The organism is Corynebacterium afermentans subsp. afermentans (assembly GCF_030408355.1).
GTDB lineage: Bacteria > Actinomycetota > Actinomycetes > Mycobacteriales > Mycobacteriaceae > Corynebacterium > Corynebacterium afermentans.
On the sequence record NZ_CP046606.1, the window covers coordinates 1 to 115,343 of the forward strand.

The window sequence follows — 115,343 nt, forward strand, 5'->3', positions numbered from 1 at the left end:
TTGTGGATTGCACATGTAGACAGGAACAGACTGGAGACGACGTTGGCGGACCAACACCTCGAGGACCTGTGGCGCGGCGTCGTCGACGAGCTGCTGCGCCTCTCGGAGCAGGCCACCTCGTCCGTACCCACGCTTACCCCCCAACAGCGCGCCTACCTGCGGCTAATGAAGCCGGTCGTGCTTGTCGACGGCTACGCCCTCCTCTCCGCACCCCACCAAGCCGCGAAAAATGTCATTGAGGAGTCCCTGTCTCCCCACATCACGGCACTGCTGTCGTCCCACACCGGCCAGCCCTACGCCCTGGCCGTCTCCGTCGCCGCGCCCGAGCCGGAACCCGAACCAGAGCCTGAGCCTGTTCAGCCGCCGGCGCCTACACCGGAGCCGAGCTGGCAACCCACCCAATCCCACGTCGAAGCGCCGGCAGCGGGAGAGCAGATCCCCATGGGCCTGGACGAATTGGCGCAGATGCATGCTGCCCAGGTGGCGGGGCGTCGTCGAGAAGCAACTGCGCACCCCACCGTGGACCCAGTGGACCGCCGCATCCCCCGCGAGAAACCCGCGCACGACCCGGACCGCGAAGCCAGCCTGAACCCGAAGTACACCTTCGAAAACTTCGTCATCGGCTCGTCCAACCGCTTCGCCAACGGCGCCGCCGTCGCCGTCGCCGAAAACCCCGCCAAGGCCTACAACCCCCTGTTCATCTGGGGCGGCTCCGGTCTCGGCAAAACCCACCTCCTGCACGCCGCAGGCAACTACGCGCGCGTGCTGCAGCCGGGACTGCGCATCAAGTACGTCTCGTCCGAGGAATTCACCAACGACTACATCAACTCCGTGCGCGACGACCGCCAAGAATCCTTCAAGCGGCGCTACCGCAACCTGGACATCCTCATGGTCGACGACATCCAGTTCCTCGAGGGCAAAGAAGGCACCCAGGAAGAGTTCTTCCACACTTTCAACGCTCTGCACCAGGCAAACAAGCAGATCATCCTGTCCTCCGACCGGCCGCCGAAGGAGTTGACCACGCTCGAGGACCGGTTAAGGACGCGCTTCATCAGCGGCCTCATCACCGACGTGCAGCCGCCCGACCTGGAAACCCGCATCGCCATCCTGATGAAGAAGGCGGCCGCCGACGGCACCCAGGTCGACCACGCCGTGCTCGAGCTCATTGCCTCCCAGTTCGAGTCCTCCATCCGCGAACTCGAAGGCGCGCTGATCCGTGTGTCGGCGTACTCGTCGCTGATCAACGAGCCGATCACCATGGAAGTCGCCCAAGTAGCACTGCGCGACATCCTCCCCGACGAAGGCGACGTCAACATCACCGCCGACGCCATCAAGGATGCCGCCGCCGAGTACTTCCAGGTCTCCCTGGACCAGCTCACCGGAGCCGGAAAGACCAGGCAGGTCGCCCACGCGCGCCAGATTGCCATGTACCTGTGCCGCGAACTGACCGAGCTATCACTGCCGAAGATCGGCGACGAGTTCGGCGGCAAGGACCACACCACCGTCATGTACGCAGACCGCAAGATCCGCAAGGAAATGACGGAAAACCGCGGCACCTACGACGAGATCCAGGAACTCACGCAGGTGATCAAGAACCGCGCCCGCATGCACGCGCGGTAGGTCGGGGCTCGCCGCGGCCTGTTTCGCGCCGGTTCACGCTCGTTCGCGCTAGACCCTGGGAGGCTCACCCTGGGATAGCGCGATTTTTGGCTGAGCCCAGGGTCTGGCTCCCAGGGTCTAGGTGGTGGCGGCGCACCCGTGTAGCCACGGCCACCCAATTCTCCTCCCCAAATCACTTCCGCACCACTCTCCACAGGCCTATCCACACCTGTGTAATTACACCGGTGTAGTTTGGCCAAACAGATCACAGTGTAACCGACGTCACACACTCCGGGCCTGGGGACAGCGTGTGCATAACCGGTGGATGAACGCGGTTCCGCTTGTGTAATTTCAAAGGGCACGAAAATCTATCCACAGGGGACCCGACTTATCCACAAGTTATCCACAACCTAAATCACACGGGCGACACGCCGTGCGACCGGCACAAAGACGGCCCAATCCACAGATTCCCCAAGACCTACTGTTGTTCCCCTCTTTACTTCTTGTAATTCAATCTGGAGAAAGAGAGGGTGTGCAATCTTCGGCCCGGCCCTGACATTCGGCGGCGAACCGGAGGTGAGGCGTCGATAGGCAGAGTGCGCGCGGGTGAATCACAAATGTAGAGTGGTGTCCGATCTGGCTCTGCCCGAAATGCCAAACATGCCAAAGGAGACTGCGCAGTCATGGACAACAATGTGTCGTTTCGCGTCCATAAGGATGAGCTCGCGGACGCTGCGGCGTGGGTCGCGCGCAGCCTGCCCACCAAGTCGACGCAACCGGTGCTGCGCGCGGTTGTGATTACAGCCGACGACAACGGCCTGGAGTTCGCGGGCTTCGACTACGAGGTCTCTACCCGCGTGCGCATCGGTGCCGAGGTCAACGATCCGGGCCGCGTGGCGGTAGCCGGCAAGCTGCTCGCGGACATCGTGGGCACCATGCCTAACGACGCCATCGAGGTCTCCACCGATTCCAAAGTGATGACGCTGAAGGCGCGTTCCTCCCGCTTCGAACTGCCGCTGATTGCGCTGGACGATTACCCGCAGCTGCCGCACCTGCCGGAGGTCACGGGCCGAATCTCTCCGGCGGCGCTCACGGGCGCGGTGACCCAAGTGGCCTCCGCCGCCGGCCGCGACGACACACTGCCGATGCTCACCGGCATCCACCTAGAAATCGACGGTGAGAATGTCACCCTCACGGCAACGGACCGCTTCCGCCTGGCGCAGCGCCACCTGACCTGGGAGCCGACCAGCCCGGACGTCAAGGCGGACTTGCTCGTCCCGGCGAAAACGCTGCTGGACAACGCGCGCACGCTGGACACGTCCATCGACGATCCGGTGGAGCTCGCCGCGGGCACTGCCGACAACATCGGCGGCGACGGCCTGTTCGGCCTGCACACCGGCAACCGCGAAACCACCACCCGCATGCTGGATGCGGATTTCCCCAACGTTGCGCCTCTTTTGCCGAAGACGCACACGGCGATCGCGTCGGTGGAGGTCGCGCCGCTTCTGGAGTCCATCCGCCGCGTCAGCCTGGTCGCGGACCGCAACGCGCAGCTGCGCATGCACTTCAAGGAGGGCGAGCTGACGCTGTTTTCCTCCGGCGCGGACTCGGGCGCCGCCCAGGAGACCCTCCAGGCCGCGTTCACCGGGGTGGATGAGCTGCTCATCGCGTTCAACGCGGGCTATCTTCGCGACGGCCTTTCCGTCATCGGCACCGACCGCGTCGTGTTCGGCTTCACGGAGGCTTCCCGCCCGGCGATCATGATCCCGCAGCCGGAGGAGCTTCCGGAGCGCGGCGAGGACGGCACGTTCCCCACACCGGACACGCACTTCACTTACCTGCTCATGCCGGTTCGCCTGCCGGGCTAGCCCATGCACGTCCGCGAGCTTGATCTGCGTGATTTCCGCTCGTGGCCCGAGCTGAATCTCAAGCTTGAGCCGGGCGTGACGGTTTTCGCGGGCCGTAACGGCCACGGCAAGACCAATATCGTCGAGGCGGTCCATTATTCGTCGAAGTTGTCGAGCCACCGCGTATCGACGGATGCTCCGCTCATCCACGCCAACGCCGAGAACGCCCGCGTGTCCGCCACCACCGTCAACGACGGCCGCGCGCTGACCACGCACCTGCTGATCAAGGCGCACGGGGCGAACCAGGCCCAGATCAACCGCACCCGGTTGAAATCTGCCCGCGAGCTGCTGGGCGTTTTGCGCGTGGTGATGTTCTCTCCGGAGGACCTGCGCCTGATCACCGGCGAGCCGGCGGAGCGCCGCAAGTTCTTAGACGACCTCGCAGCACAGAGAACTCCGCGCCTCGGTGGTGCCCGCGCGGACTACGAGAAGGTGCTGCGGCAGCGAAACGCCCTGCTGAAGAGCTCGAACATGGCGCTGCGCCGCGGCTACCAGGACGAAGATGGCGCAAGCGCGCTTTCCACCCTGGACGTGTGGGACAGTCAGCTCGCGGCGCTTGGCGCGCAGGTGGTGGCGGGCCGGCTCAGCCTCGTCGATGAGCTGGCCGAGCGCATCACCGAGTCCTACCAGTCCGTCGCGCCGGAGTCGCGCCCCGCGTCGGTGGCGTACAGCTCCACCCTCGACCGGGCCGTGACTGAGCTCAACGGCGGGCCATCGCGCGACCCGGCGGTGTTTGAGGCCGCCATGCTCGCTGAGCTGGGCCGGCGCCGCAAGGACGAGATCGACCGCGGCGCCACCCTCGTCGGCCCGCACCGCGACGACCTCGCCCTCATGCTCGGCGACCAGCCCGCGAAGGGCTACGCATCCCACGGCGAAACCTGGTCCTACGCGCTGGCCCTCCACCTCGCCGAATACCAGCTTCTGGCCAGCGAGGGCACCGACCCGGTGCTGATCCTCGACGACGTATTCGCCGAGCTCGACGCCAAGCGCCGCGAACGCCTCGTCCACGTTGCCGCCGACGCGGAACAGGTCCTGGTCACCGCCGCGGTGGGCGACGACCTGCCCGGCAACCTCGACGACGCCGTCGCCGCGCGCTACGCCGTGACCATGCAGGACGGGGTGAGCGCCATTGAGCGATCTGATTAAACGCAGCTTCGACACCGTCCGCGCCACCGCACGCAAACGCGGCCGCCCCCTGCCGGACCTGTCCCGCCAGGGCACCAGCACCATCCCCAGGCGCAACAATCCATCGCTTCACGACGGACCAAAGGCCGCCATCACCGTTCCGGGCCTTGAAACGGGGCTTGATCAGCCGGAGAAACGTCGTAAAGCAAATGTGCGCGGAATCCCCACCGGCCCGGACGGGCGCGCATTGCCGCGCAGCTACAAGGTTTCCTCCTTTTCCAACCTGCTCGGCACCGAAATCCGCAAACGCGACTGGACCGAGAAGATGGCGCACGGCTGGGTCATGGGGCACTGGGCAGAGCTGGTCGGCGAGAAGATCGGCCAACACACGCACGTGGAGATGATCAAAGGCGGCGAAGTGCACGTCAGCTGCGATTCCACTGCCTGGGCGACGCAGATGAAGTACATGCAGCGCGAAGTGCTCGCGGCGATCGCGGCGAAGGTCGGGCCGGACGTGGTGACCAAGCTGCACGTCTATGGGCCGAAGACGAAGAGCTGGCGGTATGGCCCGCTGCACGTGAAAGGCCGCGGCCCGCGCGACACGTACGGGTAAGGGCGAGCGAAGAACGCGCGTGAAACGCCCTCTCGCGCGTTGGACACCTCCCCGTTATGGCCCCCTCACCGTGTAATATGGGACAGGTTCAACGGGCCTGAATGACACATTCGGCCCACATTTACGCATGGAGGAGCTTCCCGAAAGTGGCAGAGCAGCAACCCCATTACGACGCGTCATCGATCACCATCCTCGAAGGCCTGGAGGCGGTGCGCAAGCGCCCGGGCATGTACATCGGTTCCACCGGTGCACGCGGCCTGCACCACCTGGTCTGGGAGGTCGTGGACAACTCGGTCGATGAGGCGATGGCGGGCTACGCCGACCGCGTCGACGTCACCCTGCTGGAGGATGGCGGCGTCGAGGTCGTGGACAACGGCCGTGGTATCCCGGTGGAGATGCACCCGACCGGCGCCCCGACCGTGCAGGTGGTTATGACCCAGCTGCACGCCGGCGGCAAGTTCGACTCGGAGTCCTACGCGGTCTCCGGCGGCCTGCACGGCGTGGGCATTTCCGTGGTCAACGCGCTGTCCACCCGCGTTGAGGCGGACATCAAGCGCGACGGCAAGCACTGGTACCAGCGCTTCAACATGGCCGTGCCAGACGAGCTGGAGGAGGGCGGCAACGCCCGCGGCACCGGCACCACCATCCGTTTCTGGCCGGACGCGGAGATCTTCGAGACCGTCGATTTCAACTACGACACCATCTCGCGCCGCCTGCAGGAAATGGCCTTTTTGAACAAGGGCCTGACCATCACGCTGACGGACCAGCGCGTTACCGACGAGGAGCTCGAGCTCGAGGCCATCGCCGACGAGGGCGACACCGCAGCGACCATCGACGGCGACTCGTTCGACGACAACACCGAGACTGTGGACGCCGCCGATGTCGACCAGGACGGCGACGGCGACACGGTGGAGGCGGGCGACGAGGTCGCACCGGACGTAAAGAAGAAGCGTGAAAAGAAGGTCACCTTCTACTACCCGGACGGCTTGGTCGATTACGTCAAGTACCTGAACAAGTCCAAGACGGCCATCCACCCGACCATCATCGGTTTCGACCAGAAGGGCGACGGCCTGGAGGCCGAGGTGGCAATGCAGTGGAACGGCTCCTTCAAGGAATCCGTGCACACGTTCGCCAACACGATTAACACGCACGAGGGCGGCACCCACGAGGAGGGCTTCCGCGCCGCGTTGACGTCGTTGATGAACCGCTACGCGCGCGACCACAAGCTGCTCAAGGACAAGGAGCCCAACCTTACTGGCGACGACTGCCGCGAGGGCCTCGCCGCCGTCGTCTCCGTGCGCGTGGCCGACCCGCAGTTTGAGGGCCAAACCAAGACCAAGCTGGGCAACACCGAGGTCAAGGGCTTTGTCCAGCGCGCGGTGAACGAGAACATCTCCGACTGGTTCGACGCCAACCCGGCCGAGGCCAAGGTCATCGTGAACAAGGCCGTGTCCTCCTCCCAGGCCCGCCAGGCGGCCCGCAAGGCCCGCGACCTGGTGCGCCGCAAGTCCGCCACCGACCTGGGCGGCCTGCCCGGCAAGCTCGCGGACTGCCGTTCCAAGGACCCCATAAAGTCCGAGCTGTTCATCGTGGAGGGCGACTCTGCAGGCGGCTCCGCCAAGGGCGGCCGCGACTCCATGTACCAGGCCATCCTGCCGCTGCGCGGCAAGATCCTGAACGTGGAGAAGGCCCGCATGGACCGCGTGCTGAAAAACGCCGAGGTCCAGGCCATCATCACCGCGCTAGGCACCGGCATCAACGATGAATTCGACATCGCCAAGCTGCGCTACCACAAGATCGTGCTGATGGCCGACGCCGACGTGGACGGCCAGCACATCGCCACCCTGCTGCTGACCCTGCTGTTCCGCTTCATGCCGGAGCTGGTGGAAAACGGCCACGTCTTCTTGGCCAACCCGCCGCTGTACAAGCTGAAGTGGGGCAAGGGCGAGCCGGGCTACGCGTTCTCCGACCGCGAGCGCGACGAGCTGCTGGCGGAAGGCCTGGAGGCCGGCCGCAAGATCAATACCGACGACGGCATCCAGCGCTACAAGGGCTTGGGCGAGATGAACGCCAAGGAGCTGTGGGAGACCACCCTCGACCCGGAGACCCGCATCCTGCGCAAGGTCGAGCTCGAGGACGCCCAGCGTGCCGACGAGCTGTTCTCCATCCTCATGGGCGACGACGTTGCGGCCCGCCGCAGCTTCATCACCCGCAGGGCGAAGGACGTGCGCTTCCTGGACGTCTAGGCGCTCGTAAAATCTGACAACGCCCCGGCGTTTTCCCAGGTGAGGGAAAGCGCGTCGGGGCGTTTTGTCAACTTTTACGCGGGGGCGCTTTAGACGTCGTTAAGCAAAGCGCTCCACGATCTCGCCGAGCTGCGGCAACGACGGGCCCACGATCTTCGCAGCCTTGCCGCGCAGTGTGGAGTACACCTTCTTGATGGCGCCGGGCATGGAATCCGCCTGCTTGTCGCCTGCGTCGAGCATCGCCTTGACCACGTCGTCCTCGCGGCCGGAAAGGAACTCGCCGAAGCCCTGCTGGCCGCTGGCCTCATAGGCGGACCAGTAGGGATTGAGCTCGTCGACGATCTGCGGGAGGAACTTGTTCACACCCTTGGAAATGGCGTCCGCATCGGCCTTCTTACCTGCAGCGACGGCGGATTTGAGGGCCATGCCGGTGAGGCCGGACTGGCGGGCGACGGTGTCGTCGACAAGAGTGGTGATCTCCTGGACAACCTGGGGGCGCTTGGCTGCGTCGAGCAGCTGGGAAAGATCAGTCATGCCCGTCAGTCTAACGGGAAAAACGGCCGGTGCGGGACCGGCCGTTCTCGGTTGCAGCTCTTCCACCACAGCACCCAGACCTCACATCAGTCACATGGATCACTGCAACCACAACGGGCACAACCGTAACACAGGGTGTGTGGCGGAGCTAACGCTGGGGCAAGTACTGATCCGCGTAGGACTGCACAAACGCCGTGATCTCCTTCGCCGGGATCAGGCGGTTGCCTTCCGACGAGCCCGGCACGTGCGTCAGATTAAACTGCTCCGCCAGGTTGTCCACCGCCTCGCGCGCCTGCGGCACAAAATCGACGATGAGCTGCACCGCAACCGCCGTCGCCGCAAACGCAATAGCCAAGGAGATCGGAGCCGAGCCCGTGTAGGACCCCTCCAGCGCACGCTTCTCCGGCGGGTTGACGTCCTTGTCATAGTCCGGGCGGTAGTTCGGCTTGGACGAACCCTTCGAGCTTGTAGAGGACAACTGCGAAATAGCGGTGTCCTGCGCAAAGGCGGGGGAGGGGGCGGCGAGCAGGGCGGCGGCCGCCAGCGCCGCAACAGTTTTCTTCATGGGGAACATGTTAGGCGCTCAGGTGGGCCGAAAAGGGAACCGCCGGGTAGTTGCGAGCGTCTAAGACACATGACCCACCTCTACAACGGCATGTCCACCACCGCTGGCGCGCTGCTTTACCCGAACCCCGGGCGTCTGTTACCGGGTATGACCAGCGTGAGCGGTTTCGGTGCGCTGGCCTTGTACGGGCTGCCGCACCTGATGGACGCGCACGACACTGTCCTGATCTCACCCACCCTCCACGCGAAGAAACGTGGCAGCACCTTTGAGCCGGCCTTTGTGAGCAAGCAGCTAGAACCAGGTGAACTGTGGCAGATGGAGTGCCGCGACGAGTTGATCACGGTCGCCGCGCCGCCCTCACCCCAGAAACGATCGCCGTCGCGGGCAAAGGCCGCGTGAACAACAGGTGGCCCGTCAGTTCTGGGCGAACGGCAAGCTAGTTACGCGTGCTGACCTGGCTTTCCCCGAGGCGAGAATCGCGCTGTATTACGACGGCCGCCACCACGACGATGCCAGCACCCGTCTGCGCGACACCAGCATCGACCTCTACCTGACCTCTATCAACTGGCGGCCGCTGCGCTACGGCACGAACATGCTCAGCGGCCTGGTCGGGCACTTGGAGGTGGTCTTGAGGGAGCGCGGATTCGCAAAAGTTGACGAGCCCAAAATCTGACCTGGGGGTTCGCACCCGAGTTTCGAGCGGCGCTTTGTGTCAACTTTTGCGAGCAGATGCTTATCGACGAGCATCCGCCCACCTCCGATACACCTCCGCCACGACAGCAGCGAACCCCTCGTTGGAGTCCGACAGCGGCGAAAGCGCCACCACGGCCTCAGAAAGCGCCGCGGCGGCAGCGTCCACGGAGTCGAACACGGCCACGCCGTGGAAACGGGCGCCGGGCACAGCGGCGCAGGCGGCCAAGGCAGCGAACGAGCGGACCTGGCAGCCGTGGAAGGCGCAGTACTCGTCCGCGATGGCCAGGAGCTGCTCGGGGGAAAAGCCCCTCATCCGCGCGCCTGCCGGATGCGCGATTCCATTCCGGAATAGGAGGGGATGAGGGAGCGGGCGAGGTCGGTGACGTGGGCGTCGTCAAGCAATCGCGATGCTGCCGCGACTACCGCACGGCGCGCCGCCTCCTGCTTCGAGCACCCCCACGCGGACGCGAGTAACACGAGCGCCTTGTCCTCGTCTGCGGTCAACCGGAGCGTCATAGCCATACCATTGTGATACCACGTTGCTCCTTCGCTCCAAGCAGAAGCCCCGCTAGACTCCATACACATGGCTGATGACACCACTGGCGGCTTGGACCGCATTCAACCAATCGACATCAACGAGGAGATGCAGACCAGCTACATCGATTACGCCATGAGCGTGATCGTGGGTCGCGCGCTCCCCGAGGTGCGCGACGGCATGAAGCCGGTGCACCGCCGCGTGATCTACGCAATGTACGACGCGGGTTTCCGCCCCGAGCGCTCCTACGTCAAGAGCGTGAAGGCCGTCGGCGAGACCATGAGTAACTACCACCCGCACGGCGACAGCGCCATCTACGACACCCTGGTGCGTATGGCCCAGCCGTGGTCCATGCGCTACCCGCTTGTGGACGGCCAGGGCAACTTCGGTTCCCCGGGCAATGACGGCCCGGCCGCTATGCGCTACACGGAGTGCAAGCTCACCCCGATCGCCATGGAGATGGTCCGCGACATCCGCGAAAACTCCGTGGACTTCGCCCCCAACTTCGACTCCAAGACCCAGGAGCCGACGGTCCTTCCGTCCCGTGTGCCGAACCTGCTGATGAACGGCTCCAACGGCATTGCGGTGGGCATGGCAACCAACATCCCGCCGCACAACCTCAACGAGCTGGCGGACGCCATCCAGTGGATCCTGGAAAACCACGACGCCGAGGAGAAAGAGACCCTCGACGCTGCGATGGAGCGCGTGAAGGGACCAGACTTCCCAACGGCGGGCCTGATCGTGGGCGACCAGGGTATTAAGGACGCCTACACCACCGGCCGCGGCTCCATCCGCATGCGCGGCGTGACGGAGATCGAGGAGATCGGCAACCGCCAGGTCATCACGATCACCGAGCTGCCGTACCAGGTCAACCCGGATAACTTCATCCACAACATCGCCGAGCAGGTCACCGCCGGCAAGATGGTGGGCATCTCCAAGATTGAGGACGAGTCCTCCGACCGCGTGGGCATGCGCATCGTGGTCACGCTCAAGCGCGACGCGGTGCCGCGCGTGGTGCTGAACAACCTGTACAAGCACTCCGCGCTGGAGACGAACTTCTCCGCCAACATGCTCAGCATTGTCGATGGCGTCCCGCGCACCCTGCGCCTGGACCAGATGCTGCGTTTCTACGTCAAGCACCAGATCGAAGTCATTGTCCGCCGCACCCAGTACCGCCTGGACGAGGCCGAAAAGCGCGCCCACATCCTCCGCGGCCTGGTCAAGGCGCTGGACATGCTGGACGAGGTCATTGCTCTGATCCGTCGCTCGCCGACCGTGGACGAGGCCCGCGCCGGGCTGATCGACCTGCTCGACGTGGACGAGATCCAGGCCAACGAGATCCTGGCCATGCAGCTGCGCCGCCTGGCCGCCCTGGAGCGCCAGAAGATCGTCGACGACCTGGCCGCCATCGAAAAGCAGATCGCGGACTTCAAGGACATCCTGGCCAAGCCGGAGCGTCAGCGCGCGATTGTCGGCGACGAGCTCAAGGAGATCGTCGATAAGTATGGCGACGAGCGCCGCACCCAGATCGTCGCCGCCACCGGCGACGTCACCGAGGAAGACCTCATCGCCCGCGAAAACGTGGTGGTCACCATCACCTCCACCGGCTACGCCAAGCGCACCAAGGTGGACTCCTACAAGAGCCAGAAACGCGGCGGCAAGGGCGTACGCGGCGCCGAGCTGAAGCAGGACGACGTGGTGAAGAACTTCTTCATCTGCTCCACCCACGACTGGATCCTGTTCTTCACCAACTTCGGCCGCGTCTACCGCCTCAAGGCCTACGAGCTGCCGGAAGCGGGCCGCACCGCCCGCGGCCAGCACGTGGCCAACCTGCTGGAATTCCAGCCGGAAGAGAAGATCGCCCAGATCATCCAGATCCAGACCTACGAAGACGCCCCCTACCTGGTGCTGGCCACCCGCGACGGCCGCGTGAAGAAGTCCCGCCTCACCGACTACGAGTCCGCCCGCTCCGCCGGCCTGATCGCCATCAACCTCAACGAAGGCGACGCGCTCATCGGCGCCTCCCTCGTCGGTGAGGACGACGACCTGCTGCTCGTGTCCGAGCAGGGCCAGTCCATCCGCTTCTCCGCCGACGACGAGCAGCTGCGCCCCATGGGCCGCGCCACCGCCGGCGTGAAGGGCATGCGCTTCAAGGGCGACGACCAACTGCTGGCCATGACCGTGGCCAAGGACGGCGAATACCTGCTCGTGGCCACCTCCGGCGGCTACGGCAAGCGCACCGCCATCGAGGAGTACAACACGCAGGGCCGCGGCGGCATGGGCGTGATGACCTTCAAGTACAGCCCGAAGCGCGGCAAGCTCATCGGCGCCCTCTCGGTTGCCGAGGACGACCAGATCTTCGCCATCACCTCCGCCGGCGGCGTGATCCGCACCGAGGTCGATCAGATCCGCCCGTCCTCGCGCGCGACCATGGGCGTGCGGCTGGTGGACCTCGCCGACGGCGTGGAACTTCTGGCCATCGACCGCAACGTCGAGGATGAAGGCGAGGAGGAAGCCACCGCAGTCGCCACCGGGCAGAAGACCATCGAGCAGGCGCTTAGCGACGACAGCTCCGACGCCGGCGAGGACAAGGAGTAGCCCGTGGCCGTCCGCAAAGTGACCGTGCGCCACATCGGCGCCGGCTCCACCTTCAAAGTGGCAACTCTGCTGGCCTTTTTGGGCTTTATCGCCTGGATGGCCGCGTGCTTACTGGTCTACTACGGGCTGGAGCGCGCCGGGGTCATCGAGTCCATCAACTCGCTGATCGGCGGTGTCGGCGGCGACCAGGTGGTGGACATGAAACTGGCCATGTCCGCCGCGGGCCTGTTCGGCCTGGTGGGATTCCTGTTCCAGGTGATCATGGCCCCGCTGACGGTGGTCATGTACAACGCCATCGCGGACCTGGTCGGCGGCGTCAGCTTCACCATGTCCAACCGGGCCAAATAGGCGAATCTCCGCATTGCGGACAATCCCGGTGATCACAATTATTGGTGCGCACCAATAAAAAGCGCCCCGGCAGAAGCGGGGCGCACGTTTCGGCGGGCCTAGAAGGGGAGCAGGCCGTTCATGGCGGCGAAACCTGCACCCGAGATGCCCAGGACGGCCAGGGCAGCGACGACGGAGCCGACGATCGCGGCGACGTTCACATCCGTGGCCTCAGCAGTTGCGGCCTCCGAACCCTCAGAACCCTGAGGAGCCTGGGCTACCGGCATCGCACCGTGGGAGACGGTGCGGGCGCCGAGCTCGATGGCGTCGCGGCCGATGCGCGGGGTGTCCAGAACGAGGGCGTCCCAGTCGGCGGGCACCTCGACGGGGCCGTCCGGGCCTTCGGCGGTGTAGGGCTCCTCGGAGTAGTTGAAGTGGGTGAACTGGTGGTCGTAGTTCATCACGGACAGGTACTCCACCGGCGTGGCCTGGGTGCGCGGCAGCTTGCGGGTGACGTCTGCGGCGCCGTTGTGGCGCAGGCCCAGGGTGTGGCCAAACTCGTGGAGGATGGCGTTGCGGAGCTGCTCGTTGCTGTCGATCTGGTCATTGTTGGCGACGAAGAAGGCGCTGTCGCCGACCAGGGCGACGCCGGTGGTGTAGTCGCCGCGGTCAATCTGGTCGCCGATGATGCCTAGGCGGAAGGCGTTGGAGCGGTCGCCGAGGTGGGTCTCAATATCCTTCAGCAGGCGTACGCCGGAGATCTGGTCGGCGAAGTAATGCTGCGAGTAGGCCACGGTTTCACCGCCGTGGAACTCGGTGTAGTTGGGGATGTTGGTGTAGGTCTCGCCGGCGTCGATGTGCAGTGCGATGCCGTGGTCGTCGAAGAGGCCGACGATGTCTTGCAGCGCCTCCGCGGACGGCGCGAAGGACTTACCGTTGTGCTGTTCCATCCAATTGATCTGGAGGAACAGGTCGGGGCGGTTGGGATCGACGCCCCAGTCGGGGAGGGCGAGCTCGGTGCCGTCGTGAAGCACGATGCCCTCGGTTTCCCAGTCGTCGGGGAGGCCGTCGTTGTCGGAGTCGATGACGTATTCGGCCGCCTCGAGGTCAACGAGTGCGGTGGTGTCCGCGGCGGCCGGCTGGAGGCCGGTGAAGACGAGTGCTGCTGCGAGTGCGGCGGCGAGGGCCTTGGTCTGTGCGCGCATCTCGTTGCTCCTTTGACGTTGTGGTGGACATGGGCTGCTTCGATGTCCACGACTTTATTCAAGGAGTTTGCCCAGGTAAACCGGGGTAAGATCGTTCAACACTTGGTTCGGATTGTTCAACGTTTGGCAAGCCCTGAGAGCCCGGATTGTTCACCAATCAGCCCCCTGCCAAGCACTGCGCGTACGCCCGGGAGGCCCGCTCACCAGCAGCGACGTGCAAAACTCCAGGAAAACCCGGATTGTTCACCATTTTCCGCCGCGCTTACCCCCGCGTGTTACCCCTGCGTGCCGGGGCGTGGAACGTCGATAAGCAATTGCTCTTTTATGGGCCGTACGCTGGCGATTTGGAGCTATTGTAGGTGCTCTGTAATATTCCTATTCGTTCCAAGGGCCTATAGCTCAGTCGGTTAGAGCGCATCGCTGATAACGATGAGGTCGCAAGTTCGATTCTTGCTAGGCCCACGGTACCCTCGGGTACGCGGGGCATTAGCTCAGTTGGTAGAGCACCTGCTTTGCAAGCAGGATGTCAGGAGTTCGATTCTCCTATGCTCCACAGAATGGCTCCCTCCAGTTGGAGGGGGCCTTTTTGCTTTGCGACGTAAGCTTCGCACTTTCCCGGGTTAAACGACAAAAAGTGTGTCTGATTCAGCGTGTCGTGGGGGTTAGATTTGGCCTTTTTGGATGCCGATTGAGTGTGTGTAGTTGGTGTCGATAGCGTTGTCGTAGAGGGCTGGTCGTCCGGTTTCGTGGTCGGCTTCGTTCTCGTTTCGGGTCAGGGTGGATACTTTGGCGAGTTGGCCCTGGCCCCAGTCGGACTGACTGGCGATTCGTACTGGATCGTCAGGCAGTTCCGTTTTCAAATAGAGCCACCAATCCAGCATGCGGCGTTGTCGTTCACCTGATCTGCCGCGGTGTGTTCTGGCGAGCAGTTTGAGCTGGGCGTTGATGCCGCCTTCCAGGCTGTTGGTGGTGGATTTGATCCACTCTGGTTGAAGTACTGCTTTTGGCGGGTTGAGGTAGACAAACAGCATCTCGGACCGCCAAAGATGGTTGAGGCTGTTGTATGCCTTGCGCACGTTGTGATGCGTCCACACGCGGGTCCATGCACCGGTTTTGGGATCTTTGACCAGGGTTTTCTCGTCCATCCATGACCGGTAGAGCGTGGAGAACTCGTGCAGCTGCGCACCCCATGCAGCGGCTTCATCCAGCGTGGTGATCCGGGTCAGCTTCAGCGCAAGTCGGTAGATGGTGCGCCCGGCATCGGTGCGTGGGTTACTGGTGGTGTAGCGGCGTACCACGCGTTGGGCGTGGACGAGGCAGCGTTGAATTTTCGTAGTCGGCCAGCACTTTTTGATCGCGCTGTATGCGCCTTGGCCGCCGTCGATGACGGCGATGAGTGGGGCTTCGATGCGCTCAAGCAGCAGTTGGTAGTCGCGGGTGGTTTCGTGTTTGCACCAGTGCCAGGCAATCACGTGGTCGATCGTCGCCGCGACGATCAAGCAGCCGCCAGCGGTGTAGGTGCCGTCAAGGAAGATCTGGTCGTAGACCCGCTTGTCGTGGCCGGCGGTGGGGTCAGGCACATCAACGAACCAGAACGGTTCGAATCGACGTTGCATCGTGCGCGGTGAGCACCCCACACGGCGGGCAACGGTATCGAGGCTGGCGCCGGTGGTGAGGTGGTCGATGAAGACGGTGAACGCCGCCGCGTTGGTGATGTCGCTTCTGCGTTTCACGCTGGAGGCGCCGCATCGTTTGCAGCGCCACCTGGTGGTGCCTTTGCTAGTGGTGCCGTTTCGTTTCATTTCTCCGCCGCAGTGGCAGCGTGGTTGGTTCTTTGACATTGCGACACCACACCACGCCGCACATAGCACATCACGGCAGCCACACCGAGGATTGAACGCTCGAGACCTAAATATATGCCCCCGAAGCATATATTTCCCTGAAACCTACAGGTCAAACCCTGAAAATCGTCGATTCCAGACACACTTTTTGTCGTTTAACCCACTTTCCCTACCAAAGTCAGAATAAAACTCCGAAATGGCAGGTAGATAAAGTGCGAAAGTGCGAATATTGTGCGAGTTATGTCCTGGACTGAGCGGCGGTTGCGTGAAACACTTTCCCAGTTGCGTGCGTTTGGAGACGATACGACCCTGGTTGAGTGCAAAACAGCAGGTGGGGGAGTCCCTGAGCAGCTGGGCGAGACGCTGTGCGCGTTTGCGAACATGCCTCAAGCTGGCGCAATCATTCTCGGGGTGAGTGAACGGCGTGGGTTCGAAGCCACCGGCGTTGCCGAGCCCGCGCAGATGGAGAAATCCGTGGTGAATGTGAACCGGAGTGCGGTGACGCCGGCGCCACAGTTGGAATTTTTCCACCACGTGCTTGACGGGAAGAACGTAGTCGTTGTGGAAGTCACGCCGCTTCTGGCTTCAGAGAAGCCGGCGAAGTTCGAGGGCAAACCATTTTTGCGCCAGGCAGACGGCGACTACGTGATGAATTCGAATGACTTGAAAATGCTGTCGCTGTCGGCGTTGGCTGAGGCCCAGCAGACCCACTTCGATTTTGCATCTTTGCCAGGAACCGATTCCGCCTTGCTGGACGCCAGCGTGCTTGACACATACGTGAAAACGGTGCGTGCTTCTCGGAGCCGCATAGCCAAAATCGACAACGTCGATCAGCTACTGCAGGTCACTAACGTTACGGACAACCAGGGCAACGTGCGCTTTGGCGGTTTGTACGCGCTCGGGTACCTCCCGCAATCGGTTGAGCCAGCACTCGGAGCGACAGCGGCAGTGCGGCTGGCTCGAGGGGAGGGAGCGGGTCGAAACAGGAACCTGACTGAGATTGAGGGCCCATTGCCCGTGATGCTGGCGGAAGCGATGGAATGGATTCAGCGAAATGCGGATACCGTGAGTCGTTACACCGAAACCGGCCACTTAGTGGATCAGCCGGAGTTTCCCCCGAGCGCTATCCGAGAAGTGCTAGCGAACGCGTTGGTGCACCGGGATCTGGGGCCCTCTGTGGACGTGGGCAAGAAGGTGGAGATCAGGCTCACGGAGCGAATGCTCATAATTGTCAGCCCAGGCGGTTTGCGTGGCCTATCCGTTTCTCAGCTTGAGGCGCCTTCTTTGACTAAAGCCCCGGTAAACAAGCGTCTATACGAGATCGCGCGTTACCTCCGCACGGACGACGGGGAGCGTGTAATTGAGGGCGAAGGTGGCGGTATTCAGGAAATCCTGACGGCAATCCGGGAGGCGCGCATGCCGAAACCTAAGTTCGTAGACAACGGTGTCGAGTTCAAGGTCCTCTTTCCGCGCGGATCCCGTTTCACGGAGGAAGAGGATGACTGGTTGGAGGGTTTGCAGCGTGACGGGCTGCGATTGAGCCCGACTGAGGAGGACATTCTGGTGGACCTGCGGAACCACGGTGGCGCCACGCTTTCCGGCATCGTGCAGCGCTACTCGCCTTACAGTGAGCAGTCATGCAAGAGGATGCTGGGCAGACTCACGGAGAAAGGGGTGCTCCAGGAAACTGACGGCCAGTACGCCTTGCCTGGAACCCAGAGCGACACAATGAGGTTCGAGGCCCTGCGGCCGGACATCACCGCCGCTTTCCACATTGATGATTTGGCTTCCCTTGGTAAAAACGTTCCCGCCGTCTACCGGGCTTTTACTCCTGGCGCACAGGTCACGCTGAAGGAGTTGCAGACTCAGACGGGGCTCTCGGCGGCGCAACTGCGTTATGCTCTTGAACCCCTTCTCCACCACGGGCACGTGGTCATGCTCGGTGGTCAAGGCCGCCGGGGCACGACGTATCGGTTGAAATACTGAGACTTTCGCACTTTCCACTACCAAAGTCAGAATGAAACTATGAAATAGCAGGTAGACAAAGTGAGAAAGTGCGAATCTCGGAAGGGAGGCCCGCCATGAAGCAGAAAATCACCTCCGCTGTTACCGCTGCAGCGCTTTGCCTAGGCGCCGTGGCGTGCGGGGCGGAGTAGCGCCACGCACGCACGGTAAGCTGGCCAGACGTGAACACCTTCCTCTCCCGCTTCGACGCCATGGCGGACAAGGCGGCGGCGCAGGTGATTGCGCAGTATTCCACCAGTTTTTCCCTGGCCGTGCGCACGCTGCCGAACCCGGAGCGCACCCACATTCGGAACCTCTACGCGGTGGTGCGCATCGCGGACGAGATCGTGGACGGCACCACAACGCAGGCCAACGAGTGCCCGGAAACCGCCCTCGACCTGTATGAGGAGCAGGTGCTGCACGCCCCGGCCCACCGCTTCCACACGGATCCGGTGCTGCACGCGTGGGCGCGCACCTACCGCGAGTGCCACCTGAATCCCGAGCATATGCAGGCATTTTTCGCCTCCATGCGCGCGGATCTGACGCAGACGGAATTCACGCCGCAACAGCTGGATACCTATATATATGGCTCGGCTGAGGTGATCGGCCTGATGTGCCTGGATATTTTCCTGTGCGGCCGCGACACCCCGCACCGCCGCGAGCTGGAGGAGGGCGCCCGTGCGCTCGGCAGTGCGTTCCAGAAGGTCAACTTCCTGCGCGACCTCGGGGAGGACAGCCGCGCGCTCGGTCGAGCGTACTTCGGCGCCCCGCTTGACGACGCCCTAAAGTCCTTCCTCACCAGCCAAATCGCCGACGAGCTCGACCGCGCCCACACGGCCATCCCGCTGCTGCCGCCGGCAGCCCGCGGGGGAGTGGCGGCTGCCGAGGCGCTGTTCCGTGAGCTCAACGCCCGCATCGCGGCGACCCCGGCAACCGAGCTGCAGACCACCCGCGTCCGCGTGCCCAACCACCTCAAAGTAGCGCTCACAGCGAAAGCGCTCGCGAACTCGAGGAAGCCATGAACAAACAACCGAAGTCAGCCATCGTGATCGGCGCCGGCGTGGCCGGCATGGCCTCTGCAGCGCTGCTCGCCCGGGAGGGCATCGACACCACCGTGGTGGAGAAGCTGCCCACCCACGGCGGCCGCGCCGGCAACGAGACCATCGACGGCTTCCGTTTCGACACCGGCCCGAGCTGGTACCTCATGCCGGACGCGTTCGACCACTTCTTCGGGCTTTTCGGCGAACGCACCGAGGACCTTCTCAACCTGAAGCCCCTCGCCCCTGCGTACCGCCTCTTCCCGGAGACCGGCGAGCCCATCGACGTCCACTCCGGCCGCGACAACGCCGCCAAGCTCTTCGAGCAGCTCGAACCCGGCGCCGGCGCGAAGCTGATGGAGTACCTGGACAGCGCCGAAGAAACCTACGACCTGGCTATCCAAAACTTCCTGTACACCAACTTCCGCTCGCTTGAGCCCCTGAAGCGCATCCGCGGCCGGTACACCCGCCTCGCGCGCTACCTCACGGAGCCGATCGACAGGTTCGTGGCCAAGCGTTTCACGGACACGCGCCTGCGCCAGATGCTCACGTACCCGTCCGTGTTTCTCTCCTCGCACCCCAGCCGCACGCCGAGCATGTATCACCTGCTCAGCCACACCGACCTGACCCAGGGCGTGCTGTATCCGCAGGGCGGTTTCGCGGCGGTGATGGACGCGCTGTTCAACCTCGCCGTCGACCAGGGTGCGCGGTTCCGCTTCAACTCCGAGGTCGCCGCTATCGAGGATAAGGGCGTCTTGCTTATCGACGGCCAAAGGCTCCCCGCCGACCTCACCATCTCCGCCGCGGACCTCCACCACACCGAAACCCGCCTGCTGCCGAAGAACAAGCGCACCTACGACGAGTCTTGGTTCGCCCCGCGCGACCCTGGCCTGGGCACGGTGCTGGTCATGCTCGGTGTTGAAGGCGAAATCCCGGAGCTAGCCCACCACAACTTCCTGTTCAGTGACGACTGGTCGGACGACTTTGATGCTGTATTTAATGGCCCCGTTGCCAGCCGGCCGCAGGCGGCGTCGCAGTCCATCTACGTCTCTAAACCTTCCGCCACTGATCCTTCTGTTGCGCCCGCGGGCCACGAGAACCTGTTCGTGCTGGTGCCGGTGCCCGCGGACCCGTCGGTGGGCCACGGCGACATGTACCGGGGTGAAGCCTCCGAGCAGGTGCAGCGCATCGCCGACGCGGCTATTGAGCAGATTGCGGCGAGGTGTGGGGTTGCGGGGTTGGGCCGGAGGATCGTCGTAAAGCAAACGCTTGGTCCCGCAGACTTTGCTGAGCGCTACAACGCCTGGTCCGGCGGATCGATCGGGCCCGCGCACACGCTGCGGCAGTCCGCGTTTCTGCGAGGCACCAATAAGAGCAGGAAATTGGACTCGCTGATGTACGCTGGAGCGACCACGACGCCTGGGGTGGGCGTGCCCATGTGCTTGATATCCGCTGAGAATGTGCTCAAACGGGTCCGTGGCGACAGATCTTCGGGTCCGTTGGACCACTGACCGCTGGTTTGTGGAGGAACCGGCGTTTTTGTGGTGAAGATCACTCGACTTATTTGTGTTTAAAAGTTGGACAAAGGTCGAGGTCAGCGGGGTGGGGTTATGAGTTTTGTCTTAATATCTGGACTTTTATGGCTTTCAGGGTGGGTTGGGACTTCTTTTCGCCGGTTCATTGCGATTGAATAGGGGTCTGTCAGTTTTGGGGTCCGTGTTCAGGAACTCTCCAGGCTGCTTCGAATATCTCCCTAGACGTTGAAGGACTATGACGTTGCATAACGCAAACCTGAAAAAGCGAATCATGGCAACGATGGTTGCCGGTGCAGTCGCATTCGGTGGCGCAGCCGCTGTTGCTCCCGCCGCAGACGCAGACGTGCGTATTACTAGCCAGTACTCCACCCTCGACTCCGCTGTGGAGCAGGTCGCTGTCGACTACAACCTGAAGCAGGAGTGGAACCGGGACTCGGGCCAGTACCAGACCCCGTTCGGCCCGGGTTGGTGCATCGACCGCCACCTCGATGTCCCGCGCACCAACACTGCATATGAGGTGCGCAAGCTCGACGGCACCTCCGGCTTCTACGGCTTTAACGGCGACATGGGCGGCAACCTCAAGATCGACGAGGATATTGAGCGCGCCGCTATTAACCTGACCAAGCTCATGCTTACGGACGTGAAGCAGGGCAAGAACGCCGACGCGAAGGCCAAGAACGTGGCACTGCAGGCGCTGCTGTCCAACAACAAGGAGACCCTGAACCTCCTGCGCGGCTGGGTTGCTGGCTCCCGCAACGTTCACGTGCCGGGCGTGAAGCCGGTTACCCCGCAGCAGTTCCTGCAGTGGACCGGCTTCGAGGTGCGTAAGAGCTACTTCGAGCAGAGCGGCCAGGCCAACTACTACCTGGCTAAGAACGACGCCGCTTCTTCCCGCCTGAACGTGAAGGATGGCGAGTACGTCACCATCCTGCTGCCGCGTTCCTACAATGTGTACGAGGACCTGTCCAAGGAGCCGACCAACCAGCGCATCGTCACCATTGCGCAGCCGGGCCTCGAGGGCTTCGAGCCGGACGTGAAGGAAGAGCCGAAGCCGTCGACCTCCACCACGACCACCGTGGCTCCGGGGCCGACTGTGACCGCCACCGCCACCGCCACCGCTGCGCCGGAGACCAAGGTTGAGTCCACCACCGTCACCAGCACCCAGCGCGAGGAGAAGACCACCACCAAGGTGGTCGAGCGCTACTTCCGCCACTTCTCCTACGCCTTCGACTTCCGCTTCAGCGAGAAGTCCGAGGAGATCGAGGTCAAGGATCTGGGCTCCTGGGAGATCGACTTCGTCGACGACTCCAACGGCCTGGTCGACGTGACCAAGGAGGTTCGCGAAGACGGCACCGCCATCCTCAAGATCACCCCGAAGAAGGAAGGCCGCGGCAAGGTCCGCATCGTTGTCGTGGACAACGAGGGCAACCGTCACGAGTACGTCATCGACGTGGTCAACGACTCCACCACTGTGGAGACCACCGGCGAGGTCACCGTGAACAACCACTACTTCAACGTGGGCGTTGCCGGCGTGAACCAGAACATCGACATCCCGGCAGGCTGGGACTACGAGATCGTCGAGGGCAAGGGCCTGGTCACCACCGAGGAGAAGGACGGCAAGCTCAACGTCAAGATCAACGACGGCGTGCTCAAGGGCAACGTCAAGATCGAGGTGTTCGAGAAGGACGACAAGGACGAGAAGACGGGCAACAAGAACGTCTACGAGTTCAACATCGACGCCACTTCCGACAAGTACACGCAGACCCGCGTGATCGGTAACGCCAACTCCTACAAGCTGGACATCGAGGCGGACATCCCGAACAAGCCGGAGATCGTCTCCGGCGAGGACCTCATCGAGTCCATTGAGAAGCGCGACGGCTCCTGGATCATCACCCCGAAGCCGAACGCCGAGGGCAAGGTTGTGCTCAAGGCTGTGGACGCCGACGGCAACACCTACACCTACACCCTGGACATCAAGCCGGGCGCTAACGTCCTGGTCGACGTTGAGACCTACCTCATCGAAGAGGGCACGACTGTCGACGTCAAGGCCGGCGGCGAGGGCTGGAAGCTGGAGCAGACCGGCGGCAACGAAGACCAATGGAAGATCGAGGAGACCGACGGCGGCTTCAAGATCCACAACGAGGATAACGGCACCGGCATCTTCAACCTGTACGCTCCGGACGAGAACGCCAAGGACGGCCGCGTCCTGGTCGGTGTCTACACCATCTCGGCGAAGCCGAAGGAAGAGGTTGAGTACGAGGTTCCGAAGTTCACCCAGGACCTCGTGGACCGCAACACCGCCGAGTTCAAGCCGGGCAACGAGGGCAACACCTTCGAGATCGTCGAGGGCAAGGACAACGCCACCCTGGTCAAGACTGAGGACGGTAAGTTCCGCGTGCTGCCGAACCCGGGCTTCGTAGGCGAGATCGTCGTGGCTGAGAAGTCCCCGAACGACAAGACCGTCGCCGAGTGGACCCTCAACGTCACCAAGGGTGGCATCGATGAGTTCGAAATTAAGGACGCTGAATCGAAGGATCCCCTTCAGATCTCTGTAAAGAACCAGCGCATCGTCAAGGGCGAGCACCTCATCGACCGCATCGAGGACGGCAAGCTCTACTTCAAGGAGGGCGCTGAAGGCCAGGTCATTATCGAGAACCTGAACTCCCGCGACCTGCCGTTCCAGCGCTGGACCATCAAGGTCACCCCGTCCACCCCGCGCGAGGAGAACATCAAGCTCGAAGGGTCTTCGAAGCTGACGCTCACCATCCCGGAGGGCTCCGACTACGAGGTCACCGACGATTCTCTCGTTGAGGTGACCAAGGACGGCAACACCATCGTCGTCACCCCGAAGGACGGCGCTGAGGGCACGACCCAGGTCAAGGTCAAGAACGACCGTGGCGTCTACGTCATCTACAACATCGACGTTGTCCCGGGTGCAAACGGCAATGGTGGCAGCTCCGAGTCCCGCGAGCAGAACTTCAAGCTCACCGAGGACGGCAGCTTCACCATCACCCGCATCAACAAGAACGAGATTCGCGTTGAGGACGGTGAGGAGCACGTCAACGTCGAGCTCGACGAGAAGACCGGCAAGTGGGTCCTGACCCCGAACGGCAAGGACTCCGTTGGCAAGACCGTCACCGTCGTTGAAGTAGACAAGAACGACAAGGTGGTCAAGCGTCACACGATCGAGATCGTTGAGCAGCCGACCCCGCTGAAGTTCGTTGAGGAGCGCGTTGTTTACGAGCGCGACATCAACGACAAGATTGTTCCGGGTAAGAACAACACCCTGCACGTCGTCCGCGGCAAGGACCTGATCACCAACGCGGTGCCGGACTCCAAGGGCCAGCTGTTCATCCAGCCGACCGAGGACAAGCACGGCACCATCCTGGTCGAGGAGCGCGATTCCGAGGGCAACCCGGTCCGCCTGGTTGAGATGGAGATCCCGCGCACCTCTGAGGGCCTGACCCCGCCGCAGCTTGATTGGAAGGGCACCCCCGACAAGGGATACGACATCAAGGTCGAGGGCGGCGAGAACTCCGTTGAGGTCTACGTCTGCTACAACGACGACTGCACCAAGAAGAAGCGCCTGGAGCCGGGCAAGGAGATCGAGGTCTCTGAGGACGGCAAGCTGCGCGTTCTGCCGGGTGCGCACCTCAACGGCGGCAAGAAGCTGATGGTTGTTCCGGTTGAGAACGGCAAGGTCCTCGACAAGGACAAGATGATTATCAACATCACCCAGCAGGACACGACGGTCCAGGAGCAGGGATCCTCCAGCGAGCTGGACGGCAAGTGCATTGCTTCGCTGGTTGGCCTGTCTGCACCGTTGCTGCTGGCCATCCCGGTGGGCATCCTCTCCCAGGTCCAGATCCCGGGCCTGGAGGGCGTGTCCGCACAGATCAACAACGCCATGCGTGAGGCCAACGACCGCATCCAGCGCGGTCTGGGCATCTACAACGAGGATCGTGCGCAGCGCGCAGCTGGTTTCCAGAACGCGTTCCAGGGCATCAACACCGAGCAGCTCGGCATGGCTGCCGGCGCCCTTGGCGCGATCACCGTTGGCCTGCTGATTGTTGACCAGGTCATGCGTGCCTGCGGCCAGGAGGAGTCCACCTCCTCCTACCAGCTGGGTAAGGCAACTGACAGCGACTTCTTGATGTACGGCTCCTCCGGCAAGCCGTCCAAGACTGAGGCTGACAACAGCGAGGGTGAGAAGGCTTCCTCGTCTTCCTCCGATGAGCAGGATTCTGCCAAGTAAGACCTGCCTTTAAGCTGTAAACCCGGTGCCAATTCGGCACCGGGTTTTCGGCATTTCAGCACCACATTTTAGGAGAAGCGTTGTTTTTGTGGTGAAGATCACTCGACTTATTTGTGTTTAAAAGTTGGACAAAGGTCGAGGTCAGCGGGGTGGGGATATGAGTTTTGTCTTAATATCTGGACTTTTATGGCTTTCAGGGTGGGTTGGGACTTCTTTTCGCCGGTTCATTGCGATTGAATAGGGGTCTGTCAGTTTTGGGGTCCGTGTTCAGGAACTCTCCAGGCTGCTTCGAATATCTCCCTAGACGTTGAAGGACTATGACGTTGCATAACGCAAACCTGAAAAAGCGCATCATGACCGCAATGGTCACTGGTGTTATGGCTACGGGCGCGGTCGTATCCGCTCCGCTCGCAGAGGCCGCAAGCGAGAACACTTCCAGCCAGCAGATCGTCGGTGCCTACGAGAAGCTCTCCGGCGCAGATCTGGCCCGCTACGACCAGATTCGTCAGCAGACCGTGAAGGAGGACCAGGCGATCGACCTGCTTCCGTCCAGTGTTGGCGCAGGCTGGTGCATCGACTGGGGTCTCGGTAACCCGTGGGATAGCGGTAACTACGAGGTACGCAAGCTCACTGGTGCGTCCGGTCGCGTCGGTAACGGTGACGCCATCAACGAAGACGTCCACATCGCGGCCATCAATGTGGTGAAGGCACTGCAGAAGGACTACAAGGCCTACGCAGCGGGCGACTCCTCCAAGGCAAAAGCCATCAAGGATAAGAACGCGATTCTGCGCGCTCTGCTGTCCAACCAGCTGGGCTACCTGAATCAGGCTCGTGAAGAAGTTCTTAGGGACCACAACACACAGTTCGAAAACCTCACCGGTTTCCGCATCGATCGCCATGATGCGCCGAAGGGTGAGCCGAACTACTACCTGATCAAGCAGCCCAACCACGCTAAGATTGCGCAGACCGTCAAGCCGGGCGAGTACGTCACCGTGCTTGTGCCGCTGGAGTACGACTTCAACATCGTTCCGCGCAAGTCCTTCCAGCGTCTGATCCCGGTTCCGCAGCCGGGTCTGGATCCGGATCCGCAGCCGACGCCGGAGCCGAGCAAGGAGTCCACGCCGCCGTCGCCCACGAAGCCGATCGTAGAGACGGTCACCATCACCGAGTCCCCGGTCACCACCATGGTTACCCGCCCACAAGAGGTCGTCACCACCGTGATGCAGCCGGGCACGACTGTCACCCAGCCGGGCACCACCGTGACCCAGCCGGGCACTACCGTCACCCAGCCGGGCACCACTGTCATCGAGCCGGGCACGACTGTCACCCAGCCGGGCACCACCGTCACCGAGCCGGGCACTACCGTGACCCAGCCGGCCACCACCGCGACCCGTCCGGAGCAGGTCACCACGGTCACCTCCACCAACACTGCCGTGACCGAGACCGTCGCCACCACGATCACGCCGGAGCCGACGACCACGACGACCACGGTCACCGACGTCGAGAAGTACTTCGTTGAGAAGTACTACGAACGCGTGAAGGAAGTTTCGGAGCACTACTACTTCGCAGGCTTCACCCGCGACGAGAAGTCCAAGGTCATTGAGATGCCGGAGAAGATCGGCAACAAGTGGACCTTCGAGATCATCAAGGGCTCCGACATCGTCGTCGTCGAGCGCTCTGAGGACGGCAAGCTCGTCATCACCCCGCGCGAGGACTTCGAGGGCGAGGGCGAGGTTGAAATCCTCATCACCGATGACAAGGGCAACCAGCACATCTACCGCATCAAGGTCACCGACACCGTTGCTGTGCAGGATTCCCTCAACGTCAAGGTGAACAACTTCTTCTACACCTTGAATGCTGGTAGCGAGGACCGCATCACCACTATCCCGTGGAAGCCGGGCGAGGACATCGACTGGGGTCTGGGCTACGACAAGGACGGCAACCTCATCCAGCCGGAGCACGGCGAGGTTGAGATCCTCAAGGACGAGGAGAAGGGCACCGTCACCGTCAAGGCTGGCGAGGACTACACCGGTAACGTCATTGTCCGCATCACCGAGGACAGCGGTGAGGTTCGCGAGAACATCGTCACCGTGGAGAACAAGACCTCCAAGTTCGACGTCACCCGTGAGATCCTGAACACCTCCACCGCGAAGATTGAGAACCGCGGCGGCGACTACAAGATCCTCGGCGACGGCGAGGACAAGGTCACTATCGAAGAGGACGGCGACGTCTGGGTTGTCACCCCGAAGGATGGCGCAACCGGCGACGTTGAGATTCTCTTCACCGACGAGAACGGCTTCGAGTACAAGTACACCCTCAAGCTTATTGAGGACAAGAACTCCGGCCCGACCGTCACCCAGCGCGACCTGGAGTACAAGTCCAAGAAGCCGGACACCCTCTTCATCGAGTACATCGAGAACCACACGGCTGAGATCGTCGCAGGCGACGACGTGGCGAAGATTGAGAAGAAGGGCGACAACTGGGTTGTCACCCCGACCAACCCGAAGGGTGGTCAGGCGACTGTCCACATCAAGGACGAGAACGGCCGTTTGGTGGCTGTCTGGATCGTCGACGTCGCGCCGCAGCCTGAGCAGGAGGTTGAGAACCAGGAGGTTAACCGCGACGTCAACGACCGCGCAACCGTTGAGATTTCCCGCGGCTCCATCGACTTCAACCGTCTCAAGGTCGTCGAGGGCGGCGAGTACCTCACCGAGGGCGCTGACGGCTCTGACTTCGGCGACAAGGACAACCTCAACCTGAAGTTCAAGCCGGTTCCGGAGGGCGAGACCCGCACTGTCAAGGTTGTGGAGTACGCCAAGACTGCCGACGGCGAGAAGCCGGTCAAGACCTACACCTACACGGTCGAGCCGTCCCCGGTCCGCGAGATGAACTACACCATCACCGCGGATAACGAGCTGAAGCTCTACGGCACCAAGTTCCGCGTTGCCAAGGGTGGCGACCTGCTGGCTGAGCAGCCGGAAAAGGATGCCTCCGAGATCAAGGTGACCCCGAAGCGCGACGCCAAGGGCACCCTGGTCATCGAGAACGTCTCCGACGACGGCTACGTCTTCGAGCGCTACACCTTCGAGATCACCCCGGGCCGCAGCGCCGAGGTGACCCCGGAGAACACCACCATGGGCTGGAACCAGACCGCGACCATCGCGTCTGAGGACGGCGAGAAGGTCGAGGTTCTTGAGGGCGAGGATCTCGTGGACATCACCCGCGAGGGCGACAAACTCCTCGTCACCGGCGAGAACAAGAAGAAGACCGGCAAGGCGCTGATCCAGGTCGGCGACAAGCGTGGCATGTACGCGAAGTACGAGATCACCCTGACCGAGCCGAAGCGCAACGGCCTGTACACCTACAAGATCTCCACCTCCACCGAGTTCCAGGCCACCCTGGTCAACGATGAGAACCGCTTCCAGGTGATCAAGGGCGCTGACGCGTTCGAGGCACCGGAGGAAAAGAACGGCCAGTGGGTCCTGCGCCCGAAGGCCGACAAGGTTGGCGAGACCGGCATTGTTGCTGAATACAACAAGGACGGCGAAGAGATCAACCGCTACAAGCTGGAGATCGTCGAGTCCAAGACCACCGGCGCACGTCAGCAGACCGACTTCCTCATCGAGGGCGACGCCAAGGAGCTGAAGAAGCTGGACGAGGGCAACAAGGTTGTCGTTGTCAGCGGCAGCGACCTGGTTGACCTCAAGGACAACGGCGGTTCCGTCGCGCTGACCGCGAAGAACGGCTCCGCAGGCAAGGTGGTCCGTGCCGAGGAGCGCAACTCCAACGGCGACCTGGTCCGCACCATCTCCTACGCCATCTACCCGGCGGGCACCCGCACCGCCGAGGGTAATGTGATCAGCGAGAACAACGATCTGCCGGTTGTCATCGACCACAGCATCAAGAACGACTCCCCGGTCAACGTCACCTTCCCGGACAACGTGAACGGGATCGTCTTCACCAAGGGCAAGGAGTACTTCGAGGAGGTCAAGAAGACCGACGAGGGCGTCACCCTGGTTCCGCGCAAGGACCTGAAGGACGGCACCTACGAGGCGTCCTACCTCCTGGTCGGCCCGGATGGACAGGCCTACGGCGAGCGCGAGATCGAGATCAACGTCAACGTTGAGAGCGGCAACCGCGTCGAGCAGAAGGGTTCCTCCGCTGAGCTCGACGGCAAGTGCATCGCCGGCATCGTGGGCCTGACCGCTCCGCTGCTGCTGGCTATCCCGCTGGGCATCCTCTCCCAGGTCCAGATCCCGGGCCTGGAAGGCGTGTCCGCACAGATCAACGCGGCTGTCCGTGACGCGAACGACCGCATCCAGCGCGGCCTGGGCATCTACGACGAGGATCGTGCATCCCGCGCAGCTGGCATCCAGGGTGCGTTCTCCATCGAGAACCCGCAGATGCTCGGCATGGCAGCTGGTGCCCTGGGTGCCATCTCCCTGGGTCTGCTCGCAGTCGACGGCGTCATGCGCGCCTGCGGTGCGGAGGAGTACACCTCCTCCTACATGATCGGCAAGGCCACCGGCAGCGAGACGTTGATGAACGGCTCCTCCGGTAAGGCCGACAAGAAGGACAACAACTCCGCCGATGAGGCCAAGGGTTCGTCCAAGGCTGAAGACTCCTCCAACGAGGAGAAGTAAGCCCCCGAAGAGCTAATGCCCACCAGGTCCACCCTGGTGGGCATTTCTCTTGCCTACTTCCCGGCAACCCCCTGGACTACCTGGCCGAGCCAGCCCAGCGCGTAGTCGTAGCCGGTGCGCCCCTCCACCGAGTACCCGCCGGGGATGTCGGTGTAGCCCAGCTTGTAGTACGACATGTGCCGCGGCCCGAAATCGCCCGCTAACTTCGCGGATGCCACCAGGTTGGCGTTGGCGGGGTGGTCGTAGGCGGCGCGCAGCCCCGCGGCATCCACTGCGTGAGCACTCAGCTTTGCGACGAGCTCCCGCACCACCACCTGCCTCCCCTCCGTGCCCGTGGGGGTCCGGGGGATCACGCCAAAGCGCTCCAACCACCAGTGCATCTGCTCCGCAGCCTGGATCGCGCGGAACATCTCGAGCATGGTGTCGAACCAGGCGGCGGCAGGCGAATCGCCCATGGCGCCGCGCAGCCCATCCAACCCCTGGAGCATCCACTGCCAGGTCACGCCCTCCTTCGCCAGCTCCGGCGCCGCGGCCGCGAGAGCGATGGCGGCCTGCTGTTCCACAGGCGTGGGGCTCGCCGCACTCGCGTGGCGCCCGGCGGCGGAGAGGATCAGGTGGAGTTCGTAGAGGATTTGGGGGGCCACGGTGGCGTCGAGAAGCGAAAGCCCCGATTCTTTGACCGCCTCGCGCGGGGGCATGCCGGCGGCCCGCAGCTGCTGGAAGCGCGCCACGCGCATGCCGGTGAACGCGTTGAAGGGGCCGAGCAACACGTCGCGCCCGGCCACGTCCGCGACCGCGCGCAGAACGGAATCCGGGTCCGTCGCGCACGCCATGTCGGCGCCGTTGCACAGGGAAAGCACCTTGCCATCCAGCCCGTTAAAGCCGGCGCGGCGGGTGCCGGCCAGGCCGACGCGGGTTGGCACGAGGGTAGTGCCGCCGGTCTGCACCGTCTCAAAGTTCGCGCCCCGCACGCCCTTCGGCGCCGGCGCGTAAAGGCGCGACGTGCGCGCGGGCTCGGCGGGCTCGCGCACAGGGGCGCGGGCGGGGTCGGCGAACAGCAGCACCGCGGCGATCTCATCCGCGCCCACCCCGCGCACGCGCCCGGCGGCGGCCTCCGCGGCGGCGTCGCCGATCAGGTGCGCGCCCTGGGAGTAGCCGATGAGGATGAAGCGGGTGCCGGGGCAGTGCCGGGCCACCGTCTCCATCTCCAGGGTGGCCACGTCGCGACCGTAGCGCACGGACTCGCCGTAGGTGGCGGCCTCCGTGCCCTCCAGGCCGTTGCCCGCGCTGCCCAGCGCGCTGAACCTGCCCAGCGAGGCCGGATACTTCACGGTGTAGGTGGACACAGTGCGGGCGCCGAAGCGGCGCTGGAGGTCGTCGGCGGGGGAGGACGCGTCGTCGAAAAGCGTCTCGCGCGCCGACGGATCCCAGGAATGCGAAAACCCCGTGCCAGCCGCCTGAATGACGTGCACGGGGTGGCAGCGCAGCCTCAACGCCTCCGCCTTCGGCGTGGCCACCGTCGCCGGGATCAGCGCGGCGGTGAGCGCGAGGGCGAGGGCGCGCTTCAAGGCTACTTGCGCGGCAGGGCGGCCAGCGCGAGGCCGATGCCGACGAGCCAGGAGTCCTTCGCAATGGCGAGGCCTGCGCTGGACGGGCGGATGCCGTCGTCCTCGGTGTACTGGTCGTTACCGAAGTACATGGAAAGCAGGCCGGCACCGAACGCGGTCAGGCCCAGGCCGGCCAGGCGGTTCGGGATCAGCGGGCACAGAAGCGCCGCGCCCAGGGCGGTCTCAGCGGAGGCGAGGCCGGTGGCGAAGTTCTCAGCGTCGACCTGGCCCAGCTGCGGGATGCCGTCGGTAGCCATGTCGCGCAGGCCCTCGGCGCCTTCCTTGTCCACCTGGAATTTGCCCAGGCCGGAGTTTAAGATCAGGGCGCCGGTGGGGATGCGCAGCGCCGCGGACGGCAGACGCAGGTTGATCTTGTCCTTGTTGGATTTCTTGAAAAACATGGGTGGGGTCCTTCGGTCTATCGGGGGAAATGTTGTGCCCCGCCCATGGTAGGGGTTACACGGACAGCTCGGGGTGGAGGTCCTTCATGTGCCAGGTCCGGCGGCCGTACAGAGCCACGCACGAGATGGACACGGACAGCGCACCGACGAACAGCAGCACGGTCACGGCGGTCCACATGCGCGGGTCGTAGGACGGGGTGCCGAACAGCGCGTAGCGCACCAGATCCACCGAGTAGCGCATCGGGTCCCAACTGTGCACCCACTGAATGAACTCGGGCTGCACCTCCGGCGGATACAGGCCGTTCGACGCCACCAGCTGCAGCGACATCAACGCCATGGTGGCCAAACGCCCAGGTGCGGGCCCCAGCGCGGTGTTCAACGCCATAATCGCGGTGACGAACACCCAGGACACCAGCACCAGCACGCCGAACAGCGACAGCGGGTGCAGCGGCTCGACGTCCAGGATGAACACCTGCATCACCCACAGGGCGATGGACTGGAAGAAACCGATGATGAACGACGGGATCATCGTGTAGAGCAGCACACGCAGCGGGTTGGTGCCCGAGTCGATCGCGCGGCGGCTAAACGGCGGCATGATCATGTACATAATCAGCACGCCGAACCACAGCGACAGCGACAGGAAGAACGGGCTGAGGCCCTTGCCGAAGAAGGTCACGCCGTCGCCGGTGTTTTCGGTGTGCACCGGGTCCGCGGCGGCGTCGATAGCCTTGTTCAGGCGCTCACCCTCCCAGCTTGGGGCCTTTTCGGCGCCGTCGGAAAGACTCATTGAGAGCTCGCCGGTACCATCGGAGAGCTTGACCAGGCCGTCGTTGAGGTCGCCCAGGCCCACCACCAGCTGGTTAGACCCGGCGGCCAGGCGCGAGGTGGCGTCGGTGGCGGTGTTCGCCGCCACGACCAGCTTGCCCGTGCCGTCCTTCAGCGTGGTCACGCCGGCGACCAGGGTGCCGGAGCCTTCCTGCAGGCGCTTCAGGCCGTCCGCAAGCGTCTTTGCGCCCTCGACGGCGCTGTCAACGCCGCCGCGGTACTTCGCGCTCGGGTCCGACAGCTGGTTGGCCAGCTCGTGCGCGCCAGCTTGCAGCTGCATCAGCTGGCCCACCAGGTTGTTCTCCGTGACCGCCTGCAGCGGGCCGGCGTTGATCTGCAGCTGTACGCCGCGCGCCTGGTCCGCCAGCTCCTTGCTGCCCGGGATGGGGGAGCGGTCCAGGTCCGCGATCACGTTGTTCAGGTTTGCGTTGATGTCGTCCAACGCGGCCTGCAGCTCGTTGATCTTGCCGGCAAAGCCAGCGATTTTGTCTACGCCGCCGGCGATCTGCGTCGCGCCGTCGCCAAGCTGCTGCGTACCCGCCTGCAGCTGAGTCAGGCCGTTGGAGAGCTGGTCGGCGCCGCCGGAAGCGGTGGTGATGCCGTCGTTGAGCTGAATCGCGCCGTCCTGCAGGCGGGCGACACCGCCGTCGAGTTTGGTCACGGCGTCCGGCAGCTGCTGCACCTTGTCGTTGAGCTGCTGGATGCCGTCGTTGAGCTTCGTGCCACCCTCGTTGAGCTGCTCCGAGCCGTCGTGCGCCTTGTTCGCGCCCTCGTCCAACTGCCCGGCGCCGTCGGCGGCCTTATGCACGCCGTCCGAGAGTGTGTTGATGCCTACAAACAGCTGCTCAACCACCTTGCTGCCCACGGAATTCGACACGGCAGAGCCGATCGCCTCCGCGGCCTTCTCGCCCAGCATGGTGGGGATGAAACCGTTGGTCTCGTTCAGCGTGATGTTGATCTTCGCTGAATGCGGGTCATCCTCCTTCACACTGGTCACAGCCTCAGAGAAGTCCGTGGGGATCTCTAAGCCCAAGTAATACTTGCCGCTAGCGATGCCTTCCTGGGCCTCCTCGGCGCTGACAACCTGGAAGTCCATGGGGCGCTGCTCCAGCAGCTTGTCCACAACCTGCTGGCCGTTGTCGCCCTCGTCCGAGTTCACCAACGCGACGGGCAGCTTGTACAGGTTGCCCAGCGGGTCCCAGTACGCCCAGGGGAACAGGCCGCCGAACAGCAGCGGCAGCAGGCAAATCGCCGTGATGGCAAGCGGGGGAAGCTTGCCGTGGGCGAACTTCCGGAAGTCGGATCCAATGTGCAGGCCACTCATAGCCCCTCCTCATTCACCGTGTTCACCATTACGGGCAGGTGTAGCGCGACCCCGCGCAGATCATCCAGCAGCTTGCGGCGGATGTCCATCTTGCGCACCTGGTCCACATCGTCCACGATCAGCATCTTCGCGTCCGGGCGGGAGATCAGCGCCAGCAGCACGCGCAGGCGGAAGCGGTCCGTCGGGCCGATGTCGCCGACGTGCGCCGTCATGTCGATGTCTTCCAGCTGCAACGGCTCCAGCCACTTTTCCACGTTGTCGTGGGACTTGATCGCCCTGGATGTGTGCGGTGTGCGGGCGAAAAAGTTCTGCGACCACGCAATCTGCTCGCGCACCACGTCGCGGATGCGCACGAGGCGATCCAGCCCGTCAATCTCGGTCACGCCTGCGAGCGCGATCTGCTTGAAGCGCTGGCGTGTCCTGGTTTCTTCCCCGTCGAGGAGGATCGTGCCGGAGTGCGGGTTGAAGCGCCCCGCCAGCGCGAGGCTGAGCAGGGTCGAATCGGACTCTCGCCGCGTGTTCAGCAGGGTCAACCCCCGACCGATGTCGAAGTTTTCCGGGGTGTCGCCCTTGCGGAGCACGAGGTCTTGCGTGCTGAGTATGGGGGTCATGCGGTCCCTTAACCGTAGGGTGGACTATCACTTAACTCGTGCTATGGTGCTCCCCAAAATAGTCACTGTCAAACCCAAAAAAGGGGGCTGGTCAACAATGCGCGCAGACGCCCGCGCGAAACGCGACCAGATTGTCACCGCAGCGCTGGCCCAGATAGGTACTCGCCCGAACTCCGAGATCACCCTCGAGGGCATCGCGGCGGACGCCGACGTGGGCATCGCCACCCTCTACCGTCACTTTCCCACCCGCGCCGCGCTCTACGACGCCTGCGCGATCGTCTTCCTCGAACGCATCGAATCGCTCCTCGATGACGCCCTCGACGGCTTCGAAGACAATCCCACCGAACACTTCGAATCCTTCGTCTGGGCGCTCGTCGAATCGGGCGTGGGCATCCTCGCCACCGCGCTGGCCGCCGATGGCTCCGACGGCGGTCTCGGCGCACGGCGTGACGCGTTCATGAGCAAAGTGCAATTGCTTATCGACGCCGCCGCCCCCCACGGCATCATCGCCCCCGGCCAGTCACCCATGCAGCTGGCCACCGAGCTCGTCGTAGCGACGCGGCCGCTCACCGCCCCGCTCGCAGACATCCTTCCGGATGTGCGCGACCGCCTAGTGCGCCACCTCATGGCGGGCTGGCGCACCACGGCTTAACTACTTGTTGCCGTCCTGCGGGAAGTCGTTCAGGTCCTGGCCGATACGGCCGTCGCGGAACGTGCGCTCCGCCGGCTCTTCGCGCAGCTCGTGGCGGCCGCCCTCGGCACCGTCGGTGGCGTCCTCCACGGAGTGCTGGGCGTGGGTGGCCTTGCGCTGATCGTCCGCCAGGGTGTCCAGGGTGGTCAGGCCCTCCCCGCCAAGGTCCTCCGGGGAGTTGGTGGTGGTGCCGGAGGTGGCGTCGGAAAGCTGCTCCTCGCCCGACTCATTCGGGAACACGCCGCCCTCGATGCCCTCCTCGCGACGGGCACCCGCGCGGTCGTCTTCCGTACGCGTGGAGTACACGATGGTGGAAGAACCGCGCGTGTCAGTCTCTGTGCGGGTCGGTGCCGGACGGTAGGCCTTCGCCGGCTCGTCCTCGCCCGCGAGCTTGTCCTTGAGGAAGAACTCCCAGGCAGCCCACGCGCCACCCGCGAGCGCGGCGGTACCCAGCGTTGCGCCGACGACCTTGCCAAACCCGCCCTTCTTCTTTTTCTTCGCGGTCTTCGCGTGCTTCTCCAGGAACTCCTGGCGTTCCTTGCGGCTCGGGGCGGCGTCCGCGAACTGCTTGCGACGGCGGTCCAGACGGTCGTGCGCGTCGCGGGTGATCTCGCCGGCCTGCGCCCGGGCGGCGCCGTAGAGTTCCTGCAGCTGATCAGCGTCGAACTTCTCGTGGATATCGTCCAGCTTGCCGTCCTTCAGGTTGTCCAGCAGGGACTGGTAGATATCGCGCTCGCGCTTGTCGTTCTGGTCGCGCAGGTACTTCCACGCCTGGTTGGCAATAGCGGCGGCGAAGCCGATGTTCTTCAGGTTCACGGGTAGCTCCTTGTGTTGCGTTTGTAAGTTTCGGGTGGTTGCGCGGCCCAGGGTAGCGAAATCCGCCGTGCCTGCTCGGAAACCGGGGAGCTCCGCCAGACCATCGGGCTCAGTGCGTACCAAGCGTTACGCAAAAGTGAACAGCTTGGTTCATTTTATGCGATTAACATTCACGACAAATAACCCCGTACGCAGCGCAGACAGCGCTCAAAACTGTGAACGCATTGTGGCGGTTACGTGGCGTCAATAAGTTTCAAGGCACCGTTTAAACACGGTGCAACGAAACACATCAACCCAGCCGAGAAAGGTCCTGCCATGTTCGAAGCCTCTTCTTCGACCAGGCTTTCCGCCTCGGCGCCGCTGGACCGCGAGGGCGCGCAGCTGATCCGCCGTCCCCGCCCGAAACGCCAGCGCACCGCCCTGAGTTTCGAGATCATCCCGCCTCGCCCCACGGACGACCCGGAGAAGATCGACCAGCTCATCGCGGGCCTGGCGGAGTACAAGCCGGATTACGTCTCCGTGACCAGCTCGCGCCGCAGCGAGTGGCTGGAGGGCACCGCCGCCGTGATCTCCCGCATCTCGGAGACCACCGACCTGCGCACCATCGCGCACCTCGCCTGCACCGCGGGCACGCGCGATGAGATGGCGGAGTGGGTGCGGGTGCTTATCGACGCCGGCGTCCGCGGGTTCCTCGCCCTGCGCGGGGACCTGCCGGAAGAGGGCCTGCCTGCGGACCACCTGCAATACGCCACGGATCTGCTCAACCTGATCCAGGACGTGCAGGAGGAAGAGGCGTTCCGCCTCGCCGCCGGCAAGCTCGCTCTCTCGGTGGCCTGCTACCCCAAAGGCCACGAGGAATCCCGCAACTTCGACCACGACCTGGACGTGCTGTTGACCAAGCAGCGCCTGGGTGCGGACTTTGCCATCACGCAGCTGTTCTTCGAGGCTCAGGACTTCATGGAGTTCGTCGAAGTGGCGCGGCTGGCGGGCGTGCGTATCCCGCTCATCCCCGGCATCATGCCCATGACCTCGCTGAAGCGTGTCCGACGCATGGGGGAGTTGTCGGGGCTGGAGGTGCCGGTAGGCGTCGAGAAGCAGTTGCTCGAAGCGGACAACGAGTACGAGGCCGGCATGCAGCTCACCGCCAACCTGGCGCGCGAGATTCTGGATGCTGGCGCGGGCGGACTCCACGTGTACACGCACAACAACCTGCACGTCACGCGGGACTTTCTGGACCGCATCGGAATAGATAAAGGACAACAATGACCACCTTCCCCAAGGCCACCATCGAGGGCTACCCCCGCATCGGCGCGAACCGCGAACTCAAGCGCGCGCTGGAAAGCTACTGGGCGGGCCGCATCGACGCTGAGACGTTCCGCTCCACCGCACGCGCCCTGCGAGTGAACAACTACAACCACCTGCGCGACCTCGGCCTGACCGAGGATTACGCCATCCCGGCGGACGTCGCACTCTACGACCAGGTGCTCGACACCGCCCTGACCGTCGGCCTCGTGCCGGGCGGGGTGGACCTGGACGAGGAGTTCGCGCTCGCCCGCGGCAACGACACCCGCGTGCCGCTGGAGATGACCAAGTGGTTCGACACCAACTACCACTACCTCGTGCCGGAGATCGAGGCAGGCCAGGAGATTAAGGCTGTGCCGGAGCGCATCCTGCGCATCGTGGAGGAGGCCGCCGAGGCTGGCCACAAGGTCCGCCCGTTCCTGGTCGGCCCGGTCACGCTGATCGCGCTGTCCAAGCCGGCCGAGTGGTCGCTGCTGCCGTCGCTGGTGGAGGCGTACGCCGAGGTCTTCGCCGCGCTGAAGGACGCCGGCGTGGAGTGGGTCCAGATCGCCGAGCCCGCCGTGGTGGCCGACCTGTCCACCCCGGACGCGGAGATCGCTTCCTACCTGCGCGAGGCTTGGTCCGATTTGCTGGGCCGCGAGACCCGCCCGAACGTGTACCTGACCACCCCGTACGGCTCCGCCCGCGAGGCCCTGCCGGTGCTCGGCGAGCTGGGCGTGGAGGCGCTGCACGTGGACCTCTCCCCGTGGACCCTCGAGGCCGATTCCGGCTACCCGGAGCGCGTGCGCGAGGCGATCCCTTCGGAAACCCACCTGGTCGCCGGACTTATCGACGGCCGCAACGTCTGGACCGCCAACCTCCGCGAGCGCACCGAGGTGCTCGAGTCCCTGGGCCGTTCCGCTGATTCGGTGTCCGTGTCCACCTCCACCTCCCTGCAGCACGTGCCGCACACCCTGAAGGCCGAGCGCAACATTCCGGTCGAGGTCGCGCCGTGGCTGGCTTTCGCCGACGAGAAGCTCGCCGAGATCCAGGCGCTTGTCGCAGGTGAGGAGGGCGCCGGCGAGGCGTTCGCCCAGTCCGACCGCGCCGTGCGCACCCGCGCCGAGTCCACCACCATCCACAACTCCGCCGTCGTGGACCGCGTCGCCGCCCTGCCGGAGGGCGCCGTCAAGCGCGAGCCGGCGTTCGAGGAGCGCAACAAGGTCCAGCGCGAAGAGCTCGGCCTGCCGACGCTGCCGATCACCACGATCGGTTCCTTCCCGCAGACCACCGAGATCCGCAAGGCGCGCGCGGACCACCGCGAGGGCACCCTCTCCGACGCCGAGTACAACGAGGCGCTGAAGGTCGAGATCAAGCAGGTCATCGAGCTGCAGGAGGAGATCGGACTGGACGTGCTGGTCCACGGCGAGGCGGAGCGCAACGACATGGTGCAGTACTTCGCCGAGCTTCTCGACGGCTTCGTGGTCACCGAAAACGGCTGGGTCCAGTCCTACGGCTCCCGCTGCACCCGTCCGCCAATCGTGGTCGGCGACGTCTCCCGCCCGGAGGCCATGTCCGTGGAGTGGTCGGCTTACGCGCAGTCGCTTTCCGACAAGCCGGTCAAGGGCATGCTCACCGGCCCGGTGACCATCCTGGCCTGGTCCTTCAAGCGCGACGACGTGCCTTTGAGCGTTTCCGCCGACCAGATCGGCGTCGCACTCGCCGACGAGGTCGCGGACCTGGAGAAGGCCGGCATCAAGGTCATCCAGATCGACGAGCCGGCGCTGCGTGAGCTGCTCCCGCTGCGCGCCGACGACCGCGCCGCCTACCTCGAGTGGGCCCAGCGCGCGTTCCGCCTGGTGTCGTTGAACGCGAAGCCTGCGACCCAGATCCACACGCACCTGTGCTACTCCGAGTTCGGCCAGATCATCGAAGCCGTCGCAGGCCTCGACGCCGATGTCACCTCCATCGAGGCAGCCCGCTCCAAGATGGAGCTGCTCGAGGACATCGACGAGACCTTCCACTCCGAGATCGGCCCCGGCGTGTGGGACATCCACTCCCCGCGCGTGCCGTCGGCCGAGGAGATCGCCGGCCTGCTGCGCGCGGCACTGAACCACGTGCCCACCGAGCGCCTCTGGGTCAACCCGGACTGCGGCCTGAAAACCCGTGGTTACGCCGAGGTCGACCCCTCCCTGCGCAACCTGGTCGCCGCGCGCGACGAGGTCGTCGAAGGGCTCTAGGGCGCCGGGCGGGGCGGAGCTGGCGTCGTAAAGCCTGTGCCCCGCTGCCCTTAGCCCCCGCGCCCTCCGCGCCCTCCTCGCCCCTGCCCCTTGCCCCGCGAAAGTCGAGTACGGGAGGTCGAGTATGCCCTCAATTTGGGCCGGACTCGACCTCCGCCGCTCGACTTTTGGCGGGGCCCTTTCGTTCTCGCCAGTAGCCATGTACTCTGAGCGAAACAAACAAACATCGGGGGGATCATGGACAGGAGAAAGCTAGCGCAGCTGCTGGTCAGACCGGGGGAGTCGGACCGTCAAACGTGCATCAAGTTATCCGCGAACAAATTCATCGCAGAGGTGGAATGGTCGCGGCTGAAACACCACGAGCAGGAGTTTCTCAGCTGCTACGCCGTCGGCGCCGCGAGCCGGAAAGCGGTGCTGGTGGGGCGCTCCGCCGCAGTCGTGCACGGCCTGTGGACACTGCCCGCCCCAGACGCGCCCGTCCTGCTGGCCATCCCGGGACAAAAACCGCCCGCCAGGGCAAGCTGGCCGGATGGAGTCGAATACCGCAGCCTGCGCATCCCCGAAGAAGATGTGCTGGCCATCGACTGCGCGACGCCTGGCGACGCCCTCCGGTTAACCAGCCCCGTCCGCACAGCCGTCGACGTCGCGCGCCTGCACGGGGTGAGGGCAGGAGTCGTCGCGATGGATTCCCTATTTGTGGGCAAGCCACCGCTGGAGCAGGAACGCATCCAGGCCGACTCCACGCGACGATTAAGCGGCTGGCAGGCAAGAAGGGGATCGGGCGGGCACGGCAGGCGTTGCGCTGGTCGTCCACCAAGTCCGAGTCGCCGTACGAGTCTCTCCTGCGCGTGATCCTGCGCGAGCGGAACATCGTCGTCCGCGAGCAGATGTGGATTGGCCGTTACGTGCGTCCCGACCTGCTGTGGGGGCAGGTGGCGATCGAGATCGACGGGCTGGTCAAGACGGCGAAGAAAGACGAGGAGTTGGCGAAGAAGGTGTCGCGGGACCAGCTCCTGCGCGAAAACTGGTTACGGAAGCAGGTCTATGAGGTCGCCCGCTTCGAGCCGTTGGATATTCTCCGGGACGAGGATGCCTGTGTTCGGGAGATCCTTGAGCTCAAGGCCCGCTCCGGTCTCCTCGGCGAGCCGAAAGTGCCGGCCACGGTGTTCAGGCCGGTGCATGGGGAGCACTGGCGGAGGTAGGGGCGCTATAGCCCGCCGGAAGTCGAGTACTGGAGGTCGAGTACGGCCCCGAAACCGGGCGTACTCGACCTCCCGGACTCGACCTTGAGGGCCATGACCCCAACCCCGCACCCGCCCACACACCGCGCGGCGGAACCCGCGTACTCTGGAGCGCATGACTCAAAAGACTCAGACGATGACTCTGCACACCAATCACGGCGACATTGTGATCGACCTGTTCGGCAACCACGCGCCGAAGACGGTCGAGACGATTACGGGCCTGGCACAGGGCACGGCCGACTACTCCACCAAGAACGCCAAGGGCACCACGGATGGCCCGTTCTACGACGACGCGATTTTCCACCGCATCATCCCGGGCTTCATGATCCAGGGCGGCGACCCGACCGGCACCGGCACCGGCGGTCCGGGCTTCCAGTTCGCCGACGAGTTCCACCCGGAGCTGCAGTTCGACCGCCCGTACCTGCTGGCCATGGCTAACGCTGGCCCGGGCACGAACGGTTCCCAGTTCTTCATCACCGTCGACGCGACTCCGTGGTTGAACAACCGCCACACCATCTTCGGCGAGGTCACCGATGATGCCTCGAAGAAGGTCGTCGATGAGATCGCGGGCGTGCAGACCGGCCGCATGGACCGCCCGGTCGAGGATGTCGTGATCGAGTCCGTCGACATCGCTTAAGCCAAAAGCGCCACAAGCGCCGCGCCCCCGCCACCGTGCGGGGGCTTTTTCGTACCCTGATCCGGAGTTGTCAGTGGGTGAATGCGCCACCTCGACTTGGAGGTTGTTGTGGCTGGTCGTTGGACTCCGAAGGATGTGAAGGCTGCGTCTGTGGCGCGGCTTGTTGCAGGCGATGATGTCGGCGAGATTGCTCGTGAGGCCGGTGTGGCAGAGGCCACGGTTTATGAATGGGTCAAGCAAGCAGGCGTGCTCCCGCCGAAGAAGGCGTTGGCACGTGCACGTGACCAGCTCATCGACGAGGCGGTGGCGCTGGTGGCTTCAGGTATGTCGGTACCGGATGCGGCTGCGACGTTAGGCATGTCACCAGGGGCGTTGTACCAGCGGTTGGCGAAAGTCGGTGTGCTCACCGAACTGCAGCAAAAGCCCCGCATCACCCCGCAGCAGAAAGCTGACGCGGTCGCACGGGTGCTGGCTGGTGAGCCGGTTGACGAGGTTGCGGCGGCGTTCGACCGGTCTGCGAATTCGGTGTATCGCTGGGTGCAGCAAGCACGCCAGGAGAAGGCGGGCGGAAACCGTGATGCGTCACAGCGCGCGGACACGCCGGAGGCTTGCACGGTAAAACCACCTGCACACAGCAAAGTTGATTCCGTGCCAGCACCAATGAAAACACAGGCAGGCCACGCGCCTGCCGACTATGCCGAGGACCGTGTGAAAGTCGGCCGCGGGGTCCGACTGTCGTATGAAGACCGCCTGACGATCCAACATGGGTGCAGCCAGGGAATGTCAGCCAGGCAGATCGGAGCACTTCTGGGGCGCCACCATAGCGTGATCAGCCGGGAAATCGCCCGCAACGGGTGGGAAGTTCCCGGCGAAGACGGTGAGGCCACGGTGTACTACAACGCCCGGCAAGCCGGCCTGGGCGCCAAGGCGCGTGCGCACCGGCCGAAGGTGCGCAAGCTTGACGACAACCCGGCACTTCGTGCTGTGGTGGTGACGTGTCTTGCCCGCCGGTGGTCGCCCGGGCGCATCAGTGTGTGGCTTCAGCATGCTTTCGCCGATGATGAAAGCATGCGTATTTCCCACGAAGCGATCTACAGTGCCTTGTACATCCAGGGCAAAGGCAGCTTGCGCGCCGAGCTTGAAGCGGTGATGAAGACCCAAGATGTGCTCATCCGCGGCGGCAAGCGGCGAAAAGCTCGGCCCCGTAATGCCGGTGTGCTCACCGGTAAGCCGTGGATCAAAGGTGCTGAAATCACCAAGCGCAGCCCAGAGGCTGACGACCGGGCAATCCCCGGGCACTGGGAAGGCGATCTTGTTATCGGCACCGGCGGCAAAAGCGCGCTGATTACCCTGGTGGAGCGCACCAGCCGCTACACCCTGCTTGGTCATCTGCCCACCGAACACACATCGATGACGGTGATTGCAACGATCCAGCAGATGGTCAAAGACCTCAACGCTGAACAGCTCAAGACCATCACCTGGGATCAAGGCGTGGAAATGGCTGAAACCGCACGTGTGCGCATCAAAGACGGCTGCGAGGTGTACTTTTGCGATCCGCACGCGCCGTGGCAGCGGCCGACCAACGAGAACACCAACGGTGAGATCCGCCGCCGCTTCTACAAAAAGGGCACCGACTTCGCCGAAGTAACCCCCGAGCACGTCGCCTGGGTACAAGACGAACTCAACGACACACCACGACAAGTCCTCGGCGGAGCAACCCCACGTGAGATACTCCAGCAAATATTCAATCGTGGCGCATTAACCGCTTGATCCCGCCATCCCATGCCCACACTCCGCAACTTGCCCCGCACTGCCCCCGCTACGACCGCGATCGCGGCGATCTGCACGCTCGTGTTCCTTGTCGCCGCGCTGCAGGCTCGTTCGCTCACGGACGTGGTGTGGGATTCGGCCGTTGGCTCCAGCACTATCCTCTACGGCCCCGAGGTGTACGGCGCGGGTTACCTCCGCGCGCTGACGGCGGGTTTCATGCACTTGGACGTCACGCACCTCTTCCTCAACATGTTCATGCTGGTCTTGGTGGGTGCGGAGGTGGAGCGCTTCCTCGGCTCTGGTCCGTTTGTGGTGGCGTGGGTCGCGGGGGTCCTTTGGGCGTCGGCAAGTGTGCTTGCTTTTAGCTTTACGACGCCCACGGCCGGCGCTTCCGGCGCCCTCTACATGTTGATGGCGCTGCTGATCGCAATTGCTTTTCGACGTTCCACCGACCTGCGCGCGCCCCTCGCCCTGGTGGCGGTGAACGTGGCGTACACGCTGCTCAGCCCGGGTGTTTCGCTGTGGGGGCACCTCGGCGGTTTGGCGGCGGGGGCGTTGATGGCGTGGCCGTTGACGTCGCAAAGTGTGCGCACCCGCTGGATCACGGCGGGTGTCGCGGCCGCGACGGCGTGTGTGGCGGTGTGGGCGCTTACCATCCCGTCGACCGTGCCGGTGTACTAGTTATCCACAGCGGTTGTCCACAGTGTGGATAACTACACGCGTGTAACTCCTCGAACGACACGTCGAACGGTCAAAATGACACGCCGACGAAACCTGGCATTTTCGAACCACCACCAGCACATTTCACAGCCCTGTGGAGTTGTGCGCAGAGTTATCCACAGGTGTGGATAGAAAAAAGCCCGTTGAGCCTGAACTCAACGGGCGTTATCCGGCGGGGAGTGTTAGAACACGCCGCGGATCTTCTTGTTGAAGTCGGAGACGGTCACGTCGCGGGAGTCCACGTCCTGGTCGTTGTAGAAGGAGGTGTCGCCAGCGAGGCGGCCGGTCTGGGTGACCTTCATGTAGTTGTACAGGCGGCCTTCCTTGGTGTTGCCGTCGCCGAAGGAGAATGCGCCCAGCAGCATCTCGTCGCCTGCGAGGATCGGGTTGGACAGGGTGACCTCGAAGGTGCGGATGCCACGGTCGTAGTCGTAGCCCAGGTCGCGGATGTGGGTGCCGTTGTACTGGGTGGTGGTGATCAGGCGGTCAACGCCCTCCGGACCCGCCTCGGTGCCGACCTCGACGCGGAAGGTCAGGGCCGGGAACTCGCCCCAGTAACGCTTCGCGCCGGTGTTCTTCAGGCGCAGTGCCACGGAACCCGCGGCGCCGGGGACCTTCCAGGAGGAAGCGGTGAAGTACGGCTGCAGGTCCAGGTCGCGCTGGGCATCTGCCTGCTCATCGACGACTTCGTTGACCTCGTCAGCAGCGTTTTCTTCGACCTCGTCGATGACCTCGGCGCCCTCGTTTGCGATGTCGTTGTTGGTCACGTCGGTGGCTTCGTCGTTGTCGACCGCGGTGACGTCGTCAAGGTTTGCGCCCGTCTCGATCTTCTCGACGTCCTCGTTGTACGCCGGGTTCGGGTTCTCCACGGTGTCGGTGACCTGAGCGCCCTTGTTCGGTGCCCAGGAGCCGGCCGGGGTGGAGTAGTTCTTGACGCGGACCTCGTTCTTGACCGGCATGTTTGCAACCCATGCGGTCGGGGTTGCCCAGGTGCCGTTCGGGCGGCAGCGCTGCTGGGTGCCGGTCATGGTGACGGTGCGGAAGCCGTAGGTTGCCTCGCCGGTGTTGCCGGCCGGCACGTCGTACGGGCCGATCTTCTGGCCGACGGACCAGGACAAGGAGCCGGAGACGTCCCAGCCCAGCGACTTGGCCAGGGAGTAGCCGATGTTGCCCTCGATGCCCTTCTTGGAGCCGGAGCCGCCGAGGCTCAGGGTCTCCGTTTTGGAGCCGTTGATGGAGGCGGAGATGGTCTGGGTGCGCGACAGGTCCTGGGACAGCGGGATGGCGTTGTCGGACAGGTTGGTGGTGGAGATGGTGCCCACCGGCAGGAAGTTGTCCTTCACCTTGTAGACGATGGTGCGGTAGTCCTCGGTGGAGTTGCACACCGGGCGCGGGTTGAGGATGTTGGCCTTCAGGTGGTCCGAGCCGCGGTAGGTGTGGATGATCGGCAGTGCGGAGTTGGTTGCCGGGGTCTCCGGGTAGGACTCTTCGAAGGTCTGGGCGGTGGCGGTGATGCCGGAGCCTGCGATTGCGACAGCGGCGACGGCTGCGATCGCGGCCTTGGCAGCACCAGCGATGCGGGATGCGCGCATTTGGCGTTCCTTTCGGGGAAACAATTGTGGATTTTCAAGGGGCGGGCTTCTCAACCTTTTAGCGAGGAGCTCTTAGATAATTCCTAGCCAACTGACCGGGAAGGTCATAATATTGTTGAACAATCCACCTATTCCGGGGTCAAACTAAAGTAATTGTCACGTCATAAAAGCCTGGTTACCTGCATTAACACTAATGATTATGTGAAAAACCCCGCCGCAATCTATCGGTCTATTTAAATACAGTCATGTGTAACCTAAAATCGGTCGCAGACGTCTAACCCCCACCAACGCAAAAATCGGATTGTGGCAAATATTTGCCACAATCCGATTTCACACATCCCCCCGGAAAAAGGGCTATCGCCAACCCATGGTCATCAGCAGACCCAGGATCATGCCGGCGAAGCCGATGGCGTAGTTCCACGGCCCGAGCTGCCCGAGCCAGGAGATCTGGTCGCCGGCGAGGTAGTAGAGGATCAGCCAGGCCAGGCCGAGGAGCATCAGCCCGAACATGATCACCTTGTACCACATCGGGGTGCCGCCGGTGTTGACCTTCACCGGGGTACGGCTGGTGCTGGCGGAGGTGCTGCTAGCTGGGCGGATGGGGTCTTTAGTTACTTTTGCTTTAGGCATGTGCGCTCCCTCGGTGTGTGCGGGCCATAGCGTCTCAAGCGTCTTAGACGCCTAAAGCCCTAGCTCGCGCTGCATGTTGCGCAGCGCGGTGTTCGCGTTCTGGGGTTGAACTGTATCAGCCTGCCCTGCGGCCGCGTTATTCTGCGGAATGAGTTTGCCCGCATCGAACTTCCACAGGTTGTAGCCGATGGCCTGGTCCTTGCGGATGGTTTCGCCAGCGGCGACTTCCTGGTGGCCGATCAGCCCGTCGTCGACAAGCGCGCCGGTGGGCACCGTCGGGCCGGGCACGAAGCGGCCGTTCCAGCCGGCGTCGTGGAGCGCCTTTTCGGCCTCCTCGGGGCTCTGGCGGGTGATATCCGGCATTTTCATGAGCATGCCGTTGGAGACGCGCAGCTCGATGGTGGTGCCGGATTCGACGTCGGTGTTTTCGCCCGCGACGGCGAGCACCTGCCCCTCCGGCTTGATCGAGTCCACGCTAGTGACCGTGGAGCGCAGCTGCAGGGAAGACAGGGTCGCGGTGGCCTGCTCGACGTTGAGGCCCACCAGGGACGGCACCTGCACCATTTCCGGCCCGGAGGAGACGGTGATGGCGATGCGCGAGCCCTTGGCAATCTGGGTGCCGCCGGCGGGCTGCTGCGACGTGATGACGCCCTCTTCGATGCTGTCGGAGGATTCGCGGCGCACGTTGGGGTTGAGTTCCAGCCCGGCCTTCTTCAGTTCCTCGATGGCTTCTTCGGCTGTCAGGTTGGTCACGTCCGGCACGTCGGTCATCTCCTTGCCGGAGGAGACGGTCAGCGTGATCTGGGTGCCGCGCTTGAGCTCGGAGCCCGCGGCGGGGTTGGTGGAGATGACATTGCCGCGTTTGATCTCGGGGCTGGGCTCTTCCATCACGGAGACTTCGAAGCCGAGGTGCTCGAGTTCGCGGACGGCGTCGTTGCGCGGCATGTCCATGAGTTCGGGCACGGGCACCATTTCTTCTTGCACTACCTCAGCGGTGTCCTTGTTCACGGAGAAGTAGTCGTACACGAACCAGCACACCGCGCCCGCGAGCAGCAGGCCGAGCAGCGCGGAGAGCCACTTGAGCCAGTTGGAGGAGGTTTTCTCGTTGGCGGCGCGGTGGTCGGCGTAGCGCGTGTGCCCGGATGAGGCAGATGCTTCTCTGCGCACCACGGGTTCGCGCACCACGTCCCCAACCACAACGGTGTGGTCCTGGGACGGCGAGTCCACGGCGTGCGCGCCCACGGCTTGTTCTGCGGCGGCGAGGTGGTTGCGGGCGGCGGTGGTGACGTTGCCGTGCTCTAGAAGCGCCAGGTCAGCGCCCATTTCGTCGGCGGTCTGGTACCTGTCGGCGGGGTGTTTCGCCATCGCGGTGAGGATGACGGAGTCCACGTTGACCGCCTCGTTGTCCGACAGAGGCGCGGCGATGCGCTCGGACGGCGGCACCGGGTCTTCCTGGACATGCTGGTAGGCCACGGCGAAGGGGGATTCGCCCTCGAACGGCGGCACCCCGGTGACGGATTCGTACATCACGCAGCCGAGCGCGTAGACGTCGCTGCGCGCGTCGGCGGCTTTGCCGCGGGCCTGCTCGGGGGAGAGGTACTGGGCGGTGCCGATGACGGCGGAGGTTTGCGTCATAGCGGAGGTGGAATCATCCAGTGCGCGCGCGATGCCGAAGTCCATCACCTTCACGGCACCGGTGTTGGTGACCATGATGTTGGCGGGTTTGATGTCGCGGTGGATGATGCCGGCGTCGTGGCTGGCCTGCAGCGCCCGGGTGACCGGCAGCAGCAGTTTCGCGGCGCGCTCGGGGGACAGCGGCCCTTCGTTGCGCACGATGTCGCGCAGGTTCATGCCGTGGACGAGTTCCATCACGATGTAGGGCACGTCCACGCCGGAGGTTTCCACGGAGCCGGTGTCGTAGACCGAGACGATGTTGGGGTGGTTCAGGCGCGCGGAGTTTTGCGCTTCGCGGCGGAAGCGTTCGCGGAAGTTTTCGTCGCGCGCCATGTCGATCTTCAACATCTTCACGGCAACTTCGCGCCCAAGGGACACGTCGGTGGCGGCATACACGTCCGACATGCCGCCGGTGCCGATGATGTCGCCGAGTTCGTACCGGTCCGCGATCAGCATTTACCTGCCACCTCCGAGCAAGCTATCAAGGTTGGGTAATTCTACCGCAGGGGCCGGTGAGTTCGTGACCTCGGGCTGATTGCTTATCGACGTCGCGCCTTCCGGTGTTCCAGCTTGCTGCGTAGGAGTCGTCGCAGACGGGGCGGACGGTTCGGAAGCGTCGGCGGACGGAACCGAGGGTTCGGCGGACGGCTCCGCAGGGGCCGGGGCGTTGTCGGCCTCGGACTCCTCGAAGCGCAGGGTGCCCGGGTTGCGCGGCTCGGTGACCGTGGTGCGCTCGCGCTCGGTGGTGGTTTCGGTGACCGGCTCTTCTGTGTCTTCTTCCTCTTCCTCCGGGGTCGGCGTGGTTGCGCTCATGGTGGGCCGCGGGGTGGTGGGGGTGCCGCCGCCGGTGAAGCGGTCGAACACGCCCTCGGTGTACGCCCAGGCGGCGCCGCCGGTAAGCAGCGCGAGCAGCAAAATCGCGGAGATCACAGGCCCGGCCGCGGAGGACTTCTTCTCCGGCGCGTGTTCGCGCGGCGCTGGTGTCGCGACGCGGGAGGGGGCGGGGGGAGCCGGAGGACGTCGAGAAGCAACGGCTCTTGCTGCGGACGGCGGGTAGGTGCCCTCGGGGCGGGAGGTGCGCTCCTCGGCGACGCTGGCCAGCATCTGGGTGGACGCGGTAGCGGACGGCTCGGTGGCCACCACCTGGGTGTGGCCGCCCGGCTGGGCGGGGCGCAGGCCCTGGCGGACTTGGGAGATGGCCAGCTGGAACTCGTTGCCGTCGCGGAAGCGCTGGCCGGGGTCCTTGCGCAGCGCGATCTCGATGAGCTCGCGCGCCGGGGCAGAGACCGAAATGGGCAGCGCGGGCGGTTCGGCGGAGACGTGCGCGAGCGCCACGGACACGGAGGAATCGCCGTTAAAGGGGCGCTTGCCGGAGAGCAGCTCGTAGCCCACCACGCCCAGCGAGTACACGTCGGACGCCGCGGTGACCTTCATGCCCTGGGCCTGCTCGGGGGAGACGTACTGGGCGGTGCCCACCACCATGCCCGTGCGGGTCAGGGGCACGGCCGCGGCGGCCTTGGCGATGCCGAAGTCCGTGATCTTGACCTGCCCGTGCTGGGTGAGCATGAGGTTGCCCGGCTTGATGTCGCGGTGCACCAGCCCCATGCGGTGGATCACGGCCAGGCCGTGGGCGGCCTGCTCGAGCACGTCGAGCGCCAGTGCCTCATCCAGCTGGCCTTCGCGGGCGATGAGGTCCGCGAGCGACTCGCCGCGGATGTACTCCATGATGATGTAGCAGACGGTGGAGCCCGCGTCGGTGTCTGCCTCGCGGTAGTCGTAGGTGGCCACCACGTTGTCGGAGTTGATGCCCTGGGCGGACAGAGCCTCGTTGCGGAAGCGGGCGAGGAACTCCGCGTTGGAGCTGTACTCAGGGCGCAGCACCTTGATGGCCACCTCGCGCTCGTTGGCAAGGTCGTCTGCCAGCCACACGGTGGACATGCCGCCGTGGCCGATGATCCACTGCAGCTTGTAGCCGTCGCCGACGAGCTGTTGCAGGGCCTCGCGGTTTTCGGTGTTCATCTACTCTGCTCCTTCCACGGGTGCGGGGGCGGCGGGTGCTGCGCGCAACACGGCGCGTCCGATCGGCCCGGCGACTTGGCCGCCGGTGGCGGCCTCGCCGATGTTGCCGCCGTTTTTCACTACCACGGCAACGGCGACGTCCTTGGCCGGGTCGAACGCCACGTACCACACGTGCGGGGCGGCGCCTTCGGCGTGCTCGGCTGTGCCGGTCTTGGAGGCGAAGCCGTTGCCGTCGTAGCCGAAGGTCCACCGCTCGGACGCGAACATCAAGTCCGTGATCGTTGCGGCTTCTTGTTCCGTTACGGCCTCGTTCAGCTCCACCGGCTCGGTTTCGTGCAGGACTTTGCCGTCGGCGTTGCGCACCTGCCGCACCACGTGCGGTTCCATGCGCTTGCCCTTATTGGCGATCGTCGCAGACATCATCGCCGCCTGCAGCGCAGTCATGGTCACGTCGCGCTGGCCGATGGCGGACTGCGCCACTTCGGCCCCGCCGGGCAGATCGCCCAGGGAGCCGGCGGCGTTGGGCAGGCCCAGGTTGTAGCGCTCGCCGATGCCGAAGCGGGCGGCGGCGTCGCGCAGCGAATCCGGGCCCATAGCAAGGCCCATCTGCACGAACGCGGTATTGCAGGACAGGGCGAACGCGGTGCGCAGCGGCACCTGTCCGCCACCGGCGCAGGCCTGGCCGCCGTAGTTGGTCAGCGGGATGTTGTCCGTGCCCGGCAGGATCGTGCTGGCCTCGCCGGTCAGCGGCGACTCCGGCGTGAAGCCGTTTCGCAGGCCCGCGGCGGTGGTGATGATCTTGAAAATCGAACCTGGCGGCAGCTGCTCCTGCGCCGCGTGGTTTAACAGCGGGTTCGCGGGGTTGCCGGTGGCCTCGGACCAGGCACCCTCGGCGGTCGCCGGGTTGGCAATGCCGTTGGGGTCAAAGCTGGGGGTTGATGCCATGGAGAGCACTTCGCCTGTCGACGCCCTCACGGCCACCACCGCACCATCAAAGCCCGGCTTGACCAGCTGGTCGTACGAAAACGCCTGCAGGTTCGGGTCCAGGGTCAGGTCGACGGTGTCGCCCTTTTGGCCGTCCTCGAGCCCGGTGCGCAAGAAACGCGAGGCGGTGCCGGAATCACCGGTGAGATCGCCGTTGTGGGTGGCCTCCAGCTGGGAGGTGCCGAACTGGTCGGAGACAAAACCGACGATGGGCGCGAACGAGAACGGCATGTTGGGGTAGGCGCGCTGGTAGAAGCCGGTTTCCTCGTCGCGGTGGCTCTGGGCCAGAACGGTCTCGCCCGCGACGATGTCGCCGCGGTTGGTGCGTTTGAGGTCCATGAGGATGCGTGAGTTGTGCTGGTTCTGCGCGTACTCGTCTTCACGCAGGCCCTGGACCACGGTGAAGTTGACCATAAGCGCCGCGATCATCAGCAGCGCGACCACGGCGCCGTAGCGGATGGACTTGTTCATCGTGCACCCACCGCCTCAGGACGCGCGGTGCCGGCGGCCACGGCGTCGTAGTCCGCGGGGCGGTTGGCGCTGTTGGAGATGCGCAAAAGCAGCCCGAGCAGGATGTAGTTGGCCATCACAGACGAGCCGCCGGCGGACATGAACGGGGTGGTCAGGCCCGTCATGGGCAGCATGGCGGACACGCCGCCGGCGACCACGAAGATCTGGATGACAATGGTCAGCGCCAACCCGGACGCGAGCAGCTTGCCGTAGGAGTCGCGCGCCTGCATGGCGGTGCGGAACCCGCGGGTGATAAACACCGCGAACAGGCACAGCACTGCGGCGATGCCCACAAAGCCGAGCTCTTCGCCGATGGCGGCCAGGATGTAGTCGGAGTGCGCCACGGGCACTAGCTCCGGGTGGCCGTAGCCCAGACCGGTGCCGGTGATGCCGCCCCAGCTCAGGCTGATCAGGGCGTTGGCGGGCTGGTTGCCAATGCCGTCGAAGTCCGTGAACGGGTCGATGAAGTTGGACACGCGCTCCTGGATCTTGGAGCTGACTTGGTAGACGGCGTAGCCGCCTACGGCCACCAATCCGACGCCGATGAATAGCCAGGACGCGCGGCCGGTGGCGAAGTAGACCATGCCCAGCACGGTGGCGAACAGGAGCAGCGCCGGGCCGAAGTCGTTGGAGATGCCCATGATCAAAATCGCGATCGCCCACACCATGAGGATCGGCGCGAGGTCGCGGATGCGCGGGAAGGTCATGCCCAAAAAGCGTTTGCCGGCCACGGTGAACAGGGCGCGCTTCTGGGCCAAAAGCTGGGCGAAGAAGATCAGCAGCAGGATCTTGGAAAACTCGCCCGGCTGGATGGAAAACGGGCCCAGCCACAGCCAGATGCGTGCCTCCTCGTAGCCCGGCGGCTGCGGCCACACCAGCGGCAGGGCCAGCAGGATCAGGCCCACCAGGCCCAGAAGGTAGGAGTAGCGCGACAGGGATTTGTGGTCGCGGATGACCACCAGGGTCAGCACCATCAGCCCCACGCCAACTAAGGACCACAGCATCTGGCGCTCCGCCAGCGGCCCGTAACCGGGGCGTTCTGCCAGGTCAAGACGGTAGATCACCACCAGGCCCACGGCGTTGAGCAGCGCCACCACGGGCAACATCACCTGGTCCGCGTACGGCGCCAAAAAGGCGATGGCGACGTGCGCGATGGCGTAGACGCCCATGAATCCGCCGATGATGTAGAGCATTTCGGTGGACAGGGTGCGCCCTTGGCTCGTCTCTAAGCCGAAGAGCATGAGCGCAAGGAGCCCTGTGGCGAACAACAGGAGGAGCAGCTCGCGGCTGCGGGATACTAGGCGGCTCATCGCACCTCCCGGCAGGTGTCTTCCTCGGCGCTCTTCTTGTCGGTGCAGGCCGGCAGCGCCTGATCCGCCAACTCATTCAACTTGGCTAATACGTCATCGTAGGAGCCGGTGACGTCTTCGACCTCGCGCTTGTCCTTGGGCAGATCGGAGGTGGCAAAGATGCTGCAATCGCCCGGCTTGGTGTCCTTGGAAATCACGCGCATCTCGCCCTTGGTGTTTAAGCAGGCGCGCTGGATGTCTTCGGTTTTCGCGTCCGCGAACGGGTTGTCGCGAGTGGTGTGCTGCACCACAAACTCGCCGGAGTCCTGCACCTTCAGCACGTAGGCGTCCGTGGCGCGGGACTGCGACCACATCACGCCCGCCACCGCAAGCACCAGCAGAAGCACTAGCGTTGCGACGACCCAAGGCCACACCGACGACGGCTGCTTCTTCCCAGCGCCGCTAGTGTGGCCCTCCTCGTCGTCGGAAGCATCCGCGTCCTGGAGCTTGGCCCGGTTGTGGTCCGGAGTGATGGTCTCGGACTTGCGCAGCAACGCTGCGGCACGGGAGGCGGCGGAGTCCGGGTGGGACGACTCGTAGCCCGGGTCCAGCGCGCCGGCTTTGACCACGGCGCGGGTCTCTGCCGTGGCGTCGCCCTCGGCGGCCTCCACGACCTCCGCCACCACCACGGTGACGTTGTCCGGCCCGCCGGAGCGCAGCGCCAACTCGATCAGGCGGTTCGCCGCCATCTCCGGGGTGCCGTCGCCGAGCGCGAGCTGAATGGTCTGCTGTGTCACCGGGTCGCTCAACCCGTCGGAGCACAACAGCACGCGGTCGCCCGGCTTGACCTCGATGAGCTCCAGGTGCGGCTCCACGGCCCGGCCGGTGTAGGCCTTCAGGATCAGGGACTTCTGCGGGTGCGACGAGACGTCCTCGGGCGCGAGCTTGCCGCCGTCCACCAGCGACTGGACGAAGGTGTCGTCGACGGTGAGCTGCCGCAGTTCGCCTTTACGAAGCAAATAGCCCCTGGAGTCGCCCACGTGGATCAGGCCGAGCTCGCGGCCATTGAACATCGTCGCGGTAAGTGTGGTGCCCATGCCGGCCTGCTCGGGGTGCTCAGCCACAGACGCCTCGATCGCGGCGTTGCCGTCCTCCGCTGCCGCGCCCAAAAGCGCGAGCATGTCCGCGTCCTCGGGGTCGCGGTCCAAGTGCTCGAGGTGCTCGACCATGAGCTGGCTGGCTACCTCGCCAGCGGCGTGGCCGCCCATACCGTCCGCAAGCACCAGCAGGTGCGGGCCCGCGTACGCGGAGTCCTCGTTGTTGGTCCGGACCAGGCCGCGGTCGGACACGGCCACGAAATTTAGCGCGAGTTTCACGGCATCAGCCTCACAATCGTGCGTCCCATCTTCATGTCCGTGCCCACGGTCACCCGCTCAGGCTGATCAATGCGCACCCCGTTGACGAAGGTGCCGTTGCGCGAGTCCAGGTCCTCCACGAACCAGTCGCTGCCCCTGCGGAACAGGCGCGCGTGGCGCGAGGAGGCGAAGTCGTCGCCCAGCTGGAAATCGTTGTCTCCGGCTCTACCGACAGTCAAGTCTTCCAAGCTGGCAATTTCCATGTGGGAGCCTTTCAGCGGCCCCTCAACTACCGCAAGGGTGCGCGCTTTCTCCCTGGGGGCAGGGGCAGACGCACTTGCCTTACGACGCATCGTCCCGCCCGCCGACACCACATCCTTCCTCTGCGTCCACATCACCAAGAAAATGAACACCCAGAGCAAGGCCAAAAGGCCGAAGCGGGCGCTGAGGATCATGGTCGAATCCATGTGAAACCCTTCTACGGGCGGAAATATTCGGTGCTGGGGTGCGCCACCGAGTCCGTGAACTCCGGCTGGTTGGCGCTGGCCTGCGGCTGGTCTTCGCCGCCGATGATGCGGACCTCAATGCTGGAATGGCCCAGCGTGATCACGTCGCCGTCCGCGAGCATCCAGTTTTCCACCGGCTCGTCGTTGACCGTGGTGCCGTTGGTGGACTGCAGATCCACCAGCACCGCCACCTGGCCGTCCCAGGTGATCTCCGCGTGCTGGCGCGACACACCGGTATCCGGCAGGCGGAAATCCGAGTCGTTGGAGCGGCCCAGAATGTTGGAGCCCTCGTGCACCAGGTAGGTGCGCGACGAGCCGTCTTGAAGCAGCAGGCTCACCGTGGCCGCATCGGTGTCGGCAGCGGCCTGCGGCTGGTTGGCGTTAGGTTCGGACATTGCATCCTCCTTCAATTGCGAGCGCGAGGCCTTGCGCTTCTTCGGCTCCGCCACAATGGCGTCGAAGCCGCTGACCACATCCGGCATGGTGTCGATATACGAGGACACCCGGAGCTGACCAGTGCGCAGACCCGACTCCTCCGCGATACGCACAACAACAGGGCCGTCGAGGAACCACTGCTTGTTGCGCACGTAGCGCATGAGTTGATCGGCGAGGTCCACAGGAAGATCGCGGTTCTGCGACAGGTTCTCCAAGTCCTTCGAAGACACACCCACCGCGTACACGTTCGGGGCGACATACTCGTCCCTGTCCGTGACCACCAGCGAGTCCTGGGCTTCTTGCTTGACCAGCTCCTCAACCTCTTCAGGCACAACCTTGCCGCCGAACAGCGCCGCCATGGAATTGTCCAAGCCGCGCTGCAGAGAACTGTCCAGCTTTGCCAGCCTGTCCATCACTGCCACTTCCTGCGCACCTCCTTTCTTCACATCAGAATTTAAGTAACCCGGACAGTATAGGTGCCGCACCCGACACGACCTATCCGCGCAGCGTGTCGGCGCCGTGAAAGGCGCGGGGTAAAAGGCGGTGTGCGCTGGCGATTTGTGGTTTTTGTGAGGTGCGTTCTATATTAATCAAGTCGCCCGCCCGGGTGGCGGAATTGGCAGACGCGCTGGCTTCAGGTGCCAGTGTTCGCAAGAACGTGGGGGTTCAAGTCCCCCCCCGGGCACAATGTGTTGTCTCGAGACATCGTTCCTACGGTGTCTCGAGATTTTTGTTTTTGAAGTGCCCCGGGGTGGGGTGTGTAGTAGGGTTTTGAGGGCTATTGAGCGCCGGATCTGAGTGTGCTGAAGCGGTGGGAGGATTGCCTCGGGGTGCGGCGTGGCGGGCTCCTAGGTGGGCTGATGCGGTAACTGCCTAGGGATCGTCGCGTTCGGCCCCTGGAGACGAGGAGGCAGGGCTACTGCCTACCGACGAGCGTTCCGTTGCCGCTCATGTCGGCTGCCAAACGCATGGCGGAACGATGTCTCGAGAGATGGTTTTTCACACCCGCGGGGCACTTCTCGCCCGGGGCGTGTCCACCGGAACGATGTGGTGGGACATCTGTGCAGGATGAACCGGAACGATCTCATGAGACATGCGGAACGATGTCACCGAACCAGACGAGCGGGGTTCGAGGGCTTCGTAAACGACTTCTCGGTGGCGATGTTGCACGGTTAGGATCCAACAGGTGGAAGCGCCGTGCTTCGTTGGCTTTGGTGGCCTTTTTGCTAACGCTTAGCTGGCTTTTGTTACCGCACCAGAAACAATCAAGGGGGGTATGGTTCAGGTATGGATTTGAAGCGGATATTTGTAAGACCGTCTCTCCAAGGTGGCCCATCAAATGAGATGGCCTTGTTGAGAAAAGAACTCGAGAAATACGGCTCCCCTGCGGGGACAAAAGGGACAGCCACAATTGTGCGTGAACGCTTAACATCTCAAGATGTTAAAGAGGTGTTCACCGCGTTGGGGAATCTCTATACAACTGCCAAAGTCGACCACGTCTTCGTTTTAGTAGAAACCATGGAGAATTAAAACCCCTGGTCCCAAGGCATTCAAGGCGGGACTGCCTCTCGCAGCGCACGGGAGACAGATTTGCGGTCCTGATACGACACCCACCGGTTCGCAGCTCGAATCAGGTGCACGATACAGGTCTGCACCATGGAATTCGGCCAGGTTGCCTCCGCGGCTTCCGGCAGGCCTTTGAGCCCGTCGCAGCAGACAATGAACACGTCCTGGACGCCACGGTTGGCCAGATCCACGCACACCGATGCCCAGAATGCAGCGCCTTCGTTGACGGTGATCCACAATCCCAGGATGTGCTTGATGCCGTCGATGTCGACACCAACCGCCATATAGCAGGCCTTATTGACCACGCGGTGGCCATCGCGGATTTTCACGCGTAGCGCGTCGAGGAATATCACTGGGTAGAACTCGTCTAGCTGGCGGTTTTGCCAGATCATGACCTCATCCAACACCGCGTCGGTGATCGTGCTGATCGTATCTGGGCTCATACCCACCCCCAGGGTGGTGGCGAGATGGTGCTGAATATCGCGCACGGTCATCCCACCGGCGTACAGCGAGATAATCATGTCGTCGAGCTCTGTGAGCCGACGGGAGCCTTTGGGCACCATTTTTGGAGCAAACGTGCCGGCACGATCCCTCGGCATGGTCACTTCCAACGCGCCGTACCCAGAATTCACGGTCTTGGTGTACGACCCATTGCGGTGATTGCTCTCCTGCGCGGTTTCCACCCGGGCCTTCGCCTTACGGTCGGCATGGCCGTAGCCCAAATGTGCATCCATCTCTGCCTGCAGACCAGCGTTGATTGATGCCTGCAACAAGCCTTTGACCAGGTCGCTTGCATCGTCAGCAGTGGTCGACAGCTCGCTGATCAGGCTGGCCAGCTTAGGATTTTCCATCAGCTTCTCGCTGATCTCGTTGACCCTCGCCGGGTCGTGGCCTTTCTTCGGTGACACCGCAGTCATTATCGGTGAAACTCCTTCTAGATCAGAGCCTCACACACAAACTTCCTGACACCCTCAAACTTCCCGGCGCCCTCTCCCGCAGCGGGCGGAAGCGATTAGCCCGCACGCTTCTTCCTCACCGATACACTCGCCAACCACCTCGCCGAGCTCAAACAGGACGACACCGCCAGCATTACATTCCTCGAAGACCTCCACCACACAGACGTGTTAGCTTCGACGCCTCCTCACCACCCCCAATCGATGCCGCTACCGCACACCAACTGCGCAACATCCTCGCAGATCGCGAGTCCCGCGGATCAACCATTGTGGCATTCCAGTTCACAGCCGACGAATGGTATAAAGCCAACCCCGGCGCCGCCATCACCGAGTCCGTCCTCAACCGACCCGTAGCCGGCGCCGCGATCATCAAACATCAGGAACCAAAATGCGACTGACCCAAATACCCCCCACCTAAGTTCCAAAAACGCCCAGGGGTGACTCGATATCCACCCGGTGTTAGCCGAAACCCTTGTGGTGGTATGCCAATGGCCTTAGAGTGCGTACTGATAGCTGGATACTTGTGACTGATCGTTAAAAGAAATCAGGAGAGAACTTTGAATAAAGCAAGAAAACTTTCGTCATCTGCGCGAGTTCGCCGGAAGGGGATCGCGTGTGCATCTGCCGTCTCCTTAGCACTTGCTGGTGCAATAGTTGTGCCCGCCGTCCCCGGTGGTTTTCAGGTGAGCAGCGCCAACGCTCAAACGGCGCCGCAATATGATTTTGTTCGTGTCTTTAATCAGACAAAAGGCGACGCAAACGACTGGCACGCTCAGATCCATTTTAACCGTCCTGGAACGGTCACCTCTGCTCGCGTTATTTTCGAGCCTGAGGATGGAACGACTTCTGAGCCAGGTACGGAGGGGAGCCTACCCGCCACCGGTACTTACCAGGTAGTTAAAACAACGGGATCGGGGCCCGAAGTCCTCGGCACCGTGACTGGTGTGGTGAAAGAATCCACGTGGAAGGGACTTTCCGTATACGAGCTAGCGGTCGATTTCACCAGCAATCCGAATATTGGAAGCATAAACATTTCCGGAGAGTCGGATTTCATCGACATCGTGGCCGTAGACCAAGCCGGAAACTACCCGATCGCAGGCGGAACCGGAAATTCAAAGAATACTGATGCTTATCTGAACGACTACAGGTCCGACAACCTGAATATTGGCGGCGAGCCGAACGGTGGCCGGGACCTGCTTAAGACCGAGGAAGATAAGACAAAGTGCGTCATTGACGTGACCCGTCGAAATGTCGGCGTTAGCACCTGGATTGCAGAAAGCTATTACGACGGCGGTGACGGATCCAACCCGCAAGGTAAACCGCGCAATGCCCAGCGTAACTACACCGTTTTGCAGTACCGAGTAGATGGCGTTCAAGGTGCCGAAGCGTTCGAGCCTATTGGTTACACCGACTGGGTCTACAACGCTCTGGCTTACAATCCAGCAGATGGATACCTGTACGCAATTTCGCAGAATAGGCCTCTAGACGGAAACAGCGCCTACGACAGAAAGAAGCAGCAGGATGGTTCCAGACCGCAGGGCCACCTTCTTCGAATTAGCCCAAATACCGGTGATGTCGCCGATCTTGGTCGAATCGCGCCGATTGGGCCAAACTACGACGGGGATGTTTCGGGTGGCATGACCAATGGCACCTTCGACCTGGACGGCAACCTGATCTTCGCTAACAATTCCGCTTCCGGTTCCGGAGATGTTTACAAGATCACGTTCAGCGGTGGCAGTGCGACGGAGTTGTCTGAGCCGGCGCATGATGTTGACTCTCAGACCATTACCGCATCATACGAGCCGCACGGTGTGTTGCGAAGCGCAAACGACTGGGCGTACTACGGGTTTGATAACCAGTCATACATCTGGTCTCTGAACTCCGAGAATGGTCAACGTTACCTCAATCGAACCAACGTTAACGATTCAAACGATGTGAAGCGGATTGACGTCACAAACATTAAGACGCCCACAGGGCAGCGCCTCCCGGATGCCGTCTACGGCAACGCATGGACTTATGCGAACGGCAACCTTGGCTTCAGTGCGAACAATGTAAATGGGGCGGGTTACGCATTCCAGCTCGCCCTGGATGATGCGTTTGGCAGCAACCCCAGGGTCGGTCTTGTATCGGTAGAGACCGTCCCTGTGTCCATCAATAACGATGCGACCTCAAATGCTTTCACGGTGGCTGAGTATGAAAAGGCCGGTGTTGATCTCGGCGTCGAGAAGACTCTCGAAATGGTAGACGGGCAGCCAAAATGGACGATTAAGGTCACCAATAAGTCTGACTGTGCTTCGTCTGGATTCACAGTTCGAGACCTCATCTCGGGTGATCTCTCGAACGTGACGGTTTCCACCGACGACCCTGCCTGGAGTCAAAGCACCACCGACGGAGGCACTCTCAACTGGGTACACGGTCCTCTCGAGGCTGAACAGACCACATCCTTGGTCGTCGAAGCCGATGTCGCTGATGGAAAATGCGCGATCAACAAGGTTTCCGTAATCGGCAATGAGCCTGACCCGGTCTCCGAAAACGATGTCGCTGCCGCTGGCGACTGCGATCCTGCGCTGTCTATCAAGAAGTACATCAATGGCAAGGATGCGCAAGATCCTGACCGAGCTAACTGGCCAGAAATCTTTCCCGGTGAAACGGCAAGCATCGAGTATGTGGTTGAAAACACCGGCAGCGGCATAGTCAGTGATATCTCACTGAAAGATATCGTCGACCGAGGCGAGAACTCGTCGGATATCCAGGCGCTCATCGACGCCGAGTTGGAAGGCGTTGCTCCTTTCACTCTCGAGGGTAAGCAGAAAGAATCCATTTCGATTGAAATCACGGTGCCGGAAGGCATCGGCGCTGACTCGTACGAGCACCGAAATGAGGCGACGGCGGAAGGTGCCTTTGACCCCAATAATCAGGATTTCCCCACGTTTGATGGTGGCGATCCCGAGGTTGGTTTCGACGCGTTCCCGCAGACTATCCCGGCAAGCAGAGTCACGTCGAACCCGGATGAGGCGAACGCTTACTTCCGTCCGGCACCGCCGGTAGTAGTCGACCCGGAGTTCGCCATAGAGAAGTTCCGTGTTGAGGCCGGCGCCATCAACCTGGCGCCGAAGGGCGATGGAGACTATGCGTTCAGTACTGAGTACATCATCCGCGTTCGCAACACCTCTGAAGTGGATGGCGCGTTCCCAGAGGTTAGCGATGTTCCGGTTGTAGGCGACGGTTTCACCGTTGATGCCGTAACGGTTGATGCGGCCGAGGTTGAACCCAACGAAGACGGTGAGTATCTCATCTCCGGTGGCGAAGATCTCGCGGCGGGCGCAGTGAAGGACTACCGCGTCACCGTTTCCGGCACCGTTGCAGGTGACGCTGCGAACAACCTGCCGGAGGCCGTTGGCCAGTGCGACGCTGATGGTCAGGATCCGGCACAGAACACGGGCCTGGTCAACGAAGTAACGATGGAGGGCGACTCGGATGGTGCGGAGAACAACGTCGTTTGCACGCCGGTAGAGCTGCGTCGTCTCAATATTGAGAAGCGCATTGATGGCCGTGAAGAGGCCGTCGTAAAGCCTGGCGAAAAGATGGAGCTGTGGTACCGCGTTCGCAACACCGGTAACACCACGCTGACCGGCATCAAGATCGCCGATCAGATCAAGGAAGACGACGACGAGCTGCAGGAGCAGATCAACGACGAGCTCGCCAACGTGGTCTTCGATCTGGATCCGGGTGCTGTCCACGATGTCAGGATCGAGGTAGACACTCCTAAGGGTGCGCACGAGAACGAGGCGCAGGCGATCGTTCCGCCGACAACGATTCCGGGTACCACTGGTCCGGAAACCACGATTCCGGAGCGCGAGATCCCGGGCACCACGGTGTCCACCACGGCGAAGGCGAACAGCCCGAAGCTGGAGATCAAGAAGTACATCAACGGCTTCGATGACGCTGCTGATGTGGTGCCGGGTGAAGACATGGAGATCCTCTACCGTGTCAGCAACACTGGTCAGATGCGCGTGGACGACATCAAGATTGTCGATGAGGTCACCGAGGGCGCCGAGAAGGATGAGCTGCAGAAGCAGATCAACGCAGAGCTCGAGGACTTGCCGGCATTCTCACTTGAGCCGGGTAACTACCACGACATCCGCATCACGGTGAAGGCCCCCGCCGGCGGTCACCACAACGTTGCAAACGTGTCAGTGCCGCCAACTACGATCCCGGGCTCTGAGATCCCGGGCACCACGAACCCGCACACCACCGTCCCTGGCACCAGCGTCCCGTCCAAGGTGGTTACCGTGACCGCCCCGCCGGATGATGCACGGTCGAACTCGCCGAAGCTGGACATCAAGAAGGTCATCAACGGCTACGACGACGGTGACGTTGTTAAGCCGGGCGACGAGGTGACCATCACCTACATCGTCGCCAACACCGGCACCACCCCGGTCAAGGGCGTGACCATCGCCGATGAGGTCACCGAGGCGAAGGACGTCAACGAATGGGATAAGGCGATCAAGGCGCAGCTTGACAACGTTGACGCCTTTGACCTCGCTGCAGGCGAGGTCAAAGAGGTTGCGATCAACCTGACCGCGACTGAGGGCTACCACGTCAACGTGGCGCGTCCGGTTGTTCCGCCGGTCACGGTGCCGCCTGTGACCATTCCGGAGACCACGATCCCCGGCACGACCAACGCCGTGACCACGATTCCGGGCACGACCGTGCCGTCGAGCACCCGTCCGAGCCGTGTGATCACTCCGACCACCACCCCGTCCGATGACGCACGCTCCGACGAGCTGGGTATCGCGATTGAGAAGGACATCTTCAGCGAGGCCACGGGCGAGTACGTTCCGGCTGACAACCCGGAGGATCCGGCTGATGCCGCTATCGTTGCCGGCGGCGGCAAGATGAAGATCCGCTACAAGCTGACCAACACCGGTTCCGTGAACCTGACAGTCACGAACATCTTGGACGAGGTCACTGAGTACGAGGGCGGAGATACCACGGCGCTTACCGGAGAGATCAAGGAGCAGATCGAGGCCCACTTCGCGGCGCTCCCCGATGGCATCGTCCTGGAGCCGGGCGAAGACAAGGCCCAGTACATCGAGATTGAGGTCAACTCGCCGACGGGTCGCCACGTCAACGTGGCGCGCCCGGAGGTCCCCGCGCTGACAACCACCCGTACGGTAGTCAACCCGGTGCCGGGCAGCACTGTCCCGCCGTCAGAGGAAAACGGCACGACCGTTCCAGGAACGACCATCCCGCCGTCATTTAAGACGGAGACCACGGTCGTTGAGACTGCACCGGTCACCCCGTCGAATACCGCGCACGCGACGCCGACCTCCTCCACGACTCCGGTTGTTCCGGAGCCTGTGAAGCCGCAGTTCTCGGTGGAGAAGCTCGGCAACCAGTCCGGCATCGAACTGAAGCGCAACAAGGATGGCCAGTACGGCTACTCCGCCGAGTACACCATCCGCGTGCGCAATACCGGCTCGATCGCTGGTAAGCACGCCGACATCTTTGACGTGCCGGTGCGTGGCGTCGGCTTCGACATCACCACCGTCACCGTCGACGGCACCGAGGTCAAGCCGGAAAACAGCCGTTACCTCATCAGTAAGGAAGCTGAGCTCGCCGTCGGTGAGTACAAGGACTTCCAGGTCGTGGTCAACGGCACCGTCTCCGATCAGGCCGCGAACGCGCTGCCGACTGCTGTCGGCCAGTGCGACGCCGTCACCACGCAGAACCCGGGCGCTGGCGCCGGTCTGGTCAACACCGTCGAGATGGGCGGCGACTCCGACGGCCCGGACAACAACATTGTGTGTGAGCCGGTTGAGCTGCGCCGTCTGAACATTGAGAAGCGCATCGATGGCCGCGAGTCCGCTCCGGTTACCCCGGGCGAGAAGATGGAGATCTGGTACCGCGTCCGCAACACGGGCAACGTCACGCTGTCCGGCATCACGCTGGCGGACCAGATTAAGGAAGACAACCCGGACCTCCAGAAGGAGATCGACGACGAGATCGCCAAGATCGAGGCCTTCGACCTCGAGCCGGGCGAAGTCAAGGACATCACGTTCCCGGTCACCGCGTACGCCGGCGAGCACGAGAACGAAGTGCGCGCTGAGGTGCCGGAGACCACCGTGCCGGGCACGACCCGTCCGGAGACCTCCATCCCGGAGACCACCGTCCCGCCGGTGACCGTCCCGGGTACCACCAACTCGGAGACCACGGTTCCGGAGACCACGATTCCGGGCTCGACCATCCCGGCGACGACCATCCCGGGCACCACGATTCCGGATCGTTCGGTCCCGCCGACCACGGTCACCGCGACGGCGCACGCGAACTCGCCGAAGCTGGAGATCAAGAAGTACATCAACGGCTACGACGAGGGCACACAGGTTGCGCCGGGCGAGGACATGGAGATCCTCTACCGCGTGGCCAATACGGGTTCCGTGCGTATCGACGGCATCCGCCTCGACGACGAGGTCACCGAGGCCGCCGACGAGCAGGTGTCCAAGGCGCTGCAGCGCGACATCAACTCCGCGCTGAAGAACAAGGAAGCGTTCTCGCTTGAGCCGGGTCAGGTCCACGAGGTTCGCATCACGGTGCCGGCGCCGGCGGGCGGTCACGTGAACGTCGCAAAGCCGATCGTTCCGCCGGTGACTGTGCCGGGCACCACGATTCCGGGCACGACGAACCCGAACACCACGGTGCCGGGCACGACGGTGCCGTCGACGGTGGTCACCGTGACCACCCCGTCGGATGATGCCCGCTCGGATTCGCCGACGCTGGACATCAAGAAGTACATCAACAACATCGACGACGGCGACATCGTCACCCCGGGCGATGACATGGTGATCACCTACCGTGTGTTCAACAACGGCAACGTCGACGCCAAGGGTGTCACCATCGCCGATGAGGTCACTGAGGGCTCCGAGGCAACCAAGGCGGACCTGACCGACCAGATCACAACGGAGCTGGACAAGATCGAGCCGTTCGACGTTCCGGCCGGCGGCTCCCACGACGTGGAGATCACGGTCAAGGCGCCGGAAGGCGGCCACGTGAACGTGGCGAAGCCGGTGGTTCCGCCGGTGACGGTGCCTGCGACCACCATCCCGGGTACGACGAACCCGCGCACCACGATTCCGGAGACCACGGTCCCGGAGCGCGTGGTCACGCAGACGACCACCCCGTCCGACGACGCCCGCTCCGATTCGCTGAAGCTGGAGATCCTCAAGGACATCTTCAGCCTGGAGGACAACGAGTGGCACGCCGCCGACACCGAGGACGACGCGGCGGTTGTGGACGCGAACGGCAAGATGCGCGTGCGCTACACGGTGACCAACACCGGCTCCGTCACGCTCAGCGGCATCGACATTGTCGATAACGTCACCCGCCTGGACGAGGGCGACCAGCAGGCGCTCACCGACGCGCTCAACGGCGCGCTCGAGGCTGAGGGCCGCGGCTTCACCCTGAAGCCGGGCGAGAAGAAGGTCGTCGAGATTACTGTCGACGCACCGAAGGGCTACCACGTCAACGAGGCCATCGCGACGGCCCCGGCGGTGTCCACCACCCAGACGCAGGTCTCCTCGGTTCCGGGCACCACCGACGCAACGACGACGGTGCCGGGCTCGCTGACCACCACCGTGGTCACCACCGAGAAGACGCCGAACGTGCCGACGAACACCGCACAGGCAACGCCGACCACCTCGGCAACCACCCCGGTGCCGCCGCCGGTCACGACGACTGCGCCGGCGCCTGAGCGGCCGCAGTTTGCCGTCGAGAAGCTTGGCGCCCGTGCGGGCAACGTCGCGCTGACCCGCAACGAGGAAGGCAGCTACGACTACTCCAACGAGTACGTCATCCGCGTGCGCAACTCCGGCCTGGTCGACGGCGAACACGCCACCATCTGGGATGTGCCGCTGCGCGGCGCTGGCTTCACGGTCACCGAGGTGGCCGTCGAGGGCGAGGCCGTGGCAGTGGAGAACGGCCGCTACAAGGTCGCCGACGCTGCAGAGCTGCCGGCCGGCCAGTACAAGGACTACCTGGTCACGGTCACCGGCACGCTGGCTGAGGCCGCGGCGGACAACCTGCCGGAGGCTGTCGGCCAGTGCACCGCCGAGGGCGCGAACCCGGGTGCGGATTCCGGCCTGGTCAACGTGGCCAACATGAACGGCGACTCGGACGGCCCGGGCAACAACGTTGTCTGCACGCCGGTTGAGCTGCGCCGCCTGAACATTGAAAAGCGCATCAACGGCCGCGAAGACGCCTCCGTCACTCCGGGCGAGAAGATGGAGATCTGGTACCGCGTTACCAACACCGGCAACGTGGAACTGAACGACATCGCACTCGCGGACCAGATCCGCGAGGACAACCCGGAGCTGCAGGAGGAGATCAACGCGGAGCTGGCCGAGAAGGCCAAGCCGTTCAACCTCGCGCCGGGTGCCTTCCAGGACATCCGCATCGAGGTCACGGCGCCGGAGGGCGAGCACGTCAACGAGGCTCGCGCCGAGGTGCCGGAGACCCCGGTTCCGGGCACCACCCGCCCGGGCACCACGATTCCGGGCACGACCGGCCCGTCCACCACGGTGCCGCCGGTGACCATCCCGGAGAGCACCATCCCGGGCACCACTGAGCCGGGCACGACGGTGTCCACCACCGCGCGTGCGAACTCGCCGCAGCTTGAGGTGAAGAAGTTCATCAACGGCCGCGACGAGCACGCCCTGGTCAACGCCGGCGAGGACATGGAGATCACTTACCGCGTGACCAACAATGGCACCCTGCCTATCGACGGCATTCGCCTCACCGACGAGGTGAAGGAGGACAACGCCGAGCTGCAGCAGGCCATCGACGCCCAGCTGGGCAAGGTCGCTCCGTTCGCGCTCGAGCCGGGCGAGTCCGCTGGTGTGACCGTGACGGTGAAGGCCCCGGCCGGCCGCCACGACAACGAGGTCAACGTCGAGGTGCCGCCGGTGACCATCCCGGCCACCACGATCCCGGGCACGACGAACCCGCACACGACTGTGCCGGAGACCGTGGTTCCGTCGACAGTGGTGACCGTGACCGCGCCGCCGGACGACGCCGCCTCCGACTCCCCGCAGCTGGAGATCCTCAAGGAGATCCGCGCCGCGGGCGAGGGCGACGACGCTTGGCGCGACGCCGAGGAAGAGTGGGACGCGCTGCCGATCGGCGAGGGCGAGACGATGGAGCTGCGCTACACGGTGCGCAACACCGGCTCGGTCGCGCTCGAGGGCGTGGATGTTGTGGACAACGTCACCCGCCTGGACGAGGGCGACGCCGACGAGTTCACCGCGCTGATCAACGACGAGCTGGAGAAGGCAGGCCGCGGGCTTGCCCTCGAACCGGGCGAGGAGAAGGTCATCGTCATTGAGGTCTCCGCACCGGCCGGCTACCACGTCAACCAGGCGATCGCGACCGCGCCGCCGGTCACCGCCACCGAGACCGTGGTGTCCTCGGTGCCGGGCACGACCAATGAGACGACGACGGTTCCGGGCAGCTTTGTCACCGAGACCACGGTGGTGGAGCGCACCCCGAACACGCCGACGAACAAGGCGCAGTCGACCCCGACCACGGGTGTGGCACCGTGCGACTGCGAGATCAAGACCACCACGATCACCCCGGCACCGGTGACCACCACCGTGTCCGGCGAGGTCACCACGGTCACGCCGGACCCGGTCACCTCCGAGGTCACCGTGACCACCACCCCGGCGCCGGTTGTCACCACCGTTGAGGGCCCGGCTGTCACGGAGACGCTGCCGCAGACCACGGTTACCGAGGTGCCGACGACACTGGTCACGACCAAGGCGTCGGTGGACGAGGGCACCGACATCCTCGGCCGCTGTGTCGCCAACGCGGTGCGCTCGCCGATCCTGTACATGGTGCCGCTGCTGCTGGCGGGCCAGGTGCTTGGTGAGGTCGCAGGCCCGTACGTCAACGCGGTGAACGAGCAGTTCAACCGCATGTCCGCGGAGATCCAGGAGGAGATCCGCCGCAAGACGCCGAACTTCGGTTCCGGCCGCCGCGGCCAGGAGAACGAGCAGGTCGCCGAGCTGCGTGCGAAGGCCGAGGCCGCGAACCGCATGCTGCAGGAGCTGGCAATGCGTCCGGACGTGCAGAAGTACGGCCAGTGGGCAGCCATCGCCGCAGGCGTGGTTGTCGCGGGCTCCGTCCTCTACGACTGGTGCTCCAACGAGGCCGGCGAGGCGTTCACCGCCATCGGCCCGAAGAAGTCGACCTCCATCGATGAGGTGCGCGTGGGCGGTTCCTCCCTCGGGGGCGACCGCGTGACGACGGTCGTCCCGCCCGTCACCAACACCCCCGGCCGCGACGAAACCGGCGAGGACGCTGGTGAGGCCGCAGGCGAGGCTGGCTCCGCTGAGGGCTCCTCTGACGGATCCTCCGCGGGTTCCTCGGAGGGCAGCTCGAACTAGCACCCTTCTGAGCTAGGCGCGTACAACCCCGGCAGGCTGGACTACCCAGCCCGCCGGGTTTTTCCACTGCGCGCGGTAGAATCATCGATGAGCGGGTGACCTTCTTTCCGAAGTTCGCCCCGTTGCCGAGACGCTGTCGTCGCGAATACCAGCCCTAGGGCTGAAGCATCGTGCGGGAGCGTCTCACCTTTTGAAGACTCGACTGGCGGGCGTCGGGACATACCCCGAGTAATAAACCCCTATTAAGGCCCAAAATTGGCCATACTAGGGAGGGCTTACTAGGGGTTTGTGGAGATGGGGGCAGGGAAGGAAAAACCAGCCGCCCAAACCACACCCGCCCACAACCAGCCACGCGTCGTTAGGGTGGGGGCGTGTTTAGGCAACGTGAGATCGTCGTAAGGCAAACGAAGGCCCTGGGCCGCGACACGTTCGCGATCGAGGGCCCAGGCGGGGAGCTGCTGGGCACGGCCAGGCAGACGCTGAAGATGAGCGACCTGGTCAAGGCGTCGCGCGGGGTGGAGGTCTTCGACGCGGCCGGCGCGCACGTGCTGAGCATCGAGGACCCGGTGAACTTCATCCGCGACAAGTACGTCGTGCACCAGGTCAACCCGCCGCTGGAGCTCGCGCGGCTGACGCAGCGCTTCGCCTGGATCGGCGCGAAGTTCGACGTGGAGGTCGCCGGCTTCCCCAGCGTGGAAATCACGGGCCAGGCGTTCCAGCTGAATTACACGCTGACCAGCCAGGACCGTCCGCTCGCGACCGTGGACGCGGAGTATTCCGGCATGGGGCGGATGCTGATGGGCAAGTCCAACTACCGCGTGCGCATCGAGCCCGACCTGGACGAACGCCAGCACGCGGCGGTGATTGGCATCGCGTTGGCCATCGATATGCGCCGCGCCAAGATGCGCAGAAACTCGGGTTAGAGGGGGCTTTTTGCTTTGCGACGGTGCCCTGCCGCCGCAACGGGGGTAAAAAACGGGGGTAGTAGGGTTTTCCGGATTGCTGAACAATCCGCGGATCTTTGAACAATCCAGGGGGTTTCTGGGGTTCCTGAGAGACAACCCGTCGAAACTAAGAACACATGAATTGTGTAGTCAATCAGAATATGCAGGTAAACGGGAAATCGGCCTATACCATCCAGGAATACACCTTAAGGTGCATAAAATGCAGCTGTGGTGGATTGTTCAACCATCTGGCACTGCGCGCGGTTTGATCGTTGAACAATGCCGGCGAAACCGGGAAATCGCCACCCGGATTGCTGAACAATCCGCAGGCCACAACGGGTGGAAACGTTGAACAATCCGGAAGGAATGTTCAACGATTCAACGGTTTCTTCAGGCTTTCCCCGAGCGTTTTACCAGCGCATATTCGGTGCATAAACTCATGGATGTAACAAAGAGAAAAACGCACCAAGGAGTCACCGAGATGCGAGCAGCATTCCGAAACACCATCGCCGCAGCAGTTGCCGCCGCCATCGCGGTTTCCGGCGCGAACGTCGCACACGCCGCCGACGAGGTTCAACTGGCACCAGTGCGCACCAACACTGCAACGCTGACCGACTCCGATAAAGACGGCCTGCCCGACATCTGGGAAGAAGAAGGCGTCGTGTTAGCCGACGGCACGGAAATCCCGCTGCCGGACTGGGGTGCGGACCCTAAGCGTCCGGATGTCTTCCTCCAGCTGAACTGGATGGCCTCCGAATACGACACCCTCGGCTGCGACAGCAACGCTGCCCGCGAGTGCGCAAACGCCAACCGCACCTCCTACGCCCCGTCGACGCAGAGCCTGGATGATCTCGTGGACCTGTTTGAGACCCACGGCATTACCCTGCACATCGACGCCGGCGAGCACTACACCAACATCGCCAACTACACCGAGCGCTTCGGCGGCGAGAGCCTGGACTACCGCGACGTGTACTTCGATCCGAGCCAGCACGAGGCATTCCAGCTCATCGACACCATCAACGAGCTCGGCGAGCGCGCGAACATCTTCCGCCCCGGCGTTCTCGGTGACCGGATGCGTGCAGACTCCAACGCCACGGGCCTGTCGCTGGTGGGCGATAACTCCTTCTACATCGCAAACCCCGGCGGGCGCGCGAACGAGGAGCAGGTGCGCAACTCCATCCTCCACGAGTTCGGCCACACCCTGGGGCTGCGCCACTGGGGCGCCGCCAAGTACGTTAAGGACTTCGCCGAAGGCTCGCCGATGCAGGACGGCTACCACTCGGTGATGAACTACAACCACCAGTTCAACTACTTCAACTACTCCGAGCATGCCTACTTCGCCAACACCCCGCAGGGAAGGGTGCTTATCCCGGCCGACTGGGACTCCCTGGTGCTCAACAGCCCGCGCATCGGCGCCTACGCCGAATCCATCGGCGCCCGCGCAGACATCGCCGAGGTCGAGGTCGAAGCAATCGAGCAACCCGAGGAAATCGTCGAGACCACCCAGCCCGAAGCTGTCGAGGTCGCCGAAGAACACCCCATGGTCGCACTCGCCCCGGCCGAGGAAATCAACGACGAGCCAGGTGAAGTCCCCGCCGAGCAGCCCAAGGCAGAAGCCCAGGCCAAGGTCGAAGACGTCAAGCCCGCCAAGGCCGCCAAGGCTGAGGCCCCGCAGCAGGCCGACAACCAGGTCAACATCGCAGCCATCATCGGCGGCGTCAGCGCAGCCCTGGCAGCCCTCGGCATCGGCGCAGCATTCCTCGCAATGCGCTAAGAGCCACAAATACACAGAGTGCGTCCCGCAACCGGGGCGCACTCTTTTGCGCGCGGTACCATCTGCCCATGACTAAGGCGCAGCGCTGGGGATTTTTCGCGGTGGTTTCGCTCGGGCTGCTCATGATCGGCCTGGACAACTCCATCCTGTACACCGCGCTGCCGGCGCTGGAGCACAGCTTTAACGCCACCCCCGAGCAGGGCCTGTGGATCATCAACGCCTACCCGCTGGTGCTCTCCGGCCTGCTGCTGGGCACGGGCGCGCTGGGCGACAGGGTGGGCCACCGCCTGATGTTCATCGTGGGCCTGGCAATCTTCGGCCTCGCGTCGCTGGGTGCGGCGTTCGCGCCCGGCCCGCTGGAGCTGATCCTGGCGCGCGGGATGCTCGGCATGGGGGCGGCGGTGATGATGCCGGCCACGCTCGCGCTGATCCGGCTGACGTTTCCGGACGAGCGGGAGCGCAACACCGCCATCGGCATCTGGGGTTCGGTGGCGGTGGCGGGCGGTGCGCTCGGCCCGGTGGTCGGCGGCGCGCTGATCCAGCATTTCTGGGTCGGGTCCGTCTTCCTCATCAACGTGCCCATCGTGGTGATTGCGCTGGTGCTCACGGTCGCGCTCGCGCCGGAAAACCTGCCCAACCTGGACAAGCAGTGGGACGTGGTCTCTTCGTTCTACGCCTTGATCGCGTTGTCTGGCCTGACCATGGCCATCAAGCAGGCCGCCCAAAACCCCGCCACCACTCTCGCCGCCCTGGCCGCTGCCGCCGTCGGTGCATGGTTGTTCGTGCGCCGCCAGCACCGCCTCGCGGACCCGCTGCTGACCTTCGACATCTTCCGCTCCCGCCTGTTCACCGGCGGCGTCCTCGCCGCAGCCGGCGGCATGTTCGTCCTCGCCGGCGCCGAACTGATGACCACGCAGAAGCTGCAGCTTGTCGACGCACTCACGCCCCTTGCCGCCGGCGCCACCGTCGCCGTTATGGCCTTATCCGCCATCCCGGCCTCGGTCCTCGGCGGGGCATATCTGCACAAGATCGGCTTCCTGCCGTTGATCGCGGGTGGATTCTTCGGGGCGGTAGTGGGGGCGGTGGCGTTGGCGACCGGATGGACGTCGATAGGCATGGTGCTTTTGGGGCTGTCCGCGGGTTCGGTGATGAGTGTCTCCTCGATCGCGATCATCGGGTCCGCCCCGATGCACCGCTCCGGAATGGCCGCGGGTGTGGAGGAGGTGTCCTACGAGCTGGGTACGTTGATTACCGTGGCGCTGACGGGGTCGCTGCTGCAGGCGGCGCTGGACCGCGGTGCGGACTACACGGCCGCGTACAACCAGGTGATCGGCGTACTGGCCGCGGGCGCCGCGTGTTTTGCTGTGGCCACCTGGTGGTGTTTCCGCGACAACCCGAAGTCTGGAGGAGTCGATGCCTGACATGAACCCCCGCGCGTGGCACCGCAAAGCCTCGCGCCCGGTGAGCATCTGGATGGCGGTGTTCATCCTCGTCGGCCTTGCGCACCCGTTCATCCGGGACGGGTCGTGGCTGCTCATCCACATTTTCACGCTGGGGATTTTGACCAACTCGATCCTGTTGTGGTCGCAAAACCTCACCGAGCGCTTCTTGGGGCAAAAGCTTGGCGACGCCTCACGGCCCGCCCAACTCACCCGCACCTACCTCTTCAACGCCGCCACCATCGCCGTGCTGGTGGGGCAGCTTGCCCGGTGGTACTGGCTGGTGTGGGTTGGTGCTGTGGCGGTGGCAGTCGTGCTGGCCTGGCACGCGGCGGTACTGGTGCGCCAGGTGCGTTCGGCACCGCGCCAGCACGCTGGGGCGCTGGGCTTTCTCGCCTCCGCGTGCTGCTTGCCGGTGGGTGCCATGTTCGGCGCCGCGCTATCCGCGGGGCTGCAGGGGCAGTGGCATTCCGCGGTACGCCAGGCGCACATGTTCACCAACGTGGGCGGCTTCGTGGGGTTCGCGGCGATGGGAGCGCTGAGCGTCCTGTTCCCGGCGATGTGGCGCACCCGTGGCCAGGGGCGCGTCGGCGTGGCGCTGGCCCTTGCCGGTGCGGGCGTGGTGGTGGCGGTGGCGGGCTCGCTGCTGCGCGCGGACGTGGTGGTGGGCGCGGGCACCGTGGTGATCCTGGCCGGCTGGGTGTGGCTCTACCAGGGGTTCGTGGCCAGCGCGCTGACGGTGCTCAAGGATCCGCGCGACCGTGTGACCTACCCGGCGCTGTCCGCGCTGTTCGCGGTGACCTGGCTCATCGGCGGGTTGACCTGGTATGCGGTGCGCCTGTTCGGCGGCGCGGGGGAGATCCCCACCCTGCCGCTGCTGCTCGGCTTTGCGGGCCAGCTGCTCATTGGCACCATGAGCTACCTCATGCCCACCACCATGGGCGGCGGGCCAGCGGCGGTGAAGGCGGGTCTGCGGGAGCTCAACCGGGGCGCCTACCTGCGCGCCGGCCTGTTCAATGCCGCGCTTTTGGCGTGGCTCGCGGTGGGCAATTCCTATGCGCGGATCGTGCTGTCGTTTGTCGCCTTCGGCGTGCTGGTGGCGTTTCTGCCGCTTATGGCGCGTGCGGTGAAGGCGCAGGTGGCCGTGATTAGATCACGTCGACCTTAAACGTCATCCCCATCGTCTTGTGCCCGGCGATGGTGCACCACCCGCGGGTGTCCTTGTTGAACTCGCCGAAATAGGTCGAGCTGGCCTCGCCGGGGGAGAGCCGGCCGGAGTTGGCCTCCCCGATTTTCAGGTCGTGTTCCTTCTCGCCGTCGTTGACCAGGTTGACCACCAGCTTGGTGCCGCGCGGAACTTCGATCCGGTCGGGGATGTAGCGCATGCGCTCGATGCGCACGTCGATGGTGATGACGTCGTCGCCGGTGGGCAGTTCGCCCTCCTTGGGCAGCACGAGCGCGGAGGCGGATGCCACCCCGATAATGCCGGCGGCGACGATCGCCCACGCAGCAGTCTGTGTCCGGCGCGTCATGGGCCTCACTCCTTTCCCCTCCACCCTAAGCCAAGCGTTTCCAAGCGTTACTCTTTATGGGCGACACCTGTGGATATGGTGATAGGATTCCCGTGTCTTACCCAGGTTGTCGCAGTGTAGGGAGTAGCAGGTGGCCGGCACTTTCGACCCCAACGGTCTAAAGAAGTACCTCAGCAATTCATCGGTGGCGCAAAAATGGAACAAAGTCGTCGCAGCCGTCGCGCAAGACGATGAGGCGGCGGTGGATTCCGCGCTGGTAGATGCCGGAATCCACGAGCTGTTCCAATTCGACACCGTCCCCGCCGGGCGCGAGGTGCTGCAGCAGCGTTTCGACGAGCTCCGCAACGCCACCACCAAACAGCTGCGCCACGCCCGCCTGGGCAGCAACGCCGAGGCGGTGCGCGCCGGGCTGGAAAAGCTTGCCGCGGCGGGCACGAACATCAACCCGACCATGTCCAGCGTGTGGCAGCGCTACTTCCACCGCCTCACTGCGCACGAGGCGGAGAAGATTGAGCGCGTGACTTCCCAGGTGCTCGCATCCGCAGGCCCGGTTGGCGCGGTGGAGGCGCAGGACCTCACGCGGCGTTTGGACGGCATGCAGCTGAGCGAATCCGGCAAGCAGTCCGTGATTGCCGCCCTGCAGGACAAGGACGTGCGCGTGGTGGAGGCGCCTGCGCCGGACGTGATGGCGAAAATTGAGCACGCCACCGCGAAAAATATCGTCGCGCTGGTGCGCCCGCGCCCGTGGCTGGACAACGAGGACCTGGGCTACTCCGCGTTCAAGGCACAGCCGGAGGGCCAGGCGCCGGTCAAGCGCGTGGAGCTGGAAGACGCGATCTCGTTTTACGATTCACGCAACCAGCAGGCCAACAAGGACGCCGCGATCAAGCTGCTCAGTCTGTGCGACACGGATGCCCAGCTTCACGACGTCATCCTGGCCTACCACCTGCACAAAGTGAACCAGGCGCGCCTGACATCCTTCCCGGAGCCGGTGGTGGACCAGTTCGTGCTCAACGGCCTGGACAAGGAGGAAGGGGACAAGCTGCTTGGCAGCGGCGGCAGCACCGTAGCCGCGCGCGTGGATGAGGAAGCGGAGCGCCGCGCCTCCGCCCACCTGGGACTGGAGGAGCAGGCGTTCGGCGAAGTCGAGCGCATGATGGAGCGGCGCGAGCTGTACGGCGCTTTTGATCGAATGCAATCTATCAACGGCTGGCAAAACCCGGTCAGCGACCTTGGTAAAAAGGTCTTGCCTGAGATGAGAAATCGACTGTTCCAGCTGAACACCGCAGTGGACAAAGGTCTAGCGGCCGTGAACAATTGGGACCTGCCCACCGCCGAGCGCGAACTGGAAAACGCCACAAACCTCTCCTACGATGCACCGCAGTTGCAGGACCTGCAGCAAAAAATGGTGCAGCTGCTGCACAACCCGCAATACATCGACCGGGAACTCTCCCGCGTGGGCCTGGACCCGGAAGGGGAGCGGGCCGATGACAGCAACGGGGTGAATAGTCCGCCGTTTTGGTCCTACGTGCTCAAGATTATGGGGCCGACCGCTGCGGTGGATTATCTCATGTCCAGCACCAGCGACAAGGGCTTCGGTAATTTCATAACTACGTACCTCGGCATGCTGATTGCTATGGGTCTGCTGTACTGGGTGGCTCGTGCGGGGCTGAAGCGCGGCACGAAGTGGCCACTCGTTGTGGCGGCGATCGTCGTCTTGATCGCACTGTTCTGCTCCTCGTTCCGGTTCTCCGGCATCGCCAGCACACTGTTCGACTTCGAGTTCCCGCTCTCCGGCATCGCCAGCGCACTGTTCGACTTCGTGTTCCGGCTGTTCGACTCCGTGTTCCGGCTGTTCGACTTCACGTTCTGGCTCTCCGGCATCGCTGCCGCGGTGTACGCGTTTCGCATTAACCGCTTCCAGGGCCGCCGCAACCCCGCTTCCAACGCCGAGCGAAAGTCGTTCATCTTCCGTGCCCGCGACCACTTTGCCAACCAGGGCCTGACCCCGCAGAGCGGGTTGATCGTGCGCTACATCGGCGACGGCCGAGGCCAGATCATGCTGCCGCCCACCCCGAACAGCGACTTCACCATCAACGGCAAGGTGGAGTTCGCCGGCGACACCCGCACCCCGAAGCCGGGCGACCTGTACCTCTTCGACGGCGGCGGCAACATCCAAGCAATAGCGAAGTCCGTCGGCGGCGAAAACTCTCTGCTGACGACTAAACCCAAAGAGCTGACACAGTAACTACAAAGCAGACTTACGGAAGAACCAAACAATGAGCATTCGTCAGTGGGACAATATCGCGGACACAAACGTCGCAGACGAAGTCCCGGCCCAACCAGCACCCCCTGAGCCGACAGCACCGGCCGCACCCGAGAACCCCAGCACCGAGCTGCGTGAGGTTCGCGAGTCCTTGGACGCCCTGCAAGCCATGATGGTGCCCAAGCGCCTCATGCAAGACGTCATGGAAGGCCTCGGCGCGCTGAGCGCCCAGGTGGAAAACCAGCAGGCGGAGCGCGCCCAGCTGCACGGGGATTTGCAGGAGGCGCGCCGGGACCAGGTGGCGTTGCTCCTGAACCCGGGCGTGAAGCGTCTTTTAGCATTGCAGGCGTTTCTCAACGACCTGCCGCAAACCCCGGAGCTCGAACACGCAGGCGAGTTGCTCGTGGATGCGATCGAGGCCTTCGGCTACGAGCCCGTCGAGGCCGATCCGGGCACGGACTTTGACAAGAAAGTGCACAACAGCGTGGGTGTTGAGGAAACTGACGACGAAGCGCTGGACGGCAAAGTAGTCCGTGAGGTCAGTCCCGGCTACATCTACGCCAACGCGAAGCGGGCAGCGTTTCCCGCTCGTGTCGTAGTGCACAAGTACGTTTAGTGGTTGGTTTAGCCAAGGGGAAGGAAGAGCATGGCTGACAAGAAGAAAGTCTTCGGCATCGATCTGGGCACCACCTACTCGGCTGTCGCCCACGTGGACGAGTACGGCGTAGCGCAAGTCATTGAAAACGAGGACGGCCAGCCCACCACGCCGTCTGTGGTCTACTTCGAGGACGACAGCAGCTTCGTCGTGGGCCAGGAGGCCAAGAACGGCCAGAAGCTGTACCCGGACGACACGGTCTCGTTGATCAAGCGCAACATGGGCGACCGCATCACCCTGAACTTCCACGGCAACGACTACACCCCGGAATCCATCTCCGCGCTGATCCTGCGCCAGCTGGTTGAGGTGGCGCAGGAGATGGAAGACGAGGACACCAACGCGGTTGTCATCACCGTCCCGGCGTACTTCGGCACCGTGCAGAAGCAGGCCACTAAGGACGCCGGCGAGATTGCGGGCCTGGATGTGCGCGGCATCATCGCCGAGCCGGTGGCCGCCGCCCTTTCCGCAGGTTTCGAGCCGGGCGAGCACCAGACCATCTTCGTCTACGACTTAGGCGGCGGCACCATGGACTGCACCGTCATGGAACTCAACGAAAACGGTGTAGAAGTCCTGGCCACGGACGGCGACCGCAGGCTCGGCGGCGCGGACTGGGACGCGGAGCTTTTAAACATGGTGGCGGCGAAGTTCATGCTGGAGACCGGCCTGACCGAGGACCCCACCTTCGACGACGAGTTTTACCAAGACCTGCTTTCCAACGTGGAGCAGGCGAAGATTTCCCTGTCGCGCAAGAAGAAGGTGAAGATCCGCTGCTCCTACCGCAACGAGGCTTCCGCCATGATTGAGGTCACCCGCGAGGAGTTCGAGGAACGCACCCGCGACAAGGTGGAGCAGACCCTGCGCATCGTGGACCGCACTCTGGAGAAGGCCCGAGAGAAGCGCCCGAACCTGGAGATTGAGAAGTACCTGCTGGTCGGCGGTTCCTCGAAGATGCCGATGATCCCGGCGGCGCTGGAGGAGCGCTACGGCTGGGAGCTCACGCCCACCGAGTACGACCTTGCCGTGGCCAAGGGGGCGGCGATCTACGGCCAGGGCGAGATGGATTTCGCCGTGGACAACGAGGAGGGTACTGACAGCACCGACGCCGCCCCGGAGCAGAGCTCGAAGCACTTCGTGCTCGGCGGCAGCGCGGGCGGCGCTGCCACCACCCAGACCATCACCAATGTGCTGCCGAAGTCTGTCGGCGTGCTGTTTTTCGACCCGGAGCGCCAGGAAGAGTACGTCGGCCACATTCTGCACGCGGGCGAGTCTTTGCCTGCCGAGGGCACCACGCAGGCGAGGACGGTGCAGGACGGGACGACGTCGTTACGCTTCCGCATCTTCGAGCAGCTGGGTGAGGTGGAGTCCCGCGACCTTGAGGCAAACGAGGAGATCTCGCCCGAGGGCGGCGCGCTGCTGGATAACCTGCCGCACTTGCCCGCGCATTCCGAGGTGAACCTGATCATGTCCGTGGACGCGGACGGCATTGTCACCCTGCAGGGCCACGAGCCGAAGTCCAACCAGTTCTTCCGCCTGGAGGCGCAGGTCTCCGCGCTGGACAAGGAAGAGGTCGCCGCCGCGAAGCAGCAGGTTGTCCTCATGATGCGCGGGGACTAGGAAATGTCGCTCGCCCCCTTCGACCAAAGCCGAATTGCCAGCTACGCCTCGCGCCCCGACATCGCGCGGATGTGGGACGGAATCCAGCGCGTCCAGGGTAGCGAGTTGGAGCGATTGCTTATCGACGCCCACCTGCACGACCTGCTCCAAATCACCGCAATGCCGGCGAACTCCGCCGAGGTGGGCGAGCGTGTCCGCGAAGTGGCGAATGTGCTGGCCAAGCGTCGCAACCGCCAGCCTTTCGACGCCATCCGCGCCGGCCTCGAGCGCCTGGACCGCGAGACGATGCAGTTCAACCCCTCTAACCTGTCCTTTTGGGGCTGGTACCTGCCGCTGCAGGCGGAGCAGGCGAAGCAGCGCAACGCCGGCATCGTCGACGCGATCGTGGCGCACGCGGGTGCCCGTGGCGCGATCACGGACGCTGAGCTGCGCAAACGCCTGACGCGCTACCGCCTCACGGACGCTGAGCTGGACCAGGTGGCGCAGGAACTTGCCGGTAGCGGTATTGACGTGGTGCGTGAGCTGCGCAGCGACGTCACCCGGCTGATCGACACCGCCACCGCTCCCAACCTCATCGCCCTGTTACAGCCCAAGGCGTGGCAGGACGGCGCCGAATACTCGGCTTACGACGCCGCAATCACCGGCCGTGTCCCCGTCACCTTGGCGGATGCGGAGCAGGCGATCGCGTTTTACGACTCGCGCAACGACCAGCGAAACAAAGACGCCGTGGTCAAAGTCGCCGCGGCCGCCCAGTCTGACCAGGAGCTTCGCGACCTTGTGCTGGCTTACCACTTAGAGCGGATGACCAGCGAGGAGCACATCCCCGCCGAGGTCGCCCGCGGCTTCGTCAACGCGGGCCTTAGTCCCGCCGAGGCGACGAAGCTGCAAGGCGGTGGCGGTGGTTCCAGCGTCCAGGTCTCTGGGGGCGCTGTTGCTGGTTCCGAGCGCGAACACAAGATCTACCAGGATATTGAGTCCTTGCTGGAGGAAGGCCAGCTTCGCGCCGCGCTGGTCGAGCATGATCGGGTTGTTGCCACTGTGGGCAAGCCTAATGGTGACTATGCCAAGGATGTCGTGTTACTTCTCCTTGGAAAAACGCGTCGTTTCGAGGATCTTGTCGCTGAGACAAGGAGCCACCTGAAGGAGAAGAACCTTTCTGCGGCACAGGTAAGTCTTCAAGCGGCGGAAAACATTGGGGCGGACAGGCCCGAGCTGAGGTCGTTGCGTGAAACCGTCGGACGTGGCATGCGTGCGTTGGAATTCGATCGAGCAGACCAGGATTATTACAGTCCGGCGCTCGACGCAATTAATAACAAGGACCTGTCAAAGGCACGCAACATACTCGAAGTAGCGAAAACCAACGGTGCTCCCTCTACTTCTTTGGGTGGCACAGTCCTTGATTATTATCAGACCGCAAGCAGAGACGCAGCCGAAGCGCACGCGCGGATCCTTGACGGCTTACAGAAGCGCGACTTTTGGCGTGCTTTTGATGGGGTCGAAATGCTGGAAGCAGTCGATCTCACCAGCACTGACTTGGCAGGACTAAGAGGTCGTGTTGACGACTTGGGACGTGATGAAGACGTCATCCGGGATGCGATTTTCGATCAAGGTCTGGGAGAACGCACAGTTGCAGTTCGAGCTCAGGCATTAGCTCCCGCAGAGGCCGGCCCTTTACTCTATTTATTGACGTTTTTCCCTCTGGGATTGCTGGTAGACCTTTGGCGCACCGAAAGCTTCAGCAGTCCACTTGCCCCCGCAATCGCGGCCGTGGGGGTTTGGTTCGTGCAAGCCTTAGTGGCGTGGAATCTTTCTACTCGCGGCATCGCAATATCTATTCTGGCGTTCTTAATTAGTTTGGTGCTTTGGATTGGGCTTGCGCTTGATGGGTTCTACTTCACGGCAATTGCCACAGTACTCCTATACGCGAGCGGCGCTGCAATGAGAGAGAACCACGATACCGCCAATGAACTGGAAGACTTCGTTGCGGGCCGTGAATCTCTCGTACAACAACTACGCAATGATGGCCTAGCTGGCACCACACTAGAGCTACGAGGAGAATCATTCCGACTGGGTAAATCGGAGGGCCCGGACCTCGACAGCGTCGCGGGCCGGGTAATCGTTCGAAATGCTCAGGGGAAACGAGTAAGCACTATTGACCTTGCCTCCGCCAAGGGACAGGGGGCGCAAAAATGAGAAAGTGGAACGCTTACATTCGAGCGGTTCTCGCTATAGCTATAGCGGCCTGTGTGCTGAATTCAGCCGTCATTTTCGGCGAGGAGGATTTGGAGCAGGGCGGGCCACTCGAGCGAGCAATCTTGAGCGGGGACAATTCCCTTGTGGAATATGGTAATCCTCCATATACACCGTGGGAGCTTGAAAGCGGCGAATTTCGCATCGTGCCGGGCACCGAAGGGATTGCTGCAGATCCGACTTGTGAGGATCGTATCGCCGTTGGCACTCACGTGTCGACGGAAGCTTTTGCTCAACGAGTTAGTCGGATAACCGACTCGGAGAGTCTTGTTATGCCCGAACTGGACGGCATGCTCTCAATAGGCATATTAGCGTCACCAGAGGCGGGGTCCAGTAACCCAATTGGTTCGTACCTCAGCGGGTTAGGTCATGCCTGCAAGGGAGTGGTGATGAACCCTGGCAGTGAAACGCCTTTTACCGGCCTAGCTGTGAGCGAGCACGAGTTTGGGACAGTGGCGCACACGGAGGCGGGCGATATAGCCGATTATTACTCCGCTTATGCGGTACCGGGCTACATCGTTCTGGTGTACGGCTTTAATACGTCGCTCGAGTATGTCCGCGAGGTTTCGGCAGCGCAGAGTAAGGCGGTTGAGGAGTCGATTTGGCTCACTCCAGAGGGGCAGACCAGCCCGTGGACCTTTGGAATCGTGAGCTGGCTGCGTCACTTCATGGGTGACAGGGCGAGCGAAACCGCCTCCGCCTAAACGGCCGGCTCGCCCTCCGCCGGGGCGTCCACGGTGGTGGTCTCGTCCACGATGCTGGTGGCCACCGTCGTCTCGGGGGCCGTGGTGCCTTCCGGGATGTCCGGCACGGTGTTCCACGGGGCGCTGGTCCACAGCCAGATCATGCCGGCGACCACCGCGGCGATAGCCAGGATGATGGTCACAATGCCGGTGATGATCGCGGTGCGGCGCTTCTTCGCCCGGCGCTCGCGCTCAGCCAGCGCCTCCTGCTCGCGCTGGACGTGATCCTGGGAGACCTGCTGCTGCGGGTCAACAAAAGGTGAAGCCATGATTTCAGTCCTTAATCTTCCTAGAACAAGCCGTAGTTGTTGAATACCCGGCGCATCGGGTCGAGTACGCGGAACGGGGCAATGCCGTAGTCGCTGATGGAATCGCCAGAAGGCGGCGCACCTAGCGACGACACCACGTGGCAGTGGTAATTGTGCGGCGGGCCGAGCGGCTGCTCCAGCGCGTTGAACATCTCCTGGGCGCCCAGGCTGTGCAGCATCGAGCGGGTTTCCTCGTGCACGAGCTCGGAATCAGCGCGGTCGAAGGGGCGGGACGCGCCCGAGCCGGCACGTCGAAAAGCAGCGCCCAAGTTGTTCATCACCTCAGGCCAGGAGGTGGAGCCGGAGCCGGTGGCGGCAAACCCGCCGGTCTCCAGCCGGTCGATCTCCTGCAGGATGTCGAACTTCGCCAGCGTCAAAGAGATGTCCGGACGGGCAGGGCCGAGGACTTCGATGACGTTCTTCAGCACGTCGGCAGGCGAGGCTTCCGAACGCGAATCGGTGGGTACCAACCCCTCCACCAGCGAACGGATCTGGGACACCGCTAGCGGGTCGTACAGGTAGATCACCGAGTCCGCGTGCTGCAAAAAGTCCAGGTGCTCGGACTTGGCGCGGATGTCGCGGGCCTCCAGGTCCTCGCCGGCGATGTCGCGGAACACCACGAAAATTTGCTGCGGGTTGGGCTGGTTAAAACGCTTCGGGCGGCCCAGGCGGTAAATCAGCGGCCGACGTTGGTAGGCGTCCGGGTTATCAATCGGAGCGGTCGGGCTGAGCACGCGCGGGTGGGATTCGTCATTGCCGAACAGGGGCACTTCGTAGTTTTCCCGGAACGAGTTCTCGGTGAACTCGTCCGCCGGGTCGAACGTGCCGCCGAAGTTGATGGTCAGCTGCTCCAGCAGCTTGATCGCCATGGCGATGTAGATGCTCTTGCCCGAGGTGCGCGCGCCAGCGAGGGCGAACGTGATCACGCCGGAATTCTGCCAGCCGGCGGGCAGTTCGGCACCGGGCGGGGCGAACTCCGAGTGCTGCTGGTCCGGGTCCATCTGCCGGAAGCTGTACGGGCACTTCGTGGGAATCATCGGGTAATTCGGTTGCGTCATCGTATTCTCCTAGCCGCGCGCCGTCAGTGCGTTGTACATGGACTCGGTGGCCCTGCGCAGCTGCGTGCCGTCGCCACGCAGAACCTCGCTCACGAATGCCTCGTTGAACTCGGTGAAGCTGACGTTGTCCGGCAGCGGGCCGGCCGGCTCACGCGTGGCCAAGATGTGCATCGGGCGCGGAAGCTGCGCCAGCTGGCCGGGCAGATCGTCGGAGACGACCAGCACGGCGTTGGCGGCGGCGAGGCCGTCCGAAATCAGCTGGTCAGTGGTGCGGGTCCAGTCCACCTCGGCGAGCTGAGCGGCGCTTTCAAGCGCGGCCGCGAAATCCTCTGCGCTGGTGAATTTCTTCACCTGGCTGCCTGCAGAGGTGCCCACGATGCGTGTTTCAAACTGCGAGTTGCTGAACAGTCCGGCCGCCACTTGTGCGATTGCGTTGCGCTGCTGCTCGGTGAGCTTGCGCTGGAAGGACGCGGAGTGGTCCACAACCACCACCACCTTGCGCGGGCCCTCCTCCTGCGCGGTCGGGGCGGCGGACTTCTGCAGCGACTTGGTTACCGAGTGCACCGTCGAAGACGCGCCGTCAAGGTGTTCACTGCCGGTCGCCTCCGGGGCGACGACGCGTACGGATGCCCCTTCGGGCTGCAGCCGCAACACCGCAGCATTAGGCTGCTCACCAACCGCCAGCGGCGGCAGGGTAATCTGCTTGCCGGTGTCCTTCGACACCACCGTGGCGTACACCAATGCGCCGGAAGGGAACCGCTCCTGGCCCTTGGGCGCAACGCTGATCTCGGCGGCGTCGCTCACGTCGCGGACGAGCACCGTGCCCTGGAAGACGCGCATCTTGGCGCCCGTCAGCTTCTTCTCCGGGTCCAGGTCCCATGTGCAATTGGGGCGGAACTGCAGCTGGACCTGCAGGTCTAGGCCGTCTTTGGCGAGGTCATGGCCCTCGCCAGGTGCCAGGCTGATCTGTTGGCTCATGACTTAAACATTCCTTTGCTGGTTGTGGGGGTAGTCGGGTAGGGGCTGAGTGGGGTAGCCAAGCACGTTGAATACGCGCTGCGCCCGCGGAAATTCGTGCGGCCAGCCGGACAACGAGCGGATGCGCGACTGAGCGACCTCATCGGTGGCAAAATCGGCCGGCACCCGCGCTTCCAAGGGTGTGCATCCGGCCTCCTCTTCAAGGGCGAGCAGCGCCTCCAGCACCGACAGTAAGCTCTTCGGCGCTACGCAGCGCACGTGCATCATTAGATCGAGCACGCGTCTCGACGCCTTCTGCAACACCGCCGCATCCGCAAACATCTCGTGGAAGTAGTCAGTGTCCAGGATGTCTGCGGTCGGCATTGCGGGTGCTCTGCGGTTCAGGAGTTTGGGAAACCCGGACGGGTTGTTCAGCACCAGAAGGTAGGAGAACATGTTCTGGTGCACGCGCGCCTCGAAGCACTGGCGCTGCAACTCTGGGTGGCGCGGAGCCCAGCCCTGCCGCAGCGTATCTGCAAACGCGCGGTTGGGAAGCCCGTTGGCTTGCAGGGTGTAGCGCTCCACGACCTGTAAGTCGCCTGCGCTGGCTTCGTTGGTGATCGCCTGCGCGTCGATACGACGCAGGTCCGCCTGGAGGTCGGTGGACTGGCGCAAGATCCCCGCGACCTCATCTGCGAACGGCGCGGCGGCCTGTTCGCTGGGCAGCGGCAGGTCCAACTCCGGGCTGATCAGCCCGCCGAGTTCCTGCTCATCTGTGCCTTCCTCGATGAGCTGTGCGGTGCGTACCGCCCACCACGACTGGGGGCCTTCCGCGGCCGGCTCGGCCGGGTCCACCACGCACCCCGCGAACTGGGCGGGGACTTCGGCGCGCTGGTCCTTCGGCATCGCCACCACCGTGCACACCTCGCCGATGGGAAACGCCTCGAGCTCGGCGGCGCGCAAGTAGGTGGAAAACTGCAGCGACGTGGCAGCCTGCTCGCGCGACATGGTGGACGACAGGGCGGCGATCCACCGGGCGGCGTCATCCGTGACGTCCACAAGCAAAATTGCCAAGCGGGGCGGTGCGGACAACAGATCCTGGACCCGCAGCAGAACGTCAAGCTTGTCGCGGTCGTCCTCGCCGCCGCTCATGCCGCGCACCATCATCCAGGCGACAAACAGCTCTCCGTACTGGTTCGGCTTCGGCTCCGCCAGCCCCGCGGGCAACGACGAATCATTCACCGCCCGGTGGCCAAACGGCTGCAGCAGGTCGTCCGAGCGGTACCACTGAATCGGGTGCGCCTCGGCCGGTTCGGTCGGGGAGTGGTCGATGACAACGTGCGAAAACACGTTGCCCGGGCGCTTCGTGGCATCACGGCCGGAAGGCATCGCCTGCACGAACACGCCGCAGCCACTGTCAAGCACATAGTCGCAGCGACGCGGCAGATTGTTGATCTTCTGCGCGGAAAGAAACACGTCAATTTCTTGAGGCGTAACAAGACGAGTAACCGCATACTGCTTCGTCATCTCGCGGTCTTTCTGGGACGCATGCAGCGCATCGCCCACCTGCCAGCCGCCACCCGAAGCCGCCTGGAAGGACGAGTAGGTCAGGTGCGCCCAACGGTTATCGGTCATGCCCCCATCACTTCCCAAACATTCTCTTGAACAGGCTCTTCTTCTCCGGCTCCGGTTGTGGGGCCGGGGTCGGTTCAGGCTGCGGCTGGTTTTGCGGGAGGAACTCCACCAAGGACAACTTCCTCGGGTGCGGATCCAGCAGAGCGCGACGCGGCATGTGCTCCGGACGGTGTTCCTGCTGCAGGAACAGGCGGATGAAGTCCTCATGGAACGTGAAACGCTGCCAGAGGGAAGGATCCAGCTTGTACCACTGGGAATTGCCGCTTTCGTCGAAACGCGGGGAGATACTCGTTTCGCCCTCCGACGCACCAACTGGCTGGTTCGGATCCATCCGCATAGTCAGCGACACAAACTGGCCGTCGGACTGGGAAAGCGGCAGGCGGCCGGAACAGTGCACGAGCACGAAGTGCGGGTTGTTCTCTTGGAACGCGTCGTGTGGCTGGTGCGAATGAATCTGCAGGAAAATCTCGCCTCTGTCCAGAGCCAGGTCATAGGAGTATTTCTCCAACCCGGGGTAATCCACAACCGCGGGATCACCGACGATCGCCTTGCCCTCTTGCATCCGCTGCGGGTACAGGGCGAGCGACGCTGCCCCGGCCTGCGTCTGCGTGCGATGCAGGTTTAACGGCAGGTTGCCTGTCTTCTTAAAGTCCTCGGCCGAAATCACCGTCTTGCTTGCGGTGGGCTGGTACTGCGTCTCGTGCGCGCCGTTGGGCTCGCCGATGAACACGTGAACTGAGCTGGCGTGCTTGGGCCAGCCGAAACTGAGCACCTGCTCGTCCACCCGCTCCAGCAGGCGCGGGTTCTCAATCTCGCCCACGCGTGTAAATGGCACCGAATTGCCGATGCGGGCGTGGCCGCCGACCACACTCACCGCAGTGATGTGCATCGTGTACCAGTCATCCGGCCACGTCACATCAAACTCGTTTTTATCGGTGCTGGTGCTGTTCACCCACGCCTGCTCCGGCAGGCCGTACTGGTCTAGAAGCTCCAGGTCCAGGGTGCGCTGTTTGTCCGCGCCGTCCTCGATGCGGGAATCGGTGCGGTAAATACGCACCGTTCCGGAAAGCGGCGCCGGCCAGCTCACGTGAACTGTGCGCGGGGAGGTCTGCTCCGTCGTGGCAAAAATATCCTCGAGCTCCGCACCGACTTCCACGGTAGCTTCTTCGGACAGGGCAGAGCCGACCAGGTTGCCGTCCACAAGCACAAAGCGCTTCGCAGCGATGCGGTAGGTGTAACCGCGCTCCTGCGGCACGAAGCGCACACCGGAACGGTTGCCCTCCTGATTCACCACATTCGCGGAGACATCGAGCTTGCCACGCGGCTTGATGGAGCGATACACCTCCACCTTTTCTGTGCCATCCAGCCCGGACCACTGTGCAGAGATGTGGGCGCCATCGTAGACCGGGTTTTTAATCTCCACCGGCTCAATGAAGTAGGTCTGGCCCAGCAGCCGCGGTTGGGTCTGCTTCGCCTCCTCCTCCGTCGCGCCCGTGTGCACCCAGACCTGGTAGAAGCGGGCTGCGGTGTACAGTGGCTCGTCGTCCACGAACGAGGTGCCCGTGGTGATCTCACGCAGCGCATCCGGGTCCAGAATGTCCGGCCACGGCGTCTCCGAGCTGTATATGCGGTAGATACGTGCGCCGCCGCGCGGCATGGACCACTGCACGTTCAGCTGCTCACCGTCCTGCGTGACGCGGATCTCGCCGCACGGCTCTTCGCTGTCGATGCTCCAGGGGTCAATCTCCACCAGCTGGTCTGCGGTGAAGGAGCGTGCTGCTTGGCGACGCACCTCCGGCCGCTCCGGTTCTGGCTTCGGCTCCTGTTCCGGTTCGGTGCGGCGCGTCGGCTTGGACTTGCGGCGCAGCTTCATTGCGTCGCTGAGAGGCTTTTTCTCTTCTTTCTCTGGGGCGGGCTTGGCGGAGGCGTCGAAGTGCGCGTCGGTAAACGTTTGGCCGGGGCGCAGCTCGCCCGCCTCGTACAGGGAACGGATGTGGCGCAGCACCGGCGCCCACTCAACCAAGCCCGGGTAGTTGGAGTCGGTGTCTAAATCCGGGTTGGTCACGTACTGGGCAAGCTGGATCGGCTCCGGCACCGGGCGGTCCGGGAAGCGGGTGCGGGCGTCCGTAGTCCAGTCAAAAAAGATCTGGTAGAGCTCTTTTTTGTTCATTAGAAGTCCCCGCCTTCGTAGAATTCAGACAGCTTCTCGGCTGCGCTGGAGGCCGTCGGCTGCGCGGCAGTGGGGGCGCTGGAGACGAGCTTGATGTCTTCCAGTGACGCACCCGGGCTGCCGGCGTGCAGGGTGATGGAGCTGCTGCTCAGATCCCGGCCGCGGGCAGATTCCGCTTGCACGGTGGTGTTTTCCACCACGTCGTGCAGGCTCCGGTTCACACCCAGCGGGGTGAGGATGTCCTGGCGGAAGTAGCCCGGGGACTGCAGCTTGTGTCGCGGCTGCAGCTTGGCCATCACCGTGTCGTCCCCGCGCAGCGCATCCACGACCTCAGCCCAGGTGCGGGTGGAACGGTCCTGGTTGAGGAAGCTCTCGTCAGACACGCGCGAGGCCAGGTGCGACAGGCTCGACGGGCTACCCAGCACGTTGTCCAGGTCGATCTGCAGCGGGTTAACTGGATCGTTGGCGATGTCGCGCGCGGCCTGCTCCAGGGTTGTACGCAGCTGCTCGGTGAGCCAACCTTCGTCGAAGAAGCGGCGGCGGTATACAGAGGCGGTGTGGTCGATGTCCTGCTTGTCCACCTCAACCTCGCCCAGGTTGATCGCCTCAGGCAGCGCGTTGGTGGGCTGCAGCGTCTGGGCGGCTACGTTGGAGATATCGCCGAACGGCTTCTCTAGCAGCGCACCGTAGAGGTCGGAGACCTTGATGAACTGCGGGTAAGCAACCTCGATGCATCGCAGCGCCACCCGCGCCTCCGCAACGGCGCGCTCGGCGTTCTCAATCTTCTTCACCTGGTCCAGCCGCACCTTCTGCGTATGGATGGAATGCAACGTGGAAATCAGGATCTGCACCATGTAGAAGATCAGCCACAGGGCGAACCAGATGCCGAACATCCAGCCGTAGGTCTTGCTGGAGGCGTTGTTGAGGTTTTCCACCCACTGCCAACGCGGCGCCGCATCACCGGAGTTGCCGATCCACCAAGCAATGAGGAACACGGCCAGCGACCAGAACGTCACCCAGCCCAACCAGCGCAAAATGCCGTGCCACGGGGACATCTGGCTCGCCTTGTGTTCTTGCGCCCGGAGGTGGTTCAGCTCCGCCTGTTTCTGATTGAGAATTGTCTGCTGCTCGTCGTACAGGCCACGCAAACCAGCGCCGACGTTTGCAGCAAACGAGTGCTGGTGCTTGCGCTGCCAGCGTTCGAAGTTCGCTTTCGCGGTCATGAACTCCGGGTCTGCGGCCTTGGCGTTCAAGTCGCGGTAGACCTCACCCTGACGCTCTACGTCGTAGGGCGCGACGTTCTCGCTGCCCAGGACCTGACGCACCTTGAGCGTCTCTTGCGGGCCGAATTTCTCGCTCGGGCCCGGGATGGAATCGCTGGGAGACTGCACGATTGTGAGCCCATCCTGCTTCTGCATCGCGTTGGGGCGCTCACCGCTGGTGCGGTACGGCTTCGCGTCCACCAGACCGGAGGCGATACCGGCGTAGTCGCGCCACAGCGGGCGCAGTCCAGCGGTCAGTTCATCGTCGGACTTGCGTACCACGGTGACAGCTTTTTGGCCCTGGTCCTGGGCTACGTTGACGCGGCCCACGGTCACGCTGGAGTCGTTGCCGTAAATGCTGGATTGTACTGCGGCGTCTGCAGACGTGGCCAGGTCGGAGCCCAGCTCGGACCAGAACTCGCCCATCCTGCCAAACAGGTTTTTGGCCCACTGGCCGAAGGCATTGCCCAACGCCTGGCCGCGGGTCTGGCGCTCGTTGCGCTGGACCATGGTCTCGCGTGGCTTGGTAATCAGGTGGTCGCGCGCATGGGTCTCAATGAACTCCTGCGCCGCGCGCTGCGGCAGCGTGCCTCGCTGCGCGTCGCGGGAGACGTTCACCGGAGTCTTATTCACCACCACTTGCGGCAGAGGAGTGGTGGACAGATCGAAGATGGCGTTCTGCAGCTCCTGCTGGAACTTCTCACCGGACACGCGCTGGGTGTAGCAGCGCACCAGGCGTGCAGACGAGTTCGGCTCCAGCTGTGCAACCGGGGCTGCGTCGAAGCCGACCCACAGGCCCGACAGGCTGGCAATGGAGGTTGCCACCCACAGGGAAAAGGATGGGCCAGCGTTCGTGGAATCGTCCGCCTGGAAGATCGTCGCGCCCGAGTCCGGGGACTTCGAATCCTCCGGCGCCACCAGCAGGTTGCGGTAGCCGTTGAAGGTCGGCAGCGACTCCTCGTCGAAAGACGCGTTGACCTCCGTGAACATGAGGTTATTGGCGGTGCCCGCGAAGTCCGCATTCACCGCGCGGAGGCGCTCAGTTACCTCGTTGACGTTCCTGCGGGTAAGCAAGCCAGACTGCTCGCTTTCGCCAATGATGTTGATGCCGTGCAGCTGCACCGCAGCGCCCTCACGCGCACCAACCGCCTGCTCAAGGCGCATCTGCTGCGGTGCTTCACCACGGCGCACCACCGTGGCCTTCGGGTCGGAGCCGCTCAAGCCGTCAACGTCGATCCAGATGAAGTCGCGCAACAGGTTCAGCGCGGCCAGGTCTTCGAGCGCCTGGCGTGCCATGCGCGCGTTCGTGCCGCGCGCCGCAAAAATCGGAAAATCCATGGTGTCCTCGCTTGCCTTTTAGAAGCCGCCGAAGATGTCGTTGATCTGGCCGTTTGCGGAGCTGGAGCCGCTGGTGTCGTTAGAATCCAGGTAGTCCAGACCGGTCTCGCCGTACACGGTGTCCTGCTCCGGCGGGCCAGCCTCGTAGGCCTCGCGGATCGCACCGATCAAGTCCTCGGCCATCTTGAGCACGCCGTTCGCGATGTCGATCATCAGCGGCACACGCATAGCCACGTTGCGGTCGGAGATGTCCGCCAGTTCGCGCTGTTGGCCACCCGGAGGGGTGGTGGAGGGCAGCCGCTTCGTCGGTACCAGCTGCAGGGCGCGCTTGCCTTCCGCCTGCAGCCACGCAATTGCAGCGTCTCGACGTGCCTCCGGCGAGACCTCGGGCCCAGTGCCCTGCACGAGCGTGTGCTGGGCCTGTTCGCCGCCGATGCGGATGCCGTCGAAAAGCCACTTGCGCAATAGGTCGTAGCCGCGCGTAGCGTTGCGGGCAGTCGCGGGCGCGCTTTCGGTAGCGTCCCAGTTGTGGCGCAGCGCGCGGTAGGGGTTCAGCGAGGACAACGCGGGCGACTCGTCCGCCTTTGCCCACGCCATGGGCAGTGACTCCAGGATGGCCGGCAGCCAGTCGTAGTTCGTGCGCATCTTCGACGGCGGGGTGAGTAGCGGAGTATCGAAGTCCTCCCAGCTCTGCGTCACCGGATCGAACACGTGGATGCCGTCCTGGCCGGTCGCGCGATTCTTGTCGCCCGGGAAGATAGTGGTGCCGATCAGGCGGCCCACGTACCAGCCGTTAATCATGGCCTGGCGTTCCGCGTCAGTCAGCGGGGTCGCCGCGTTGATCGGGCGGGCGCGGCGCATCTGCCAGAAGGCCGTGCGCGCGTTCGGCAGGGTCAGCTTGTCCCACTGGCGCGCTGCGGACGGCAGGATCGAGTCGAATACCACCGGCAGGTAGTTCGGGTAGGAGCCGTAGATGCTGATCTCGCGCTGTTCACCATTGGTTTGCAGTGCGCCACCGAGCGGGTTTTTCGCGTCGTACTCCGCGTTGGGGTAGCTGCTCTCCACCTTCGTGAGTTTTTCTGCCATCGCGCTATCGCCCGCGAACGGCACGGTGGAGAAGTTGAACTTGTATTTCGCGTTCGAGTCGTCTGGATACAGTTCCTGCAGCAGGCTGGAGTTAATCTGTGCCAGCGGCAGCGCCTTCGTCATCGCCTGGGCGAACTTGCCGGCGATATCCTCGCGGCGGGCCGCGCGGGTCGGCTCATCCGGCGCGTCCAGGATGTAGGAGCGCAGCGAAGTCTCAATGAAGCGGGAGAAGGAGAACCCGGCGCGGCCCACGAATTTGCGGGAGCGGTCCAGCACGTGCTCCGAGCGGACCTTCAGTTCCACTTTGCCGTTGGTCTCATTGCGCAGGTCTGCAGAGTCCGGCACGGAGGTCAGTGCACGCGGCACCCACGGCTGCACCAGGGTGAGCAGATCACGCGGGGCGTCGTCCGCGTCCGCGTCGGAGCGCCAGTCGCCGGCCACAATCTGGCGGGCGGCTTCCACCAGTGCGTCGTCGAAACGCAGCTGCCGGTTCTCGTCGGTGATCACGGACTGGATCACGTCTTCCTCGAACTGGCCCGGGTAGTGTTCCGGCTCGGTGATCATGACCTCGTTGGCCGCGTTGCTGAAACGGTCCGGCACCACGTCGACCTCTTCGCTCGGCCACAGGCGCGGCACGTTCGTCTTCATCTGCGCCACGCCCAAGCTCGGGTCGTTGTCCAAGGTCAGGTCGTGGTTGAGCTCGCGGTGCGCCGCCTGGATCTCCGAGTCGAAGTCCGCCAGGAAGTAGCGGGCGAAATCCTCCAGCACGTTGCCGGCCAGGCGCATCATGTTGCCCATGGCGATGTACCAGAGCTGGTCGCGCACGCTGCCGTAGATGCGGTCGAGGTAGCCGTCGCCGACGATCTTGCCGCGCTGGCCGCGGATCTCCGCGCCGAGCTGGCTGTCTAGGAACAGGCCCTCAGACAGCTGGGTCTGGCGCAGACGCGCCGCGGCGTCGGAGACGTGCTGGCGGATGGTCTTGAGCAGCTTGGAGCCGAACGCCACGCCGTAGCGGCCGATCTCCACGGAGAGCACCTCGAGCACCTCGCGCTGCAGCTCATCCGCACCAGCCCATTGGTACACGGCGCGGTAGAGCGGGCCGCTGCCGTTGGTGACACCCTGCACGTCATCTGCCACCAGCTGGCGGTTGCGGTATGCGCTGGACAGGCTGGCCTCCACGTCGTTTGCCCACTCCGCGCCCTTGCGGCTTTCCGGAGCCGGGACAACGTTGCTGCTCTTCATCATGTCCACGCGGCTTTGCGCCCACGCCACGGCAGTGTCGCTGAAGCGGTTGGACGCCCAGGCCTGGTCTGTCTCCGCGGCGTTGGCTGCGGTCTGGCGCTCGTCCGCCGGCAGCGGCAGCGTGTTGGCCAGGCGGCGCTGGATGTTCTGCCAGGACTTTTCCAGACGCTGGTCCAGCTGGTCGTCGTCGGAATCGACGCTGCCGGTGAACTTGAAACCGTTCTTCAGGGTGTTCACGGCGGAGGACGCCAAGCGCTGCGCGGCGTACTCGCCGTAGCGGTCGCGTCCCATGGCAAGACGGCCGTAACCGAAGGTGCCCCACGGCACGGAGTCGGAGCTAGCGCCGCCCAGCCCCCAGCCGTAGTAGTCATGGTCGTAGGACAGGCCACCAGGGTTACCCAGCTGGTACTGAACGAAGTTCTCCATCATGGTGGTGTCGGTGGTCAGGGCAGCCAGGCCGCGGCCGAGCGCGCGGTACACCGTGGACGGTCCCGCACCTTCAGCGATCGGGACGGCGTTCACGCCGGCGGAGATGCCCACCGGGAATACGCGGGACACGAGCGTGTCGTCCAGGTTGCCCTGGTAACCCAAGGCCTCGTACAGCAGCTCGTCGGACTTAGTGCCCTCGCCGAACTGGCCCGCGGCGAGCTCGCCGAACATGGCCAGCGCGTTCGGGCTGGTGCCCACAAAGGAATCCGCGGAACCGGCGGTCTTGAACACGTCAGGGGTGACCATAAACAACGAGGAACGGCCCTGGTAGTTGCTCAGTTCCAGGCCGGACAGCAGACGGCACACATCCAGCGCCATCGACGCGCCAGCGCCACCGGCCATGGAGGACACCACGAACACGATCGGGTCTGCCGCCAGCTCGCCGGTCGCTTCGCCCTGGCCCATTTCGCTGCGGATCGCGTCCAGCTGGGTGGCGGACCGCGGGCTGTACAGGCGATCCTTCGCCTGCTTGAGCTGGTCTTCCACGTCCGTGAGCTTGTTCAGGATCAGCATGCGGCCCACGCCTCGATACTGGCCCGCACCGGCGTCCACCGGCACAGTGACTTCCTCCGGGTTCGGGTAGGACCAGGTAGCGATGGAACCCAGCGCGTTGTTGCGGCTGAGCTGCACGGACACCGCGCGGTCCACGAAGGAGTAGTTAGAAGACGCTCCGGTGGAAATGTACTGGCCGCCTGCGTTGGGGACGTTCGGGATCGCCTTGACCCTCTCCGGCTCGGTGGGCACGTCGATGGAGACGAACTGCCACGCGTCCGGCAGTTTGCGGCCGTTGCCCTCAAACCAGACCGGAGCGTTCTCCGCGAGCGTGGTCTTGAGCTGGTCCATCATGTAGGACAGCGACTTAGCGCCAGATCCGCCACAACCGACAACGAGAACTTTGAACATGAGCTTGCTTCCTTTGCGTGGTGGGAGTTACTTATCGCTAAACGGGCTGTTACCAGGCCCGAAGGGGGAATTGGTGTTACCGGGACCGAAGTTCGGGCCGAAGCCCTGCGGCTGCTCCGGCGCTGAAGGTCCAGCAGGCTCAGCAGGTTCAGGCGCTGCAGGCGCTGCCGGTTCCAGGGACTTCAGCTTTTCAATGCGGCTGAGCATCTCGGTGGAGATCTCGCCTTCCAGGCGGGTCTTCTCCTCCTCGCTCATGGGCAGGCGCGGCAGCGCGATGACCTCGTAGCGGTCGCCGCCGAGGCCTGCGACCATCCACTCGCCCTGCACCGCCAGCGGCAGCTTCGCCTTGCCCTTGATGTGGGCGCCGTCGCCACCGCTTACAGACGGCACGACGTCCGCCACCACCGGCGACGCCGCCAGCGGGTTGGGGTTGCCGTTGCGCACGCTGAACTGGCGGCCGCCGGCGTTGAAGGAGCGGGTCGGCTCCGGAATCGAGTTGGAGTTGACGTCCAGGATGTTGATGTTCGGCTGCGGTGCGCCGTCGTAGGTGAGGCGACCGTTGTGGTCGTCCACCACCATGCGGTAGTAGCCGAAGCGCTGGCGCGGGATGGTACTGGTGATCCAGCGGATCGCGTACAGGATCGCAAGCGGGATCACCAGCGCGCCCAAAAGCGCCAGGATGAAGCCGAGGGCGAAGCCGCCCTTGCTCAGCGGCACGGTGTAGGACCCCTCCACCGGCACCGCCACCGACGCCTCGTCCGCACCGTCCAGGGCTGAGATGCTCAGCGGCACGGAACCGTTGACCAGGCCGTCTGACAGCTCGTTGATAGACAGCGTCACCGGCAGGGTCTTCTCCTCGCCGGCCTGCACCTCAAGGGCGTTGTCCGGGGAGTTGTGGTCCGAGGCCACCTGCACGGTGCCGATGTTCTCCGGCAACTGCTCAGCGGCGACGGTGGAGCCTTCCGGCAGCCACACCTTGCCCGGGCCCTTCACCGGGATCTCCGTGGTCACGGTGGTCTCTTCCGCGTTGTAGGCAATGCCGCCGTTGATCTTGGGCAGGTTCTGCAGGCCCACCGACAGGGCGGAGGCGTTGAGGAACGGGGTGAGCTTGGTGCCCGGCTCGCCCTTCGTGGTCACCGCAGTTTCCACCTCGAGGCGGCCGAACGCCGGCAGCTTCGCGATCTTCGCGGCCGGGATCGCCGCGGAGCCGGAGGAAAGATCCAGGTTCTCCTCCAGCACCTGCGGCTCCCCGTTCTCAGGGTGGAACGTCACGCGCGAATTTGCGGTGCCCTGCATGGGGCGGGGGTTTCCGGAGGCGTCTATAAGCTGCAGCTCAATGTCTTGCTCATTGTTGCGCTCGACGGTGCCTTCCTCGCCACCGCCGACGCGTACCGCAAGGCCCGGCTGCAGTTCAGCGACGGTAAACACGTCCTGACCAGCGGCGTTCGGGTCGATGTCCGCGAACTTCAGGGCCCAATTGCCGGCCCAAGACTGGCCGTCCGCGAGCGTCATGCGCGCGTTGGTTTTCAGCACCGGATCAGTGATGGTTTCCCACTCCACCTCGGCGCCCTGGAGGGTGGCGGAGCCGGACTCGCCCAGCTTTAGCTCCTCGCCGTTCGGGGCGGTAAGGGTGAGCACCGCGTTGTCGCCCAGATCCTCCTGCTCGATTGCGGCGAAGCGCAGCTGGCTGATGGAATCGTCGAGAGCGATGTTGAATGCGTCGTCCGCCTTGGACATCGTGCTCACAGCGTTGCCGGTGGAAAGGGCGCTGTGGAACGCGGCGAACAGGCCGCCGACATTGGAGGCTTCGAAGAACGCACCGTTCGGTGCTGCGGTGCCGCACGGGCCGCCACCCTGGGTCAGGGAGCGAAACAGCGAGAAATCGCTGGGCAGGTGGGGCGCGGAAAGGCCAATGCCCACGTTGGTCACTCCGGCGGCGCGGAGGCGGTCCGTCACACCGCCGGGACGGCACAGCTCCTCCTCGGCGCCGTCGCGGCCGTCCGCCGCGGTGAGGTCGCCGTCGGTGAATGTGACCACCATGCGGCACGGGTCCTGGCTGCCGGAGCGGGTCAGGTCCTGGTACGCACCGGACAGGGCGTTGGTGTAGTTGGTGTAGTCCTCGCCCGTGCGTTCTTTGAACGCGGCGATCTCGTCCTTCGCCTTGGAGGCACTGCCACCGTCCAGGTTGATCCACTCGCCGTACTCGCCGGGAAGGGTGGCGCCGGACTTGTAGTCCTGGCCGAAGCCGGCGATGCGCACGTTCACGTCCACGCCGGTGTCTTCCTGGCGAGTGACCAGCTCGTCGATAAAGCTTTGCGCGGCGTCCACGCGGTTGCCCTCAACGTCGGTGCCCGGCTTGTTCTTGTCCACCTGGCCGTCTTTGGCCTCGTACTCCAGGCTGCCGGATTCGTCCATGAGCAGCACGATGTCGAGGGTGTTCTTCTGCGCCAGGCAGGATCCGAGCTGCGGTAGCGAGCTCTCCTGCGCTGGGGCCTGCGCGGTGGCGCCGAGCATGCTCGTGCCCGCCACCAGGGCTGCGGTGGCCGAGGCGGCAAGGATGCGGTTGATCTGCATAGTTATTCTCCCGCTCTCCTAGAAGTTCTTGCCCACGTACAGGCCAGCGTGGATGGCGGAGAGCAGCACACCCAAGCCAAGCACCACGATGGTGGCCCAGTACAGCGCTTCTTTCCACCCGACGGAGACGAACATGCCGCTCGCGCGGGCGTCGGCGTCACCTTTGAAGTACACGCCGAGTGCGCCGATGCCCAGCACGCCGGCGAGCACCCAGGCAACCAGCGTCAGTGGCAGGTAGGACGAGTCCGTGGCCGTAGTGGAGGAGAGGAACAAAAAGACGGAGAGCACAACGCTGATAACCCCCATGACTAGGCTTGGCACCAGGCGGGCAACGGGCGCGGACGTAATGGCCAGCGCCGTCGTGCCGGCTTCGGGGCCGGTGGGTGCAGGGGGTGCGAAGGGGGACTGTGTGCCGCCGAAAGGTGATTGGGTCATGAGTCGATCTATCTTCTGTAGCTGGTAGGGGGCCTTTAGCCGCTATTACTGTATCGTCTCGCGCGACATCCGTCTCCGAATGCTGTGAAATACCTGGTATTAGCCGGAATTGATGTGTTGCAGCAGCGTGTTGAGGTCAGTTTCGTCGTTTCCAAGTTGTCAAGCCTTTAAAGCTGGAATATAATCCTGATGTAACCAAGACACTTCCAGGAGAACGCGTATGGAACGCCCTCACGCGCCCCGTCCCGCCGGTGATTTGCTCAACGCGGTCGGCCACCTCAGCGTAAAGCAGCTCGAGGTGTTTCACGTGATCCAGGAAAACCCGGACGGCATCCAGGTCGCCGAAATAGGCAAAGCCCTCGGCATGCACCCGAACACCGTGCGCGGCCACCTGGAGGAGCTCCTGTCCGCGGGAGTGGTCTCCCGCCGCGTCGCCCCCGGCACCGGCCGCGGCCGCCCCTCGCACGTCTATACCGCCCGCGTGGCGCGCACGAACCTGGCCTCACACTCCATGATTGCCTTGGTGGAGGTGCTGGCCAACACCCTGGCCGACCAGGACACCGACAGCGCGAGGCGCCTCGGCCGCCAGTGGGCTGAGCGGGTGAACACCCGCCGCCACGAAAACCTGCGGGTGGACCTGGACACCGCGGAGCGCCACACGTGCCAGACCCTGCGCGAGATGGGCTTCGACCCGGCGCCGCGCCCAGACGCCGCCAGCGCCAAGGTGCGCGAGATCGGCCTCAACGCCTGCCCCTTCATTGCCGAAGAGGGTACCCGCCCCGCCCCGGTGGTCTGCGCGCTGCACGAGGGCTTTTTGGACCGGGGCGCCGGCGACGTGGAGGTGCAGCTTATCCCGCACGACCGCCCCGGCCAGTGCGGCACCCGCCTGACCAAACGGGAGGTTTAGGCCACCAACCAGTCGTTCGGGCTGAACAGCTCGTAGTACACGTTGGCGGGGGCCTTGTCGGCGGGCAGCTGCTTCAGGTCCTCGCGCAGCGACTGGAGGAAGCCGGTGCCGCCGCAGAGGTACACGTCCGCGCCGGCGACGTCGAGCGCGTCCACGTCGACGCGCTCAGCGTCGCCGCGGAAGTAGGTCTGCAGCGACCCATCCTTCAGCTCATCCACCAGCTCGCGGGTTTCCTGCGCCTGCGCCCAGGATTCCTCGGAGTCGTCGGAATGCACGTACGTCACCCGGCGCGGGTCACCGCTTTGCGCCAGGTGGCGGAGGATGCCGGTCAACGGAGTGGAACCGATGCCGGAGGAGATCAGCACGACTGGGCGCTCGCCCGGCTGCAGTACCAGGTCACCGGCGGCCAGTGTCACGTCCACGGCATCGCCGACATTGACACGCTCCATCAGAAACGTGGAGACCTCGCCGTCTTTCTGCACCGCGATGCGGTAGCGCGCCGGGCTGCCTTCGATGATGGAGTATTGGCGCAGCTGACGTGCGCCGTCGTCAAGCTTGACGCCTATAGACGTGTACTGGCCCGGCTTCGGCTGCGTAAAGTCGCCCTCCACGGTGAACGCGGTCACGGTGCTCGAAAGTTCGGTCTTTTCCACCACCGTGCCGCGGCGGAACACGTCGCCATCGGCGACCCCGTCGGAGGCGTAGAGGTCCTTCTCGGCCTTGATCAGCACGTCTGCCATGAGCCAGTACACCGCGCTCCAGGCCTCCGCCACCTCGGGCGTGACGGCGTCGCCGAGCACTTCTGCGATCGCGGCCATCAAGTTCTCGTACACGATCTGGTACTGCGACTCGGTCACGCCGAGGGAGACGTGCTTGTGCGCGATGCGGTTGAGCATGACCACCGGGTCCGGCGCGGAGTCGTCCACAAGATGCGACGCGAACTTCACCACCGACGCCGCGAGCGCCTTCTGCTGCGCCTGCTGCTTCTGGTTGCCGCGGTTGAACAGGTCGGAGATGAGCTCGGGGTGGGCCGCGAACATCTTGGAGTAGAAGGTGTTCGCGATGGTCTGGATGTTTTCGCCCACCGGTTGGAGCGTCGCCTTGACGGTGTCGGCGTGCTCCTGGGAGAGGTGTGCGTGGGTTGAGTCTGGGAGTGTGTCGTTGTACATAAACACGATTATATCCGTTTCAAATGGCTTCGCAGGGCAGACCTCTACACTTGCCCTATGCTCTCGTCAGTCAACGACCACCTCCAGGCCATTGTGGACAACGTCCGCGACCAAGACAGCGGCGAACTCGCCGACTACATCGACGTACTCAAAAACGCCGATCCGGACAAACTCGCCCTGGCCATGTGCACCACGGACGGACACCTCTACGCCATCGGCGATGCGGACTACGAATTTTCCATCCAGTCCATCTCCAAACCCTTCGTCTACGCGCTCGCACTGGACAAGTACGGCGCCGACGAGGTGGACAAGCATGTGGGCGTGGAGCCTTCTGGCGAGGCGTTCAACGCACTTTCGCTTGACGACGACGGCCGCCCCGCCAACCCCCTCATCAACGCCGGCGCCATCACCGTCAACCAACTCATCGGCGGCCCCGACATCTCGGTGGAGCAGCGCAGCGAGAAACTGCGCGCCTACTTCTCCCGTCTGGCCGGCCGCGAGCTGACCATTGACCAGCGCGTGCTCGACTCCGAGCTGGAAACAGCCGAGCGCAACAAGGCGTTCGCCCACATGCTTCGCGACGGTGGCATGATCACCGACGACGCCCACGACGCCGTGGCCAGCTACATCGCCCAGTGCGCAGTGCTGGTCACCGTCGGCGACCTCGCCACCATGGCCGCCACGCTGGCCAACGGCGGCACCCAACCCGTCACCGGCGAGAAGGTGCTCTCCGCGGAGGCCGCCCGCATCGCGCAGGCCGTGATGGTCTCCTCCGGCATGTACGACGCCTCCGGCCAGTGGATGGTCAACGTGGGCATCCCCGCCAAATCCGGTGTGGCCGGCGGTTTGATCGGTACGCTGCCCGGGCAGCTCGGGATCGCGTCGCTCAGCCCGCGGCTGAACAAACAAGGCAACTCCGTGCGCGGCGTGAAAATCTTCCGCGAACTATCCAACTCCATGGGGCTGAACCTGCTGTCCTCCAACTTCTACCTCGCGCCGGGCATCAAGTCCGTGGAGCGCCGCGAGGGCGCCGACATCGTGGAACTGCAAGGCATGATCAACTTCACCGCCGCCGAGAAGATCTTGCGCGGCCTGGCGCAGCGCCGACTCCACGGCGAGAAGCTGATCTTCGACGTCTCCGGCGTCACCGGCTTCAACAAAGCCGGCCGCGACCTAATCAAAGACGGGCTGATGAAATACAAGGACAACGGTTTCGAGGTGGCCATCTACGACCCAGACCACACCCTGTCCGACTGGACCTTCGCCGACGGCACCACCGCCCAAGCCATCCGCGATTTCACCGCCTCCTTTTCCGTGCCCGCCACCCGCGAGGAGGTCTACCGCGCGATCACCAAACCCAACAGCTGGTGGGACCAGAAGGTCGAGGGCGAGGCCGGCGTGAAAGGCGGCGAGTTCCACGCCGAGGAGGGCGACTTCTCCGTGCAAGAAGCCGACGACGGCAAACGCGTGGTCTGGAACGTCGAACCCACCGAAGGCGAGTGGGACGACACCTCGCTCATCTTCGACATCGAGGAAGATGAGGGCAAAACCAAGGTCAATTTCACCCACCGCGGTATCCGCCCGCACGACCGCGGGTACGACGAAATTGCCAAGACCTGGAAGGACCGCATTGCCAAGGGCCTGCAGCCTTTGATCAACCGGGAGGAAAATTCGTAGCGTAGGAGACGGAAAATTAGTAGTGTAGGGCGCTATGAGTTACCTTCCGCGAGCCGTCGACGCCCAGCTTGACCAGCTCATTTCGCACGCTGCGGCAATTTCGCTGGAAGGGCCTAAAGCAGTAGGAAAAACCGAAACCGCACGTCGCCGCGCCTCCACCGTTATGCGGCTGGACACGCAGGAGGGCGCTGGAGTGCTCGCCGCCGACCCCACCTTCAGCGCAGAAAAATCCGGCACAATCCTCATCGATGAGTGGCAACGCCACCCCGAGTCCTGGGACTATGTGCGCCGCGCTGTCGACGAGGGCGCCGCGCCCGGCCGTTTCCTCCTCACCGGGTCAGCCACACCGGCGGCGGGCACGGACACACACAGCGGGGCCGGTCGAATCCTGTCCTTACGAATGCGGCCGTTGGCGCTGTTTGAACGGGCGGGGGCGGAGCCGTCGATAAGCATGGGCGAGCTGTTCCAGGGCGGGGCGGCAATCGCAGGTGAGACCGACAAAACGCTCAAGCACTACATCGACGCCATCGCATCCGGCGGCTTCCCCGGGTTCTATGAGGCGCCCCCGGCGCTGCGCAACCAGCAGCTCGACTCGTACCTTGCACGCGTGGTGGACCGTGACCTGCCGGAGCAGGGCTACACCGCGCGCAACCCGGCGGCGCTGATGAACTGGCTGGCGGCGTACGCGGCGGCGAGCTCGACCACCACGAGCTACCAGGAGATCCTCGACGCCGCGACGCCCGGGGAGTCCAACAAGCCCGCCAAAACCACAACCATGGTGTATCGCGAGAAACTCGCCGAGGTGTGGATGCTGGACCCGGTGCCGGCGTGGGACATGCGGCGGTCCCCGTTCGCGGGCCTGGCAAAGGCGCCGAAGCACCAGCTCGCGGATCCCGCGTTTGTGCTCCGGCTTTTGGACATTCCCGCCGCGAAGCTGACCGGCCGGTTCAACTACCTGCTTGGCCCGCTCTTCGAGTCCCTGGCCACGTTGTCGGTGCGAGTGGCGGCGCAGGCGACCTTCGGCAACGTCGGCCATTTCCGCACCGTGAAGGGCGACCGTGAAGTGGACCTGATCGCGCAGGATCAAGACGGCGCCATCGTGGCGTTTGAGGTCAAACTCGCCGCGAACATCAGTGACGACGACGTGAAGCACCTGCTGTGGCTGCGGGAGAAGTTGCCCGACGATGTGGTCGACACCGTCATTCTCACCACCGGCACCCGCGCCTACCGCCGCCCGGATGGTGTCGCGGTCGTGCCCTTGGCGTTGCTCGGTGCGTAGGCTCGAGCCCATGCTGGACCGCACAATCTGGTGGCACGTCTACCCGCTGGCCGCCCTCGGCGCACCGATCCGCGAGGAGCACGACACCGCCCCCCGCCTCCGCGCCCTCGAGCCGTGGCTGGACTACCTGGTGGAACTCGGCTGCAACGGCCTTTTGCTCGGCCCCATCTTCGCCTCCGCCACCCACGGCTACGACACCCTCGACCACTTCCGCATCGACCCCCGCCTCGGCGATGAGGAGGACTTCGCCTGGCTTATCGACGAATGCCGTGCCCGCGGCATCCACATCATGTTGGACGGAGTGTTCAACCACGTCGCCCGCACGCACCCGTGGGTTGAGCAGGGCCTGGCCGGCGACACGGACTGGGAGGGCCACGGCGAGCTGGCCACCCTGCACCATGGTGAAGATGCTGTGCGCGACGCCGTGGCGGAGATCATGCTGCACTGGCTGCGCCGCGGCATCGCAGGCTGGCGCCTCGACGTCGCGTACGCCGTGCCCGCCGACTTCTGGGCCGACGTGCTTGCCCGGGTGCGTAAAGAGTTTCCCGACGCGATGTTTTTGGGGGAGGTCATCCACGGGGACTACTCGTCGATAGGCAAGGCTGGCTTCCTGGACGCCGTGACCCAGTACGAGCTGTGGAAGGCGACCTGGTCCTCGATTGTGGACACGAACTTCTGGGAGCTCGCCCACGCACTCGAGCGCCATCCAACTGATATTTTGCCCAACACGTTTGTGGGCAACCACGACGTGGACCGCATCGCCTCCAAGGTGGGGGAGGACAAGGCCGTGCTGGCCGCGGCGGTGCTGATGACGGTGCCCGGCATGCCGTCCATTTACTACGGCGACGAGCAGGGCTTTACCGGCGTGCGCGGTGAAAGCTGGTCCGCCGACGACGCAGTGCGCCCCGTTCTGCCCGCTTCACCCGCAGATTTGTCCCCGCTCGGCGGCTGGTTGTTCACCGAGTACCAGCGGCTGATCGGGGTGCGCCGCCGCAACGCGTGGCTCACCCGCGCGTCGGTGGAGGTGCTGGACAAGACCAACGAGACTATCTCGTTCCGGGCCTTCGACGGCGAGCACTCCCTGCAGACGGACCTGTGGCTCACGCCCACCCCCGGCGTGCGGGTGCACTCAGGCGGCGACGAGCTTTACACCTGGATGTTGAAGTAAGCCAGGATCTGCGCCAGCGCCTGCTGAATGATCTTGATGATGTCCGGCAGCTGCAGCGTGACCACATTCGCCACCGGAACCTCAACGGTGGGCACGCCCGCCGGCGCGAGGTTGATCAGCTGCGGGCTGACGTTCAGGTTCTGGGGGTTCTGGGTCTGCTGCTGCTTCGGTTGGGCTTGCTGAGGCTGCTGCTGGGGCTGCTTCGGCTGGGTGTTCTGCTGGTTGCTCTGGTTGCTCTGCTTCGGCTGAGCCGGCTTTGCACCGCCCTTGAGGCCGCAGCGGTTCGCGGCTTCGTCGACACGCGAGAGTGCGTCGAGGATCTGCGGGCCGCGACGGTCGAACGCGGCGACCGCCCGGGCCTGGCGGACTTTCTGCTGGTAGTCGGCGTCGTTGGTCCAGTAGCGGGAGGCCTGGTCGCAGGAGATCGGGCCGGACGGCATCTTGGCCAGGGCGTCGTCGATGGCGTCGGCGCCGGCGGTCGGCGCGAGTGCGACGGTGCCGGCGAGGGTGGCGGTCATTGCAAGGGTGCGGATCTTCATGCAGGCCAGTATGTCACGGATGGGGCCAATGTGGTAGGAGTGACAGCCCCTGGAGACAGACCCTGTCCGCTAAACCCTGGGTTCGCGCAAAAATCGCCCGATGACAGGCTTTGGATCCCAGGGTCTGTGCAAGGAAGCCTAGGCCCCGACGAAGCGGCGGATTAGGGAGCGGTACGCCCGCACGGTCAGGTCCACGTCCTCCACGGAGACGGATTCGTCGTGGCTGTGCAGCTGGCCCAGCACGGAACCCAGCGTCTCCTCGCGGGCGTGCAGGGCGAACCCGTATCCGACGCCGCCCTTCCGACGGGCAAAGCGCAGGTCCGACCCGCCGGCCGCGATCGTGGGCACGACTGGCACGCCGGGGAAGAATTCGTCGAAGGTCTGGCAGATGGCCTCAAAGAGCGGGCCGGAGGTGGGGGAGACGGTCCCGTCTTCTGTGATGAGGTGGGTGATCTCCACTTCGTCGGCGAGCTCGCCCAAGGCAGAACGCAGCAACGAGTCGATCTCCTCCTGCGTCTGGCCGGGCAGGGGGCGGATGTCCAGTTCCAGCCACGCCTCGGACGGCAGGACGTTGATGCCGTTGCCGGCGCGCAGCACGGTCGGGGAGATGGTCAGGTGGCTCATGGCGTGGGAGTAGCTCTCCAGCTGGCCGAATGCCTCGTAGCCTTCTCCACGCATCAGCGCCGCCTCGGTCGCGGGGTCGAACTTCCAGGCGCGGACGTAGCCCTCCCAGATCTCGTCGGCGCGCACCTCGGGTGCAAGAGCAGAGACGCGCCGGGCCACCTCGGCGATCTTCGCCACCGCTAGGTCTCGGCCATAGGGCGCGGAGCCGTGGCCGGCGTCGCCGTGGACGGTCAGGCGACGCTGGCCGGCGCCCTTCTCGCCGACGACGACCGCCAGCGCGTCGGAGCCGTCGGCAGCGGGAATGTGTGAGCCGCCCTCCTCGGACAGGCAGTTCTTCCAGGAAAACTTCCCGTTCTGGGCAAGCCACTTCGCGCCGAGCCCGCCGCGGGCCTCCTCGTCGGCGCAGCCCACGAAGGTCAGGGTGCCGCGCGGCCTCTCCCCGCGGGCCACGTCGCGCACACACGCCGCCATCGCCGCGGTGATGTAGAGCATGTCGGTGGCACCCCTACCAAAAACGCGCCCGTCGATGATCTCGCCGCTGAACGGGTTGGTGGTCCACTTGTCCTCGTCCACGGGCACGACGTCGGTGTGGCCGAGGAGCGTCAGCGGCTCGGCGTCGGGGTCTGTGCCCTCCACAGTGAAGCTGATGGACACGCGTCCAGGGTGTGGCTCGTAGCGTTCCACACTTACGTCGGTACCTGCGAAGAAGGCTTCCAACGTGTCGGCGTTTCTTTCCTCTTGTCCAGAATCTGCTGAGAAATAGTTGACGCATCCATTCCGAATGAGGTTTTGCAAGAGTTTTAAGGTGTCATCAGTTAGGCTCATAGCACAAAAGCCTAACGTCCAAAGTATCTGGAGAGCCCAGGATGAAATACGACCTGCCTGGTCGCCGGTCTGACAGCACGGACCCGCGCGCCCTTCGTACCCGCAAGGCACTTGTCGACGCGGTGCTTCGCCTCCTCAACGACCATGATGTGGCCGACCTCAATGTTTCGCAGATTGTGAAAGAAGCCGGCGTGAGCCGCCAGGTGTTCTACCAGCACTTCGCCGACCGCGACGCGCTCATCCTCGCCACCGCAGCAGACTGGGTGCTGGCCGCCTACGAGCGCTTCGCGGAGCGTTTCGCGATCGACCATAACTTCGAGGCGTCAGTCGTCGAACTGGTCAGTGTCGTCGACGGGAGGAACAAAGCCGCTGTGCGCCTGATCGATTCCCCGGTGCACACCGTGTTGGACGACGAGGTGCAGCGCGTCATGCAGGACACGATGCGCGAGCAGCTGCTTCCGCGCTCGAGGGAGTGGGGGGATGCGGATGCGCAGCTTGTGGATGACATGTCCCGCGTCTACGTCGCCGGCATGCAGCGCCTCATTGAGCAGTGCGTCCGCGAAGGTTGCTCTTCAGAGGAGATCGGCCGTCGCGCCGAAGCCGTGCGCCGTGTGCTCATTCGTGAGTAGCCTGGCTGCATGTGTGAGGTACCGGAGGTCGTCGCAAAGCTAAAAGCCCTCTACGAGAAGTCGTGTGAAATCGCGCGCTCGGGGGAGTTCGACCGCTACGGGGAGGTGCGGTACCCCAAACTCACGGTGGAGGTGGAGCGGTGGCGGCCGATCGACCGGTCTGAGCCCTTCGGCTACGTCGACGAGGCCGGCACCTACTCCGCAGTCATCTCGCGCCCGGACCTCATGGAGCCGTACCTGACGGCCCAGCTTGAGGCGCTGACCTCCAACTATCCATGTTCGGTGGAGGTCGGGTACTCCGATGTGGCGATCCCGCCCGCCTACATCAAAGGCATGCCGCCTATCGACGAAACCGCAAACCTGCCGCGCCCCACCCTGGATGAGGTGCACGACGCGATTGTCGACGGCCACTGGGACGCCTTCAACGGCGCCGAGAAACCGCTGTTCCACTTCGGGCCGCAGCGCTTCGACCTCGCACTGGCAAGGTTAGAGCACTACACCGGCATCGAAGCCGACTCGCTGCAGCGCTTCATCCTGTTCACGAACTACGCCATGCACGTGACCGAGTTTGTGAAGTTCGGGCTGCGCGAGCTGTCTCATCCTGACTCGCGCTACACGCGCCTGGTGCTGCCGAGCGGGGAGACCGTGTCCGACACCGTGGCGCTGGAGGACCTGGAGCTGGAGTCGAAATTCCAGATGCCGCGCTACGACCTGGTCACCGAAAACGGCGACGGCATCACCATGATCAACATCGGTGTCGGGCCGTCGAACGCGAAGACCATCACCGACTCGCTTGCGGTGCTGCGGCCTGAGGCGTGGATCATGATCGGCCACTGCGCCGGCCTGGACGCCCGCATGCGCATCGGTGATCTGATTTTGGGCAACGCGTACGAGCGCCACGACCACGTGCTCGACGACTACCTGCGCCGCGAACTGCCCATTCCCGCCGTGCCGGAGATCCAGCGCACGCTGGAAAAGGCGGTGTCCAAGGTCTACGGATCGGACGCGTCGCTCATGCGCACCGGCACAGTGTTGAGCACCGGCGATCGGAACTGGGAGTGGAAGGACCCGCGCGACCTGTGGGAATGGCTGCGCGGCTCCACCGCGGCGGCCGTGGACATGGAGTCGTGCACCATCGCCGCGAACGGGTACCGCTACCGCGTGCCCTACGGCACCCTGCTGGCGGTGTCCGACCTGCCGCTGCACGCCGTGCCGAAGCTGCCCGCCGGCGCCCAGGCGTTCTACTCCAACTCGAAGGAAGCGCACGTCATGTGCGCCGTCCGGGCCGTGGAGAAGCTCGCGCGGCATCCGGAGCGGCTGCGCACGCGCAAACTGCGCCGCGCGATCGGCGAGGTGCCGTTTAGGTAGGGCCTACCAGCGGGATTCGTCGAGGATCTTCTCGCGCTTCGCCACCACCGTCGCCACCACGGACTGGCCGGTGACGTTGACTGCGGTGCGGCCCATGTCCACGATCGGGTCCACCGCCAGCAGCAGGCCCACGCCGGCGAGCGGCAGGCCCAGGGTGGACAGGGTCAGGGTGAGCATGACGGTTGCGCCGGTGGTGCCGGCGGTGGCCGCGGACCCCAGCACGGACACGATCACGATGAGCACGTAGTCCGAGATGGACAGGTCGATGCCGTAGAACTGCGCCACGAACAGGGCGGCGATGGCGGGGTAGATGGAGGCGCAGCCGTCCATCTTGGTGGTTGCGCCGAGCGGGATGGCAAAGGAGGCGTACTCGCTGGGCACGCCCATAGCTTCCTCGGTGGTGCGCTGGGTCACCGGCATCACGCCCATAGAAGAACGCGTGGCGAAGCCCAGCGTGGTCACGGGCCACACGCGGCGGAAGAACTCCAGCACCGGGATGCGGTGCGCGGCCAAAACAACGGGGTAGAGCACGAAGATCACCAGCGCCAGGCCGATGTAGATGGCCAGCACGAACTTGCCCAGCGAGCCGAGCGCGTCCCAGCCGTAGGACGCCACCGCGTTGCCGATCAGGGCGGCGGTGCCGATCGGGGCGAGGCGGATGATCCACCACAGCACCTCCTGGACCACCTTGAGCAGGGAGCCGGAGAACTCGATGAACGGCTCGGCGGCCTTGCCCACGCGCACCGCGGCGATGCCGAGCAGCAGCGAGACCACCAGGATCTGCAGGACGTTGAACTTCACGGACTCGCCGGACACACCCAGGCCGAGGATGTTGGAGGGCACCACGGAGTTCAAAAAGCCCATCCACGAGCCTGTCGACGTCGGCTCCGCCGCCGTGCCCGCATCCACCGAGGTGTTCGCGCCGGGCTTGATCACCAGGCCGACGAGGATGCCGATGACCACGGAGAAGAACGCGGTAATGGCGAACCACACCAGGGTCTGCACGGCCAGGCGCGCGGCGTTGGTGACCTGGCGCAGGTTGGCAATGGAAGTGACCACCGCGGTGAACACGAGCGGCGGGATCAGCAGTTTCAGTAGCTGGACGTAGGTTGATCCGACCCAGTCCAGGGTGTCGGCCAGCGGCTGGATGTCCACGGCGATGAAGCCGAGGATGAGGCCGATGATCAGGCCGTAGATAACTTGTGCGCCGAAGCTAGTTGCCCACTTAGGCACGAGCGGCTCCTTCTAGACAGAATTGTTCATTTATGTGATAAAGACGTGGATAAACTACTCCTTCAGTCCGAAAATGTAAACCACACAAATAGACAACACGGTCTGTTCCGGGCCCAGGGGATAGACTCCCCAGACGATGGACCCCCACTTCGACGACCCAGCTATCGCCATGGCGCACCGCTCCGCCGTGCGCTCCATCGAGCGGGTCGTCACCGAAACCACCGCGCCCACCCCGAACGCCAAAGCCAAGATCCTCGACCAACTAGCAAACCCAAAAACCCTGGTCATCACCGGCGCTGGCATCTCCACCGATTCGGGGATTCCCGATTACCGCAGCAAGAACGGGCGCCTGACCAAGTCCCGCCCGATGACGTTCCAGGAGTTCGCGCACTCGCCGACCCAGGTGCACCGCTACTGGGCCCGCGCGTTCGTGGGTATGCGCTACATGCGCCAGGCCCGCCCCAACCGCGCGCACTTTGCCCTCGTTGAGCTGGAGAAGGCGGGGCTGATCCGCGGCATCATCACCCAAAACGTCGACGGGCTGCATACTCAGGCGGGCTCCGACAACGTCATCGCGCTGCACGGGGACATGGAGCACGTCGTCTGCCTCGACTGCACAACGCTGCACGAGCGCTCGCTTATCGACGCCCTGCTCACCGCCGCCAACCCCACCTACTTCGACTCGGTCGAGGTGGAGGGCTCCATGCTTAACCCGGACGGCGATGTGGAGCTCAGGCAATCCGACGTTGAGCGCTTCCGCATGATCGCCTGCCCGACCTGCGGCAGCCACAGGCTCAAGCCGCATGTGGTGTACTTCGGGGAGGGCGTGCCGAGGGAGCGTCGACAGGCTGCAGATGCCTGGCTTAAGGAATCCACAGGCGTGATCGCAATCGGCACCTCGTTGGCGGTGATGAGCGGCTACAAGTTCATCCTCGACGCGAAAAAGCAGGGCAAACCCACCGCCGTGATTAATGGTGGGCCGGGCCGCGCCGACGCGAAAGTGGACACGCTGTGGAGGGTCAACATCGCCGACGCGCTCGACGACATCCTGGACGGTCTCGACCTGTGATCGGCCTTCTTCTCCTGCTGGCGTTCGCAAGCTGGCGCTACATCGATACCGGCCTGCCCAACGCGTTCACCACCGAGTTCCCCAGCGACCTCAAGGTCTATCTCCTCGGCGGCGAGAAGGTCACCGGACACCAGCCGCTCTACGCAACCGACCTGCTTCCCGGCCTGCCGTTTACCTACCCGCCGTTCGCGGGCGTGGTGTTTTCGTGGCTGACGGAAAGCACAGCGCTCGGTGTCGCGTGGAAAGCGTTATCCGTGCTGGTGGTTCTGCTCGTGGCGCGGGCGTCTACAAGCAAACACGCCCTATTGCTTACCGCGGTGTTCGTGCTGTGTCTCTCCCCGGTGCAGGGCACCCTGTTTTTCGGCCAGGTCAACCTGCTGCTCATGGGCTTGGTGTGCCTGGATTTCCTTCCCCGTTACAGGCTTCCCGGCATCGGTGTCGGGCTCGCCGCGGGGTTGAAGCTCACGCCGGCGTTTTTCATCCTCCTGCTCATTCAGCAGCGCCGGTGGGGTGCGGTGTTCATTGCCGCGTTCACGTTTCTGTGCACCGTGGCCACCGGATTTTCTGAGGTCACAGACGCGAAGACCTTCTGGACCGACGCCATTTTCCGCACCACCCGCATCGGCGCCGACGACAATCCGGGCGCGCAGTCCATCCGCCAGGTCCTCGCTCGCGCCGGCTACGACGAGCTGTGGCTCTGGCTTGTCCTTAGCGCGCTGGTCACAGCGCTTGGGCTTTTTGCTTCTCGACGAGCCCCCGCCCCCCTCGCCGTCTCCTTCATCGGTATGACGGCCTGCCTGGTCAGCCCGTTTTCCTGGTACCACCACTGGGTGTGGATCCTGCCGATGCTGGCCTACGTTTACAACCGCTGGGGTGCGATCGTGCTCGCGCTGTTTATGGTGCCATTTGCGTCGGTGAACGTGCTCCACGCCCCGCAGCTGCTGTTCACGCTTGCCCCAGTCGGCTTTATGCTCTGGTACACGCTACTCTCAGATTATGCGCGCCGGGGGAGAACCTGCACTCCACCGCCAGCATGGACAAAGCGATGCAGGGCTGGGGCTACGGCGAGGTAGACGACCTCATCCGTGCGAACGGCCACTTCAACAACGGCAACGGCCACCTGCACAACCTGCTGGACCCGAGGATGCGCTCCTACGGCTTCGCCAGCGTGGTCACCGCAGAAGGCGAGGCTTCCGTGACCTCCACCTGTAGTATCGGCGCAGGTAACGAGGGCATCGAGGGCGAGCAGAACACCGTCCTGCACCGCCCGGCCAACGGCAGCGAAAAGCCCAGCTCCACCCCGAAGAAGCTCGTCTTCGGCGGTGCCGGCTCATCCTCGTCGCCCAGGGAGATCATCAGCATCATCGCCGCTGTGCTGACGGTGCTGTCGGTGCTGCAGGCCCTCTTCAAGTTCGTCGAGCCGCAGCTGCAACAGTTCCGCCACCTTGTCTAGGGCGTCCATGGTGTCGTCGTAGCTGCCGTCCTCGCTGCGCGCGCCGATGGCTACCCCGTAGCCGTCGAACCAGCCGAACTGGCGGGTGTGCCAGGACCCGTCGGTCTCGTCGTCGGACCAGCCTCCCTTGAACGGCACGGTCTCTAGCGTGCCCAGCCCGTAGGACTGGTCTTCGGCGATGTGGTGCATCTCCATGATCACCGGGTCGTCCTCGTCCTGCTGGCTGAGGTAGAACGCGTAGCGCGCCTGCCCGGGAAACGACCAGCTGGTGGTGCCGAAGGCGCCTTCCACCTGCACCTTGGAGCCGGACTTGGCAATCTCGTCGCGGACCTTCTCCCCGGCTTCCTTGTCGCTGCCCATGCAGTCCCACAGGGTGCGCGCGGAGTCGTTGTCGGACCACTTGATCGAGGCTTCGGTGAGTTCCTCGACGTACTCTTCGCCGTAGTCGCAGTGCTCCACCGCGGCGCGGGCGATGGGGATCTTGATGGTGGACCAGGACGGTAGTGCGTAGAGGGATCCTGTTTGCGTCATCTCGGAGCCGTCGAAAAGCGCGACGCCCACCTCAGTGCCCGTTTCCTTCTCAATTGCGGCCACCTCTTTGTCCAGGCCCTCGAAGGGATCCGGTGCGGGTTGGGTGGTCACCTCAGTGTGCAACGGCTCGGCCTCCTGGGCGGCACAACCGGCCAGGAGCAGCACGCAAGCCCAAGCGGCGCGCTTCATCTACGCCCCCGCCACCTTCAGTGGCTCGCGCAGCACGTAGTCCAGCGCCACGGCGCGGGCGATGTCGCGCACGACCTCGCGGTGGGTGGGGATCAGGCGCAGCTCCGGGCGGCAGTTCGCCTCCGAGCGAACGGTGCGGGCGAACGGGGCGGCAGCCAGCGGGTCGTCGATAAACGCGCTGCCCGCCACCACCACCGTCGCGGGGGAGTAGGTACTGCACAGCCCCGCCACCAGCGAACCTAAGCCCCGCGCGCGGCGGTCCAGCGCGTAGCGGGTGTCCTCGCGCGAGTCGGTCACCGCGTCTTTGAGCGTGCGGATATCCTCCTCGCCGATGGCGTCGATCAGGCCCCGGGTGGTCAGCTCCCCTTGCCCCACCTCGATCGGCTCCACGCCGTCCGGGTGGGAGATGGCGCAGGCGATGGAGTCGTCAGCGAACAGCGCCATCACCGACGGGATGTTCAGCGAGGCGGTGGAGTGCATCTCCGAGCCGACAATCGCGCTGGAGATGGAGGAAACCTCCACCGGCACCGAGAACTGCTCGCGCAGCTGGTCGCCGATGTCCACGCCGTCCCAGCCCAGGTTCGGCGCGAAGACCTTGCCGCCTTTGCGCACCGTGCCGGAGGTGGTCACGCCCACGGTGCGGATGGGGCGCTCCAGCTTGGTGGTCATCTGGTTCAGCTCCGCCATCATGGACTGGATGAAGTCGTCCTCGCTGACGTTTTTCACCGTGATGTCCATGTCGCGGCACAGCAGCGTGCGGCCCTTCAGGTCGAACAGGGCCACGTAGGTGGATTCGGTGCCCACCGACACGCCCGCGTGCACGCCGGGGGTGTCCGCCAGCTCCAGCGGGATGGTGGGGCGGCCGCGCCCCTTGGACTGGGTCAGGTCGTTGCGCTCGGTGACGTAACCTGCGTCCACCAGCGCGGAGATCGCGCGTGTGACGGTTGGCTGCGACAGGCCGGTTGCTTTCACAAGATCGCTTCTCGACGTCGTCTCGTGCAGCCGAATAAGGTGCAGACACTTAGCTGCTGGCGTTCGCGGGCGTGAGAAGGGCATATGAATATATTTACCTGGCCCCTGACGTAATTGTCCATTTGGCCAGCTCCGATACAATCGCTCGGCATGACCAACGAAAGCTGGCGCGAGCCGTCCTTATTGGACGCCACTTGTGAGGACTTCGTCTACGACCTCGCCGAGATCAGCCCCACCCTTGCCACCCAGATCGGCATCGACGGCCACGACGGGGAGCTGCAGGACTTTTCCCCGGACTACTGGGGGCGCCTGGCCGACAGGATGCGCGACCTTGTCGCGGACGTGGACGCGCTCAACGACTCCACGGACGCCTCCGACGACGAGGACGACTTCGACGACGTGGACAACCTCACCGCCGCGATCCTCCGCGACCGAATGAGCGCGGAGCTGGAGTTCCACCACCGCGGCGAGCTGTTGTGCCGGCTGAACAACATCGACTCGCCGGTGCAGACCATCCGCGACTCCTTCGCCCTGATGCCGAAGGTGACAGAGGAGGACTTCGACAACATCGCCTCGCGCATGTCGCGGATTCCGAGTGCGTTGGCGGGCTACCGCGAGTCTCTGAGCGAAGCGGCGTCGACAGGCGATGTTGCTTCCCACCGCCAGATCGACGCAGTGATCAACCAGTGCGAGCTTTTGGGCGACACCGAATCCCAGCTGGACCACCTGGGCTTGTCGCCCGATTCGCATGTGGTGGGGCACGCCAAGGAGGCATTCCTGGAGATGGCGGACTGGCTGTCCACAGAGCTGTCGCCGCAGGCATCCCACAACGACGGCGTGGGCCGCGAGCGGTACCAGCTGTTTGCCGAGTTTTTCCACGGCCGCGAGGTGGACTTGGACACCAGCTACGACTGGGCGCAGGAAGAACTGGCGAAGACCGTGGAGGAGCAGCGCGCCATCGCGCACGAGCTCTACGGCGACGTCTCCGTGGCAGGCGCTTACCGCAACCTGAACCAGGACGAGCGCTATATCCTCCGCGGCACGGACGCGCTGATTGAGTGGATGTCCGAGCTCAACGACAAAGCCGCCGACGCCTTCCACGTGCCCGAGGGCTTGCACACGGTGGAGTGCGGCATCGACCGCGCCGGCTCCGGCGGCATCTTCTACACCCCGCCCAGCGACGACATGATCCGCCCCGGCACCATGTGGTGGTCTGTGCCGGAAGGCCAGGAGACGTTCCACACCTGGCAGGAGATGTCCACCGTCTTCCACGAGGGCGTGCCGGGCCACCACCTGCAGCACGGCTACGCCTTGCTCAACCGCAACGAACTGAATCTGTGGCGCCGCTCCGTGTGCTGGAACTCCGCCCACGGCGAGGGCTGGGCGCTCTACGCCGAGCACCTCATGGAGGACCACGGCTTCTTCGAGGACCCCGGCTACCGCATGGGCCTGCTTGACTCCAGGCGCCTGCGCCTCGCCCGAGTGATGGTGGACATCGGCGTCCACCTGGGCAAGTGCACCCCGGAGGGCACCGGCACCTGGGACGCCCAATACGCGAAGGCATTCCTGCGCGACAACACCGCGATGCCGGAGGCGAACCTGGCCTTCGAGCTGGACCGCTACATGGGCTGGCCAGGCCAGGCGCCGTCGTACGCGCTGGGCTACAAGGACTGGGTGGATCTGCGCCGCCAGGCAATGGCCCAGGGGATGACTGAGCACGAGTTTCACGTCAAGGCGCTGAAGCTCGGCTCCATGCCCATGGACATGCTCACGAACGAGGTTCTCCACCACTAAGGATCTTGGGCAGCCACCCGGCGATGAGGATCACCATGATCAGCCGGATCACCTGCAGCGCCACCACGGCCGGGCTGGTGGCCAGCACCAGCACCGTCTCCAGCGCGCCGGGGCTGGTGGCCAGGTAGCCCTCGTAGAAACTCAGGCCCAGCCACTTGGACATCAGCCACCCCATGCCGGCGCATGCGAGCATCAGCCCGGCGATGTAGGCCAGCGTGGCGGGCAGCAGGCGGGAGAACCGGCGCAGTGCGGGCACGGACAGCCCGCCACCGCACATCCAGCCGATGGCCAAAAAGCCCACGATGGAAAGCAGCTGGGGCGGCACGATGGTCACGTCTATAAGCGCGCCCACCAGCACCGTTAGCACCATCGGGCCGAAGACTGAGGGGTTGGGAAACCGCAGCAGCTTGCCCGCGAACAACCCGCAGACGATCAGCGCCGGGACCAGCAGCCACATCCACCAGTAGGGCTCGAGTTCGGTCTGGGTGGCGGGAGAAAACTGCGAGGCGACCAGCGGCAGCGACACGGACACGATGAGCAGGCGCAGGTACTGGCTGAGGCTGACGTAACGAATGTCCGCGCCCACGTCGCGCGCGATCGCCGGCATCAGCGACGCCCCGCCGGGCAAAAGTGAAAGCACGCCCGTTTCCCGTGAAACGCCGTGGTTGGCCAAAACCAAACCACCGGCAAAGCCCATGGCAATCACCACCGCGCCCGCAACCACGCCCGGCAGCAGGTAGGGCAGCGGGTTCATCCCCACCAGCGGCAGCGCCGCAAACACACCGACGGTGCCGCGGGCGAAGGTGAACAGGTGCTCGTTGACGGGCAGGTCGTCCTGCGTCACCAGCGCCACCGATCCGGCCCCCAGAATCCCGGCGAGGATCCACGCTGCTGGGACCCCCAAAAACCCAAACAGCAGCCCGAGCGCCGCCGACAACGGAGCAGCCACAAGCCAACGGTTCATGTGGGGCATAGTAGTCCCGTGATCGTTTTCCTCCTCGCCGCGTCCGCGTTCGCCGGTTGGATCGACGCCGTGATCGGCGGCGGCGGTCTCGTGCTCATCCCGGTGCTGATGTCGGCCACGTCCATGCCGGCGGCGTCTGTGCTGGCCACGAACAAGGTCGCGGCAATCTCGGGCACCGCGTCCGCCGCCGCCACCCTCGTGCGCCGGGTCGGGGTCCCCAGGGCGACCTGGGTCTACGCGTTTATCGCGGGTGTGATGGCTGCGCTCGGCGCCAGGGCGGTTTCGCTTATCGACGACTCCGTGGCCACCCCAATCATCCTCGTCCTGCTTATCGGAGTGGGCGTCTTTGTGGCGCTGAACCCGAAGTTCGGGCAGGAGGGCGCCGGCATCTTTTCCGGCAAACGTCTCGGGCTCGCCGCGCTCGCTGTGGCGCTGATCGGTGGCTACGACGGCGTGTTCGGCCCCGGCACCGGCATGTTCCTCATCATGGCGTTTACTGCCGTGTTCACCCAGGGCTTTGTGCGTTCGGCGGCGATGGCGAAGGTGGTCAACACCGCAACGAACCTGGGCGCGTTATTGGTGTTCGGGCTCGGCGGCTTCATCAACTGGAAGCTCGCCCTCGCCCTTGCCGCGGCTAACGTGGCGGGCGCGCAGCTGGGGGCGCGCACGGTGCTCAAGGGCGGGTCGGCGCTGGTGCGCGTGGCGCTCCTTGGGCTCGTTGTCACGCTATGTGCGAAGTTGGGCTGGGACCTACTCCAACACCAGTGACCCGTTCACCAGCCCGACCACTGCGATCACTGCCGCGACCAGCACCACCGCGACAACGACCTTTTCGAAGGCGTTGAAGAGTGTGTCGCCGTGCTTGCGGCGCGTCCAGATGTAGGGGACCAGGCCCGGCACC

Annotated in this window: 82 protein-coding genes, 3 tRNA genes and 3 pseudogenes (1 of these 88 running past the window's edge); 48 read left to right on the forward strand and 40 right to left on the reverse strand. The window is 64.1% G+C overall.

Annotated features, from left to right (window positions below):
- Nucleotides 1-42: 42 nt before the first annotated feature.
- The 5 genes from dnaA to gyrB all read left to right on the forward strand — a co-directional run bounded on the left by dnaA (nucleotide 43) and on the right by gyrB (nucleotide 7,490).
- Nucleotides 43-1,620 (forward strand): chromosomal replication initiator protein DnaA, encoded by a 1,578-nt coding sequence (gene dnaA / locus CAFEA_RS00005; protein ID WP_034996684.1) that lies wholly within the window; start codon nucleotides 43-45, stop codon nucleotides 1,618-1,620.
- A 662-nt stretch (nucleotides 1,621-2,282) separates the two neighbouring features.
- A complete protein-coding gene (dnaN, locus tag CAFEA_RS00010; protein ID WP_063937084.1) occupies nucleotides 2,283-3,467 on the forward strand; it encodes a DNA polymerase III subunit beta in 1,185 nt (394 codons plus the stop codon).
- A 3-nt stretch (nucleotides 3,468-3,470) separates the two neighbouring features.
- The gene (gene recF / locus CAFEA_RS00015; protein WP_063937085.1) at nucleotides 3,471-4,652 is read left to right on the forward strand and encodes a DNA replication/repair protein RecF; all 1,182 of its coding nucleotides are present in this window, start codon (nucleotides 3,471-3,473) and stop codon (nucleotides 4,650-4,652) included.
- Nucleotides 4,636-5,244: a DciA family protein gene (locus CAFEA_RS00020; protein WP_063937086.1), complete on the forward strand. Its 609-nt coding sequence runs from the start codon at nucleotides 4,636-4,638 to the stop codon at nucleotides 5,242-5,244. The genes recF and CAFEA_RS00020 overlap by 17 nt, the downstream gene beginning before the upstream one ends.
- Nucleotides 5,245-5,390: 146 nt before the next feature.
- Nucleotides 5,391-7,490 (forward strand): DNA topoisomerase (ATP-hydrolyzing) subunit B, encoded by a 2,100-nt coding sequence (gene gyrB / locus CAFEA_RS00025; protein ID WP_063937087.1) that lies wholly within the window; start codon nucleotides 5,391-5,393, stop codon nucleotides 7,488-7,490.
- Nucleotides 7,491-7,589: 99 nt separating this feature from the next.
- Here gyrB and CAFEA_RS00030 read toward each other — a convergent pair whose 3' ends face one another.
- Both CAFEA_RS00030 and CAFEA_RS00035 read right to left on the reverse strand, forming a co-directional pair.
- Nucleotides 7,590-8,024 (reverse strand): DUF6918 family protein, encoded by a 435-nt coding sequence (locus CAFEA_RS00030; protein ID WP_063937088.1) that lies wholly within the window; start codon nucleotides 8,022-8,024, stop codon nucleotides 7,590-7,592.
- A 148-nt stretch (nucleotides 8,025-8,172) separates the two neighbouring features.
- A complete protein-coding gene (locus tag CAFEA_RS00035) occupies nucleotides 8,173-8,589 on the reverse strand; it encodes a hypothetical protein (protein WP_126858132.1) in 417 nt (138 codons plus the stop codon).
- A gap of 69 nt (nucleotides 8,590-8,658) precedes the next feature.
- Between CAFEA_RS00035 and CAFEA_RS00040 the strand changes: the two genes are divergently transcribed.
- The gene (locus CAFEA_RS00040; RefSeq protein ID WP_063937090.1) at nucleotides 8,659-8,988 is read left to right on the forward strand and encodes a hypothetical protein; all 330 of its coding nucleotides are present in this window, start codon (nucleotides 8,659-8,661) and stop codon (nucleotides 8,986-8,988) included.
- A gap of 7 nt (nucleotides 8,989-8,995) precedes the next feature.
- Entirely contained in the window at nucleotides 8,996-9,262 is a 267-nt protein-coding gene (locus CAFEA_RS00045) for a putative endonuclease domain-containing protein (RefSeq protein ID WP_063937091.1), read from the forward strand.
- A 60-nt stretch (nucleotides 9,263-9,322) separates the two neighbouring features.
- On the opposite strand, the gene CAFEA_RS00050 is transcribed toward CAFEA_RS00045, so the two are convergent.
- Nucleotides 9,323-9,595 carry a hypothetical protein gene (locus tag CAFEA_RS00050; RefSeq protein ID WP_034996706.1) on the reverse strand — a complete coding sequence of 91 codons (273 nt, stop codon included), beginning with the start codon at nucleotides 9,593-9,595 and terminating at the stop codon, nucleotides 9,323-9,325.
- On the reverse strand, nucleotides 9,592-9,804 hold the full coding sequence (locus tag CAFEA_RS00055) for a hypothetical protein (protein WP_063937092.1): 213 nt from the start codon (nucleotides 9,802-9,804) through the stop codon (nucleotides 9,592-9,594). The genes CAFEA_RS00050 and CAFEA_RS00055 overlap by 4 nt, the downstream gene beginning before the upstream one ends.
- 61 nt (nucleotides 9,805-9,865) lie before the next feature.
- Here CAFEA_RS00055 and gyrA point away from each other — a divergent pair, with 61 nt between their 5' ends.
- A complete protein-coding gene (gene gyrA, locus CAFEA_RS00060) occupies nucleotides 9,866-12,415 on the forward strand; it encodes a DNA gyrase subunit A (protein WP_063937093.1) in 2,550 nt (849 codons plus the stop codon).
- 3 nt (nucleotides 12,416-12,418) lie between these two features.
- Nucleotides 12,419-12,763, forward strand: a complete 345-nt coding sequence (locus tag CAFEA_RS00065) for a DUF3566 domain-containing protein (protein WP_063937094.1) — start codon at nucleotides 12,419-12,421, stop codon at nucleotides 12,761-12,763.
- A gap of 98 nt (nucleotides 12,764-12,861) precedes the next feature.
- Here CAFEA_RS00065 and CAFEA_RS00070 read toward each other — a convergent pair whose 3' ends face one another.
- Nucleotides 12,862-13,947 carry a zinc-dependent metalloprotease gene (locus tag CAFEA_RS00070; RefSeq protein WP_063937095.1) on the reverse strand — a complete coding sequence of 362 codons (1,086 nt, stop codon included), beginning with the start codon at nucleotides 13,945-13,947 and terminating at the stop codon, nucleotides 12,862-12,864.
- A 388-nt stretch (nucleotides 13,948-14,335) separates the two neighbouring features.
- Here CAFEA_RS00070 and CAFEA_RS00075 point away from each other — a divergent pair.
- Nucleotides 14,336-14,409: transfer RNA gene (locus CAFEA_RS00075), tRNA-Ile, on the forward strand.
- 18 nt (nucleotides 14,410-14,427) lie between these two features.
- A tRNA-Ala gene (locus CAFEA_RS00080) sits at nucleotides 14,428-14,500 on the forward strand.
- Between the two features lie 109 nt (nucleotides 14,501-14,609).
- Here CAFEA_RS00080 and CAFEA_RS00085 read toward each other — a convergent pair.
- Nucleotides 14,610-15,788, reverse strand: a complete 1,179-nt coding sequence (locus tag CAFEA_RS00085; RefSeq protein WP_063937531.1) for an IS1249 family transposase — start codon at nucleotides 15,786-15,788, stop codon at nucleotides 14,610-14,612.
- A gap of 240 nt (nucleotides 15,789-16,028) precedes the next feature.
- Here CAFEA_RS00085 and CAFEA_RS00090 point away from each other — a divergent pair, with 240 nt between their 5' ends.
- The 5 genes from CAFEA_RS00090 to CAFEA_RS00110 all read left to right on the forward strand — a co-directional run bounded on the left by CAFEA_RS00090 (nucleotide 16,029) and on the right by CAFEA_RS00110 (nucleotide 29,262).
- Nucleotides 16,029-17,774, forward strand: a complete 1,746-nt coding sequence (locus CAFEA_RS00090) for an RNA/DNA-binding domain-containing protein (protein ID WP_063937252.1) — start codon at nucleotides 16,029-16,031, stop codon at nucleotides 17,772-17,774.
- 230 nt (nucleotides 17,775-18,004) lie between these two features.
- Nucleotides 18,005-18,814, forward strand: a complete 810-nt coding sequence (locus tag CAFEA_RS00095) for a phytoene/squalene synthase family protein (RefSeq protein WP_063937267.1) — start codon at nucleotides 18,005-18,007, stop codon at nucleotides 18,812-18,814.
- Entirely contained in the window at nucleotides 18,811-20,340 is a 1,530-nt protein-coding gene (gene crtI / locus CAFEA_RS00100) for a phytoene desaturase family protein (RefSeq protein ID WP_063937253.1), read from the forward strand. Before CAFEA_RS00095 ends, crtI begins: the two co-directional genes overlap by 4 nt.
- Before the next feature lie 295 nt (nucleotides 20,341-20,635).
- The gene (locus CAFEA_RS00105; RefSeq protein WP_143313366.1) at nucleotides 20,636-24,619 is read left to right on the forward strand and encodes a hypothetical protein; all 3,984 of its coding nucleotides are present in this window, start codon (nucleotides 20,636-20,638) and stop codon (nucleotides 24,617-24,619) included.
- A gap of 323 nt (nucleotides 24,620-24,942) precedes the next feature.
- Nucleotides 24,943-29,262 (forward strand): hypothetical protein, encoded by a 4,320-nt coding sequence (locus CAFEA_RS00110; RefSeq protein WP_143313368.1) that lies wholly within the window; start codon nucleotides 24,943-24,945, stop codon nucleotides 29,260-29,262.
- 53 nt (nucleotides 29,263-29,315) lie between these two features.
- Here CAFEA_RS00110 and CAFEA_RS00115 read toward each other — a convergent pair whose 3' ends face one another.
- From CAFEA_RS00115 to CAFEA_RS00130, 4 genes are read right to left on the reverse strand one after another with little or no spacing between them, the layout of a single operon-like run.
- Nucleotides 29,316-30,830 carry a cutinase family protein gene (locus CAFEA_RS00115; RefSeq protein ID WP_063937256.1) on the reverse strand — a complete coding sequence of 505 codons (1,515 nt, stop codon included), beginning with the start codon at nucleotides 30,828-30,830 and terminating at the stop codon, nucleotides 29,316-29,318.
- 2 nt (nucleotides 30,831-30,832) lie between these two features.
- Nucleotides 30,833-31,270, reverse strand: coding sequence for a hypothetical protein (locus CAFEA_RS00120; protein WP_063937257.1), 438 nt, complete (start codon nucleotides 31,268-31,270; stop codon nucleotides 30,833-30,835).
- Nucleotides 31,271-31,325: 55 nt separating this feature from the next.
- Nucleotides 31,326-33,419, reverse strand: coding sequence for a YhgE/Pip domain-containing protein (locus tag CAFEA_RS00125; RefSeq protein ID WP_063937258.1), 2,094 nt, complete (start codon nucleotides 33,417-33,419; stop codon nucleotides 31,326-31,328).
- On the reverse strand, nucleotides 33,416-34,030 hold the full coding sequence (locus tag CAFEA_RS00130; RefSeq protein ID WP_063937259.1) for a hypothetical protein: 615 nt from the start codon (nucleotides 34,028-34,030) through the stop codon (nucleotides 33,416-33,418). The genes CAFEA_RS00125 and CAFEA_RS00130 overlap by 4 nt, the downstream gene beginning before the upstream one ends.
- A 97-nt stretch (nucleotides 34,031-34,127) precedes the next feature.
- Between CAFEA_RS00130 and CAFEA_RS00135 the strand changes: the two genes are divergently transcribed.
- Nucleotides 34,128-34,682, forward strand: a complete 555-nt coding sequence (locus CAFEA_RS00135) for a TetR/AcrR family transcriptional regulator (protein WP_063937260.1) — start codon at nucleotides 34,128-34,130, stop codon at nucleotides 34,680-34,682.
- Here CAFEA_RS00135 and CAFEA_RS00140 read toward each other — a convergent pair whose 3' ends face one another.
- A complete protein-coding gene (locus CAFEA_RS00140; RefSeq protein ID WP_063937261.1) occupies nucleotides 34,683-35,537 on the reverse strand; it encodes a hypothetical protein in 855 nt (284 codons plus the stop codon).
- A 315-nt stretch (nucleotides 35,538-35,852) separates the two neighbouring features.
- Between CAFEA_RS00140 and CAFEA_RS00145 the strand changes: the two genes are divergently transcribed.
- The 8 genes and pseudogenes from CAFEA_RS00145 to CAFEA_RS00180 all read left to right on the forward strand — a co-directional run bounded on the left by CAFEA_RS00145 (nucleotide 35,853) and on the right by CAFEA_RS00180 (nucleotide 43,387).
- The gene (locus tag CAFEA_RS00145) at nucleotides 35,853-36,803 is read left to right on the forward strand and encodes a methylenetetrahydrofolate reductase (protein ID WP_063937262.1); all 951 of its coding nucleotides are present in this window, start codon (nucleotides 35,853-35,855) and stop codon (nucleotides 36,801-36,803) included.
- Nucleotides 36,800-39,058: a 5-methyltetrahydropteroyltriglutamate--homocysteine S-methyltransferase gene (gene metE, locus CAFEA_RS00150; protein ID WP_063937263.1), complete on the forward strand. Its 2,259-nt coding sequence runs from the start codon at nucleotides 36,800-36,802 to the stop codon at nucleotides 39,056-39,058. Before CAFEA_RS00145 ends, metE begins: the two co-directional genes overlap by 4 nt.
- A 237-nt stretch (nucleotides 39,059-39,295) precedes the next feature.
- Nucleotides 39,296-39,910: a hypothetical protein gene (locus tag CAFEA_RS00155; protein WP_063937264.1), complete on the forward strand. Its 615-nt coding sequence runs from the start codon at nucleotides 39,296-39,298 to the stop codon at nucleotides 39,908-39,910.
- On the forward strand, nucleotides 39,907-40,260 hold the full coding sequence (locus CAFEA_RS00160; RefSeq protein WP_063937265.1) for a putative endonuclease domain-containing protein: 354 nt from the start codon (nucleotides 39,907-39,909) through the stop codon (nucleotides 40,258-40,260). The genes CAFEA_RS00155 and CAFEA_RS00160 overlap by 4 nt, the downstream gene beginning before the upstream one ends.
- A 154-nt stretch (nucleotides 40,261-40,414) precedes the next feature.
- Nucleotides 40,415-40,936 carry a peptidylprolyl isomerase gene (locus CAFEA_RS00165; protein WP_063937266.1) on the forward strand — a complete coding sequence of 174 codons (522 nt, stop codon included), beginning with the start codon at nucleotides 40,415-40,417 and terminating at the stop codon, nucleotides 40,934-40,936.
- 357 nt (nucleotides 40,937-41,293) lie between these two features.
- Nucleotides 41,294-41,503, forward strand: a pseudogene (locus CAFEA_RS00170) (transposase); the annotation flags it as partial.
- 93 nt (nucleotides 41,504-41,596) lie between these two features.
- Complete coding sequence (locus CAFEA_RS00175; RefSeq protein ID WP_290183919.1) at nucleotides 41,597-42,706, forward strand: IS30 family transposase; 1,110 nt, start codon at nucleotides 41,597-41,599, stop codon at nucleotides 42,704-42,706.
- A 30-nt stretch (nucleotides 42,707-42,736) separates the two neighbouring features.
- On the forward strand, nucleotides 42,737-43,387 hold the full coding sequence (locus tag CAFEA_RS00180; RefSeq protein WP_253705013.1) for a rhomboid family intramembrane serine protease: 651 nt from the start codon (nucleotides 42,737-42,739) through the stop codon (nucleotides 43,385-43,387).
- Between the two features lie 221 nt (nucleotides 43,388-43,608).
- Here CAFEA_RS00180 and CAFEA_RS00185 read toward each other — a convergent pair whose 3' ends face one another.
- The 9 genes from CAFEA_RS00185 to CAFEA_RS00225 all read right to left on the reverse strand — a co-directional run bounded on the left by CAFEA_RS00185 (nucleotide 43,609) and on the right by CAFEA_RS00225 (nucleotide 54,842).
- On the reverse strand, nucleotides 43,609-45,018 hold the full coding sequence (locus CAFEA_RS00185; protein ID WP_063938644.1) for a hypothetical protein: 1,410 nt from the start codon (nucleotides 45,016-45,018) through the stop codon (nucleotides 43,609-43,611).
- A 354-nt stretch (nucleotides 45,019-45,372) separates the two neighbouring features.
- A complete protein-coding gene (crgA, locus tag CAFEA_RS00190; RefSeq protein WP_063938645.1) occupies nucleotides 45,373-45,648 on the reverse strand; it encodes a cell division protein CrgA in 276 nt (91 codons plus the stop codon).
- Between the two features lie 51 nt (nucleotides 45,649-45,699).
- Entirely contained in the window at nucleotides 45,700-47,778 is a 2,079-nt protein-coding gene (gene pknB, locus CAFEA_RS00195) for a Stk1 family PASTA domain-containing Ser/Thr kinase (RefSeq protein WP_063938646.1), read from the reverse strand.
- On the reverse strand, nucleotides 47,779-49,341 hold the full coding sequence (locus CAFEA_RS00200; RefSeq protein WP_063938647.1) for a serine/threonine-protein kinase: 1,563 nt from the start codon (nucleotides 49,339-49,341) through the stop codon (nucleotides 47,779-47,781).
- The gene (locus CAFEA_RS00205; RefSeq protein ID WP_063938648.1) at nucleotides 49,342-50,796 is read right to left on the reverse strand and encodes a penicillin-binding transpeptidase domain-containing protein; all 1,455 of its coding nucleotides are present in this window, start codon (nucleotides 50,794-50,796) and stop codon (nucleotides 49,342-49,344) included.
- The gene (locus tag CAFEA_RS00210) at nucleotides 50,793-52,145 is read right to left on the reverse strand and encodes an FtsW/RodA/SpoVE family cell cycle protein (protein ID WP_063938649.1); all 1,353 of its coding nucleotides are present in this window, start codon (nucleotides 52,143-52,145) and stop codon (nucleotides 50,793-50,795) included. The genes CAFEA_RS00205 and CAFEA_RS00210 overlap by 4 nt, the downstream gene beginning before the upstream one ends.
- Nucleotides 52,142-53,500, reverse strand: coding sequence for a PP2C family protein-serine/threonine phosphatase (locus CAFEA_RS00215; RefSeq protein ID WP_063938650.1), 1,359 nt, complete (start codon nucleotides 53,498-53,500; stop codon nucleotides 52,142-52,144). The genes CAFEA_RS00210 and CAFEA_RS00215 overlap by 4 nt, the downstream gene beginning before the upstream one ends.
- Nucleotides 53,497-53,946, reverse strand: a complete 450-nt coding sequence (locus CAFEA_RS00220; protein ID WP_034996765.1) for an FHA domain-containing protein FhaB/FipA — start codon at nucleotides 53,944-53,946, stop codon at nucleotides 53,497-53,499. The genes CAFEA_RS00215 and CAFEA_RS00220 overlap by 4 nt, the downstream gene beginning before the upstream one ends.
- Nucleotides 53,947-53,957: 11 nt before the next feature.
- Entirely contained in the window at nucleotides 53,958-54,842 is an 885-nt protein-coding gene (locus CAFEA_RS00225; RefSeq protein ID WP_063938651.1) for an FHA domain-containing protein, read from the reverse strand.
- A 179-nt stretch (nucleotides 54,843-55,021) separates the two neighbouring features.
- On the opposite strand from CAFEA_RS00225, the gene CAFEA_RS00230 reads away from it, so the two are divergent.
- Together CAFEA_RS00230 and CAFEA_RS00235 are read left to right on the forward strand one after the other, a co-directional pair.
- Nucleotides 55,022-55,105, forward strand: a tRNA-Leu gene (locus CAFEA_RS00230).
- Nucleotides 55,106-55,707: 602 nt separating this feature from the next.
- Nucleotides 55,708-55,950 (forward strand): hypothetical protein, encoded by a 243-nt coding sequence (locus tag CAFEA_RS00235; protein WP_143313358.1) that lies wholly within the window; start codon nucleotides 55,708-55,710, stop codon nucleotides 55,948-55,950.
- Between the two features lie 38 nt (nucleotides 55,951-55,988).
- Here CAFEA_RS00235 and CAFEA_RS00240 read toward each other — a convergent pair.
- Both CAFEA_RS00240 and CAFEA_RS00245 read right to left on the reverse strand, forming a co-directional pair.
- Nucleotides 55,989-56,903: pseudogene (locus CAFEA_RS00240) on the reverse strand (IS256 family transposase); the annotation flags it as partial.
- Between the two features lie 1,148 nt (nucleotides 56,904-58,051).
- Nucleotides 58,052-58,315 carry a hypothetical protein gene (locus tag CAFEA_RS00245; protein WP_143313360.1) on the reverse strand — a complete coding sequence of 88 codons (264 nt, stop codon included), beginning with the start codon at nucleotides 58,313-58,315 and terminating at the stop codon, nucleotides 58,052-58,054.
- Here CAFEA_RS00245 and CAFEA_RS00255 point away from each other — a divergent pair.
- From CAFEA_RS00255 to CAFEA_RS00275, 5 genes are all read left to right on the forward strand, one after another.
- Nucleotides 58,289-67,378, forward strand: coding sequence for a DUF6923 family protein (locus CAFEA_RS00255; RefSeq protein WP_394326891.1), 9,090 nt, complete (start codon nucleotides 58,289-58,291; stop codon nucleotides 67,376-67,378). The genes CAFEA_RS00245 and CAFEA_RS00255 overlap by 27 nt on opposite strands.
- Nucleotides 67,379-67,749: 371 nt before the next feature.
- Nucleotides 67,750-68,301 carry an LURP-one-related family protein gene (locus CAFEA_RS00260; protein ID WP_063938653.1) on the forward strand — a complete coding sequence of 184 codons (552 nt, stop codon included), beginning with the start codon at nucleotides 67,750-67,752 and terminating at the stop codon, nucleotides 68,299-68,301.
- 502 nt (nucleotides 68,302-68,803) lie between these two features.
- Nucleotides 68,804-70,096 carry a hypothetical protein gene (locus tag CAFEA_RS00265; protein ID WP_063938654.1) on the forward strand — a complete coding sequence of 431 codons (1,293 nt, stop codon included), beginning with the start codon at nucleotides 68,804-68,806 and terminating at the stop codon, nucleotides 70,094-70,096.
- A gap of 68 nt (nucleotides 70,097-70,164) precedes the next feature.
- A complete protein-coding gene (locus CAFEA_RS00270; protein ID WP_063938655.1) occupies nucleotides 70,165-71,517 on the forward strand; it encodes an MFS transporter in 1,353 nt (450 codons plus the stop codon).
- Nucleotides 71,510-72,703: a copper oxidase gene (locus tag CAFEA_RS00275; protein WP_143313263.1), complete on the forward strand. Its 1,194-nt coding sequence runs from the start codon at nucleotides 71,510-71,512 to the stop codon at nucleotides 72,701-72,703. The genes CAFEA_RS00270 and CAFEA_RS00275 overlap by 8 nt, the downstream gene beginning before the upstream one ends.
- On the opposite strand, the gene CAFEA_RS00280 is transcribed toward CAFEA_RS00275, so the two are convergent.
- Complete coding sequence (locus CAFEA_RS00280; protein WP_063938657.1) at nucleotides 72,684-73,067, reverse strand: cupredoxin domain-containing protein; 384 nt, start codon at nucleotides 73,065-73,067, stop codon at nucleotides 72,684-72,686. The two genes, CAFEA_RS00275 and CAFEA_RS00280, sit on opposite strands and share 20 nt — an antisense overlap.
- Before the next feature lie 130 nt (nucleotides 73,068-73,197).
- Here CAFEA_RS00280 and CAFEA_RS00285 point away from each other — a divergent pair, with 130 nt between their 5' ends.
- From CAFEA_RS00285 to CAFEA_RS00305, 5 genes are read left to right on the forward strand one after another with little or no spacing between them, the layout of a single operon-like run.
- Nucleotides 73,198-75,315, forward strand: coding sequence for a hypothetical protein (locus CAFEA_RS00285; protein ID WP_063938658.1), 2,118 nt, complete (start codon nucleotides 73,198-73,200; stop codon nucleotides 75,313-75,315).
- Nucleotides 75,316-75,346: 31 nt separating this feature from the next.
- The gene (grpE, locus tag CAFEA_RS00290) at nucleotides 75,347-75,949 is read left to right on the forward strand and encodes a nucleotide exchange factor GrpE (protein ID WP_063938659.1); all 603 of its coding nucleotides are present in this window, start codon (nucleotides 75,347-75,349) and stop codon (nucleotides 75,947-75,949) included.
- Between the two features lie 30 nt (nucleotides 75,950-75,979).
- The gene (locus CAFEA_RS00295; RefSeq protein ID WP_063938660.1) at nucleotides 75,980-77,602 is read left to right on the forward strand and encodes an Hsp70 family protein; all 1,623 of its coding nucleotides are present in this window, start codon (nucleotides 75,980-75,982) and stop codon (nucleotides 77,600-77,602) included.
- Nucleotides 77,603-77,605: 3 nt separating this feature from the next.
- Nucleotides 77,606-79,795, forward strand: a complete 2,190-nt coding sequence (locus tag CAFEA_RS00300; protein ID WP_063938661.1) for a hypothetical protein — start codon at nucleotides 77,606-77,608, stop codon at nucleotides 79,793-79,795.
- A complete protein-coding gene (locus CAFEA_RS00305) occupies nucleotides 79,792-80,556 on the forward strand; it encodes a hypothetical protein (RefSeq protein ID WP_076589979.1) in 765 nt (254 codons plus the stop codon). The genes CAFEA_RS00300 and CAFEA_RS00305 overlap by 4 nt, the downstream gene beginning before the upstream one ends.
- On the opposite strand, the gene CAFEA_RS00310 is transcribed toward CAFEA_RS00305, so the two are convergent.
- Genes CAFEA_RS00310 through CAFEA_RS00350 form a run of 9 tightly spaced genes read right to left on the reverse strand, consistent with a single transcriptional unit; the run spans nucleotide 80,553 to nucleotide 96,052 of the window.
- Nucleotides 80,553-80,864: a hypothetical protein gene (locus CAFEA_RS00310; RefSeq protein WP_063938663.1), complete on the reverse strand. Its 312-nt coding sequence runs from the start codon at nucleotides 80,862-80,864 to the stop codon at nucleotides 80,553-80,555. The genes CAFEA_RS00305 and CAFEA_RS00310 overlap by 4 nt on opposite strands.
- A 20-nt stretch (nucleotides 80,865-80,884) precedes the next feature.
- Nucleotides 80,885-81,961, reverse strand: a complete 1,077-nt coding sequence (locus CAFEA_RS00315) for a hypothetical protein (RefSeq protein ID WP_063938664.1) — start codon at nucleotides 81,959-81,961, stop codon at nucleotides 80,885-80,887.
- Nucleotides 81,962-81,970: 9 nt separating this feature from the next.
- Nucleotides 81,971-82,939 (reverse strand): hypothetical protein, encoded by a 969-nt coding sequence (locus CAFEA_RS00320; RefSeq protein ID WP_063938665.1) that lies wholly within the window; start codon nucleotides 82,937-82,939, stop codon nucleotides 81,971-81,973.
- A gap of 3 nt (nucleotides 82,940-82,942) precedes the next feature.
- Nucleotides 82,943-84,553, reverse strand: coding sequence for a GAP1-N2 domain-containing protein (locus tag CAFEA_RS00325; RefSeq protein WP_063938666.1), 1,611 nt, complete (start codon nucleotides 84,551-84,553; stop codon nucleotides 82,943-82,945).
- Nucleotides 84,554-84,560: 7 nt separating this feature from the next.
- Nucleotides 84,561-86,723 carry a SaeA-related protein gene (locus CAFEA_RS00330; RefSeq protein ID WP_063938667.1) on the reverse strand — a complete coding sequence of 721 codons (2,163 nt, stop codon included), beginning with the start codon at nucleotides 86,721-86,723 and terminating at the stop codon, nucleotides 84,561-84,563.
- On the reverse strand, nucleotides 86,723-89,323 hold the full coding sequence (locus tag CAFEA_RS00335) for a hypothetical protein (RefSeq protein WP_063938668.1): 2,601 nt from the start codon (nucleotides 89,321-89,323) through the stop codon (nucleotides 86,723-86,725). Before CAFEA_RS00335 ends, CAFEA_RS00330 begins: the two co-directional genes overlap by 1 nt.
- Before the next feature lie 18 nt (nucleotides 89,324-89,341).
- Entirely contained in the window at nucleotides 89,342-93,043 is a 3,702-nt protein-coding gene (locus tag CAFEA_RS00340; protein WP_063938669.1) for a tubulin-like doman-containing protein, read from the reverse strand.
- Nucleotides 93,044-93,070: 27 nt separating this feature from the next.
- On the reverse strand, nucleotides 93,071-95,617 hold the full coding sequence (locus tag CAFEA_RS00345) for a vWA domain-containing protein (RefSeq protein WP_063938670.1): 2,547 nt from the start codon (nucleotides 95,615-95,617) through the stop codon (nucleotides 93,071-93,073).
- An 18-nt stretch (nucleotides 95,618-95,635) separates the two neighbouring features.
- Nucleotides 95,636-96,052: a hypothetical protein gene (locus CAFEA_RS00350; protein ID WP_076589975.1), complete on the reverse strand. Its 417-nt coding sequence runs from the start codon at nucleotides 96,050-96,052 to the stop codon at nucleotides 95,636-95,638.
- A 220-nt stretch (nucleotides 96,053-96,272) separates the two neighbouring features.
- Here CAFEA_RS00350 and CAFEA_RS00355 point away from each other — a divergent pair, with 220 nt between their 5' ends.
- On the forward strand, nucleotides 96,273-96,959 hold the full coding sequence (locus CAFEA_RS00355; RefSeq protein ID WP_063938672.1) for a helix-turn-helix transcriptional regulator: 687 nt from the start codon (nucleotides 96,273-96,275) through the stop codon (nucleotides 96,957-96,959).
- On the opposite strand, the gene CAFEA_RS00360 is transcribed toward CAFEA_RS00355, so the two are convergent.
- A complete protein-coding gene (locus tag CAFEA_RS00360) occupies nucleotides 96,956-98,128 on the reverse strand; it encodes a globin domain-containing protein (protein WP_063938673.1) in 1,173 nt (390 codons plus the stop codon). The two genes, CAFEA_RS00355 and CAFEA_RS00360, sit on opposite strands and share 4 nt — an antisense overlap.
- 57 nt (nucleotides 98,129-98,185) lie before the next feature.
- Between CAFEA_RS00360 and CAFEA_RS00365 the strand changes: the two are divergent.
- The 4 genes and pseudogenes from CAFEA_RS00365 to CAFEA_RS00375 all read left to right on the forward strand — a co-directional run.
- Nucleotides 98,186-99,424: pseudogene (locus tag CAFEA_RS00365) on the forward strand (glutaminase); the annotation flags it as partial.
- A gap of 18 nt (nucleotides 99,425-99,442) precedes the next feature.
- Entirely contained in the window at nucleotides 99,443-99,805 is a 363-nt protein-coding gene (locus CAFEA_RS11265; protein ID WP_338081024.1) for an SRPBCC family protein, read from the forward strand.
- Between the two features lie 34 nt (nucleotides 99,806-99,839).
- Nucleotides 99,840-101,084: an ATP-binding protein gene (locus CAFEA_RS00370; protein ID WP_063938675.1), complete on the forward strand. Its 1,245-nt coding sequence runs from the start codon at nucleotides 99,840-99,842 to the stop codon at nucleotides 101,082-101,084.
- 10 nt (nucleotides 101,085-101,094) lie between these two features.
- Nucleotides 101,095-102,252 (forward strand): alpha-amylase family protein, encoded by a 1,158-nt coding sequence (locus CAFEA_RS00375; RefSeq protein ID WP_063938676.1) that lies wholly within the window; start codon nucleotides 101,095-101,097, stop codon nucleotides 102,250-102,252.
- Here CAFEA_RS00375 and CAFEA_RS00380 read toward each other — a convergent pair.
- Together CAFEA_RS00380 and CAFEA_RS00385 are read right to left on the reverse strand one after the other, a co-directional pair.
- Nucleotides 102,231-102,791 carry a hypothetical protein gene (locus CAFEA_RS00380; protein ID WP_063938677.1) on the reverse strand — a complete coding sequence of 187 codons (561 nt, stop codon included), beginning with the start codon at nucleotides 102,789-102,791 and terminating at the stop codon, nucleotides 102,231-102,233. The two genes, CAFEA_RS00375 and CAFEA_RS00380, sit on opposite strands and share 22 nt — an antisense overlap.
- A 138-nt stretch (nucleotides 102,792-102,929) precedes the next feature.
- Nucleotides 102,930-104,240, reverse strand: a complete 1,311-nt coding sequence (locus CAFEA_RS00385) for a M20/M25/M40 family metallo-hydrolase (protein ID WP_063938678.1) — start codon at nucleotides 104,238-104,240, stop codon at nucleotides 102,930-102,932.
- Nucleotides 104,241-104,281: 41 nt separating this feature from the next.
- Between CAFEA_RS00385 and CAFEA_RS00390 the strand changes: the two genes are divergently transcribed.
- The gene (locus CAFEA_RS00390; RefSeq protein ID WP_063938679.1) at nucleotides 104,282-104,869 is read left to right on the forward strand and encodes a TetR/AcrR family transcriptional regulator; all 588 of its coding nucleotides are present in this window, start codon (nucleotides 104,282-104,284) and stop codon (nucleotides 104,867-104,869) included.
- A gap of 9 nt (nucleotides 104,870-104,878) precedes the next feature.
- On the forward strand, nucleotides 104,879-106,237 hold the full coding sequence (gene amn / locus CAFEA_RS00395) for an AMP nucleosidase (RefSeq protein WP_063938680.1): 1,359 nt from the start codon (nucleotides 104,879-104,881) through the stop codon (nucleotides 106,235-106,237).
- A gap of 3 nt (nucleotides 106,238-106,240) precedes the next feature.
- Here the strand turns inward: amn and CAFEA_RS00400 are convergent, their stop codons facing one another.
- The gene (locus CAFEA_RS00400; protein WP_063938681.1) at nucleotides 106,241-107,470 is read right to left on the reverse strand and encodes a dicarboxylate/amino acid:cation symporter; all 1,230 of its coding nucleotides are present in this window, start codon (nucleotides 107,468-107,470) and stop codon (nucleotides 106,241-106,243) included.
- A gap of 136 nt (nucleotides 107,471-107,606) precedes the next feature.
- On the opposite strand from CAFEA_RS00400, the gene CAFEA_RS00405 reads away from it, so the two are divergent.
- Together CAFEA_RS00405 and CAFEA_RS00410 are read left to right on the forward strand one after the other, a co-directional pair.
- A complete protein-coding gene (locus tag CAFEA_RS00405; RefSeq protein ID WP_063938682.1) occupies nucleotides 107,607-108,539 on the forward strand; it encodes a Sir2 family NAD-dependent protein deacetylase in 933 nt (310 codons plus the stop codon).
- Nucleotides 108,536-109,612 (forward strand): glycosyltransferase 87 family protein, encoded by a 1,077-nt coding sequence (locus CAFEA_RS00410; RefSeq protein WP_063938683.1) that lies wholly within the window; start codon nucleotides 108,536-108,538, stop codon nucleotides 109,610-109,612. Before CAFEA_RS00405 ends, CAFEA_RS00410 begins: the two co-directional genes overlap by 4 nt.
- A gap of 257 nt (nucleotides 109,613-109,869) precedes the next feature.
- Here CAFEA_RS00410 and CAFEA_RS00415 read toward each other — a convergent pair whose 3' ends face one another.
- Together CAFEA_RS00415 and CAFEA_RS00420 are read right to left on the reverse strand one after the other, a co-directional pair.
- Entirely contained in the window at nucleotides 109,870-110,712 is an 843-nt protein-coding gene (locus CAFEA_RS00415) for a serine hydrolase (RefSeq protein ID WP_063938685.1), read from the reverse strand.
- A complete protein-coding gene (locus CAFEA_RS00420; protein ID WP_063938686.1) occupies nucleotides 110,713-111,768 on the reverse strand; it encodes an ROK family transcriptional regulator in 1,056 nt (351 codons plus the stop codon).
- Nucleotides 111,769-111,834: 66 nt separating this feature from the next.
- Between CAFEA_RS00420 and CAFEA_RS00425 the strand changes: the two genes are divergently transcribed.
- Nucleotides 111,835-113,478, forward strand: coding sequence for a DUF885 domain-containing protein (locus tag CAFEA_RS00425; RefSeq protein WP_063938687.1), 1,644 nt, complete (start codon nucleotides 111,835-111,837; stop codon nucleotides 113,476-113,478).
- Here CAFEA_RS00425 and CAFEA_RS00430 read toward each other — a convergent pair.
- The gene (locus tag CAFEA_RS00430) at nucleotides 113,453-114,442 is read right to left on the reverse strand and encodes an AbrB family transcriptional regulator (protein WP_082855737.1); all 990 of its coding nucleotides are present in this window, start codon (nucleotides 114,440-114,442) and stop codon (nucleotides 113,453-113,455) included. The genes CAFEA_RS00425 and CAFEA_RS00430 overlap by 26 nt on opposite strands.
- An 18-nt stretch (nucleotides 114,443-114,460) precedes the next feature.
- Between CAFEA_RS00430 and CAFEA_RS00435 the strand changes: the two genes are divergently transcribed.
- Nucleotides 114,461-115,210 carry a TSUP family transporter gene (locus tag CAFEA_RS00435; RefSeq protein ID WP_082855738.1) on the forward strand — a complete coding sequence of 250 codons (750 nt, stop codon included), beginning with the start codon at nucleotides 114,461-114,463 and terminating at the stop codon, nucleotides 115,208-115,210.
- Here CAFEA_RS00435 and CAFEA_RS00440 read toward each other — a convergent pair.
- A protein-coding gene (locus CAFEA_RS00440) for an amino acid permease (protein WP_063938689.1) crosses the window boundary here: on the reverse strand, nucleotides 115,193-115,343 show its 3' portion. It continues 1,301 nt past the right edge of the window; the window shows 151 of its 1,452 coding nt (coding positions 1,302-1,452); its start codon lies off the right edge, out of view — the gene reads right to left on this strand; it ends in the stop codon at nucleotides 115,193-115,195. The genes CAFEA_RS00435 and CAFEA_RS00440 overlap by 18 nt on opposite strands.

What these genes read in the sequence shown, in the direction of transcription:
- crtI (WP_063937253.1), top strand. Translation starts at nt 18,811, where the DNA reads ATGAACAAACAACCGAAGTCAGCCATCGTGATCGGCGCCGGCGTGGCC.
- CAFEA_RS00335 (WP_063938668.1), bottom strand. Translation starts at nt 89,323, where the DNA reads ATGGATTTTCCGATTTTTGCGGCGCGCGGCACGAACGCGCGCATGGCA.
- CAFEA_RS00165 (WP_063937266.1), top strand. Translation starts at nt 40,415, where the DNA reads ATGACTCAAAAGACTCAGACGATGACTCTGCACACCAATCACGGCGAC.
- CAFEA_RS00345 (WP_063938670.1), bottom strand. Translation starts at nt 95,617, where the DNA reads ATGCAGATCAACCGCATCCTTGCCGCCTCGGCCACCGCAGCCCTGGTG.
- CAFEA_RS00305 (WP_076589979.1), top strand. Translation starts at nt 79,792, where the DNA reads ATGAGAAAGTGGAACGCTTACATTCGAGCGGTTCTCGCTATAGCTATA.
- CAFEA_RS00355 (WP_063938672.1), top strand. Translation starts at nt 96,273, where the DNA reads ATGGAACGCCCTCACGCGCCCCGTCCCGCCGGTGATTTGCTCAACGCG.
- CAFEA_RS00105 (WP_143313366.1), top strand. Translation starts at nt 20,636, where the DNA reads ATGGCAACGATGGTTGCCGGTGCAGTCGCATTCGGTGGCGCAGCCGCT.
- CAFEA_RS00315 (WP_063938664.1), bottom strand. Translation starts at nt 81,961, where the DNA reads ATGACGCAACCGAATTACCCGATGATTCCCACGAAGTGCCCGTACAGC.
- CAFEA_RS00310 (WP_063938663.1), bottom strand. Translation starts at nt 80,864, where the DNA reads ATGGCTTCACCTTTTGTTGACCCGCAGCAGCAGGTCTCCCAGGATCAC.
- CAFEA_RS00320 (WP_063938665.1), bottom strand. Translation starts at nt 82,939, where the DNA reads ATGAGCCAACAGATCAGCCTGGCACCTGGCGAGGGCCATGACCTCGCC.
- CAFEA_RS00050 (WP_034996706.1), bottom strand. Translation starts at nt 9,595, where the DNA reads ATGAGGGGCTTTTCCCCCGAGCAGCTCCTGGCCATCGCGGACGAGTAC.
- CAFEA_RS00280 (WP_063938657.1), bottom strand. Translation starts at nt 73,067, where the DNA reads ATGACGCGCCGGACACAGACTGCTGCGTGGGCGATCGTCGCCGCCGGC.
- pknB (WP_063938646.1), bottom strand. Translation starts at nt 47,778, where the DNA reads ATGCTGATCGCGGACCGGTACGAACTCGGCGACATCATCGGCACCGGC.
- crgA (WP_063938645.1), bottom strand. Translation starts at nt 45,648, where the DNA reads ATGCCTAAAGCAAAAGTAACTAAAGACCCCATCCGCCCAGCTAGCAGC.
- CAFEA_RS00125 (WP_063937258.1), bottom strand. Translation starts at nt 33,419, where the DNA reads ATGAGTGGCCTGCACATTGGATCCGACTTCCGGAAGTTCGCCCACGGC.
- CAFEA_RS00175 (WP_290183919.1), top strand. Translation starts at nt 41,597, where the DNA reads ATGAAAACACAGGCAGGCCACGCGCCTGCCGACTATGCCGAGGACCGT.
- CAFEA_RS00220 (WP_034996765.1), bottom strand. Translation starts at nt 53,946, where the DNA reads ATGGATTCGACCATGATCCTCAGCGCCCGCTTCGGCCTTTTGGCCTTG.
- CAFEA_RS00055 (WP_063937092.1), bottom strand. Translation starts at nt 9,804, where the DNA reads ATGGCTATGACGCTCCGGTTGACCGCAGACGAGGACAAGGCGCTCGTG.
- CAFEA_RS00085 (WP_063937531.1), bottom strand. Translation starts at nt 15,788, where the DNA reads ATGTCAAAGAACCAACCACGCTGCCACTGCGGCGGAGAAATGAAACGA.
- CAFEA_RS00375 (WP_063938676.1), top strand. Translation starts at nt 101,095, where the DNA reads ATGCTGGACCGCACAATCTGGTGGCACGTCTACCCGCTGGCCGCCCTC.
- CAFEA_RS00210 (WP_063938649.1), bottom strand. Translation starts at nt 52,145, where the DNA reads ATGAGCCGCCTAGTATCCCGCAGCCGCGAGCTGCTCCTCCTGTTGTTC.
- CAFEA_RS00330 (WP_063938667.1), bottom strand. Translation starts at nt 86,723, where the DNA reads ATGAACAAAAAAGAGCTCTACCAGATCTTTTTTGACTGGACTACGGAC.
- CAFEA_RS00415 (WP_063938685.1), bottom strand. Translation starts at nt 110,712, where the DNA reads ATGAAGCGCGCCGCTTGGGCTTGCGTGCTGCTCCTGGCCGGTTGTGCC.
- CAFEA_RS00420 (WP_063938686.1), bottom strand. Translation starts at nt 111,768, where the DNA reads ATGCCCTTCTCACGCCCGCGAACGCCAGCAGCTAAGTGTCTGCACCTT.
- CAFEA_RS00275 (WP_143313263.1), top strand. Translation starts at nt 71,510, where the DNA reads ATGCCTGACATGAACCCCCGCGCGTGGCACCGCAAAGCCTCGCGCCCG.
- CAFEA_RS00340 (WP_063938669.1), bottom strand. Translation starts at nt 93,043, where the DNA reads ATGTTCAAAGTTCTCGTTGTCGGTTGTGGCGGATCTGGCGCTAAGTCG.
- grpE (WP_063938659.1), top strand. Translation starts at nt 75,347, where the DNA reads ATGAGCATTCGTCAGTGGGACAATATCGCGGACACAAACGTCGCAGAC.
- CAFEA_RS00300 (WP_063938661.1), top strand. Translation starts at nt 77,606, where the DNA reads ATGTCGCTCGCCCCCTTCGACCAAAGCCGAATTGCCAGCTACGCCTCG.
- CAFEA_RS00200 (WP_063938647.1), bottom strand. Translation starts at nt 49,341, where the DNA reads ATGAACACCGAAAACCGCGAGGCCCTGCAACAGCTCGTCGGCGACGGC.
- CAFEA_RS00370 (WP_063938675.1), top strand. Translation starts at nt 99,840, where the DNA reads ATGAGTTACCTTCCGCGAGCCGTCGACGCCCAGCTTGACCAGCTCATT.
- CAFEA_RS00360 (WP_063938673.1), bottom strand. Translation starts at nt 98,128, where the DNA reads ATGTACAACGACACACTCCCAGACTCAACCCACGCACACCTCTCCCAG.
- CAFEA_RS00135 (WP_063937260.1), top strand. Translation starts at nt 34,128, where the DNA reads ATGCGCGCAGACGCCCGCGCGAAACGCGACCAGATTGTCACCGCAGCG.
- CAFEA_RS00380 (WP_063938677.1), bottom strand. Translation starts at nt 102,791, where the DNA reads ATGAAGATCCGCACCCTTGCAATGACCGCCACCCTCGCCGGCACCGTC.
- CAFEA_RS00185 (WP_063938644.1), bottom strand. Translation starts at nt 45,018, where the DNA reads ATGCGCGCATCCCGCATCGCTGGTGCTGCCAAGGCCGCGATCGCAGCC.
- CAFEA_RS00265 (WP_063938654.1), top strand. Translation starts at nt 68,804, where the DNA reads ATGCGAGCAGCATTCCGAAACACCATCGCCGCAGCAGTTGCCGCCGCC.
- CAFEA_RS00095 (WP_063937267.1), top strand. Translation starts at nt 18,005, where the DNA reads ATGGCGGACAAGGCGGCGGCGCAGGTGATTGCGCAGTATTCCACCAGT.
- recF (WP_063937085.1), top strand. Translation starts at nt 3,471, where the DNA reads ATGCACGTCCGCGAGCTTGATCTGCGTGATTTCCGCTCGTGGCCCGAG.
- CAFEA_RS00205 (WP_063938648.1), bottom strand. Translation starts at nt 50,796, where the DNA reads ATGAACAAGTCCATCCGCTACGGCGCCGTGGTCGCGCTGCTGATGATC.
- CAFEA_RS00040 (WP_063937090.1), top strand. Translation starts at nt 8,659, where the DNA reads ATGACCCACCTCTACAACGGCATGTCCACCACCGCTGGCGCGCTGCTT.
- CAFEA_RS00235 (WP_143313358.1), top strand. Translation starts at nt 55,708, where the DNA reads ATGGATTTGAAGCGGATATTTGTAAGACCGTCTCTCCAAGGTGGCCCA.
- CAFEA_RS00270 (WP_063938655.1), top strand. Translation starts at nt 70,165, where the DNA reads ATGACTAAGGCGCAGCGCTGGGGATTTTTCGCGGTGGTTTCGCTCGGG.
- CAFEA_RS00035 (WP_126858132.1), bottom strand. Translation starts at nt 8,589, where the DNA reads ATGAAGAAAACTGTTGCGGCGCTGGCGGCCGCCGCCCTGCTCGCCGCC.
- CAFEA_RS00145 (WP_063937262.1), top strand. Translation starts at nt 35,853, where the DNA reads ATGTTCGAAGCCTCTTCTTCGACCAGGCTTTCCGCCTCGGCGCCGCTG.
- dnaN (WP_063937084.1), top strand. Translation starts at nt 2,283, where the DNA reads ATGGACAACAATGTGTCGTTTCGCGTCCATAAGGATGAGCTCGCGGAC.
- gyrA (WP_063937093.1), top strand. Translation starts at nt 9,866, where the DNA reads ATGGCTGATGACACCACTGGCGGCTTGGACCGCATTCAACCAATCGAC.
- CAFEA_RS00350 (WP_076589975.1), bottom strand. Translation starts at nt 96,052, where the DNA reads ATGACCCAATCACCTTTCGGCGGCACACAGTCCCCCTTCGCACCCCCT.
- CAFEA_RS00030 (WP_063937088.1), bottom strand. Translation starts at nt 8,024, where the DNA reads ATGACTGATCTTTCCCAGCTGCTCGACGCAGCCAAGCGCCCCCAGGTT.
- CAFEA_RS00385 (WP_063938678.1), bottom strand. Translation starts at nt 104,240, where the DNA reads ATGAGCCTAACTGATGACACCTTAAAACTCTTGCAAAACCTCATTCGG.
- CAFEA_RS00090 (WP_063937252.1), top strand. Translation starts at nt 16,029, where the DNA reads ATGTCCTGGACTGAGCGGCGGTTGCGTGAAACACTTTCCCAGTTGCGT.
- CAFEA_RS00155 (WP_063937264.1), top strand. Translation starts at nt 39,296, where the DNA reads ATGGACAGGAGAAAGCTAGCGCAGCTGCTGGTCAGACCGGGGGAGTCG.
- CAFEA_RS00325 (WP_063938666.1), bottom strand. Translation starts at nt 84,553, where the DNA reads ATGACCGATAACCGTTGGGCGCACCTGACCTACTCGTCCTTCCAGGCG.
- CAFEA_RS00130 (WP_063937259.1), bottom strand. Translation starts at nt 34,030, where the DNA reads ATGACCCCCATACTCAGCACGCAAGACCTCGTGCTCCGCAAGGGCGAC.
- CAFEA_RS00120 (WP_063937257.1), bottom strand. Translation starts at nt 31,270, where the DNA reads ATGTTTTTCAAGAAATCCAACAAGGACAAGATCAACCTGCGTCTGCCG.
- CAFEA_RS00425 (WP_063938687.1), top strand. Translation starts at nt 111,835, where the DNA reads ATGACCAACGAAAGCTGGCGCGAGCCGTCCTTATTGGACGCCACTTGT.
- amn (WP_063938680.1), top strand. Translation starts at nt 104,879, where the DNA reads ATGTGTGAGGTACCGGAGGTCGTCGCAAAGCTAAAAGCCCTCTACGAG.
- metE (WP_063937263.1), top strand. Translation starts at nt 36,800, where the DNA reads ATGACCACCTTCCCCAAGGCCACCATCGAGGGCTACCCCCGCATCGGC.
- CAFEA_RS00430 (WP_082855737.1), bottom strand. Translation starts at nt 114,442, where the DNA reads ATGAACCGTTGGCTTGTGGCTGCTCCGTTGTCGGCGGCGCTCGGGCTG.
- CAFEA_RS00295 (WP_063938660.1), top strand. Translation starts at nt 75,980, where the DNA reads ATGGCTGACAAGAAGAAAGTCTTCGGCATCGATCTGGGCACCACCTAC.
- CAFEA_RS00405 (WP_063938682.1), top strand. Translation starts at nt 107,607, where the DNA reads ATGGACCCCCACTTCGACGACCCAGCTATCGCCATGGCGCACCGCTCC.
- CAFEA_RS00070 (WP_063937095.1), bottom strand. Translation starts at nt 13,947, where the DNA reads ATGCGCGCACAGACCAAGGCCCTCGCCGCCGCACTCGCAGCAGCACTC.
- CAFEA_RS00390 (WP_063938679.1), top strand. Translation starts at nt 104,282, where the DNA reads ATGAAATACGACCTGCCTGGTCGCCGGTCTGACAGCACGGACCCGCGC.